Origin of the sequence: Sporosarcina newyorkensis (assembly GCF_900167515.1) — a bacterium.
GTDB lineage: Bacteria > Bacillota > Bacilli > Bacillales_A > Planococcaceae > Sporosarcina > Sporosarcina newyorkensis.
Genome location: NZ_FUYJ01000008.1, coordinates 57,672 through 173,014 on the forward strand (window position 1 = coordinate 57,672; position 115,343 = coordinate 173,014).

General features: G+C 41.8%; 106 protein-coding genes (2 of these 106 cut by a window edge). 33 read left to right on the top strand and 73 right to left on the bottom strand.

The window, feature by feature from the left end; translation table 11 throughout:
- The 4 genes in view from speE to nspC are tightly spaced (at most 16 nt apart) and all read left to right on the top strand, a layout consistent with a single transcriptional unit that may run on beyond the window.
- A protein-coding gene (gene speE / locus B5D59_RS14335) for a polyamine aminopropyltransferase (protein WP_078818409.1) crosses the window boundary here: on the top strand, positions 1–281 show its end. It extends 571 nt beyond the left edge of the window; only the last 281 of its 852 coding nucleotides appear in the window; the start codon falls outside the window, past its left edge; its stop codon occupies positions 279–281.
- Positions 271–1,131: an agmatinase gene (speB, locus tag B5D59_RS14340; protein WP_217698595.1), complete on the top strand. Its 861-nt coding sequence runs from the start codon at positions 271–273 to the stop codon at positions 1,129–1,131. Before speE ends, speB begins: the two co-directional genes overlap by 11 nt.
- Before the next feature lie 16 nt (positions 1,132–1,147).
- Positions 1,148–2,347 (top strand): saccharopine dehydrogenase family protein, encoded by a 1,200-nt coding sequence (locus B5D59_RS14345; RefSeq protein WP_078818410.1) that lies wholly within the window; start codon positions 1,148–1,150, stop codon positions 2,345–2,347.
- A 10-nt stretch (positions 2,348–2,357) separates the two neighbouring features.
- Positions 2,358–3,494, top strand: coding sequence for a carboxynorspermidine decarboxylase (nspC, locus tag B5D59_RS14350; protein WP_078818411.1), 1,137 nt, complete (start codon positions 2,358–2,360; stop codon positions 3,492–3,494).
- 52 nt (positions 3,495–3,546) lie between these two features.
- Here the strand turns inward: nspC and cax are convergent, their stop codons facing one another.
- The 7 genes from cax to B5D59_RS14385 all read right to left on the bottom strand — a co-directional run bounded on the left by cax (position 3,547) and on the right by B5D59_RS14385 (position 12,602).
- A complete protein-coding gene (cax, locus tag B5D59_RS14355; protein ID WP_078818485.1) occupies positions 3,547–4,593 on the bottom strand; it encodes a calcium/proton exchanger in 1,047 nt (348 codons plus the stop codon).
- Between the two features lie 215 nt (positions 4,594–4,808).
- Entirely contained in the window at positions 4,809–5,705 is an 897-nt protein-coding gene (nikC, locus tag B5D59_RS14360) for a nickel transporter permease (protein WP_078818412.1), read from the bottom strand.
- A 17-nt stretch (positions 5,706–5,722) separates the two neighbouring features.
- On the bottom strand, positions 5,723–6,727 hold the full coding sequence (locus B5D59_RS14365) for an ABC transporter permease (RefSeq protein ID WP_078818413.1): 1,005 nt from the start codon (positions 6,725–6,727) through the stop codon (positions 5,723–5,725).
- An 88-nt stretch (positions 6,728–6,815) separates the two neighbouring features.
- Positions 6,816–8,444: an ABC transporter substrate-binding protein gene (locus B5D59_RS14370; RefSeq protein WP_078818414.1), complete on the bottom strand. Its 1,629-nt coding sequence runs from the start codon at positions 8,442–8,444 to the stop codon at positions 6,816–6,818.
- Positions 8,441–9,460: an ABC transporter ATP-binding protein gene (locus B5D59_RS14375; protein ID WP_078818415.1), complete on the bottom strand. Its 1,020-nt coding sequence runs from the start codon at positions 9,458–9,460 to the stop codon at positions 8,441–8,443. The genes B5D59_RS14370 and B5D59_RS14375 overlap by 4 nt, the downstream gene beginning before the upstream one ends.
- Positions 9,435–10,460: an ABC transporter ATP-binding protein gene (locus B5D59_RS14380; RefSeq protein ID WP_078818416.1), complete on the bottom strand. Its 1,026-nt coding sequence runs from the start codon at positions 10,458–10,460 to the stop codon at positions 9,435–9,437. Before B5D59_RS14380 ends, B5D59_RS14375 begins: the two co-directional genes overlap by 26 nt.
- Before the next feature lie 204 nt (positions 10,461–10,664).
- On the bottom strand, positions 10,665–12,602 hold the full coding sequence (locus B5D59_RS14385) for an alkaline phosphatase family protein (protein WP_078818417.1): 1,938 nt from the start codon (positions 12,600–12,602) through the stop codon (positions 10,665–10,667).
- Between the two features lie 253 nt (positions 12,603–12,855).
- On the opposite strand from B5D59_RS14385, the gene B5D59_RS14390 reads away from it, so the two are divergent.
- Positions 12,856–13,482 (top strand): superoxide dismutase, encoded by a 627-nt coding sequence (locus B5D59_RS14390; protein ID WP_078818418.1) that lies wholly within the window; start codon positions 12,856–12,858, stop codon positions 13,480–13,482.
- A gap of 90 nt (positions 13,483–13,572) precedes the next feature.
- Here the strand turns inward: B5D59_RS14390 and B5D59_RS14395 are convergent, their stop codons facing one another.
- The 3 genes from B5D59_RS14395 to B5D59_RS14405 form a co-directional block, all read right to left on the bottom strand.
- On the bottom strand, positions 13,573–14,232 hold the full coding sequence (locus B5D59_RS14395; protein WP_245799535.1) for a 3D domain-containing protein: 660 nt from the start codon (positions 14,230–14,232) through the stop codon (positions 13,573–13,575).
- A gap of 174 nt (positions 14,233–14,406) precedes the next feature.
- Positions 14,407–15,765, bottom strand: a complete 1,359-nt coding sequence (locus tag B5D59_RS14400) for a sodium-dependent transporter (RefSeq protein ID WP_078818419.1) — start codon at positions 15,763–15,765, stop codon at positions 14,407–14,409.
- A gap of 253 nt (positions 15,766–16,018) precedes the next feature.
- Positions 16,019–17,299, bottom strand: coding sequence for a CDP-glycerol glycerophosphotransferase family protein (locus B5D59_RS14405; RefSeq protein ID WP_078818420.1), 1,281 nt, complete (start codon positions 17,297–17,299; stop codon positions 16,019–16,021).
- Between the two features lie 146 nt (positions 17,300–17,445).
- On the opposite strand from B5D59_RS14405, the gene B5D59_RS14410 reads away from it, so the two are divergent.
- Together B5D59_RS14410 and B5D59_RS14415 are read left to right on the top strand one after the other, a co-directional pair.
- Positions 17,446–18,663 carry a glycosyltransferase gene (locus B5D59_RS14410; RefSeq protein ID WP_078818421.1) on the top strand — a complete coding sequence of 406 codons (1,218 nt, stop codon included), beginning with the start codon at positions 17,446–17,448 and terminating at the stop codon, positions 18,661–18,663.
- A complete protein-coding gene (locus B5D59_RS14415) occupies positions 18,632–19,381 on the top strand; it encodes an HAD-IIB family hydrolase (protein WP_078818422.1) in 750 nt (249 codons plus the stop codon). The genes B5D59_RS14410 and B5D59_RS14415 overlap by 32 nt, the downstream gene beginning before the upstream one ends.
- 27 nt (positions 19,382–19,408) lie before the next feature.
- Here B5D59_RS14415 and B5D59_RS14420 read toward each other — a convergent pair whose 3' ends face one another.
- The 3 genes from B5D59_RS14420 to B5D59_RS14430 all read right to left on the bottom strand — a co-directional run bounded on the left by B5D59_RS14420 (position 19,409) and on the right by B5D59_RS14430 (position 21,551).
- Positions 19,409–19,969, bottom strand: a complete 561-nt coding sequence (locus B5D59_RS14420; RefSeq protein WP_078818423.1) for a hypothetical protein — start codon at positions 19,967–19,969, stop codon at positions 19,409–19,411.
- A gap of 239 nt (positions 19,970–20,208) precedes the next feature.
- On the bottom strand, positions 20,209–20,697 hold the full coding sequence (locus B5D59_RS14425) for a KGG domain-containing protein (protein WP_078818424.1): 489 nt from the start codon (positions 20,695–20,697) through the stop codon (positions 20,209–20,211).
- 158 nt (positions 20,698–20,855) lie between these two features.
- Entirely contained in the window at positions 20,856–21,551 is a 696-nt protein-coding gene (locus tag B5D59_RS14430; protein ID WP_078818425.1) for a DUF421 domain-containing protein, read from the bottom strand.
- A gap of 198 nt (positions 21,552–21,749) precedes the next feature.
- Here B5D59_RS14430 and B5D59_RS14435 point away from each other — a divergent pair, with 198 nt between their 5' ends.
- The gene (locus tag B5D59_RS14435) at positions 21,750–21,929 is read left to right on the top strand and encodes a hypothetical protein (protein WP_078818426.1); all 180 of its coding nucleotides are present in this window, start codon (positions 21,750–21,752) and stop codon (positions 21,927–21,929) included.
- Positions 21,930–22,168: 239 nt separating this feature from the next.
- Here the strand turns inward: B5D59_RS14435 and B5D59_RS14440 are convergent, their stop codons facing one another.
- Positions 22,169–22,909 (bottom strand): hypothetical protein, encoded by a 741-nt coding sequence (locus B5D59_RS14440; protein ID WP_078818427.1) that lies wholly within the window; start codon positions 22,907–22,909, stop codon positions 22,169–22,171.
- Positions 22,910–22,927: 18 nt separating this feature from the next.
- The gene (locus B5D59_RS14445; protein WP_078818428.1) at positions 22,928–26,764 is read right to left on the bottom strand and encodes a DEAD/DEAH box helicase; all 3,837 of its coding nucleotides are present in this window, start codon (positions 26,762–26,764) and stop codon (positions 22,928–22,930) included.
- A gap of 653 nt (positions 26,765–27,417) precedes the next feature.
- On the opposite strand from B5D59_RS14445, the gene B5D59_RS14455 reads away from it, so the two are divergent.
- Positions 27,418–27,609: a hypothetical protein gene (locus tag B5D59_RS14455; protein ID WP_078818430.1), complete on the top strand. Its 192-nt coding sequence runs from the start codon at positions 27,418–27,420 to the stop codon at positions 27,607–27,609.
- Between the two features lie 34 nt (positions 27,610–27,643).
- A complete protein-coding gene (locus tag B5D59_RS14460) occupies positions 27,644–27,880 on the top strand; it encodes a hypothetical protein (RefSeq protein ID WP_078818431.1) in 237 nt (78 codons plus the stop codon).
- 202 nt (positions 27,881–28,082) lie between these two features.
- On the opposite strand, the gene B5D59_RS14465 is transcribed toward B5D59_RS14460, so the two are convergent.
- Positions 28,083–28,778: a polysaccharide deacetylase family protein gene (locus B5D59_RS14465; protein ID WP_078818432.1), complete on the bottom strand. Its 696-nt coding sequence runs from the start codon at positions 28,776–28,778 to the stop codon at positions 28,083–28,085.
- Between the two features lie 279 nt (positions 28,779–29,057).
- Positions 29,058–29,360 (bottom strand): YunC family protein, encoded by a 303-nt coding sequence (locus B5D59_RS14470; protein ID WP_078818433.1) that lies wholly within the window; start codon positions 29,358–29,360, stop codon positions 29,058–29,060.
- Between the two features lie 150 nt (positions 29,361–29,510).
- On the opposite strand from B5D59_RS14470, the gene B5D59_RS14475 reads away from it, so the two are divergent.
- Together B5D59_RS14475 and B5D59_RS14480 are read left to right on the top strand one after the other, a co-directional pair.
- The gene (locus B5D59_RS14475) at positions 29,511–31,094 is read left to right on the top strand and encodes an amidohydrolase (protein WP_078818434.1); all 1,584 of its coding nucleotides are present in this window, start codon (positions 29,511–29,513) and stop codon (positions 31,092–31,094) included.
- Between the two features lie 51 nt (positions 31,095–31,145).
- Positions 31,146–31,643, top strand: a complete 498-nt coding sequence (locus B5D59_RS14480) for a TspO/MBR family protein (protein WP_078818435.1) — start codon at positions 31,146–31,148, stop codon at positions 31,641–31,643.
- Between the two features lie 193 nt (positions 31,644–31,836).
- On the opposite strand, the gene B5D59_RS14485 is transcribed toward B5D59_RS14480, so the two are convergent.
- Both B5D59_RS14485 and B5D59_RS14490 read right to left on the bottom strand, forming a co-directional pair.
- Complete coding sequence (locus B5D59_RS14485; RefSeq protein WP_009498541.1) at positions 31,837–32,061, bottom strand: hypothetical protein; 225 nt, start codon at positions 32,059–32,061, stop codon at positions 31,837–31,839.
- A gap of 86 nt (positions 32,062–32,147) precedes the next feature.
- On the bottom strand, positions 32,148–33,164 hold the full coding sequence (locus tag B5D59_RS14490; RefSeq protein ID WP_078818436.1) for a YsnF/AvaK domain-containing protein: 1,017 nt from the start codon (positions 33,162–33,164) through the stop codon (positions 32,148–32,150).
- A gap of 140 nt (positions 33,165–33,304) precedes the next feature.
- Between B5D59_RS14490 and B5D59_RS14495 the strand changes: the two genes are divergently transcribed.
- The gene (locus B5D59_RS14495; RefSeq protein WP_009498544.1) at positions 33,305–33,712 is read left to right on the top strand and encodes a YugN family protein; all 408 of its coding nucleotides are present in this window, start codon (positions 33,305–33,307) and stop codon (positions 33,710–33,712) included.
- 75 nt (positions 33,713–33,787) lie between these two features.
- On the opposite strand, the gene B5D59_RS14500 is transcribed toward B5D59_RS14495, so the two are convergent.
- Both B5D59_RS14500 and B5D59_RS14505 read right to left on the bottom strand, forming a co-directional pair.
- Positions 33,788–34,120, bottom strand: coding sequence for a hypothetical protein (locus B5D59_RS14500; protein ID WP_078818437.1), 333 nt, complete (start codon positions 34,118–34,120; stop codon positions 33,788–33,790).
- Between the two features lie 77 nt (positions 34,121–34,197).
- Positions 34,198–36,390, bottom strand: coding sequence for a YhgE/Pip domain-containing protein (locus tag B5D59_RS14505; RefSeq protein WP_078818438.1), 2,193 nt, complete (start codon positions 36,388–36,390; stop codon positions 34,198–34,200).
- Positions 36,391–36,516: 126 nt separating this feature from the next.
- Between B5D59_RS14505 and B5D59_RS14510 the strand changes: the two genes are divergently transcribed.
- The 3 genes from B5D59_RS14510 (at position 36,517) to B5D59_RS14520 (ending at position 39,231) form a co-directional block, all read left to right on the top strand.
- Positions 36,517–37,200: a hypothetical protein gene (locus B5D59_RS14510; protein WP_078818439.1), complete on the top strand. Its 684-nt coding sequence runs from the start codon at positions 36,517–36,519 to the stop codon at positions 37,198–37,200.
- Between the two features lie 117 nt (positions 37,201–37,317).
- The gene (locus tag B5D59_RS14515; protein ID WP_245799536.1) at positions 37,318–38,343 is read left to right on the top strand and encodes an NAD(P)H-dependent flavin oxidoreductase; all 1,026 of its coding nucleotides are present in this window, start codon (positions 37,318–37,320) and stop codon (positions 38,341–38,343) included.
- A 69-nt stretch (positions 38,344–38,412) separates the two neighbouring features.
- Positions 38,413–39,231 (top strand): STAS domain-containing protein, encoded by an 819-nt coding sequence (locus B5D59_RS14520; protein ID WP_078818440.1) that lies wholly within the window; start codon positions 38,413–38,415, stop codon positions 39,229–39,231.
- 34 nt (positions 39,232–39,265) lie between these two features.
- Here B5D59_RS14520 and B5D59_RS14525 read toward each other — a convergent pair whose 3' ends face one another.
- The 8 genes from B5D59_RS14525 to B5D59_RS14560 form a co-directional block, all read right to left on the bottom strand.
- Positions 39,266–39,997 (bottom strand): YqcI/YcgG family protein, encoded by a 732-nt coding sequence (locus tag B5D59_RS14525; RefSeq protein WP_078818441.1) that lies wholly within the window; start codon positions 39,995–39,997, stop codon positions 39,266–39,268.
- A gap of 138 nt (positions 39,998–40,135) precedes the next feature.
- Complete coding sequence (locus tag B5D59_RS14530) at positions 40,136–40,942, bottom strand: DUF2935 domain-containing protein (protein ID WP_078818442.1); 807 nt, start codon at positions 40,940–40,942, stop codon at positions 40,136–40,138.
- A 188-nt stretch (positions 40,943–41,130) separates the two neighbouring features.
- On the bottom strand, positions 41,131–42,159 hold the full coding sequence (locus tag B5D59_RS14535; RefSeq protein ID WP_078818443.1) for a TolB-like translocation protein: 1,029 nt from the start codon (positions 42,157–42,159) through the stop codon (positions 41,131–41,133).
- Positions 42,160–42,174: 15 nt separating this feature from the next.
- On the bottom strand, positions 42,175–43,041 hold the full coding sequence (locus B5D59_RS14540; protein ID WP_078818444.1) for a permease prefix domain 1-containing protein: 867 nt from the start codon (positions 43,039–43,041) through the stop codon (positions 42,175–42,177).
- Positions 43,038–43,361 (bottom strand): PadR family transcriptional regulator, encoded by a 324-nt coding sequence (locus tag B5D59_RS14545; RefSeq protein WP_078818445.1) that lies wholly within the window; start codon positions 43,359–43,361, stop codon positions 43,038–43,040. Before B5D59_RS14545 ends, B5D59_RS14540 begins: the two co-directional genes overlap by 4 nt.
- 138 nt (positions 43,362–43,499) lie before the next feature.
- Entirely contained in the window at positions 43,500–44,522 is a 1,023-nt protein-coding gene (gene namA / locus B5D59_RS14550; protein WP_078818446.1) for an NADPH dehydrogenase NamA, read from the bottom strand.
- A gap of 110 nt (positions 44,523–44,632) precedes the next feature.
- Entirely contained in the window at positions 44,633–46,945 is a 2,313-nt protein-coding gene (locus B5D59_RS14555; RefSeq protein ID WP_078818447.1) for a penicillin acylase family protein, read from the bottom strand.
- Positions 46,946–47,190: 245 nt separating this feature from the next.
- Positions 47,191–47,745, bottom strand: coding sequence for a DJ-1/PfpI family protein (locus tag B5D59_RS14560; RefSeq protein WP_078818448.1), 555 nt, complete (start codon positions 47,743–47,745; stop codon positions 47,191–47,193).
- Positions 47,746–47,896: 151 nt separating this feature from the next.
- On the opposite strand from B5D59_RS14560, the gene B5D59_RS18285 reads away from it, so the two are divergent.
- Together B5D59_RS18285 and B5D59_RS18290 are read left to right on the top strand one after the other, a co-directional pair.
- Positions 47,897–48,073 carry a hypothetical protein gene (locus B5D59_RS18285; protein ID WP_176132596.1) on the top strand — a complete coding sequence of 59 codons (177 nt, stop codon included), beginning with the start codon at positions 47,897–47,899 and terminating at the stop codon, positions 48,071–48,073.
- A 1-nt stretch (position 48,074) separates the two neighbouring features.
- A complete protein-coding gene (locus B5D59_RS18290; RefSeq protein ID WP_176132597.1) occupies positions 48,075–48,230 on the top strand; it encodes a hypothetical protein in 156 nt (51 codons plus the stop codon).
- 56 nt (positions 48,231–48,286) lie between these two features.
- On the opposite strand, the gene B5D59_RS14565 is transcribed toward B5D59_RS18290, so the two are convergent.
- From B5D59_RS14565 to B5D59_RS14585, 5 genes are all read right to left on the bottom strand, one after another.
- Positions 48,287–48,508, bottom strand: a complete 222-nt coding sequence (locus B5D59_RS14565) for a hypothetical protein (protein ID WP_078818449.1) — start codon at positions 48,506–48,508, stop codon at positions 48,287–48,289.
- An 11-nt stretch (positions 48,509–48,519) separates the two neighbouring features.
- Positions 48,520–49,815, bottom strand: coding sequence for a purine/pyrimidine permease (locus tag B5D59_RS14570; protein WP_078818450.1), 1,296 nt, complete (start codon positions 49,813–49,815; stop codon positions 48,520–48,522).
- Between the two features lie 137 nt (positions 49,816–49,952).
- Positions 49,953–52,310: a penicillin acylase family protein gene (locus tag B5D59_RS14575; RefSeq protein WP_078818451.1), complete on the bottom strand. Its 2,358-nt coding sequence runs from the start codon at positions 52,308–52,310 to the stop codon at positions 49,953–49,955.
- A gap of 135 nt (positions 52,311–52,445) precedes the next feature.
- Positions 52,446–53,240 (bottom strand): VLRF1 family aeRF1-type release factor, encoded by a 795-nt coding sequence (locus B5D59_RS14580; RefSeq protein ID WP_078818452.1) that lies wholly within the window; start codon positions 53,238–53,240, stop codon positions 52,446–52,448.
- A 101-nt stretch (positions 53,241–53,341) separates the two neighbouring features.
- On the bottom strand, positions 53,342–53,974 hold the full coding sequence (locus B5D59_RS14585; protein WP_078818453.1) for an alpha/beta hydrolase: 633 nt from the start codon (positions 53,972–53,974) through the stop codon (positions 53,342–53,344).
- A 116-nt stretch (positions 53,975–54,090) separates the two neighbouring features.
- Between B5D59_RS14585 and B5D59_RS14590 the strand changes: the two genes are divergently transcribed.
- Positions 54,091–54,303, top strand: coding sequence for a hypothetical protein (locus B5D59_RS14590; protein ID WP_009498570.1), 213 nt, complete (start codon positions 54,091–54,093; stop codon positions 54,301–54,303).
- Between the two features lie 40 nt (positions 54,304–54,343).
- Here the strand turns inward: B5D59_RS14590 and B5D59_RS14595 are convergent, their stop codons facing one another.
- From B5D59_RS14595 to B5D59_RS14630, 10 genes are all read right to left on the bottom strand, one after another.
- The gene (locus tag B5D59_RS14595) at positions 54,344–57,547 is read right to left on the bottom strand and encodes a hypothetical protein (RefSeq protein ID WP_078818454.1); all 3,204 of its coding nucleotides are present in this window, start codon (positions 57,545–57,547) and stop codon (positions 54,344–54,346) included.
- Positions 57,544–58,233 carry a hypothetical protein gene (locus B5D59_RS14600; protein WP_078818455.1) on the bottom strand — a complete coding sequence of 230 codons (690 nt, stop codon included), beginning with the start codon at positions 58,231–58,233 and terminating at the stop codon, positions 57,544–57,546. Before B5D59_RS14600 ends, B5D59_RS14595 begins: the two co-directional genes overlap by 4 nt.
- Positions 58,196–59,587, bottom strand: a complete 1,392-nt coding sequence (locus tag B5D59_RS14605; protein ID WP_078818456.1) for a hypothetical protein — start codon at positions 59,585–59,587, stop codon at positions 58,196–58,198. The genes B5D59_RS14600 and B5D59_RS14605 overlap by 38 nt, the downstream gene beginning before the upstream one ends.
- A complete protein-coding gene (locus tag B5D59_RS14610; RefSeq protein WP_078818457.1) occupies positions 59,563–60,774 on the bottom strand; it encodes a DUF2399 domain-containing protein in 1,212 nt (403 codons plus the stop codon). Before B5D59_RS14610 ends, B5D59_RS14605 begins: the two co-directional genes overlap by 25 nt.
- A gap of 176 nt (positions 60,775–60,950) precedes the next feature.
- On the bottom strand, positions 60,951–61,184 hold the full coding sequence (locus B5D59_RS14615; protein ID WP_040759827.1) for a hypothetical protein: 234 nt from the start codon (positions 61,182–61,184) through the stop codon (positions 60,951–60,953).
- Between the two features lie 81 nt (positions 61,185–61,265).
- Entirely contained in the window at positions 61,266–62,216 is a 951-nt protein-coding gene (locus tag B5D59_RS14620; RefSeq protein WP_078818458.1) for a bile acid:sodium symporter family protein, read from the bottom strand.
- Positions 62,217–62,411: 195 nt separating this feature from the next.
- Complete coding sequence (locus tag B5D59_RS14625) at positions 62,412–63,815, bottom strand: MATE family efflux transporter (RefSeq protein WP_078818459.1); 1,404 nt, start codon at positions 63,813–63,815, stop codon at positions 62,412–62,414.
- A gap of 186 nt (positions 63,816–64,001) precedes the next feature.
- Entirely contained in the window at positions 64,002–64,124 is a 123-nt protein-coding gene (locus B5D59_RS18610) for a hypothetical protein (protein WP_281250678.1), read from the bottom strand.
- Positions 64,125–64,467: 343 nt separating this feature from the next.
- Positions 64,468–64,590: a hypothetical protein gene (locus B5D59_RS18615; RefSeq protein WP_281250679.1), complete on the bottom strand. Its 123-nt coding sequence runs from the start codon at positions 64,588–64,590 to the stop codon at positions 64,468–64,470.
- A 269-nt stretch (positions 64,591–64,859) separates the two neighbouring features.
- Entirely contained in the window at positions 64,860–65,336 is a 477-nt protein-coding gene (locus B5D59_RS14630) for an S-ribosylhomocysteine lyase (protein WP_040759829.1), read from the bottom strand.
- 293 nt (positions 65,337–65,629) lie between these two features.
- Here B5D59_RS14630 and B5D59_RS14635 point away from each other — a divergent pair, with 293 nt between their 5' ends.
- Positions 65,630–66,922, top strand: a complete 1,293-nt coding sequence (locus B5D59_RS14635) for a Na+/H+ antiporter NhaC family protein (protein ID WP_078818488.1) — start codon at positions 65,630–65,632, stop codon at positions 66,920–66,922.
- 70 nt (positions 66,923–66,992) lie between these two features.
- Here the strand turns inward: B5D59_RS14635 and B5D59_RS14640 are convergent, their stop codons facing one another.
- Positions 66,993–68,342, bottom strand: coding sequence for an FAD-dependent oxidoreductase (locus B5D59_RS14640; RefSeq protein ID WP_078818460.1), 1,350 nt, complete (start codon positions 68,340–68,342; stop codon positions 66,993–66,995).
- 426 nt (positions 68,343–68,768) lie between these two features.
- On the opposite strand from B5D59_RS14640, the gene B5D59_RS14645 reads away from it, so the two are divergent.
- Positions 68,769–70,388: a thiamine pyrophosphate-binding protein gene (locus B5D59_RS14645; RefSeq protein WP_078818461.1), complete on the top strand. Its 1,620-nt coding sequence runs from the start codon at positions 68,769–68,771 to the stop codon at positions 70,386–70,388.
- 134 nt (positions 70,389–70,522) lie between these two features.
- On the opposite strand, the gene B5D59_RS14650 is transcribed toward B5D59_RS14645, so the two are convergent.
- Genes B5D59_RS14650 through B5D59_RS14660 form a run of 3 tightly spaced genes read right to left on the bottom strand, consistent with a single transcriptional unit; the run spans position 70,523 to position 73,483 of the window.
- Positions 70,523–70,873 carry a YxeA family protein gene (locus tag B5D59_RS14650; protein WP_009498591.1) on the bottom strand — a complete coding sequence of 117 codons (351 nt, stop codon included), beginning with the start codon at positions 70,871–70,873 and terminating at the stop codon, positions 70,523–70,525.
- 2 nt (positions 70,874–70,875) lie between these two features.
- Positions 70,876–72,729, bottom strand: a complete 1,854-nt coding sequence (locus B5D59_RS14655; protein ID WP_078818462.1) for an FtsX-like permease family protein — start codon at positions 72,727–72,729, stop codon at positions 70,876–70,878.
- Positions 72,716–73,483, bottom strand: coding sequence for an ABC transporter ATP-binding protein (locus B5D59_RS14660; RefSeq protein WP_009498594.1), 768 nt, complete (start codon positions 73,481–73,483; stop codon positions 72,716–72,718). The genes B5D59_RS14655 and B5D59_RS14660 overlap by 14 nt, the downstream gene beginning before the upstream one ends.
- 147 nt (positions 73,484–73,630) lie before the next feature.
- Between B5D59_RS14660 and B5D59_RS14665 the strand changes: the two genes are divergently transcribed.
- Positions 73,631–74,332, top strand: coding sequence for a response regulator transcription factor (locus B5D59_RS14665; RefSeq protein ID WP_040759830.1), 702 nt, complete (start codon positions 73,631–73,633; stop codon positions 74,330–74,332).
- Positions 74,333–74,340: 8 nt separating this feature from the next.
- On the top strand, positions 74,341–75,717 hold the full coding sequence (locus B5D59_RS14670; RefSeq protein ID WP_009498596.1) for a sensor histidine kinase: 1,377 nt from the start codon (positions 74,341–74,343) through the stop codon (positions 75,715–75,717).
- A gap of 278 nt (positions 75,718–75,995) precedes the next feature.
- On the opposite strand, the gene B5D59_RS14675 is transcribed toward B5D59_RS14670, so the two are convergent.
- The 3 genes from B5D59_RS14675 to B5D59_RS14685 form a co-directional block, all read right to left on the bottom strand.
- Complete coding sequence (locus B5D59_RS14675) at positions 75,996–76,580, bottom strand: SCO family protein (RefSeq protein ID WP_176132598.1); 585 nt, start codon at positions 76,578–76,580, stop codon at positions 75,996–75,998.
- 138 nt (positions 76,581–76,718) lie between these two features.
- Positions 76,719–78,461: a GMC family oxidoreductase gene (locus B5D59_RS14680; RefSeq protein ID WP_009498599.1), complete on the bottom strand. Its 1,743-nt coding sequence runs from the start codon at positions 78,459–78,461 to the stop codon at positions 76,719–76,721.
- A gap of 30 nt (positions 78,462–78,491) precedes the next feature.
- Positions 78,492–79,265, bottom strand: coding sequence for a gluconate 2-dehydrogenase subunit 3 family protein (locus tag B5D59_RS14685; RefSeq protein ID WP_078818464.1), 774 nt, complete (start codon positions 79,263–79,265; stop codon positions 78,492–78,494).
- A 180-nt stretch (positions 79,266–79,445) separates the two neighbouring features.
- On the opposite strand from B5D59_RS14685, the gene tatA reads away from it, so the two are divergent.
- The 9 genes from tatA (at position 79,446) to B5D59_RS14730 (ending at position 87,545) form a co-directional block, all read left to right on the top strand.
- Complete coding sequence (gene tatA, locus B5D59_RS14690) at positions 79,446–79,634, top strand: twin-arginine translocase TatA/TatE family subunit (RefSeq protein WP_009498601.1); 189 nt, start codon at positions 79,446–79,448, stop codon at positions 79,632–79,634.
- A gap of 18 nt (positions 79,635–79,652) precedes the next feature.
- The gene (gene tatC, locus B5D59_RS14695; protein WP_009498602.1) at positions 79,653–80,399 is read left to right on the top strand and encodes a twin-arginine translocase subunit TatC; all 747 of its coding nucleotides are present in this window, start codon (positions 79,653–79,655) and stop codon (positions 80,397–80,399) included.
- Positions 80,400–80,987: 588 nt separating this feature from the next.
- Entirely contained in the window at positions 80,988–81,356 is a 369-nt protein-coding gene (locus B5D59_RS14700) for a GntR family transcriptional regulator (RefSeq protein ID WP_078818465.1), read from the top strand.
- A 17-nt stretch (positions 81,357–81,373) separates the two neighbouring features.
- A complete protein-coding gene (locus B5D59_RS14705; protein ID WP_078818489.1) occupies positions 81,374–82,063 on the top strand; it encodes an ABC transporter ATP-binding protein in 690 nt (229 codons plus the stop codon).
- Positions 82,060–82,884 (top strand): hypothetical protein, encoded by an 825-nt coding sequence (locus B5D59_RS14710; protein WP_078818466.1) that lies wholly within the window; start codon positions 82,060–82,062, stop codon positions 82,882–82,884. The genes B5D59_RS14705 and B5D59_RS14710 overlap by 4 nt, the downstream gene beginning before the upstream one ends.
- 15 nt (positions 82,885–82,899) lie before the next feature.
- On the top strand, positions 82,900–84,108 hold the full coding sequence (locus B5D59_RS14715) for a hypothetical protein (RefSeq protein ID WP_078818467.1): 1,209 nt from the start codon (positions 82,900–82,902) through the stop codon (positions 84,106–84,108).
- A 619-nt stretch (positions 84,109–84,727) separates the two neighbouring features.
- Positions 84,728–85,099, top strand: coding sequence for a Na-translocating system protein MpsC family protein (locus B5D59_RS14720; RefSeq protein WP_245799537.1), 372 nt, complete (start codon positions 84,728–84,730; stop codon positions 85,097–85,099).
- A 213-nt stretch (positions 85,100–85,312) separates the two neighbouring features.
- Positions 85,313–86,203 carry an alpha/beta hydrolase gene (locus B5D59_RS14725; RefSeq protein WP_078818468.1) on the top strand — a complete coding sequence of 297 codons (891 nt, stop codon included), beginning with the start codon at positions 85,313–85,315 and terminating at the stop codon, positions 86,201–86,203.
- Position 86,204: 1 nt separating this feature from the next.
- A complete protein-coding gene (locus B5D59_RS14730) occupies positions 86,205–87,545 on the top strand; it encodes an MFS transporter (RefSeq protein WP_245799538.1) in 1,341 nt (446 codons plus the stop codon).
- Between the two features lie 250 nt (positions 87,546–87,795).
- Here the strand turns inward: B5D59_RS14730 and rlmD are convergent, their stop codons facing one another.
- The 4 genes from rlmD to B5D59_RS14745 form a co-directional block, all read right to left on the bottom strand.
- Complete coding sequence (gene rlmD / locus B5D59_RS14735) at positions 87,796–89,163, bottom strand: 23S rRNA (uracil(1939)-C(5))-methyltransferase RlmD (RefSeq protein ID WP_078818470.1); 1,368 nt, start codon at positions 89,161–89,163, stop codon at positions 87,796–87,798.
- Between the two features lie 67 nt (positions 89,164–89,230).
- A complete protein-coding gene (gene cydS / locus B5D59_RS18620; protein WP_009498611.1) occupies positions 89,231–89,365 on the bottom strand; it encodes a cytochrome bd oxidase small subunit CydS family protein in 135 nt (44 codons plus the stop codon).
- A 12-nt stretch (positions 89,366–89,377) separates the two neighbouring features.
- Complete coding sequence (locus tag B5D59_RS14740) at positions 89,378–90,403, bottom strand: cytochrome d ubiquinol oxidase subunit II (RefSeq protein WP_009498612.1); 1,026 nt, start codon at positions 90,401–90,403, stop codon at positions 89,378–89,380.
- Entirely contained in the window at positions 90,400–91,737 is a 1,338-nt protein-coding gene (locus tag B5D59_RS14745; RefSeq protein WP_246602924.1) for a cytochrome ubiquinol oxidase subunit I, read from the bottom strand. The genes B5D59_RS14740 and B5D59_RS14745 overlap by 4 nt, the downstream gene beginning before the upstream one ends.
- 307 nt (positions 91,738–92,044) lie before the next feature.
- Between B5D59_RS14745 and B5D59_RS14750 the strand changes: the two genes are divergently transcribed.
- Positions 92,045–92,476 (top strand): NUDIX hydrolase, encoded by a 432-nt coding sequence (locus B5D59_RS14750; RefSeq protein WP_009498614.1) that lies wholly within the window; start codon positions 92,045–92,047, stop codon positions 92,474–92,476.
- Positions 92,477–92,586: 110 nt separating this feature from the next.
- Here the strand turns inward: B5D59_RS14750 and B5D59_RS14755 are convergent, their stop codons facing one another.
- The 18 genes from B5D59_RS14755 to purL all read right to left on the bottom strand — a co-directional run.
- Entirely contained in the window at positions 92,587–93,510 is a 924-nt protein-coding gene (locus tag B5D59_RS14755) for a diacylglycerol kinase (RefSeq protein WP_040759834.1), read from the bottom strand.
- An 84-nt stretch (positions 93,511–93,594) separates the two neighbouring features.
- The gene (locus B5D59_RS14760; RefSeq protein WP_040759836.1) at positions 93,595–94,164 is read right to left on the bottom strand and encodes a thioredoxin family protein; all 570 of its coding nucleotides are present in this window, start codon (positions 94,162–94,164) and stop codon (positions 93,595–93,597) included.
- Positions 94,165–94,271: 107 nt separating this feature from the next.
- Positions 94,272–95,702 (bottom strand): Asp-tRNA(Asn)/Glu-tRNA(Gln) amidotransferase subunit GatB, encoded by a 1,431-nt coding sequence (gatB, locus tag B5D59_RS14765; RefSeq protein WP_009498617.1) that lies wholly within the window; start codon positions 95,700–95,702, stop codon positions 94,272–94,274.
- Positions 95,703–95,704: 2 nt separating this feature from the next.
- A complete protein-coding gene (gene gatA / locus B5D59_RS14770; protein ID WP_078818472.1) occupies positions 95,705–97,168 on the bottom strand; it encodes an Asp-tRNA(Asn)/Glu-tRNA(Gln) amidotransferase subunit GatA in 1,464 nt (487 codons plus the stop codon).
- 57 nt (positions 97,169–97,225) lie between these two features.
- On the bottom strand, positions 97,226–97,513 hold the full coding sequence (gatC, locus tag B5D59_RS14775) for an Asp-tRNA(Asn)/Glu-tRNA(Gln) amidotransferase subunit GatC (protein WP_078818473.1): 288 nt from the start codon (positions 97,511–97,513) through the stop codon (positions 97,226–97,228).
- An 89-nt stretch (positions 97,514–97,602) separates the two neighbouring features.
- Complete coding sequence (locus B5D59_RS14780; RefSeq protein WP_009498620.1) at positions 97,603–98,736, bottom strand: CamS family sex pheromone protein; 1,134 nt, start codon at positions 98,734–98,736, stop codon at positions 97,603–97,605.
- Positions 98,720–100,747 (bottom strand): NAD-dependent DNA ligase LigA, encoded by a 2,028-nt coding sequence (gene ligA, locus B5D59_RS14785; protein ID WP_078818474.1) that lies wholly within the window; start codon positions 100,745–100,747, stop codon positions 98,720–98,722. Before ligA ends, B5D59_RS14780 begins: the two co-directional genes overlap by 17 nt.
- A 28-nt stretch (positions 100,748–100,775) precedes the next feature.
- Complete coding sequence (pcrA, locus tag B5D59_RS14790; protein WP_009498622.1) at positions 100,776–103,013, bottom strand: DNA helicase PcrA; 2,238 nt, start codon at positions 103,011–103,013, stop codon at positions 100,776–100,778.
- 44 nt (positions 103,014–103,057) lie between these two features.
- Positions 103,058–103,756, bottom strand: coding sequence for a heptaprenylglyceryl phosphate synthase (gene pcrB, locus B5D59_RS14795; protein ID WP_078818475.1), 699 nt, complete (start codon positions 103,754–103,756; stop codon positions 103,058–103,060).
- Positions 103,757–103,862: 106 nt separating this feature from the next.
- Complete coding sequence (locus B5D59_RS14800) at positions 103,863–104,180, bottom strand: YerC/YecD family TrpR-related protein (RefSeq protein WP_009498624.1); 318 nt, start codon at positions 104,178–104,180, stop codon at positions 103,863–103,865.
- 24 nt (positions 104,181–104,204) lie between these two features.
- Positions 104,205–105,242 (bottom strand): DUF3048 domain-containing protein, encoded by a 1,038-nt coding sequence (locus tag B5D59_RS14805; protein WP_078818476.1) that lies wholly within the window; start codon positions 105,240–105,242, stop codon positions 104,205–104,207.
- A gap of 9 nt (positions 105,243–105,251) precedes the next feature.
- Positions 105,252–106,967 carry an adenine deaminase C-terminal domain-containing protein gene (locus B5D59_RS14810; protein WP_078818477.1) on the bottom strand — a complete coding sequence of 572 codons (1,716 nt, stop codon included), beginning with the start codon at positions 106,965–106,967 and terminating at the stop codon, positions 105,252–105,254.
- Between the two features lie 422 nt (positions 106,968–107,389).
- On the bottom strand, positions 107,390–108,649 hold the full coding sequence (gene purD, locus B5D59_RS14815; RefSeq protein ID WP_078818478.1) for a phosphoribosylamine--glycine ligase: 1,260 nt from the start codon (positions 108,647–108,649) through the stop codon (positions 107,390–107,392).
- Positions 108,650–108,670: 21 nt separating this feature from the next.
- Entirely contained in the window at positions 108,671–110,206 is a 1,536-nt protein-coding gene (purH, locus tag B5D59_RS14820; RefSeq protein ID WP_078818479.1) for a bifunctional phosphoribosylaminoimidazolecarboxamide formyltransferase/IMP cyclohydrolase, read from the bottom strand.
- 48 nt (positions 110,207–110,254) lie between these two features.
- Positions 110,255–110,827 carry a phosphoribosylglycinamide formyltransferase gene (purN, locus tag B5D59_RS14825; RefSeq protein ID WP_009498630.1) on the bottom strand — a complete coding sequence of 191 codons (573 nt, stop codon included), beginning with the start codon at positions 110,825–110,827 and terminating at the stop codon, positions 110,255–110,257.
- Positions 110,827–111,882: a phosphoribosylformylglycinamidine cyclo-ligase gene (gene purM / locus B5D59_RS14830; RefSeq protein ID WP_078818480.1), complete on the bottom strand. Its 1,056-nt coding sequence runs from the start codon at positions 111,880–111,882 to the stop codon at positions 110,827–110,829. The genes purN and purM overlap by 1 nt, the downstream gene beginning before the upstream one ends.
- An 11-nt stretch (positions 111,883–111,893) precedes the next feature.
- Complete coding sequence (gene purF, locus B5D59_RS14835; RefSeq protein ID WP_078818481.1) at positions 111,894–113,318, bottom strand: amidophosphoribosyltransferase; 1,425 nt, start codon at positions 113,316–113,318, stop codon at positions 111,894–111,896.
- A protein-coding gene (gene purL / locus B5D59_RS14840) for a phosphoribosylformylglycinamidine synthase subunit PurL (RefSeq protein WP_078818482.1) crosses the window boundary here: on the bottom strand, positions 113,294–115,343 show its 3' portion. 182 nt of this gene lie beyond the right edge of the window; only the last 2,050 of its 2,232 coding nucleotides appear in the window; the start codon falls outside the window, past its right edge; its stop codon occupies positions 113,294–113,296. The genes purF and purL overlap by 25 nt, the downstream gene beginning before the upstream one ends.

Genomic DNA, 115,343 nt, shown 5'->3' on the forward strand with positions numbered 1-115,343 from the left:
GTCCTTTCTACGCAGAAGATGCACGCGGGATGCAGCGTGCTCATAAAAGCATCATGGGCTTCTTTCCAATCTCTAAAGTGTATCAAGCCCATATACCGACTTATCCGTCAGGTCACTGGCTGTTTGGCTTTGCATCCAAAAAATATCATCCTATTGAAGACTTACAGGCGGATATCTGGAATGAGCTTGGATTGAAGACAAACTATTATAATACTAAATTGCATGCAGGCTCTTTTGCATTGCCTAATTATGTAAAGGAGCTGTTAATCCATGCTGAATAAAAATATTGAAACATTTCTTGGTTTCGATGCTGAGTACCAAGAGTCTTCTTTCGTCGTTTTTGGGGCTCCATTTGATTCCACGACGTCCTTTCGACCCGGCACACGTTTTGCCAGCAAAGTGATGCGCAGCGAATCATTCGGCCTTGAGACGTATAGTCCCTATCAAGACGCAGATTTGACGGACTATCGCCTCTTCGATGGCGGTGATTTAGAATTAAGTTTCGGCAATACGGAACGTGCATTGGAACAAATCGAGCAATTCACCGCGAAGATTTTGGATGATCAAAAAATCCCTTGCATGATTGGTGGTGAGCATCTTGTCACATTGGGTGCTGTTCGCGCGGCGGCAAAGAGCTACCCGGATCTGCATGTCATTCAATTCGATGCTCATACAGATTTACGCGAAGACTATTTAGACCAACGTCTATCGCATGCTACCGTCATTCGAAGAGTTTGGGATCTTCTTGGAGACAATCGGATTTATCAATACGGAATCCGCTCAGGAGATCGCCCTGAATTCGAGTGGGCTGCTAAACAGCATGTTTTTATGAATAAATTTAATTTTGATGGACTTGAAGATACAGTGCAAGAGTTACAAGGTAAACCCGTCTATTTGACGATAGACTTGGATGTGCTCGATCCTTCCGTCTTCCCTGGAACGGGGACGCCTGAGGCTGGAGGTGTCAGCTTTATGGACCTTCTGACAGCTATACTGACGGTCAGCAATTTAAATATCGTGGCATGTGACGTCAATGAACTATCCCCTGTTTACGACCAAAGCGGTGTATCGACGGCTGTCGCTTGTAAAGTTGTACGGGAATTAACAATTGCACTTAATAAAAAATTATAAATTGGTGGTGTTTTTAATGGGAAAAGCATTAATTATCGGAGCTGGCGGAGTAGCCAGTGTAGTGGTTCACAAATGTTGTCAAGTACCGGATGTTTTTGAGGAAATTTGTATCGCCAGTCGGACGAAAGCAAAATGTGATGCCTTGAAAGAAAAATTAGATGGCGGCCGTACAAACATACAAACTGCTCAAGTAGATGCCGACAATGTCGCGGAATTAGTCGAATTGATTAACGAATTCAAACCAGATATCGTGATCAATGTCGCGTTGCCTTATCAGGATTTGACGATTATGGATGCATGTCTAGAGACAAAAGTGGACTATTTGGACACAGCAAACTATGAGCCTCTCGACACAGCAAAATTTGAGTATAAATGGCAATGGGCATATAAAGAAAAGTTTGAAGAAGCGGGGATCACTGCATTGCTTGGCAGCGGCTTTGACCCTGGCGTAACCGGTGTTTTTTCTGCTTATGCCTTAAAACATTACTTTGACGAAATCCATACAATTGATATTGTAGATGCCAATGCAGGCGATCACGGCTACCCGTTCGCAACAAATTTCAATCCTGAAATCAATATTCGCGAAATTACTGCAAATGGCCGCTATTATGAAAAAGGCGAGTTTGTGGAGACAGCGCCACTCGAAGTGAAGCGTGTCTATGACCTACCCGAAATCGGTCCGAAAGATGTCTATTTGCTCTATCATGAAGAACTGGAGTCATTGGCAAAAAATATTACCGGTATAGAAAAGATCCGTTTCTGGATGACCTTCTCTGAAAAATATCTAACTCATTTACGCGTACTTGAAAATGTAGGCATGACATCTATTGAGCCCATCGTATTTGAAGGTCAACAAATTGTACCGCTACAATTTTTAAAAGCTGTTCTGCCAGACCCAGCTTCACTTGGACCGCGTACTAAAGGTAAAACGAATATCGGCTGTATTTACCAAGGTACGAAAGATGGAGAACCTAAAACCTATTACGTCTATAATGTTTGCGATCACCAAGAATGCTACCGAGAAGTCGGCTCACAGGCAATTTCCTATACTACAGGCGTGCCTGCGATGATCGGTGCCATGATGATGCTGACTGGCAAATGGAAAAAACCTGGCGTCTTCAATATTGAGGAATTCGACCCTGATCCGTTTATGGAAGCATTGAATGAATACGGTTTGCCTTGGCATGAAGATTTCAATCCGACATTGATCGACTGAGGAGAATGACATGAACTTCGATGTGAAAGCAGTCCCTTCACCTAGTTACGTGGTGGAGGAGCAGCTGCTCATAAACAACTTACAAAAAATGAAGACCATCATCGATCAAACCGGCTGTAAAATCTTGCTCGCCCAAAAAGGATTCTCCATGTTTGAAGTATATCCTTTAATTGGCGAATACTTAAACGGCGTAACGTCAAGCGGCTTGCTGGAAGCCCGGCTCGGTTATGAAGAAATGGGTAAGGAAGTCCACACCTATTCACCTGCTTTTCAGGAAGATGAATTTGATGAGATCCTCCGTTATTCCGATCATTTGGTCTTCAATTCATTCGCACAGTGGCGGAGATTCAAAGGGCGAATCCAGAAGAGCGAAAAACATGTTGAATGCGGCATCCGGATCAATCCCGAATACTCGGAGATTGAAGTCGATATGTATAATCCCTGTTTTTCGCATTCCAGGTTTGGCGTCACGTCAGCTGATTTCGCGCCTGATCTACTTGAAGGCATTAGCGGTCTACACTTCCATACGATGTGTGAACAAAACTCCGATACATTATGGCGTACCATTCAAGTGGTCGATGAAAAGTTCGGACCTTATCTGAAGCAAATGAAATGGATCAACTTTGGCGGTGGACACCACATTACACGTGCTGATTACGACAACGCAACATTAATTCATTCGATTAATTTCATGAAGGATAAATACGGATTGGACGTCTATTTGGAGCCGGGCGAAGCTGTTGCGCTCAATACCGGCTTCCTAGTTGCTACAGTGCTCGATACATTGCATAACGGCATGCCGATTGCGATTCTTGATACCTCGGCTTCGTGTCATATGCCTGATGTGTTGGAAATGCCGTACCGTCCTGAAATTATCGGAGCCAGCTTGCCGAACGAAAAACCTTATACGTATCGTTTGGGCGGTCCTACTTGCCTGGCAGGTGACGTCATTGGAGACTATTCTTTTGATGCTCCTTTACAGACCGGTGATCGTCTCGTTTTTTGCGATATGGCTCACTACTCGATGGTGAAAAACAATACGTTCAACGGTATGAATTTGCCGTCCATTGCGCTGCATACAGTTAAAGGCGAAACTAAAATTGTTAAACAGTTTGGCTATGAAGATTTCAAAGGACGGCTATCCTAATTAAACCCCGGTTCGCATAGCGAACCGGGGTTTTCACATGTGCTTCATTTTTTCACAATAAAAAGAACCCGATACCCATAATCACATACGCGGCGAATAACGTCAGCCCTTCAAACCAGTTGGACTCGCCATCATGACAAATATTCACAACTAGCAATGTGGCGGTGATCATGGCGATCAGTTCCGGCCAAGTGAATACGAGGGGCATGGCTTGTGGCATCATCAACGAGATCAGCACCAATACTGGTGCGACAAACATTGCCACTTGTAAAGTTGAGCCAATTGCAATTTCAACGGAAACATCCATTTTATTCTTCATGGCCATCGTGATTGCAGATGAGTGCTCTGCAGCGTTACCAACGATCGCAACGATAATAACCCCAATGAATAGTTCAGACCAGCCAAACTTCTCACCTAGGGTACCAAATGTATGCACTAGCTTCTCTGATACAAATGCCACTGCAACAGTTGAAAGTAATAAAACAAGGATAGACTTCTTTTTCGTCCATTCCGGTACTTCGTCTGTCTCATGCGTATCTGAACCAAATACTCCTCGGTGAGTAAATAATTTAAAGACCAATCCTGCTAGATAAAGTGCAATGAGAATTACCGAAATACCAATACTGAGATTCAGTGTTGTACTCTCATCCATCGTCATTGTGAAAACTTCCGGTATTACAAATGCAACAATTACCGCAAAGATTAGCAGAGCCGAGTTATAACGAGCATCATAAATGCTGAAATTTTGGCGCTTATGTTTCAAACCTCCGGCGAAAAAGGATAGTCCCAGAACTAGTAGCAAGTTCCCTAAAACAGAACCTGTCAAAGAGGCCAACACAATACCAATCAAGCCCGCTTTCAGTGTAAATATAGAAATTATTAATTCAACGGCATTACCAAATGTAGCATTCAGCAAACCACCAATCCGTGGACCGCTGACAATTGCCAAGCTTTCTGTCGCCCTGCCAATAAAAGCTGCCAATGCAATGATGCTTATACAGCAAAGCGCAAACATCCACAAATCCGACCAATGAAAATAAGAGCCGATTAAGACTAACGGTACACCCATGAAAGCTAAAGCAGTGAATACTTTATTCAGTTTCTCCACCTCATCTCTAATACAATTTCTATTATCTTTCCCCTATTTCTCTTTAGACAAACGGAGAGCAGCGAAATTTCATGTGTAAAAGTAGTGTATGGAACAAAAAAACTGCACCCATTATAGGTACAGTCCAGCTAATGAATCATCGGCCATTCAATTCTGAAACGCAAAAAATCTTTCCAAGTATACATACTTGAAAAGATTTTTTATCGTTAACTTTTCATTTTCGGATCCAATGCATCACGTAAACCATCGCCCATCAGATTAAATCCTAGAACAGTTAACATGATCGCCAGTCCTGGAAAAATCATCGTCCAAGGGGCATTTTGCAAATAGTCCTTAGAGTCCGCTAACATTTTTCCCCACTCGGGATACGGTGCTTCCGCGCCAAGACCAAGGAAACCTAATGCGGCCGCCTCTAAAATTGCCGTGGCAATTGCTAATGTGCCTTGTACGATAACCGGTGCCATCGAATTAGGCAAAATGTGCGAGAACAATATCCGTAAATCCTTCATTCCAATCGCCTTTGCCGCGGTAATATACTCGTCTTCCTTAATACTTAACACTTTGGAACGAATCAATCGTCCGAAGTTTGGAATATTGATAATCGCAATAGCTATGAGTGCATTACGCAAACTTGGACCTAATACAGAAACAATTGCAATAGCCAATAAAATCGAAGGAAAAGCGAGCATGATATCGAAGATCCGTGAAATGATCGTATCTATCCAGCGGCCGTAGTAACCTGCCACGATTCCTAAAATACTGCCCACAACAATCGACCCGACTACCGAGAAAAATCCAACAGATAATGAAATCCGAGCGCCATGGATAATACGCGAAAAAATATCCCGGCCGAAATCATCCGTTCCAAACCAATATTCTGAAGAAGGAGGCTGCAGCCGATCTGCCATTAGCTGTTCGTTGATTCCTTCTTTTGTCACTAATGGACCAAATAGAGCGAGGAGGATAAAGAAGAGCACTATGGCAGCTCCAACGACCGCCACCTTACTCTTACGAAAACCTATCCAAGCTTCCCGCCAAGGTCCTGTTGTCTTTTCTAATTGCACTTCAGCAACTCCATCTACCTTAGGCGTTAATTCTGACATGAACTGTTCCCCCTTCCTCAATCATACTTAATCCTCGGATCGATCAATCCATATAGCAAGTCGACGATTAGATTAATCATGACAAAGATAAATGCAACGATCAGGATACCAGACTGTATGACTGGATAATCTCTAAAATTGATCGCGTCATAAATATAACGTCCAATGCCCGGCCATGCGAAAATGGTTTCTGTTAAAATAGCACCGCCTAGAAGCAGGCCCATTTGCAGACCTATGACTGTCAAAACAGGGATAATCGCATTTTTCAAAGCATGCTTGTAAACAACCCAGAACATTTTTTGCCCTTTCGCTCGTGCAGTACGTATATAATCAGAACGCATGACTTCCAACATACTCGAACGGGTCATTCTCGCAATGATCGCCATCGGGATTGTCGCAAGCGCTAACCCAGGCAAGATCAAATGCCGCAGAACTTCCCATAGCTGATCGAACCTGCCTTGTATGAGCGTGTCAATTATGTATAAATGCGTTATGGCTGTAACCGGATCCCGGACGTTTTCACGGCCTGTAGTCGGTAACCATTGAAACTCGATAGCAAAAGCCCACTGTCCCATTAAGCCTAACCAGAAAATAGGCATGGAGACTCCTACTAAAGCTAATATCATCGCTGAGTAGTCAAACCAGGAATTCTGGAACCACGCAGAGATGATTCCCGCGTTGACACCTACAATGACGGCAATAATAATAGCGAATAGTGCCAATTCCAAAGTAGCCGCTAAATAGGGCCAGATTTCATCTGCAACCGGTAGACGCGTACGCATCGATTCTCCCAAGTCACCTTTTAATATACCGCCTAGATAACTAAAGTATTGAGTATACCAAGGCTGATCGAGTCCTAGTTTGACAGTCAATGCTTCTACAGCTTCTTTTGTCGCTTGCTGTCCCAAAATAACTTGTGCTGGATTACCAGGAATTGCACGAATCAACATAAAGACTATAAATGTCATACCAAGCAGGACAGGAATTAGCTGTAAAAGCCTTTTAATCGTGTAATTGAACAACTCTTTCACTCCTCCGGCTTATCATATCCATGAATCAAAGAAAGGGAGAATATGAGCTTCTCCCTCTTCTTTATTCATACTATCTTACTTATTTAAATTCCACGTTAGATAATAAATCAGAGCCAGTAGGATGCGGAACAAAACCAGTTAACTCTTGCACTCCGCCTAACAATGGAATGGAATGCGCAAGCGGTACCCAAGGAGCTTCTTCATGAAGAATTTCCTGTGCTTGCTTATAGAGTTCGTTCCGTTTGTCTTCATCTACTTCTGTTTGCGCTTCTAAGAATAGTTTGTGTGTTTCATCATTTTTGAAATACGTATAGTTGTTACTGCCGATATTATCCTCGTCTAAAAGAACATATAAGAAGTTGTCTGCGTCTCCATTATCTCCTGTCCAACCGAGCATGAAGGCATCTGCGTCCCCTTTTTCAGCCTTCTCCAGGTATGTTGCCCATTCATAGGAAACAATTTTCGCTTTGATACCAACATCAGCCAAGTTGCTCTGGATAACTTCTGCTACTTTCGTTCCATCTGGCATGTAAGGACGCGGAACTGGCATTGCCCATAGTTCCATTTCAAATCCATCTTCAAGACCTGCTTGTTTCAATAGTTCCTTTGCTTTTTCAGGGTCGTATGGATATGCTTTGATGTCTTCGTTATAACCTGAAATGGATGGCGGCATTGGGTTATTCGCAATTTCAGCACGCCCCTCGAAGAATGAATCGATAATCGTTTGTTTATCAATTGCATAGTTTAATGCCTGGCGTACTTCCTTCTTGTCAAACGGCTCACGAGTTACTGTTAATCCTAAGTATCCGACGTTCATGGAAGGACGCTCAAATAACTGCAGCTTGTCATTGTCTTCAATTTTCGCGCCATCTGCCGGGTTAATACCGTCTGCCAAGTCAATTTCACCAGATAATAATGAATTCAAACGAGCAGAGTTATCCGGAATGGATTTAAAAATTACTTTATCCAATTTTGGAAGTCCGTCTTGCCAATAGTCTTCATTCTTCTCAATTGTAATCGTTTCATTTGGTTTCCACTCTACAAATTTAAACGGACCTGTCCCAACAGGATTACGCTCGTACTCATCATCACCCTTTTCAAATGCAGTAGGGCTCGAGATCGCGAACATGCTCATTGCGATATTTTTTAAGAATGGTGCTTGTGGACGTTTCAATTTAATAACAACCGTATGATCTCCATCCGCTGTTACCGATTCGATTATATGATTTTCATCATCTTTGAATCCACCGAACATAGAGTTATAGTATGGGAATGTATCCGCATCACCGTTTGCCCAACGTTCGAAGTTTTTGACGACTGCCTCTGCATTTAAATCTGTTCCATCATGGAATTTAACCCCTTCTTCCAATTGAAACGTGTACGTCAGACCATCCTCGCTTGGTTCCCATTCTTTTGCAAGACCTGGTTGAACCGTTGTATCTTGTTCACCGAAATTCAATAATGTTTCAAATAGATTCACTGTAACTTTAAATGTTTCCCCTTCTGTTACACGTGACGGGTCTAGAGACGTTGAATCTCCACCACGTCCGAACACTAATGTCTTGTTTTCATTTCCACCTGTATCCGCAGCGTCTTTATCTTTATCGCTGCTGCCCTCTTTGTCATCTCCGCCTGAACAAGCTGCTAATGCAGTTGACAGAACGAGAAGCATGATCAAAGCGAACGACCACAGTTTCCCTTTCCTCATACAGATCCCTCCAGTTGTTTTTTTCTATCTATATCATCGTTGCCTTCCTGCGTATAAAGATGGCAGGCAACAGAATGACCGGTACTTTCCTCAGCTAAAACTGGTGTTATTTTCGTGCATACATCCATTTTGAACGGACAGCGCGTATGAAACGCACAGCCGCTTGGAGGATTCGCCGGGCTTGGCATATCCCCTTCTATAATGATCTGTTCTTTTTTATAATTTGGGTCCGGTACCGGTACAGCAGACAACAATGCCTGTGTATATGGATGAAGAGGATTTGCATACATCTCTTCGCTTTCCGTGATCTCCACAATTTTCCCTAAATACATTACTGCAACGCGATTGCTTATATGACGTACTACCCCCAGGTCATGCGCAATAAAAATATACGTCAAATTAAATTCCTTTTGCAGATCTTGCATTAAATTTAAGACTTGCGCCTGTATCGATACATCAAGTGCAGAAACAGGTTCGTCTGCGATAATTAATTTGGGATTGGTCATCAACGCTCTGGCAATCCCGATCCGCTGCCGTTGTCCACCACTGAACTGATGGGGATAACGCTTAGCATGATACTCGCTGAGCCCGACAATCTTCAAAAACTCAACTACTTTTTCACGTCGTTCTTTTGCATTGCTGACTCCATGAACAATGAGAGGTTCTTCTAAAATTTTTCCGATTGTATGGCGAGGATTCAAGGAAGCATAGGGATCTTGGAAAACCATTTGGATATCGCGCCGGACTTTCCTTACTTCATTCGCTGACATCGAGTTCAAGTCTCTTCCTTCAAACTCTACAACGCCTTCCGTAGGTTCCAATAAACGCATAATCGTTCGGCCTGTTGTCGACTTTCCACAACCGCTCTCTCCAACAATCCCGAGCGTTTCGCCTTCATTGACGTAAAATGAAATATCATCAATTGCTTTGACGTGACCGACCGTCTTGCCGATCAGGCCTTTACGTATGGGGAAGTACTTTTTCAACCCCTCAACTTTTAGCAGTGGCTTGCTCATCTCGATTAGTCACTCCTTCTTGTTCATCGTATAAAAAGCATCTAGTCTGGTGAACATCGGAGTTTCTATATAGTTCCGGTGTTTCTTCCCAACATCTTGAGAAAGCGCTTTCACATCTAGCTGCAAACCTGCAGCCTTTCTTGATGGAGCCCGGCTTCGGAACATTGCCAGGTATCGAATATAGACGTTCCTTTTTATCCCGCATATCCGGTACAGATTGTATTAAACCGCGCGTATATGGATGACAAGGATTTTCGAAAATCTCCTGTGTCGGAGCTTCCTCTATGACTTGTCCTGCATACATGACAACTACCCGTTCGCATGTTTCCGCCACTACTCCTAAATCATGCGTGATTAATAGGATAGCTGTATTCATTCGCTCATTCAGTTCACGCATCAATTTCAAAATCTGCGCCTGAATGGTTACGTCTAATGCAGTTGTCGGCTCATCCGCAATCAAAACTTTCGGATCGCATACGAGCGCCATCGCAATCATCACACGTTGCCGCATACCGCCCGATAACTGGTGTGGATACTCTTTCATTAATTCTTCCGCACGAGGTAATCCAACTAGCCGCAGCATCTCAATCGCTCGATCTTTAATTTGCTTTTTCGACCAGTTCTTTTTGTGCAGGGAAATAGCCTCAGCCATCTGATTACCAATCGTAAAGAGCGGATTCAAGGAAGTCATCGGTTCTTGGAAAATCATTGCGACATCATTTCCACGAATTTCTCTCATTTCTTTCTCCGTCTTTTTCAAAAGATCCTGATTTTCAAACAGTATTTCTCCCCCGGTAATCTTCCCCGGCGGATTCGGTACTAACTGCATGATTGATAGAGATGTTACACTCTTTCCACAACCAGACTCCCCGACGATTCCTAAGACTTCACCTTCTCTTACATAAAAGTCCACATGATCTACAGCTGGAATTTCCCCAGAATCTGTGAAAAAGGTCGTCTGCAAATCTTTTACTTCTAGTAGTTTCTGCCTTTCTCTCATTTGCTCACCTTTTTTCTTTTTTCTGAAATGATTCATTAATCACTATTATACTTTTTTTCTAATTAAACACAAGATGCTTTTTTGAAAAATATTATTTCTTAAAAAGTTATGTAAATATAGGAAACGCACAGGTAAACGTTCTACCTGTGCGTTTCATAAAAGTATTGATTTCTAATTCTTATATATATTCTATTAATTGAATAATTATTCTAAATTCCAAATTGGTTTACCTTCTACAAATTCAGGTGTTTGCAAACCTAATAATTCATATAGACTTGGTGCAATATCTGTCATGGAAATCCTTTCTGTCATTTCGCCAGATTCAATCATGGGACCAAATGCGTAAAGTATAGGACGTAAGCTTTTTCTTTCGGGATTTCCACCATGACTTCCCAATTCCTTTGTCGGTTCAATTGCAGTTTTTGCATCTTTCCCCATTAAAAATCCAGGGGCAGCAGATAGCAGGATATCTCCGCTATTTTCGTTGTTCACTTCATCATAGTCCGGCATCCCTTCTACCCACACTTTTTCATACGGATTCAAATTGGACGAGTCTTGCTTAGATAATATGGACGAAGTTGGATAAGTGTAGTTAAATGTAGTTCGACCAGTTAACCATTGGAAAACTGGTGCGCCTTCTGGTGAAGGTTTAGCGATGGAGGAAGAGAACATTTCCCTATTTTGAAATACTTTCATTGCCTCTCGCTTTACATTTTCAAATTCCTCAGGCTCCACGATTCCCTTTTTCTCTCGTCCTTTCAAATTCACATAGACATGGGCAATTGTACCGCTTGCTTCCGCATAGGCTTTTGTTTTGGAAGTAATGATTTTTCCATTCTTATCTGTTGCTAGCAACCCGGCTTTTTCAAGTTCTTTGTTTGGTGAAAGTCTAGTGTGAATCGGTTCCAAACCATGGTCGGAAACAAGCAATAAATGATCATTGTCATTGAGGTCATCCGTGATACGTCCAATAGTTAGATCTGTCTGTTGAAACGCCCAACTGACATATGCTTCTTTTTCCTGAACATTCTCTATTGTATAGCCCGGCTGCGCAGGGTCTCTCAGCAAAAAGTTATGCAATTCGTTATCTACATGAGGATAATAATAAAATAACAAGTCAGGTTCATATCGTTCTTTTATATACAAGCTGACATCTGTCACCCAGTCTATAAATCGTTCCCCCGCCTGTTCATATTCTTCCCTTGAAATATCTCCTCTTTCAAATGCGTCGATTTCATCCGCCGCTGGATAGAAACCGAATTCGGAAGCTAGTTCATTCCCAAATTGTTCTGGACCTCTATAAATACCTCCCATGACGGTTCCTTGGAAGAGTTGCAGTTCATCTATTTTTTGGGAATTCCCTTTAAATTTCACATAGAATCCGGCACTATCCACCGAAGGGAGATTCAATGGAACAGCTATCCAGTCCTTTAAAGAAACTTGTTTTCCTATCTTTTTTTGATCCGTCGATAAATATATCAATGGTTCTTTCCCTTTATTTTCAGACACCGCTAACACAAACAACTGCTGTGCCGGAAAATCCTTAATATCCAGTGAAATTACTGCTTCCTGAACGGCGGAATCGTCAGTAGGTAATTGATCTATCCGGCCATCATCAATCGGAGCAAATTCCAAATCATGCAATTTGGATTTCGCCAACGTACCATCCGAATAAACAGCATATGTGGCCGCTGAAGCGTTATCAGGATTTGAATCCGGAAAAGCTACCGTCGCTGTAACATCCCCTTGTTTTCTAGCTTCTTTCCAAACAGGTGTCACACCTAAAGTTTGGGAGAATCCACTCTGGTCATCTTTCACTTGTTCACCTGTAGAATGAAATTGATTACTAACTATACCTGTCTTTGACGGACTAGCTCCTGTAGCCAGAGTTGCATGAGAGGGAGCCGTTAACGAAGGCATAACTGTGACGAAATCTGTTGCAAAGGCTGCTTCCTGTTCGAACTTCTCAAGATTCGGCATAAATCCTTTCTCCTTATAACGCTGTGTATCCATATAACCCATTCCATCAAATGAGACCACACTTATTGTTCCACTCGTTTTATTTGCAGCAGCAGACTGGTTAGCAAGAGGGCTCAAACTAATTAATATTACAGTTAAATAGAAGATCATTCGTTTGTTCATTAAGATATCCCTCGCTTTATAAAACTATTCCCTGCGAGAAAAAAGGTAAACTTGCTAACAAGGATATTCAACTAATGTAACTGAATTCATCTAAATTCAGATTAAACAATTACCAGTTCTTTCGATTCATTTATGAGACAGCCTATGAAAAGTCTTGCTATCTTTTAGATTTTATATTAAAGTTGCCCTAAGGAAACTTTATTTCCTTAGGGCAACTTTTAACTTTCTAAATCGTTTCTTTGGAGGTGAAAATTTGAAGCCATTTATTCTTCCTGATTTGCCGTACGCAGTTGACGGTCTTGAACCCTACATCGATGCCCGCACATTGGAAATCCATCATGGCAAACACCACCAAACGTATGTCAACAACCTGAATGCTACATTGGAAAACCATACAGAGCTTCAGTCTAAATCTCTTGAATCCTTATTGACTGATCTTGATCAGGTTCCAGTTGACATTCGGACAGCTGTTCAAAATAACGGCGGCGGACATTATTGCCATAGCTTATTCTGGGAATCCATGACCCCGAAAAGTAAAGGTGAACCGACAGCGGACATTAAGCGAGAAATTGAAAAGTACTTTCAGACGTTCGATAACTTTCAAGACTTACTGTCCAAAGCGGCCATCCAGCGATTCGGCAGTGGATATGGATGGCTCGTATTGGATCAAGGCAAGTTATCCATTATGAGCACACCAAACCAAGATACGCCTTTGAAAGATGGAAAAACACCGCTACTCGTGATCGATGTATGGGAACATGCCTATTATCTTGCATATCAGAATCGTCGTCCCGAATTTATTCAAAATTGGTGGCACACGGTTGACTGGGACGTTGTAAATGAACGTTTCCTGCAAGCAAGCAAAACAGCGGCAAATTAAATTCCTTTTCTTTATTTCTAGTTTTACCCTACACTCCAGTTTAGGGCTGCTTGATCTGCAGAAATACAGATCGGGCAGCCCCTTTTTTCGTCAATCCAAAATCCGTATCTTAACTTGTTTCACGCCCCATTCCATTGCACGATCATAAGATGGAATGAATACGTCTATTTTATTGCCTTTAATTGCTCCTCCTATATCTCCCGCAATCGCTTCACCGTAATTCTCCACCCAAACTTTTGAACCGATAGGAACCACTTCTGGATCCACTGCGATCACTTTTTGGTCGGGATTGGTCCGCAAATTTTGCCCAGTATACGTCGTGCCCGAACAGCCTTCGCAATAAGCTGTATAAGCTGTAGCGGTCATCGTCAGTTCTTTAGGCGTCGCTTGTTCTGCTGCGACAGACTGTACAGGCTCAGTTTCCTTCTGTTTTACTTGATCTATCACTGAAAGTTTATTAGGATTCGAGACTACTATCAGTTCATCGCCCGGATGAATACTATCCGTTGTCATCCCATTCCATAACTTCAATGTTTCTACCGAAAGACCTTGATTAAAGGCGATCCGATATAAAGTGTCGCCACTCTTTACTGTATACCTTTCTGTCTTTTCAGGACTATTCTGTTTTTCCAAAAGACTTACTTTCAATAGCTCTCCATCCGGCGCAATCCCAAGCTCCACAGCCTGAACATTTACAGGGCTTAAAAATAAAATCATAACTGCCAATACACTTATAGTTAACCTCAACATGCTACTCCCTCTTTCGTTCTAAGATTTCCCCACAGTCTTACCAAACTATTTACTTCTCATACGAAAAGACGGAATATACTACACTTGTAAAGATTTTATTATTCTCGAATCAAAAAACAAGTGATGAAAACCAATTGGTTTTCATCACTTGTTTACATTTCAGAACTTATTCTTCTATCTCACTATTCCCAAGGTATTCAAGAATACAACGACAATCGTTAAAGGGACAATCCATTTCATCAGAAAATTCCATAAAGGATAATAGCCTTGAGATTTCTGGCTCATCAGCGTAAATTCCTCGCGCACTAACACTTGATCCATTCGGCGTATTATGAAGATCGCAATTAACAGACTGCCTGAAGGCAACAAAATATTACTGACCAAGAAATCCGTCGCATCGAATATACTTTTATCGAACAGAAGGACACCTGACAAAGTACTCGACGAAAGTGCAGATGGAATTGCAGCCACAAACACCACAATACCTATCAGCCATGTAACCATCTTTCGCGAACGTTTTCCGCTCGCTGTCATTGCTGCCACAATGATTTCATATAAACTAAACGATGAAGTCAATGTTGCAAATAAAAACAGAATCAAGAATAATGCCAAGAACACTTGCCCTAGCGGCAGTTGAGAAAAGACTGCCGGCAGTACTATGAATAATAATTCAGGACCAGCTGCAGGCTCTTGTCCAAATGCAAATACTGCCGGGAAAATAGCCAAACCAGCCAACAGAGAAACGAATATATTCATCCCTACAACAGAGGTTGCAGAAGACGTCAAACTGACATCTTTTTTCAAGTATGAACTATACGTGACCATACATGAAAAACCGACGGCTAGAGAGAAAAATGATTGTCCGAGAGCGTATAGCACCGACTCCCTAGTAATACTCGAAAAGTCAGGCTTCAGGAAAAATGAAACACCTTCCATTGCCCCGTTCAACGTCAGTGAACGCACAACTAGAATAATAAAGAAGATAAAAAGCAACGGCATCATATATTTATTCGCCTTTTCGATACCGTTCTGGATGCCAGAAGAAACCACCCATACATTGACAATCGTAAACAGCAACAGTCCGATTAATGTAGTGATTGGCGAACCGACAATTGAACCGAACTGCTCTGAGTAGGAGGCCCCTTCGCTGATGATCTTGCCTGTAACCGATAACCCGCTGTAGACGAATACCCATCCACCTACAACACTATAAAAAGATAGCAAGAGAAAACAACCTGCGACTCCCAACCGGCCAATCCATGGCCAAGCACTCGCAGGAGCCAGCTGTTTGTAGGCACTGATCGCTTCTTTCCCGGAACCTCGTCCAATAATGAATTCTGAAATCAGCATCGGCAATCCAATCAAGATAGTGAACACCACAAACAACAAGAAGAATGCTCCTCCGCCGCTCATCCCTGTTACATACGGGAACTTCCAAATAGCCCCCAGGCCAATCGCCGCACCGGCCGACGACATGATAAATCCAAGTTTTGATGACCATTGTTCTTTACGCTGATCCACTGCCTCACCCATTTCCCTTTATCTTTATTCAGCAGAAGACTCCCACCTTTAGAGGTGGTGTGTGATATCTTGTTCAGTGGGTATTCAAGCGCCTGCTGAACAAGAGAAGTACGCAGGCTAAGATCGCCACATCCTGTGACAACGCCTGCATGATCAACATCCTGTTGACCTAAGCCTCCGGTGGGTGTCACAGATTTTGTATGGAGTTAATTGTGCCAGCACAATTCAAAATCCGGACTCAATTACGCCGAGGCGTAATTGATTTCTACTTATTACAGTTATACTGTACTGCTTCATTGGAAACAAGGGGAAAATCGTCTGGTAAGGCATGTTTGTCTTTAAAACCCGTCCGTTTAGTTACATAGTGCTTGCTGAATAACTCAGTCGCCAAGCGTTCACAGTTTTGCTGATCGAAGAAATCAATATAGTTCGCAGCCTTGTCGAAATATGGATTATCATATTTTTTATCATTTAGAACATGTGATAAGTAAGATAAAACTTCATTCTGCGTGTTCGCCTTATAGCCATATAAATCCTTATCTAAATCCAAATACGAACCACGATTAGACAAAAATTCCTTTTGATCAAAGGTATAGAAAATAATCGGTTTATTCATATACAGGAAATCCCATGAAATGCTGGAATAGTCCGTTATAAGCATATCCGCTTCATTTAACTCTTCCATGACCAAAATTTCTCCGAAACTAAAAAAAGACATACGCTCATTCATATATCCATCCATCCGAAATTGGTCTTCATATTTTTTCATGAATGGATGCAGAATAACACGCAATTCCAATTGATGATCAGTAAGCAAGGACTGCAATTTTTCACTTTTCAGAAGTCCGACCGTAGCTTGAAAATACTCACTCTCTTGAAATTCTTTTTCCGATAAATCAAACAGCCATTCTCTCCAGGTGAGCATCAACATCAATCGTTTCATATGCACAGGAGGTTCATTCGGAGGCAAACGATCAAAACGAGCCATCCCTGTAATAATCAGCTTTTCCTCAGGCATCTTCCATTCATTCCGTTTAATTTCATACTCATAATTAGATGCACAGTTAAAATAATTGCATCTCTTCAGTAAAGGAACATCTTCTTTCTGGATTAAAATCTTTTTAAAACATTCAATTCCGTGGCTAATATGAAGCATCTCTGCCTTCTTGTTAAGGAAAATATAACGGTCCATAAATGGCGCGAGGTCATAAATAATTGAATGACCATGGACGGTATAGCTTGCTCTGAAAAACAATAAATAATTCCGAAAGCTGCCAAGCGGGACTGCGTGTAGAATCGCATGCTGATTTATGTAGTCGAATTTCGGATCATACATCCAGTATATTTTCATTTGTTCTGTATAATTATTCACTAAATATTGATGGAAGACAGCGGCGTTATCTTCATACTTTTCTCCTAAATTCCCTCCAACCAACACAATGGTTTCCCTGTCATTTCTATAAAATATTTTTACTAGTAAATAGGCGATCCATATCTTAATAGTACACCAACATGCAAGAATTATATTGTGGTCTTTCAGCCTCATTCTATCGCCTCCTTTATTCCTTCTTCTTTACCCTTTTTCGATAAATTTAAACAGTTCATGTTTCACTTACCATGTTCAGGGAATAACAAGATAGGCACAGCTACTTAAAAATTTAAAGAATACAAGATAAGAGAGGAGAAAAAGACTTGAAAAGAAAAATATTATTCATCTCAGATCACGGCGATCCCCTTGAGCCATTGGGTAGTGAACAAGCAGGCGGGCAAAATAATTACGTCAAACAGCTCGCACTTGCACTAGAAAAAGAAGGATACTCCGTTGATGTTGCTACACATTGGAATAGTCTTTCAACTCCCCAAATAGAACATTTCGGTGAAGCATGTCGTGTTATACGAATTGCAGCGGGAGAGCAGAAATATGTTCCAAAGAGCAAGCTATTTCAACTAATGCCTGATTTTTATAGGGAGCTCGCTGCTTCAGTTCCTTTATACTCCTACGATTTAATCCATACACATTATTGGCTTTCCGGTTTAGTCGGTTCCTTTATTAAAGAGGATTATCAACTACCCTGGGTTCATACGAATCATTCGCTCGGCATTGCAAAGAAGAAAGCTACGGGCAATTCGGAAGCACTTCGGTTACTAACAGAAAAAATGATACTTAGTACCGCTGACCATATAGTTGCCACATCGAAAACAGAGAAGGAATTGATTCAGCAATTTGTGGACAAGCCTGCAACTACACATGTGATTTCAATCGGAGTTGACAAAGCATTCAAGCCTTCCCAACGGATTCCGAAAGTCCAGCCATACTTTGCTTTTGCAGGCAGACTGCAAACAACGAAAGGTATCTATACATTACTAAACGCTTTTAAACTGCTAATTCGCAAAGAACGTTTGTCTTCACACCCTAATCTGCTTATCGCTGGAGGGAGTCAAGATAGCGTGGACCCTCTAAATCAACTGCCTCGAAGCGAGAAATTGCGGGCGGCCCTCAAAGGTATTGAACATCGAGTAAAATTTATCGGTCCTCAAAGTCAACAACAGTTGGCTAAATTATTCAACAATGCGGTTGCAACGATTGTTCCCTCTTATTACGAATCGTTTGGAATGGTAGCAGCCGAGGCTCAGGCATGCGGCAGTCCGGTAATTGCCTCAAAAGTGGGCGGATTACAAGATGTAGTGAAGCATGAGTTAACCGGCTTGCATGTCAAACATAAGAACCCCGCACAATTGGCAGAAGCAATGACTATTCTTCTGCACAACCCTTCATATGCCAAAGCTCTTGGACAACGTGCAGCCGTATATGCACAGCAAGAGTTTAACTGGTCAGTACTGGCTTATAAAATGGCCAATTTATACAAAGGAGCGTATTATGAAGAAAAAATCGTACTTGCTGGCGACTGATTTGGATAACACGTTGGCAGGTGATCCGGCAGCACTCACAGCTTTATTTGAATTTCATGAGGAGTCTAAGGTAGAACCAGCACTCATCTATGTAACAGGAAGACATTTGGATTCTGCTTTACAATTGATGGAGGAGGAACAGCTTCCTCTACCTGATTTGTGGATCACCGATGTAGGCACGTCCATCTATGAGGCAACTACTCTGGAAGAAGATTCGAAGTGGCATGACTGGGTAAATGAAAACTGGCAACCTTCAAGTATTCTTCGTGTAGCCAGCAGATTTCCTTTTCTGCATCGGCAAGACTTGCCCCAAACGAAACGAATTTCGTTTACAGTAGAGCCGGGACATGCCGAGTCTGTCCATCTCTTTGAAACGGGACTAAAGAGCGAAGGTATTCCACACCATTTCGTCTTCAGTTCCGACCGGGACGTGGATCTGTTACCTGAACGAAGCGGCAAAGGAGCTGCAGTGGATTATGCGCTGCGTCAATATGCGGCTCAAGATGTTAACGTCTTGTTAGCCGGAGACTCAGGAAACGATGCACAAATGCTTTCATTACCTTATCCAGCTGTAATTGTAGGAAATGCACAGCAGGAATTGGATGAACTCCCCACACACCCATTAATTTACCGGGCAACCACAAATTTTGCAGGTGGTATCCAAGAAGCTTGGGATTATTTTTATGATTTTTCAGGCATAAAAAAACCAATTGGTTAACTAAACTGACCAATTGGTTTTTTATATTTAACACGCCAGCTCGATGTTCGCCTGCCGTTTAAGTTCTTCATAATAATATAAGTCCTCTTCGTAAACCATTTCATACGTAGCGAGACTATTTTTACGTATTTGTTCAAAACATTCAGTTTCGATCAAGCCATACTGCTCATTCAAACGAGCTGCATTTTTCCAAGCCGTTTCTTCGAACACCTTATTCATTAGATCTTCTTCTATGAGCATTCCAAGGAGGTCAAGATCTTTAAATATTTGATTCATCGTAAAACTTTTCCTCATCGTAAAAAATTCTAATGTTTTTGTTAACGATGCCTCTAATGCCTCTTGATCCATCACATGACCAAGCTCATGCAAAGTGATTGTCTGCACATATGTTTCAATCGTGCAAAACGGTGCCATCTCCTGATGTGCTGTTGCCAATCGCTTCGTATCATACCCTATATATTTGCCAATAAAGTTATAACTCATATTTACACCATCATGAACTTCACGAATTGGAACATCCATTTGAACTTTCTTCATAACAGCAAAAACCAACTGATACAATTGATCAGACACTAGTTGATTGTTCATTCTCGTTCTTCCCTTTTTTATCTGTCTTTTTACTTTATCAATATAACAACAACGCTATAATACTAGTAGTATATACCCCCAAAAGATATTAATCAATATTTTTTTACTTATAGTAGTAAAATTGACACAAGTAGAAGTTGCTCTACATTATCCGACAACAAAAAAGGGTATTCTGGAATCGTTTCAATCGATTCTAGAATACCCTATTTGTTAGATTATTAGGTTGAGAAAAATTTAACTTATTTCTCGTCGCTGTTATTATTTTTACGCTGTCTGGCACGAGCTTCTCCGCCTTTACGGCCAGCTTCTTCACGGCTCATCTTGCCATTGATGTCATTATCGTTGTCATCGTTGTTGTTGTTACTTCGATTCTTTGAACGCGCTTCTCCGCCTTTGCGGCCAGCTTCTTCTTGGCTCATTTTGCCGTTGTTATTACTGTTGTTACTCTGTTCGGCACGTGCCTCTCCGCCTTTACGGCCGATCTCTTCATAGAATTCACGGTCGTGGTTTTCGGCTGTGGCTTCTCCACCTTTACGGCCAATTTCTTCATAAAATTCGCGGTCATGATTCTCGGCTGTTGCCTCTCCGCCTTTACGTCCGATTTCCTCGTAGAATTCGCGGTCATGATTTTTAGAGGTAGCTTCTCCACCTTTACGTCCCGCTTCTTCAAGAGTCATTTTGTTGTTGTTGTCTTTGTTGTTATTGTCGCGATTGTTTCGGTTAGCCATTAGTACTTCCTCCTAGCGATTTTTTAAAATTTTTAGCTCGTCGACAAGCTTAGTAGTTATATTCCCAGTTCGCCAGTTTCTAAACAAAAAAATACGTATTTACTTCGAATCGGTATAAAGAATTATCAAAGAAAATGTACCGTCTAACTATCTAACTACTATTTCTTATCGATTATCTCTTGGCGTGTCCTAATAAAAAAACCTTCTGTTTTCGACCATTCACAATACAGGATTTGTTTTAAATCAGGATACTTTTTTTCTTTTAGCTGTTCACGCAACCATTCTTCAGTCTTATCGATAAATTGCAGTGTTTCATGTTTCACTTTACCTTGATCAATTAACAATACGGATGGATCTTCTTCAGGGATATTCAATTTCATATCTCCTGCGGTAACCGGCTTATATTGTGCATATTGATTGATTGAAAATTCACCGCTCGGCTCCACGTATAAATCCTTCACTTCCCGCAGTGAAAAAATCCCTTGCCTTCTCAACATCTCACGGAGCTGTTCCATATCCAGCTGATTTTTACTGATCAAATGCATATTGAGCTTGCCATCCCCTATAATTTGATCAGGCGAACCTTTCAACAGCTTGCGAAATACATTGAATTTCATCGCCAACCTTTCTATTAAGTAGATCATGACTGCCCATACGCTAATAGAGAAGATAAAGTGAAGTAGAGTAATCTTTTTATCATATAAACTTTCTTCTAGAATCCCTCCGAATACAAGCAAATACACTACATCATATGGAGTGATTTGCGCTAATTCCTTCTTCCCCAGTAACCGAAGAATGAAAATGAGCATTAAAATACCAACAGCGAGCTTTGCTGCGTTTAATCCATATTCCATTTGAAGTCCTCCTCACTGTATTCGTAATGCAGCTAACATAGTAACCAGCTAGTAAGCTACTAAGCCTATTCCCCTTTTTCAGTTTGCTTAGTCTTTTGTGTTCCATTAATCTGCTTTCTACTTTTTAAAGCAACTCGTATAATTTTCTGAAGAACAGCCAACTTATATTGATTTCAACTTTAGAAAGGAGCGATCAACATGGGACGAGACGAACATACAAAGGGCAGTAATGCTTCAAGTTCTCTTCCGCAGACGCCGAAGAAACAAAAAATCAGGCCTGGCGATATGAAAGAAGAAATTGCAAAAGAATTAGCGGAACTTCGGAGAGATCCCAAATCTTCGGGAGCAACTCGAGGGAAATCTTCTCGTTGGCCCTGATCCATCTTGGTATTACACGTTTCTATTTTGGGATAAATGAAATTCATCTATTCAAAAAGGAACACCCGACTTTTCAGGGTGCTCCTTTTTGTGTTGAGAAAGCATTTTATCTTTTTCTTTGAATTGCTGGAAAAGGCTAAATGTGCGGTGTGGAGCCATGCAGTATTGGTGTGATTCTTGATTGATAACAGAAAAGAAGGCCGTCACTAAAGAGTTTTCTAACTTTCAGGACAGTCTTTTCAACTTTGTGATGTAAGAGGATCCATTTCTTCTATATACTTTTCAAGAACTTCATCCCATTGTTCCGTGAGCGTATTCCAAACTCTCGTAAAATAGACTTTTTCGACACGATTGTATACTAAAAACTCCATGCAAGGGATGAGTTTATCCGCTAGTTGAATAGGTGTTTCTATTTTATCCACTACCATTTGCAAGGAACCTTCCGACGTTTCCGTCTCAACAGAAAGCAGCGCTATGCGTAATAGTTCTCTATCGAGGTTTTCAACGTTGTGAACTTGTTTTTTTGCAAGACGAAATGGCGGGACTTTTGCAGTAAGAATATTTTCTTTTTCTTCACATACTATCTCCTTGTGAGACAAACTATAATAAAAGTTCTTTTCATTTTTTTCAGGGGGATGCTCATAGACCCCTGATTGTAGCTGTTCCACCCCAATCTTCGTCAGTTCAAAGATTCCCTTTCGCTGCTGTATCATTTTTGTCCGTTGCATCTTCTCGAATAAATCCTTTACAAACAACGGCTCCACCGCAAGAAAATCCGCAATGGTTTTTGGCTCCGTAACATCTAACTTTTGTATTGTCAGTAAAATCATTTTCATCAAGATATCCATCGTCGTACGTTTGATTGTCGAATATGGTACTTTTACAAGCTGTACAGGTAATCCCCAACTGGCAGACTGCTTTATTTGCAAGTCGGGTTGCTGCTGTAACTCTTTCTGTAATTTCTTCCGCAGCGAGTCCACGTGCTCACCTTTCTTTCTTTAGCCTTCCATTTTTACAAGACGACCATGTTGCTCAACAATTTCTTGTAGTTGGCTGTACATTTCGCGTGTAGACTTATTTTTCGTTTTGATTGTGAACATTTCAGAACTTCCTACTATAATTAGCAATTCTCTAGCTCTGGACAATGCCACATTCAACCGGCGATAGTCCTTAGCAAAACCGATCTCTCCACTTGGGTCTCCATGATTTCGGACGAAGCTCAAAATGACGACGTCCATTTCCATTCCTTGAAATTTATCAACAGAGCCTGTTCGGCAATGCAGCTGTTTCGGCCGCAGTTCCTGTTGGATCAATCGATCAATTTGCTTCACTTGTTCGCCGTAAAAGCTGATGACGCCTACACTCTTTCTGTCTTCTGTTTTTATCCGTCCTTCCAGCTTCGCCTGTTTTGTCGCTTGCTCCAGCTCAAGCATTGTATTTCGGATAATTTGGAGTTCCGATTCATTAAACCGACTTGTTCCGCCTTTTACTTTGTCTTCGTAAAATGAAGGTTTATTCGGTGTGTCCAACCATAGTAAATGATCGTCTCGTGTGAACATGGAGCTCTCCAGTAGATGGTCGCGCATTTGATCTGAATCGGGCAATCCGCATTGCAATTGGTAATTCCCTTCCTTATAAAAAGGTGCTATCGTCTCCATGATTCGTTCATGCATACGATATTGGATGCTGAGCATCGTTTTATTCTGCTTAGGCAGCGTTCTGAATAACCTTTCGAATAAAGATTCATTCAATAGTTTTTTCATCTCACGCTGGACTTCCGCGTCTTTTTGCTGATCCACCAGCTCATCCATTGTCTCTTGTCCGACTAACGGCGGCAATTGATGGTGGTCGCCAACGAGAATGACTTTTTTCCCTTTCAGCATAGGCAGCAACAATTCAGGCGGTGTCGCTTTCGAAACTTCATCAATAATGACCACATCGAACATTGGATATTCTTCCATGAATTTTTTCGAGGCGGAAGCGACACACGTAGTGCCAATCACATTCGCGTGTTCGACATAGAGCTTGCGTATTTCATCAAGGTCATAGTCATTGGCGTCTTTCAAAAGGAGTTCCCACTGTGCTTGTAATTCCTGCAGGACCGGCAATTGTTGGCGCTCTTTGCTTAATTCCTGAAGTTGGTGTTCCGTCTCACGGAGATCATTCACAGTTCGCGATAATTGGTGTTCGACATCTGAATTCATTTGTTCAGCCAGCGCGGCAATACGTTCTTGCAACTTCTCGCTTTCTTGCTGCTGTTGTTGCTCAGTGGCCTCTAGCATCTCAAGTTGGTGTTGGTGTTCTTCTAACTGTTTTTCAGTTTCCAGTTGCTGTTGTTGCATAATTTGCAGAGATGCAGTCGATTGGTTAATTTCTTGTAATTGTTGCTGACAACCGAAAACCTCTTTCTCATTTACACTGATTTCGTAAGACAGCTGCTGCTCTTCCCACTGGACTTCAGGCGGGTCATTCTCGTTCAGCCAATCCTCCAGCTGTTGTTGAATGTCTTCCTGTTGCTTCAGCAATTCAGCTTCTTGTTGTTGCAAGTGCAGCTGTTTTTGGGCGATGTCACGCTGTTGTGTTTTTAGAAATTGTAGTACTTCATTTTTCACTTCACTAAACAGCTGTTTTACCGTTCGTATTTGTTGTTGCTGGATTTCGGCTCCCTTAGTCCGTACGATTTCTTCTTTTCCATAAAACAATGACATTCCTTGCGCTATCTTTTTTAAAATCTCTGTTTTTGCTGAAGATGCGCCTGGCGTTTGCAATATTCTTTTTGTAGTCGGGTCAACTAAGAATCTGCCAAGTCGATCGATCATCTCGTGCATTTCCGGAAGTGTAGTGAAGTGATCTGTAGAGCGCTTTTCAAGCGTGGCAATTGGATAACGATGTGTCAGCAAAAGCTGTTCTGTTTTTTCGATTGCCGTCTGAAATCGTTCGTAGAGCTCTTTCCACTCTTGAAATTCGTATGAAAACCCGCCTGATGAAATTGTTTTAATTAGGCGTTGCAATTCATTAATCTGTAAGACGATGTGGATGGGTAGTTCTATCTGCTGTGCGGAAAGTGTTTTTTGCAGGATGTCCATTTTAGTGATAGGAATAACTTGTTCGTGCGCTGCTTTCAATGAACTTTCCTTAGCCGGTAATTCTTTTAGTTGCACTCTTAATTGCCGATATAAATCTGTTGCATTTTGCAACTTACCTCGCAACTCAACATAAAGTAGAGCTTGCCTTAATCTCCTCAGCCCATTTTGTAAAACCGCCAGCCGCTCCATTACTTTGGCGGTATCAGATAATCTGTTCAGCTTGGATTGCAACTCAACAATTTCGCTCGTCTTCTGTGACTGCTGTTGTTCTGTTTGTTGAACTTTTTTTCGGCGTTCCAAAAGTTGCTGAGACAGCTGTTCAAAAGAATGTTGCTGAGCTGTGCGCTTGCTCCTTAGTTCACTTACTTGTTCTCGAAGAAGCTTTTGCCGGACAAGCTCTTCCTTTAAATCTTTTTCTGCTTCCGATTGCTGTTTAATTATCCGTTCCAGCTGATCGGATTGGTGCTGCATTTCAAGATCCTTCGTTTTATAAATGGCCCGAGTCACTTGCACAGCTTCTATTGTTTCATTTCGCCAATTCAACGCCACGTTCTCTTCTATGAATCGCTTGCCTTCTTCTTCAATGCTTTCCGAGCGCCCGTATCGCAATATACGAGTCGCGGGATCCGTCAACAAACGGCCAAGTGCGTTGTCTACAGCTAGATTGGATTGGGAAGCGACGAGTGTACGTAACCCTGCTTTAACGTTCTGATAGCAGATTTCGGAAATCACTGTCGTTTTACCTGTGCCAGGTGGTCCTTGTATAACGAAGAGATCATGCGCCTTCATGGCACCTGTTACGGCTTCCCTCTGAAATTCATTCAAATTATTATGGAACTCGAGGTCAGGATTTTTATTATTGATCTTTACTACAGGTCGTTCTTCAAATAAAACTTTCTCTAAATTGGCATTCGCCGCCAGACCGTCTTGTAAATCTTTAAATCCTTTTCGCAGCCTTCTGATTTGACTCAGTTCAGCAAAGTTTGTCAGCACTAATTTTTTATTGTTTTTCGGAAGCCATTGCTCTTGCCGTGATCTTTTTTGAAATCGCTGATTCAGTTCAACTACAATGATTTTTTGGGATTTTTGGACATCGACGATTTGGCCGATTTCAGTCGATAGCTCCAGTAATTTCACACTGAAGCCTCTGAGCTGCTTCCAATTTTTCGTTTGTAAGTCTTTGCAATGAAGACGTAACTTCGTGAAATCACTAGTAAGACTAGCTTGCGTGAATGTGCAGGAAATATCTTCTACATCCGCGTTTTTCTCGGCAATCTGCAGATAACCTTCCCAACTTTCAATTCGCTTCTTCACGTATTCTGAACGCTCTTCCGCTATTGGCAATTCACGCATTTTTGTGTAGAACTGAATCGGCAAAGCCACACCCGCTCGATTCAAGCGGAATTTGACCACAGTATGCAGCCGCCGGTTCGTCTGGACAGGTTCCTTCGCTCCCCTGACATGAAAGCCAGTGGCGACAAAGCCATCAGGCTTCAGTACACATTCCATCACCGCCACACGTTTCTGGACTTCTTTTGCAAATTTTTTATTCGTATGCGGATCAAAAAACAGGGAATAGGATTGATTCCCTTGTCGATTGGCTGGTTTTTTTTCAATATGTATATCGAAAGCAGACTCAGATGAGACCAATGCCTGCTCATTCAAAAACCACTGTTCTATACCTTGACGAGCATTTTTTGTAATTTCAAGACTGCAAGAAATAGTTTCCGTCGTATTTATAGAATTCATCGAATGAAATTCTTTCTATTATAGGGCTCTTGTACAGCAAGATGGATGTTCATGCTTTTCCCTGTTAATTCCTTGTTCAAAGCTCTCACCTCAGTCCTATATTATAGATCAAAACCCAAGTTACCGCGAGCAAGAAAGAACTTTAAAAAGAATTCCAAAAAAATTTAAAAAGATGTTTACCTTTATTTTTTCCGGGTATACAAATATCAACAAGGCAAACTGACAGAAGAAAAGGTGTGAAGTAGTAAGTAGATCCTTTGACTCTGGAAGAGCTGCACAGCCTTGGCGGAAAATTTTCTTTACTGGCAAAAGGTACTCTCGTTTGGGAATCTGTTTTTGAAGGTTCCGTAGAAAGACAGGTTTACCAAGTAGTGCGAAAAGAAGTTTTTTGTGTAAGTGCAAGTAAAAGACCTGCTCTTAGTTTGTTTGAGCAGCGTAAGACGCATACGGCGAGTGTACACAATTTCGTCAGTATAGATAGTCGCAACAATCAAATTTTCCGCATAAAGCTTGAATGGAAGAGGACAGTCGGAAGTCGGTAAGCTCGACAGACGATTGCCCTCTTTCTTTTGTTTGTCATCAAACTGTATTGTTTATTCCGATTGAATTCGGGAAAACAGAGAATAAGCAACTACTATGAGGAGGAATTTACTATGAAAAAAAGAATGGCTATAACAGCGCTCGGTTTGGGTGCAGCTTACTTGATGCGAAACAAAGATTCACGTGATAAACTCTCACGTCAGTTTAATGAGTTCAATGACACACCGTTGCGTGGTGATCGCTCACATACAAACAGCCAACCGCACGAACGAAAAAAAGGTCTACTCGGCAATTTGCTTAGCTGATGATCGAAGAAGACTATAAAGGAGTTGATGGCTAATGAATGAAAAGAAAAAAGTGTTTACGGAAAAAGATCGCCCCGATGCGAAAGGGCCTTATATGGACAACCCTGAAAATCTGAAGACTGACAAAGAAAGTATTTACGATATGCATGAGGATATGCAAACCGTGGATTCCATTCCATTAGAAGATGTGCGAATGGAAGCAGAAGAAGAGCGTCATCAACGAAGAACAAAAGACCGCTCTTCCAGCGAAGAAAAATATGAAAAAGAATGAACACGAGATGATCTCCTAACAGTTTTGTTGGGGTAAAAAATGCTGAAATAGTGTAAATAACAACCTACGCTAGGAAGTATTTCAAGAGTGAATTAGCAAAATAAACAGTAAGTAAAAACGCTCAGATCTTTTTCTGAGCGTTTTTTTATACTATTTTACCAACCTAATTGAATTTAGTCTCTACGTTAGTTAACTATATATATTATTCATCTTTTAATTTTTGAAGATCATTCACCGTAACAAACTCATAATCTTCATCTAACAATAACTTAATTATATCTTCGATTAATTTGAGCTGTTCCCCAGACTCATCGTACATAGGATGCAGTAGAATAATCGAACCATTCTTTATATTTCGCTTCACGTAATCCATTTTATCAACAGCACTATCTGGTTCAATATTCCAAGTTATAGTGTCTCTCTTTTGCTTATTTAAATAATAAGGTAAGAATAATAATTTCTTGCCATTTGGAGGCCGGAAGTCTATCTCATCTTCATAACCGATCCTTCTAATCAAAATATCAGTTTCTTCAATTTCTTCTTTGATAAAGGAAGGAGATTTGAAAATCATCCGTCGGTGAGAATAGGTATGATTTCCAACCTGATGTCCTGCTTTTACAATTTTTTCAGCTTCTGTTAGGTTCATTTCAATTTCATTCCCAATAAGAAAAAATGTTGCTTTAATATTGTACTGATTTAACACTGCTAGAATACTATCAACATTTTTAGTTGGGCCATCATCAAAAGTTAAAGCAACTACCTTCTGATTTGTTTCTACATTACTTGTTAATCCGCCAAATAATTGAAATGTTCTAGAATTCATCAATTTATATGTACAATATAGTAAAAGAAAAACTAATAAAATGGCTATGCTAATGAATAGTATTTTCTTTTTCATAACTTTATTATACTCCCCTTTAAACTTTACGTAATCTTGTTCTTCTTTTATAGTAATTTATCCAATCCATTTTGAATACATTTTTTGTTAAACATATCTGTACCGTTCTTGGTACAATCATTTGTATGCCCCCCTCTATACGCACGGATTTTAACAACATCGCATAAATTTACGCGGTGTTATTAAAACTTATGAGAATTCGTGAATTGCATTCATTAAAACGTTAATTATATAAAAAAAGGGCACACCAATTCATGATGGAATTAGTGTGCCCTTTCATTATGTCATTTTTAAAAGAGCTTCCGTCCCCTTCATTCCTGCTTTAATGCCTAATGTTTCAGCTTCCAATGTCACGGATTCCAGTGGTGCCGCCAACAGCTGTTCAATCGTTTTCACCCCGACCGCACGTCCTGCAATAATCTTTCGGTCGGCAAGTACACTGTTCAGCAATCCGACGTCTAACGCACCGCACATAATATATCCTCTGTCATTCGAAACTGTCAGCAACGTCGTCTTCGGCAGTCTGACCGTCACGGCTTGAAATGACTTTCCATCGATCAGGATCGATTTAGTGTCTATCAACTTATCCACCCCTTTCCACTTCAATATATGAAAGACATGCAGAAAAGTTGCTTACACAATAAGTTAGTTAATCCACCTCAAGCTCTTGAACAGTTCTATTGTTCATTCGCGGCCAACGGTTTACTATAGAGGCTACGAGGAGGGAACGGAATGAAGACGATTTGGCATAACGCGCTTTTTTATACAATGCAAACTGAAGGACAAACAATAGAGGCTTTACTAACGGAAAACGGAAAAATTACAGCGATCGGCTATTACGATGAGTTAGAGGATCAAGCGGAGAAATCCGTTGATTTACAAGGTGCGGTCGTGTATCCAGGCTTTATTGATAATCATATGCACATAATCGGTCAGGGAGAAAAATTGCTTAGATTGGACCTTTCCCGTGCCGATTCATCGGATGAAATGATGGACATGCTGCTGCGTGCATACCCTGATCTTCCTGAAGATGAGTGGTTCATAGGAGAAGGATGGGATGAAAATAATTTCACCGACAAAAAGATCTTTACACGCCACGAACTAGATCGCGTGACGAGTTCACCTATGCTCTTAAAAAGGACATGCTGGCATGCTGCGGTCGTCAACACGAAAGCCTTGGAACTTGCAGGCATCACAAAAGACACACCTGACCCGGTAGACGGCGTCATCGTGCGTGATGATAACGGGGAGCCTACTGGACTATTGAAAGAGGGCGCCATGCAATATGTTTTACAACTACTGCCTGAACCTTCTGAAACCTATGTAACAAAAGCTTTGCAAACATCTGTAGACCATCTGTTTTCTGTTGGATTAACAGGTGTTGTGACAGATGACTTAGGATACTACGGCGATTATAAAACTCCGTTGAACGCATTCAAAAATGTCTTAGGTGAGGAACGGAAATTTCGAACATATTTGCTACGTCATTTCAGTGTGTTTCCACAAATGATGGACAATCAAGCTACATACAAAGAACCATGGGTCGAACCAGGTGAGATGAAATTTTTTATTGATGGCGCCTTTGGAGGCAGTACCGCTTTACTTAGCACCCCTTATACAGATGAACCGGATAACGTCGGAACTGCCGTCTTGACAGATGAGGAATTAGAAGAATGTGTTAAACTCGCACGCAAGTATGATGAAGCTGTTGCAATCCATATGATCGGTGATCTAGCAGTTGAAAAAGCATTGGATGTCATCGAAAAATATCCTGCACCGATAGGGAAACGAGATCGCTTTATACACGTCTTAATGCTGCGTGAGAACTTAGTGGAACGCATGGCTAAACTACCAATCGTTTTGGATATCCAGCCTGCATTTGTTCCCTCTGACTTCCCTTGGGTACAGAATCGTCTCGGTACTGATCGATTGGAATGGTCCTATGCTTGGAAACGTCTTCTTGACAAAGGTTTCATTTGTGGTGGGGGGTCTGATGCTCCGATCGAAGACCCCAATCCATTGCTCAGTATTCACGCGGCAATTGCTCGGCGCAAGCCTTTCGAGCAACATGAAGGCTATCTGCCAAATCAAAAAATCAGCCGTTATGAAGCCATTCAGCTCTTCACTTCAGGAGCCGCCGCTACGATTGGAAAAGCGAATTCACGCGGCCTGTTAGCGGTAGGTTTCGATGCAGATTTCACAATTTTGGAGGAGGATATATTTTCAGTTGAAACAGATCACATACCTGAAATTTCTGTCCGTATGACGGTCGTGGCAGGTGAAGTGATGTACAAAAACAAGAAAAGTAAGCCGTGACAGTTTATTCCGGGACGGAAAGGGAAAACTTTTATAAAAGGAGGTTTTACCTTGGAACTGCTTAGTGTCAATGGAAAGTCGAATTGGAAGAGGTTGACCAAGAATATCCTTATTCCTGTCGTTGGTGGGTCGGTCATCGGCTGGCTGGCCAATCGAAACACACAAGAACAATATGCTCAATTGGATAAACCATCTTTTTCTCCACCGGGTCCTGTATTTCCAATCGCATGGACCGCGCTTTATACAGTGATGGGAGTGGCTAATTACCGGGTAGAGCAGAAACAAGAAATGCTGCAGAAGAAAGACTCTGCCACCCCGCTCTATGATGTACAACTAGGACTCAATTTCCTTTGGTCGTTTCTTTATTTCAAATGGAATTTGCGTGGTACTGCGTTAGTTGAAATGACTATTTTATTAGGAGCAATTGCTATGACAGCCTATGAATTCAATAAAACCGATCGAACGGCTGGTGCGCTGATGATTCCTTATATCGGGTGGGTGATGTTCGCTTTAACTTTAAATTATTCTACTTGGAAATTGAATAAATGAGAGTCGTAATTAGAGCTGTTTGAAAGGTCGTTTTTCACGTGACTTTTCAAGCGGCTTTTGTTTATGCAGGAAGGATGGCGGTTTTAGTGCGGTGATGGAGAATTTCGTGCACCTCTTTGCTTCGCTTGGCTAAACACCTAAAAAAAGGCTATCACTGAAAGATATTTCACTTTCAGGAAAGCCTTTTTTAAATTCAGTATGACCTGTTCATGCGCTCTGCGGTCTTATAAGCATCATACATGCCCCATATCCACACAATTGGATACGTGATAAATCCAATGAGCACAAACATTAGCAATGCATTTATACTTTGCAAGATAATGAGCAATATACCTTTTATTATCTGCCCATTATAAATCTGACCGACGCCAGTCCAGAAGAAACTTAGCACAGCGGCAATACCTGGATGCTTCAGCATACACTCTCTCCTTCTCGGCTATTTATCTTTATTTTACCCTACTCGGAGAGAGAATAACAAGATGTTTGCAATATCGCACGAGCTAATTAGAAACGATCTTTATCCAGAGGGTCTCCTTGGACTTCTACATCGCCTTCTTTATCAAGGCGCACTTCTTCGCGTTTCACAGATTCATGGATGGTTTCAGGTTCCTCAACCTGATGTTTCTTCAAGATGATTTCCTCCGTGACAACTGGTTTCTTGGTAACTTCCACGTGTTCTTCTGTGACTGGAATCCGAATTGTCTCTTCATCTTCTTTAAATAAAGTTCCGTCTTCGCTGAATCGACTGTCTGCGTTCAATTCAGTATCTACTACCGGTCTTCGCTCAATCGTAATTTCATCATGAGCCACATTTACATCTACAGATCTTTGTTCTTCCACTACTTCCTTCTCGAGGTGAACTTCTCCGCGCTTCGCCCGATGCTTGTCCACCTGCAAACGTTCTTCATGCAGACGCATCCGTTCTTCTGTAGCGTTATCCGATAATGTGTTTATTCCTTTTGTGTAGGCAGTTTGATCGGTAGGTCTGTCCAAGACTGCTTCCGCGCCAACGCGTCCCAGTTCATCGTCGTGATTCAGGTTTTGATCCGGCAAGGTTTTATTCAGACGATAAGCTGGATCTCCACCGTTCAATTCTTGATCTGTTACGCTCAGTCCATTTGCACCTAAGTTAATATCAGTACTCTTTCGATTTAGTCCATAGATGTGCGTGTTATCCAAGTATTGACGGTTTGCTTCTCCTTTGTCGACATAGAGCAACATGCCGCCTTGGTCAATTTCTTGATAATAGCGTTCCGTTTCTCCTGGGCCGAAGTCCAAATTATCGACCATTCGGTGTACATGGTCTTCTCCAGAAATGAAGCCCATAAAACGGTCCCACCAAGAGCCATCCGCCGACTTGACTTCTGCGTCTGTACGACTTCTCAACATAGTCAGCTGATCATCATTTTTCACTACGACATAAATATTCTCCTCAGGCCATCCTTCATTTTTCAGTTCCTGAACACGATTCATCAATTCTGTTTCGTTAAAATACATTCCTATATATCGTTTGTTATTCATGTAAATCTCCTCCTAAGTTTTAATAACCTGTCGTAATCTTGTTTTACCCCCTTGACAAATTAAGAAACATTTGAATGCATATTTTTCAAAATGTATAAAAACCACGGTACATAGGAATTCTAATAAAAAGGAGTGATTAAATGCTGGAATTGGAAACAATGATTGAAGGTAAACTCGCCAATTTCGGAGTCCTTCGCGATCAAGTGTGCAAGCACGGCTATCATTTCGGCGGTGGTTGGGATTATCATAAAGGATGTTTTGATTCAATCCTTCATAAAGAGGGCGGGGAGACCATTTACTTGCGCGTTCCATTCGAGGTGGATGAAGGCGAATTGGATGATTATCACACATCAATCAAATTCAAAAAACCGTATGTCATCAAGCATGTCGTCAATACTGGGCTTGATCGAGACAGCAGTTCATTAGTGAGCGGTTCATTCAATCAGTTCCAAGAGCCACTTGACCGCGATGCACAAATTCGCGATAAAAGTCGATGGGAAACTGCAGGTGAACTGGCAATCGAAGAAATACTTCAGTATTTGGAATAAAAACAAGAAAGAGGAAGCCCCTTCACTGACCATTCAGTGGCGGGGCTTCCTCATGCTGTTTTATTAGCCTGCTTCCTACTCGTTCAATGCCTGCACTTTTTCATTCATCCTTTTAGCATCAAGGACTTCCTTCGAAAACTGTTCAAAAACAGGTTGTAATTCACTTGTCAATTCCTCTAGTTCGGCAGCGGAATAAAAAAGAGATTCAAAATATATTGGTTGTTCCCCTGCTTCCAATAAAACACGCAACCGTTGCAAAGGCTCTCTTCCAGCTACATCCTCATCCGACATGATCGGTTCTTCTGCCGCATAATTCGCCTGCTGCACCCATACATTACCAGTCTCCCCTTGTTGTTCAGCAGCGTTTGCAAATGTCAAGAATTCATCTAAACTTTCGGTTCGCTTCATACTGATCCCTCACTTTACTCTTTTACTTATCTTTCCCTGTTGATTTCCATTGAAACTCCTTCAGTTACATCTGAAATTCAATGAAATAGATCGGTTTCCCGCGATTTCGCCAGCAGCCGATTCGTCGCTTTATTTACTTTTTTCTTGAATAAAACACCGAACGTAATCATGAAAATTCCTATACTCACTAAAATGATAAGATCTTTCGTCGCACGAGCCCAGACAATTCCTCCTACTGCCTCCCTCATCAAATCGATCGCATGAGTAAACGGCAAGATTGGATTGATCCACTGGAAGAATTCCGGTAAAAGCATGACAGGATACGTACCGCCTGATCCTGCAATTTGCAATACTAACATTACGATAGCGAGCGCTTTCCCTACATCGCCAAACACCGACACCAGCGTATAGACAATAGACATGAACACCATGCTAATCAACATGCCGAATAAGATGAACAGTAACGGTTCTTTAACCGTCACTCCGAGCAGAAGAATATCGCCAATGGTTACGATCAGCGTCTGCAATAGTCCGATGAGCCCGAATGTAAACAAACGCCCTACATAAATTTGTCTCGATGTAAATTGTCCTTCCCGGTGAATATCCGTAGATAGTAATGAAATAAGTAAAAGACAACCTACCCATATTGAAAGCACCGTATAAAATGGAGTCATTCCTGTCCCATAGTTTTTAATGGGGAATAACTTATTTTCATTCAGTATTATCGGCTCTTCAAAAAAACTTCTCTCTGCCTGCGGATCATTTTGCAGCAACTCAATGATTTCATTAATATCCGTTTCCGCCTGTATGCTTTCAATACGATTAGCCAATTGGTTCACTTTGTCGTAGACATATGGATATTCATTCAACGCTTTTTGTACTTGCTGTTTTCCTTCATTCAAATCCCCGTCTGTACTAACTAATATCCTTTCAACTTCTGGTATCGTTTTTTGCACTTCTAGAAGCTGGCCCTTCGCATTCCTTAATGTTTTCAATGCTTGGGTAATTTCCTCACGTACAAACGGCTCAATCGTATTTACATATTCCTCCAGGAAGGAATCTGCTTGGATCGATGTATTTTCGGCAATTTGCTGTAAGTCATTTATGCTGTTTTTCATTCGCTCTTCCTCGCCTTGTACTAACACATCAATCGTGCGGGCGTTATTTTGAAGTTCTTGAATTTGATCTTTTAGATTGCCTGCCTTCTCAAGCGCGGCGTCAATCGGTTGAGATGAAGATGAGGATTCCAGCTCTCCGCTGTCTGCTTGGTTTAACTGTTCAACCAATTCTTTCACATTTGTGAGATCCTGCTCTAGTCCTTCCAGCTTCCCTATACTGCCTGTAACACGTTCATCCAGTTCCTTCTTCACTCGGTTCCACTCCGTAAAGTCAAGCTCGGTCTGCTGGACCTTCTTCAGAAACGCATTTGTCTCTTTTGTTATGGTAGATACTTTTTCAAGATCGGCTTTGATACGAGGCGAAGCCGACTCCAAACGTTTTTGGGCTACCGTCAGCTGACTGATCGTGTCATTGATAGTCTGCAAGCCTTCAGAAGTTGTTTGCTGTACTTCAGGCATCATCTTTTGTGCTTTTTTAATAATCTTTTGTGCTGAATTTGCGTCCCCAACAATTCCTTCCAATGTTTGATGAATACTCGGTAATTGCTTTTGGATATCGAAAACATAGGCTTCGAATTTCTTAATATCCGGTAAATCTTTTTCGATTTCGATACCGAGATCATTGAACATCTCAAGCACAACGCCGTTTACAGTGGAGATAAACCGACTGCTCACCTTTTCAACAATGACGGAAGCACCTTTTTCCGTAATCTTCGGTGCAATAGAATTCAATTTTTCATTAACATAATATTCGATTTCTGCTTTTTGTGGCTTTCCGGAAATGACTGTTCCCAGTTTGCTTGAAAAATCTTCCGGAATAAAAATAGCGGCAAAATAGTCACCATATTCTACTCCGTCCATCGCTTCCTTTTTAGTCGCAAATGTCCAATCCATGTCTTTGTTGTCTTGCAAGGTCTTGATCAATTCATCCCCAACATCAATTTGCTCATCACGCACTAAAGCGCCTTTGTCTTCATTTACAACTGCAACCGGCAATTGATCGGTGCGCGCATATGGATCCCATGCCGCGTAGATATTCAACCAGGCATATAATGACGGCAGAAATACCAAGCCGCCGATTAGAATAGCTGCTACCCAGTTTTTACTTATATTTTTCAGATCCATTTTAAAAATATTCCAGCTTACTTTCATGAAGGATCTCCTCTTTTCTGCTGCATACTGTTATTAGCTACTATACCCATAACTCGGTAATTCAATGGAAAATCTGTGTAACTTCATATAAAATTCTCCGTCTACGTTTCAAAGGAGTGTTGCGAAATGAAGAAAGGGTTATTCCTTATAGGAGTTTTATTACTAGCGAGCTGTTCTGGCAAGCCTGCTCAAATGTTGCCTTCATCTCAATCATCTGTCATTGACTGGGTAGATTTTGTGAATTGGAACGACACGACTTATACCGCGAATTATGAAACGAACGAGATGGATAAGGTATGGAAAACGGAAAGAGTACTAGGAGAAGTCACATATACGTTGGATGGTCATGCGGGCGCGAACCATACGTCAAAAAATGGAGATGCTGCATACTTACCGAAAGGAACCAAACTGTATGAAATAAAAGGCTATGATCCCGCTTTTCGTATTCTGGCGAACGATAAAATATATGAAGTTTCAGAAGCTGGAAAAGCTGAAAAAGTTGAAGATTTCTTAGATATAGAAGGAAAAGTAAATCGAGTAATTTTGCAAAGTGAAGAAGATTTATCATTCATTGGAGAGTTTTCAGAGGTGCATACGAAGGAATTCATTGATGAATTGCTGTTACTTCCATACGAGGAAGCTGGTCGAACAACCGAAGGGAAACGCGTTTTCTTCGGCATTGAATTGACAGATGGTTCTATGACCCGCTCCCTCTATTGGCCAGAAACCGGGTATATCAATTATGGGACAACAGCATCGGAGCGCTTGAAGGAAATTTTCGAAGCTGAAATGAAAGCATCAAATTACTAACTAGAGATTTCTTTAATATATCAACAAATTCACATTTCCCAATTGTCTTCTTCCCTTCATATTTGGTAAACTTATTAGTAGCATGAAGATTACGAATATTTCAGGAGGAGATATCCTTTGCAACATCTATTCACACGTTTTATGGAGCATCCCATCATTCAAGCACCCATGGCAGGAGTAACGACGCCAGAATTTGTCGCTGCTTGTTCAGAGGCGGGGGCATTAGGATCAATCGGGGCGGGATATCTTACTGCGGAGGACACACGCCAGTTTATTCGAGAAGTGAAGCAACTAACAGATCGGCCCTTTCAAGTGAATTTATTTGTGCCCGAAATGAACATCGTGAATGAGGAACAAATCGAAAAAGCTTACCACTCGTTAAAACCTATCAGACAACAACTCGGCCTTTCAGAATGGCAGCCGTCATTTTCATCCAGTGAGTTTGATGGGCAAATTCAAGTGCTTGTAGACGAAAAAGTTCCTGTTTGCTCCTTTACATTCGGTCTGCCTGAAAAAAACATCGTTACAAAACTGAAAGAGCATGACATATTTTTAATTGGCACAGCGACAACTGTGCAAGAAGCTCGACTGGCTGAGCATGCGGGAATGGACGCTGTAGTGCTTCAAGGTAGTGAAGCAGGTGGCCACCGGGGAGCATTTAACGGTGAAGGAGACATGCTGCCATTAGCTAAACTTCTCACAGATACTGTGAGTACTGTTCAAATTCCACTAATCGCGGCAGGTGGTATTTCTATGCAAGCTCACATCCACCATTTACTTTCGAATGGAGCAGAAGCTGTGCAAGTTGGCACTGCTCTACTTGCGACGGAAGAAAGCGGTGCGAATACTCATTATAAGAAAGCGGTTCTTAACACCACTGAGAATTGTACCGTTTTCACCAAAGCCTTCTCCGGAAAGACGGCTCGCGGAATTCGCAATACATTTATTGAACAGATGGAAGGAAAACCGATCGCCCCCTATCCATATCAAAATGATTTAACAAAACCTATTAGAAGTGCTGCATTAAAAGAAAAGAAGCCAGAATACATGTCGCTTTGGGCTGGGATAAATGTTCATCGTTGCAGTGCCGGGAGTGTTAAAGAAGTAATCCAAGCATTGACTCTTTCTACTTCTCTTCTTTAACTCTCTAAAAAACAGGTTTTAACAGGATAACGCATTCACGTACCTAAAGTTTCTTTTGAGGTGAACTTAATGACCAATAGTCCATTTGACAAAAAATTAGCAGAACTATTTTTAGATGAACATAAAGAAGAGTTTCAACAGGAATTATTGAAACAGGCTGTCAATGTGAAGGATCGAGTAAAAGAGATCTTGCAAATCGGCAATATTGACCTAATTAATAATGCATTTAAACTTGTACATTTTGTGATTTGGCAAGAAGAAGAGAAATTAAGCTTATTCGCAAAAAAAGAAGGGATTGCATGGGCTACCCACTCATTGACTGTTGACCTAAAACTGGAATGGGTTCAGGCAATTCGCCGAACATTGTGGATCAACATTCAGAGAATGATTGAACAATATAATATTACGAACTACGATCTATTCGAATTGGAGAAAAATGTAAATAATCAAGTCGATCGATTTCTCAATGAATTTTTCATTAATTACTCAACTTACAAAGACATGCTTTTGCGTGAGCAGCGTAAGCTCGTAGAAAATTTATCCGTACCCATTATTCCAATCAACTCAACTGTCAGTATTTTACCGCTAATCGGTACTATTGATTATTTTCGTGCGAAAGTGATGGAAGAACAAGTATTGACGAAGATATCGAAGCAACATATCCATACCTTAATCATTGATCTGTCAGGGATTGGAGACATGAAAACAGAAGTGGTGGATCAATTCTTGAAAATGATTGAAGGGGCTAAAATGATGGGATGCAATGTCGTCATTACTGGTCTCAAGCCTGACGTAGTCCGTAACATTGTAGCGTTAGGAGTTGTTTTCGATTCGCAAACCAAGACATGGGGTACCTTACAACAAGCATTAGATATGTATTTCCAATGATTTTAAGCGATACCTTTTGAGGTATCGCTTTTTCTTACATTTCTTTATGGCTAAAAGGACATTTCCCTCTTATCGGTTCGCAGTCATCCCCGATGAAGAATTGTTTCCATTCATTATGTGTCGGATCACCGAAATGGCTGATATCTGGATGTTTCGGCAACTTGTCCCATAGTTCTACACGCTCTCTTACTTTTTCGCGTGAGTTGATGCCGCCTTTTTCAGTTCCTTCAAGCCCCTTAAAAATCTTTCGTGGTTGAAAGCCGATTACCATAGAATTGCCTAAGTCTCGCGTTTTTCTTTGCTTATAGGCAGGTGCATTGCCGAAGGCAAAAATCGGCTCGCCATGAAAATGAAAATCCCATAAATGATGATCTGGATCACGTGGTGCATCTTGCGGCCATTCTTTTTCATCGGCTGTATGTAAATATTGCAGAATATCCCAAAATTGCTGACGGTATTCTTCTAGCGTACCTTCATTCGGAAATGGCTCCACGAAAACAAAGAGTCCATGACGCTTATGCTTCGGATTCTCGAATAACTCCAAAAATAATTCCATAGTTTTCGGCAAGTTCGACCAGTCATCTTGTGTAATATAACCGTATCGCAATTCGCCCTTCTTCTCACCATTCATTCCAAAATAACAAGGAAACGTCCGATCCGTAACCGTTTGGTGAAATGTCTGATACTCTCTCAGCAACCAATCCGGCAAATCACTCCGTTCCGTAAAGTCCTCTTTTGTCAATAAAGCATCTGATGTCTGGATCAATGGTTTAACCTCCTTCAAGCAAACTATACTGTTAACTTCTTTACCCTTACTCTCGAAAATCAAAACCAAGCTCTTGGTCGTCAAAAAATAGACAACATAGGATCTCTCCCATGCTGTCTATTTTGTTTGAAGAATAGTTTAGTTGGTTCTTGGCTTACTCGGATCACATGAAGGTTTCGCAATATCCGTGGTTTCAGAGAGTTTTATCAAGTAATAACACTCTTCTCTTGCCATATGATCCGCCATCAGAGCCGTAAACGATCCAAGGATTTCCTTGTTCATTTCCCATTCTTCCAGCTCACGTAAAAATGACTTAAAAATCGTCATCTCTAAATTGATATCCTGATGAAATTTGGCCAATGCAGGAAATTGAGTGACATTTGTTCTCAGAAAGCCAGCCATCTCCACTGCCTTTAAATAGAAAGCTTCCCATTCCTGCGTGAATTTCTGTCCTTTCTCTTTCAACGACTTCTCGACTCGATCCAAATTTGCATCAATAGCTCCTGCATGACCAGCGGCATCCAGCAGCCACAATAAGTCATGGTGAAGCGGATGAACAGGCGGCGGTAACTCCCCTTGAGCCAAGTATTCAAAGAGACGGATGGCTTCCTCTACTTCATTGACCATATGATTGATGAATGAAGGAGTTAAGGTGATTTTGATTTCACCCACTAATTGCGCTGCCACAAGCTGCAATTTGAAAAGGCGTATTTGTTCGCTGGCGGTTTTTGAAGTTTGCAGTAATGATTGCAGAGCCGGATTGTCCATTGGCCGTTTCGATTCGGTAAGCAATTGGTCAAATAACTGGATGAATGTATTCGCTTGTTGAATACGTTCAGCTTCGCCTGGTGCGAGAGAGTCATGAATGAACCGTGCATGGTCCCCTAGTATTTGCAACCAAAAATGCAATTCAAACAATGCTTCTTCTTGGTAATCCTTCGACAACAAAACACCCCCATCAATTACGCCTCGGCGTGATTGGGTCTAGATTTTGAATTGTTTTGGCACAATTGACTCCTTTCAAAATCTGTGACATCCGCCGGAGGCTTTATTTTTATTCATCAGGAGTCTTTTGCTGAATAAAAATAAATAGTCTTTACAGTTTATGAAAGGACAGAGGGTGTTTATGAAAATCATTTACCAACAGATTCTAATGGTACTTTTTCTACGTTCCTGCCATCCATATTCATCCTATATAGATGATAATCTGGTGACCGTCCAGCAAAATTTCGGTCTACCATAAAATAGATTTTTGCATCGGGACCCAGTACCGGCTTTGAAGCATGTTCTTTCAACGCAGTCAGCTGCTCTGTTTGATATGTTTTCCAATTGAAAACAAATAATTCATATTCAAAAATGCCGTTCTTTCCAGTCCCTGCCACTGCCTGATAAATAATTTCTTGACGTTCGGGCAGTAAGGTGAAATCATAAATATCTTCCTCTTGGATCGGACTGCTGATTATCGACTTTCCATCCGGATCGTCTAGTGGAATCTCGTAGATACGCTGGCTGGATGAAAAAACGTCATCTGCTGACTCAATATTTTCATCATCGTCCATTTGTACAAATACCGATTCATTCTCAGAAGAAACTTGCAAGGATGCCATATTATATTTTTTCATATCGGTATATTGTGTATGTGTTTGCTCTTTCAAATGATAACTATGCACGTCAAAGTCATGCGGATGCTTCGAAGCGACCGGTGAATAGTTCGTAAATGTTGCAGCTTGCAAATAAAACAACAACTCTGGATTTTTCGGATCAAACGCTACTTCTGTAATAAGTGAATCTACAGAGAGTATCTGCTCATCTTCCAATGACTCCAACTGAACGACATGAATATCTGTCTCGGCATCTTGTTCCCGATCTTTATTAGTAATCGCAAAAGCCAGCCGCTTCCCATCCTCAGAAAACGTTAAATCTATAATCTCTTTTTCAACTGGTAACTGTATAAGTGGTTGTTCCTGAAGTGTTATATATAAATTCGCTTGCCCTTTTTCATAGACGACATACGCGATTTCACCATCTGATGACACACCGTAAACTTCTGTCAGACCATTTTGTTTTTGATTCTCATCCTTGTCGAATACAAATCCGAGCACAATGAATAGAGCTGTCAGGAACGCAATGGAACCTAGTAAGAAAACTAGTGACTTTTTCATCTTGTATCCCTCCTTCTATATTCCATACACCCAGATTACTAGAGTAACGCCAATCAATAAAAGCTGCGTGATTGCAATAGTGTAGGCTATTTTTTTACGTTGAGCAGCCAGTAAGCGCATTTGAACCGCATACAATAGCATCCACAGACCGATCGGCAGCAAGAGCAATAATAATGAAGCTTGCAACCCCTCTGAAAACAACAAAAATGCCCACAGCAAAAATAACGTGATAAAAATCAGTACAATGCCCATCGTAATATTAATAAAATGGATCCATTTCGCATCTTTCTGCAATAGCTGTTTAGAAGATGGAAAGTCATAGATCGTCGTGCGATACACTAGTATAATCGCCAGCAATACAAGGGCATAGGAAAAGAAACCTGAAATTGTGGAATAAGGGCGATCCAAGTAAGCTGACATTAAGCTGCCATAAGAGAAAATAAAGATATGACTAATCAGCAGACCGTTCATCCACAAACGGCGGTTTAACGATTGGACAGGGTGCAATATGACCGTTAAAATCGATGTAGCAACAAGCACTGCCAGCACGAGCCAGATCAAATGGGCATCACCGTTCATGAACAAATCCAGCAAGTAAACGCTATAGGCAAAAATTAATGAAGCACTTGCAAGAATCAGCATCATCCCCCTGCGATACGGATACATCGCTTGCTGAAGCTGTTTTCCGACCTCTTTTTCATCGCCGAAATTCATCATTGCCATCTTCATCGCCTCCTCTTTGGAATAACCTTCATTGAGTAAGTCTTCGTAGGAACAGTGCAGATGACTAAGCAATTCTTCGTTTAAATCCATACTTTCTTCGTGATTGCTATCAGTCTGTCTCACAATACCTTTTACAAATCGTTCGAATACTTCCGTCATGTCAAACCTTCTGAACTTTTGCGGACAAGAGCGTTCATCCACTCCCAATTTTCTTGCTTATTTCCTAACGCAACTCCGCCTTCATCCGTCAGTCGATAATATTTCCTTCTGCTTCCTTCTGTTCCTTGCCAATAAGACTCCACCCAACCCTTTTTCTCCAAACGCTTTAAAGCAGCATATAAAGTTCCTTCACTCATTTCGTACGTATCATTACTTAATTCTTTTAAAACCTTGACGATTTCATAGCCGTATAAATCCCGCTGTGCAATCAACGACAGCAAAATTAAATCGATACTGCCTTTCATCATTTCCTGATCCATAATGCTTCACCTCTTTCGCATCATAACACGATGTACATCGCATTACAATGTAGATGACAAAAAAACACCTTACCGATATCTTATTCATTTCGGTAAGGCAGCGAATGTGTTATTGAATAAAATTTGAGTCTCCTATATTCAAGAAAATGTCCAACCGCGTTCATAAGGCGCAGGAGGTTCAATTTTGACGCCCAGTTCACTTGCAGCACTGTACGGCCAATAAGGATTTCGCAGTAATTCACGGGCGAGCAGGACTAGATCAGCTCGTCCATTTTGTAAAATTTCTTCTGCTTGAATAGCGGAAGTAATCAAACCGACTGCCCCTGTTGGAATATCTGCTTCTTTTCGAATTTGATCTGCGTACGGCACTTGATAGCCTGGGAAGGCATTGATGGCTGCAGGCACTACACCACCCGAGCTGACGTCTATTAAATCGACGCCTTGAGTTTTCATCCAACGTACCATCTCTATATATTGTGTGGTATCCATGCCGTTTTCCGCATATTCTTCAGCAGAAATTCTGACGAATAAAGGTCCCTCCCACACAGATCGAACTGCGTCAATAATTTGTCTCAAGAGTCGGTATCGATTTTCAGACGAACCTCCATACTCATTTGCACGGGTATTACATAATGGCGATAGAAATTCATTGATCAAATAACCATGGGCACCATGTATTTCTATGACGTCGAATCCTGCTTGCTTGGCACGGATGGCTGCTGCTTTAAAGGACTCAATCGTTTCTTTAATATCCTCTCTAGTCATTTCAACCGGGGTTTTGTACTGCTCACTGAATCGAATGGGGCTTGGCGCATAGATCTCCCCTTCTACTGTCGATTTTCTACCGGCATAAGCTAATTGAATACCTGTACGGGCATCATACCCTTTTATTAATCGAACCAGTTCGGATAATCCCTCGATATGATCATCTGACCAAATCCCTAGATCCTCATTGGAAATTCTGCCTTCCGGTTGAACAGCGGTAGCTTCTACTATGATTAGACCAGCTTGTCCCGCTGCACGGGTTGGATAGTGAACCTTATGCCAATCCCCTACTTTTCCGTCTTGATTGTGAGAAGAGTACATACACATCGGTGACATGACGATACGATTCTTGAACTCCACGCCACGAATTGTATAAGGTGTAAATAAAGTTGCCATGAAATGATCCTCCTTATTTAGCTAATATACAAAGTATATCAAAGTTCCATTAACTTTATATGATGGGAGAACTCTATCCTTCTGGATAGAATGTCTCCCTTACTGACCATTTATCCCTTTGGTACTAAACGTAAATAATAAGTGGACTCCGCCATCTTCAATTCAGTTATATGATAATTTCCATACATCCAATCAGACAGCTGGTTTGCATACCATTGACTTTTCACATGCCCCGATTGCCCAGGCCCCACAATGTGATGGGCGTTAAACCGGTTAGACCAATCCTTTACGAACCGCCAGCAAGGGCCATGATGAACAGTCCCTGCTTCATCGAACCCAGCCGATTGGACTGTCACTTGGCTTCCTCCAACAGGCAAAGGCTTCGTTCGATTAAAAAGCTCCTTAGCAAAAGTACTCGTTTTACTGAAGGGATGTTCAAAATACAACCGGTGATAATCGCCCCATTTCCATTCCTTCATGTTTTTCCCGTACTGAACTTCCGCACGCTTTAAGCATTTGTTGAGTGCCTGATAGAGCACCTCAGAAATTCCGCCTGCTTGTGTAACCCACACTGATTCAGACTTTTTCTGCAGTGCTTGAAACAGCATACATTCTACTATTTGTTCCTTGCCGTCAAATAAGCGCAGTGCTTCTTCAGGAATCTCCTTCTCCAATAAAAGCTTATGGATTTCACTCATCCACAAATGAAACAAAAGAGGAGCCGCCTCATTGACGCGGTCTTCAAATTTCCACTTCTCCAATATTCCCAATGCCCGCCGAATTGGCATCGTCTTTTTCATCGGCCGCAAGCAGTCAAGAAAAAGAGGGATGAACCCAGCCGCGTACAAATTCATTTTATCCATTTGCAGACGTTTCATGTCTTGCACTGTAAAGTGGCTTCCAGCTTGCAATACTTCTTGAATGCGCAGCTGTCGATAAGGTCGCGATAATGCATGACTTATGTGATAGGGGCAGTCTTCTTCTACTTTTAATTCCGCTGTAGAAATGAAGTCTTCTACAGGATTCACCGCACGCGGAAGTTTGTCGTACGGTATAAAACCATCCCACTCAAATTCATCGTTCCAACCTGGCACCGGGAGTAAGCCATTGCCTTTCTTCCGGACTGGTATACGCCCATTCGTCTTGTAAGCAATCGTCCCATCAATTGAAGCATAGACAAAGTTCTGGGCAGGTGAATGATAGTCTTCAAGCCCTTTTTCGAATTCTTCCCAATTCGTCGCTGAGTTTATTGCGATTATCGCTTCGATTTCTTTTGTTGGTTCCATTGCAGTGCACCGCAATGACAAAGCTGTATGGGACAGGTCCTGCAGAAACTCAAAGAACACGGGTCCGTGTCTCGTCTCTTGAATTTGAAATAGTACAGGAGGACTTCCTTTTATCTGAATGACTTCGCTGATTAAGTGCGCTTCATACCATTCTTCATTATATAAATAGGTATACGGTTTTTCAGGATGTCTTTTTTCAATATAGAGATCTTGAACGTCGGATCTTGTATTCACAGCTCCCCATGCAATATGCTCGTTATGCCCCAACAGAATACCTGGCATTCCCGGATAAATTACCCCACATACATTCACTTCACACGACTTTAAATGCATTTGATACAAAACAGCAGGCGTTCCAAGTGAAAAATTCGGATCAGCGGCCAACATAGGCTTGCCATTCTTACTTTTCTTTCCGCTCAGCACCCAACTGTTACCTCCATTTATGTCAGTTACGATTGATGCATGTTTAAAGATAGCCGCCACATTTAAAGGGTGACCCATACAATACGCAGCCGCTTCTTCATAATCACCTGCTGTCTCGGGAAGTAAGTCTTTCCATTTTTCTTCAGACAAATTATGCAATGCCCAGTATTTGAACGCTTGCCCTTGCCAGTTCCCTCCTGAATTAAATGCCATCAGTTTTCCTATTGCAATACAATCAGTCGGTGTCCATTCTTCTGGCTGATAGGAACGCAAAATAAACTCAATAGGCAATTTGCGTCTGCAAATCGCATCTTTTATATATGCATTCACCCCTTGTGTAAAAGAGTGCAAGATTTTTTTAGTCTGGACAGAATAGTGCGGAAGTGACTTTTCTGCAGCACGGTATAATCCAATTGTTCGAAAGAATTGATCCCTATGAAGAGTTGATTTTCCAAATATCTCACTTAATCTGCCTGAACACTTTCTTTTTAATAAGTCCATTTGAAATAACCGATCTTGCGCTTGCACATACCCTTGTGCAAAATATAAATCATGTTCATTTCTAGCTTCAATATGAGGGACTCCCTGCTCATCCCGTACTACCAGCACCGAATTCACTAAGCCATGAATTTTTATGGTGCCTTTAGTCGTAGGAAGAGCCCGCAACATAGAATAAGCTGTCTGCCATTCACGAAACTTCTTCCATCTATACATTTTACGCCCTCCTTCAGTAAGAACCGATCGCCCGAAAGAACGTTAGCAGTATCCTTATTTACCTTATGCAAGTTTTGGCGTTCGGGAACGGCTAAAATTAGAAATTTATTAAAAATCGGCCAGTTGAAGTTAGCGAGACGTACAAGAAGCATAGAAGACGTGGAAGTTTTTCAGTTTAACTAGTTATCCTTAGAATCATTTAAAAGACGTAAAACCCAGTAGAAAGGGTTTTACGTCTTTTAGACTTACTTATTTACCATTTTCATAAACTCTCTCATTAAACCTGGCAAGTCCGGCCAAGCATGCCCAGAAACCAAGTTCCCTTCTGTATGAAGATCTTTCTCAATGTAAGTAGCTCCTGTGGCAGTCACGTCTGGTTTGCAAGCGATATAAGCCGTATACTCTCTGCCCTGCATAAGATCTGGGATCACAGATAATACTTGTGCAGCATGACAGACAGCCGCAACCGGTTTATTTTCTTCAAAGAAATGTCGCACAATACTTGGCAGTGATTCATCCAGCCGGATATACTCTGGTGCCCGTCCGCCAGGTATGATTAATGCATCATAATCAGCTGGGTTGACATCCGCAAACGCTATGTTTGAATCTAAACCGTACGCAGGCTTTTCCACATACGTCTCCATTCCATCAATGAAATCATGAGTAACTGTGTATAATTTTTTTACAGATGGGGAAGCAATCGTAGTCTCAAATCCTTCTTCTAAGCAACGATAATACGGATAGAAAATCTCCAATGCTTCAACCGCATCTCCGCCTAGAATCAATACTTTTTTGCTCATCTACAATCCCTCTCTCTCTCAATTCTGAATTATGTTCCTATTTCATTTGATTCGACATTTCAACAATGAATCCTCTTTCTTTTGACGAAAATCCTATAGTCATACATTTTTTCTAACGGAAATAGCCATATTAGAAAAAGGAGGGATCAATATGGATAAAAATATACGCCATCTTTTTCGTAAAGAAACGATTAATACAGAAATCGGATTGGATTTCGAAGCAAGTGAAGCAGAGGCCGCGCGGGTGCGTGAAAATGCGACAGGAAAAGAGTACCGGGAAGCGTTGAAAGAAACATATCGTAAAACTGAAAATAAAAGGAGTCGGTGAAATGGAAAAGAAAAAGTATACAGTGGCGGGTACAGACATCGAGGAAGTAAAGAGGCTAAATGCAGAGTCTGGTCCAAGCTACAATGAAATCAATGAGATGCTTACACAACGTATAGAAGAAAGAAAAAAGCAGAGCAGTTCCAATCAAACGAAGTAATTCGGATCTAAGAAAGCTTATCACCCGAATGTATGGTGTGACAAGCTTTTGATTTTTTATTCTTCTTGATTCAGTGTCAATCGGATATGCTTTTCACCGAGCAGAATAACATTACAGTTCCAACGCGGGTGAAAAACTAAACGATCTTGCTCATCCAACTCCATCGTCATATGAATTTCATCATCTTCTTTCGTTAAAATCGCAACCCGGCGATTCTCCATATCCATATAAGGTTTCATCTTTGGATTCATTTCGATCTCCCACTCAAAAAACTTCACGGCATTCCCTCCTAATGGTTCGCTTTTTTCTTACTACGACCTATCATAAACTGCTCAATTAAAATAGCTAAGATCGTACCTGTAATCAACCCGTTAGAAAGAGTAGAGGCGATTATGGCCGGAAGTTCTGATAAGCTTTCAGCCGGCACGAACATGGTCCCAACACCGACCATCAGACCGAACGCCACGGCCTGCCGTGCACGCTCTTTTTCTGGATCTGCATCCAGTTCATTGAATGCCATCGAGACCATTTTGGTAAAGATTGCAAACGTCACGGCATAGGCAACAGGAGCAGGCAAAGCGGCGAAAAAGGCCATGACACTAGGAAATAACGTCATGAGGACAAGAAGCCCGCTCCCAATAATGAACGGCTTGATTGAATGCATACGTGTCGTACCTACAAACCCTGCTGATCCAGATATCGGCACGGAACCAATAGCGGAAAACAAACCAGCGATCAGATGGATGAACCCCGAAGCGAAAGCTCCTTGGCGCAGCCGATCAGGCGGTGTGATATTGAACGAATGCGTCAATAAATGCTCCATAACGCGGATCGACGCCAGCATATTTGCAACTAGCAGGAATGTGATAAAAATGGCTGTAACGAGTACACCGCCATCCCATACAGGCTTCCCATAAACAAATAGTTGCGGTAATTGAATAAATTGATCCGAAACTTTCGCAACAGTAGGTGTCTTCCCAAGCAACAGAAAAAGTCCCCACCCGAATAGAATGGAAATCAACACTGCATACTTCGAAACAGTTGGTCGTTTATTGGCCATCGCAATGAACGTAATCAATAAAACGACGAAACTTCCGCCTAAAATTATGGGATCTAAATGATCTCCCGCTTCCTCCACGCCCATCATGCCTTTAATAAATGTTCCACTTAACTGTAAAATCAGCAATAATAAATAAGTAAATGTAATCGCAGGAGTAAAGAGTGCCTTCATTTTCGTGATGACTCCGGTAGCTGCCAAAATTATAAATAGAACACCACTATAGAGCATGCCGCTTTGCAATGCTTGCAGTGCATCTGTTGAAGTGGAATAAAAGATGCCAACCATACCGGCATACACTACATAAATTCCCCACCATAATCCGGCAGGCCCTTCGTTAATTGGCATACGGTGACCCAAAAATGCCTGAATGAGACAGGCGATGCCGAGTACGAAAATGGTTCGCTGCATGAATAGTGAGGTTGCTACCGCATCCATGCCGAATACGTGTGCAATTGCTATAGGCGCTGCAATAGAGGATGCGATAAGAAAGACTGTCCATTGGATGCCGCCTGCTAGATGTTTCATTTGATAATTCCCCCGATGTAACCGTGCAAATTTTGATGTATTTCAGTATACCACGCAAGCAGCCATTATGTTTTAGTTTTACAACAGTCAGACACAGACGGACAGCCATTTTCGGCTGTCCGTCTGTGTCTGCTGTTTTATTCAGCCTTCAATGTCAACACGCTTCCATTTGACACTTCTCCTGTCAAAATCGTCTCATGGAAATCACCTAACGCCCAATCCTCTGCCTGATCATGAAACCACTTGGACTTCATGTGCCCGCTTTGTCCCGGTCCGACAATATGATACGTCTTCGACAGATCATTCAAGTCCGCTACAAATCGCCAAGACGCCCCATGGTTCACTGATCCATCATCTTTAAAAGCAGCCGCCTGCACCGTTATATTCGATCCGCCAATCGGTTGCTTTTTGGGATTTAACAGCTTCTCGAATATCGGCGATGCACTAGCCAACGAATGAGGAAAAGTTAATTGATGAAAATCACCCCACTGCCATTTTTCCGGCTTATTACCGAAATCTGCTTCAATTTCTTTGATCGCATTCATGAAGGAGGAATACACCCATTGATCAACGCCTTTTTGCTCATTCAGCCAGACGCTTGCTTCGCCATTGTAACCCTTGCGTAAAAGTTCATCTGTAATCTGCCCTTTACCTGGCATCAATGCGAAGACATCTTCCGGCATGTCATCCTGGAACATCTCAAACTGCAACTGTCTCATCCATTTATGGAAAATAAGAGGTGCACTGCTTTCTTTCGAATCGACTTGATCCCAATCTTTCAGTAATTTTATACTCTCTTGATAGTTTCCGTCTTGGTCTTTCTTTTCAACTGATCCAATCATCGAGTCCAAAAACTCTGCTGCGTAAAGATTCTTTTGGTCCATCTGCAGCTTCATCATATCTTCTGCCGTGAATTCATCACCTTCTCTCAGCACTTCTGCAATCCGTTCATATCTGTAAGGCTGCGCCCAAAATTTCGTTATATGATAAGGATACGAATCATCAACTACTTCATTATTTGCCGTTGCGATGAATCCCTCATCTGGATTCACTACGCGCGGAAGTTCGTCATATGGAATATACCCTTCCCAACCATATTCGGAAGAAGCGCCAGGCACAGCTAATTGCGCATCACCTTGTTTACGTATAGGGATTCGACCGTTCGCTTTGTATGCAATTGTTCCATCTTTTGCGGCGAAAACAAAGTTCTGTGCAGGTGCATGAAAGTTCTCTAAGGCTTTCTCAAAGCTCTCCCAATCGGCCGCTTTATTCATCTTCATAATGGCTTCCAATTCCGTTGTCGGCTCAAGTGCCGTCCATTGCATCGAAAACAAAGCTTCCGGATCTTCCTCTTTGTAAATTACATCTGAAATGATCGGACCATGTCTGGTCACCACGACTTCAAATGGAATGTCATTGCCGTCTTTGACCCGAATTGTTTCGTCACGGACTTCAGCTTGCTCCCATTTGTCGTCGTAGCGAAACTTTCCTTTTTCACTTGGATGCGGGATCTCAATATAAAGATCTTGTACATCAGGACCGACATTTGTGACGCCCCATGCAATCTCTTCATTGTGGCCTAGTATAATTCCCGGTATTCCCGCAAAAATTACACCGCCTACATTTTGATCGGGTGATTGCAAATGCATCTGATACCAGATGGAAGGCGTACTCAACCCGAGATGCGGGTCATCCGCCAGGAGTGGCATGCCAGAAGCAGTCTTTTCTCCTGAGACAACCCAGTTATTGCTGCCATTGAATTCAGGAGGTGATAATTCCGGGAGAAATCTTCCCGCTACTTCCACTTGGTTCTCTTTATTTGCTGTCATGATTGACTCTGCGTTTTCAGGATACGTAATGAATAACTCTTTTGCTTTCTCCTCAGAAAAGGCATTCAGAGCCCAATGTCGAAATGCTTGCGGCTGCCATTTACCGCCCAAGTCATAGGCCATATATTTGCCAATCGTTAATGAATCTTCCGGAGTCCAGGTTTCTGGTTCGTACCCAAGAAGTTTAAATTCATAGGATAGCTTGTGCGTGTCTTTCGCTTCGTTAATAAATGCATTGACACCTTCTGCATACCAGTTCAACACCGCTTTTGCTTGATCACTATAGCCATCATATGAAGCTTCTGCGGCTGCCCGCAAACTAAACGTGCGGAAGAGCTTATCATTAGCAACAGCTGCCTCCCCTATCACTTCTGCTAATCGGCCACTCGCTTGTCGACGGGCTAAATCCATTTGAAATAAGCGGTCTTGCGCTTGCACGTATCCTTGAGCACGGTAAAGATCCTCATCAGACTGTGCTTTAATATGTGGTACACCATCCTTATCTCGTGTGATCACTACATCTTGATCCACAAATGTCACCTGATGCTCACCGGCGATTAAAGGTTTCGACTTCGATATGTAAGCGTTTTCAAATATAGCAAAAATAACAGCTATTAACGCCAACAAACTGATACTCCATAATGCGATCTTTCTTCCGCGCCCCATTTTCCATCCCCCTTTTAACTATCATACTATGATAGTATTCTAGAATTATTTGTATATTCCTTTAATAATGGGAACAGCGCTAAAATAAAAAAGACATACTGCTTATGTCATGAATAAGCAGTATGTCGTAAATAATTAGCGGGATTCAAAGATTTTTTGGATGATTTGATCGTTTTTCGTTCTGCCGAAGTTCTTGTGTATACAACTTTCTGGTTTCTCTCGCAAGGTGGAAGCAAAACTTTTGGCGAGTTCTGCCTCACCTGCAACATGAACTTCCTTCCAGCCCCTTTTGGATTTCATTTTCCCGACGATTGATCCCATCTCTTTATAGAAACGTCCAAGGTTCGCTCTTAGACGCTGGTCAAATTCGTCTGTATGTCCTCCTACGCCACGCTGGATTGAAGACTTAACCCCTTTCTGCTCTTTCCAGACGTCAAGACCGGAGTCAAATTCATAAACCGTCTCATCTCGGATCCTTCCCATCGCAGTGTCCAAAATTCGGACCTCTCCGTAACTTGGGAGTACAATTCCTGACTCAGGGTATGCTTTTAACATATACTCCAGTTCGTCCGTCATCGCATGATTTTCCCAATGAAAACTTGTTTTGACTGCTACTTGGACAAAATGAACAGACCAAATCTCCGGCTCGGCCGCCGCAAAAATTACGGCTCCTTTCGCCAATTCTCCCTGGTTATGCTCAATTTCTTTCATGACTTTGTCTTTCACCAAGCGAAAAGCAGTCAACTCTTTTTCATCACCAGAAGCGACAAGATATTCATCCAGCCGCTTCAATCCAGACTTCAGATGAATTCTCCAAGCAGCTTGTTGCTGGTCAGGATCTGCAGGATTCGTATTCAAGTACACCGATAGTACACACCGATCATCACAGCGAAACGCCTTCAGCTTTTTTAATTCTTCGCTTACATTCATCCGATCATCCTCCTCATCATTCCCTCAGTTATAGCATGCCCACTGAGCGTGGAATTACAAGAGTACTTTTTTTCAAACTCTATATGTGCACATTTGAAAGGTCAGAATTGTCCCAGCTTTAAAAAGCGCACAGTCAGATCTGCAACTTCCCTTTGGTGGTGGATTTCTTTATGTCCATAAGGCACTGAAATAAAATCCGTTAATCCAGGATACTGAACGGAAGCTAATTCGATGCGTCCGTCATTATCACCTTCAAGTAATTTTCCGAGCCATAAATGATTTCGTGTCCCGGCAATTGCTCCAATAGGACAAGGAGGATCATTTGATAAATTCAATTGTTCTATATAGGTGGTATGCAGGGAGCGCAACGTTCTGAAATATTGTGTGTAACCGACTATTTTGCTTGCAACATACGCAAGTTGGCTGCCATGGTTCGGTGTAGCAATTTGGACACATCGACCGATCGCTGCCAGGTTATCAGTTTCTTTTAGAACTTTTCGTATTAACAACCCGCCTGTACTATGCCCAACCAAGTGAATTCTTGCATCCTTATGCAACGCCATTTCACTCAACACTTGTTCCACTAAAAGGACAGACTTATCAAATTCAAGACGTGTTAACGGAAGATTGAGGGAGCGGCAATGATAGCTTTGTTCTTCTAAATAAGTAGAAAGTGTCTTCATATCACGAGAATTTTTATTGAAACCATGAAGCAAAAGAACTTGATCATTCACGCGATCACCTCTTTAATATTTATCCACTATAATTTTTCCGAATACCTATGGAAGCGACATCCTCTAGAATAAAACGCCTGATTCTGTCCATAGTACTCTTTAGGAGGTGTGCCGTCATGGGGAATAAAAACAACAAGAAAACAATGAATGAACGAACTCACAATCCATTAGATACGTATCAAAACAAAAGTAAAGACGCCAGCAATAGTAACAACAATAATCCGAACGACAATTTAAATGAAGAATTATCCGCCGAATTCGATGCAAAGGCCAAAAACAAAAATAACAAAACAAATCATGATAAGAATCAATCTTCCAACAAAAGATGATCGGCAACTTGCCGCTCTACTGATTTTCAGTTAGCGGCAGTTATTTTTTACGGATTTGAACTCCCCTGACCTTACTTTTCATTTCCTTTGGGTCATGAGAAATAATAAACGCTTTAGAGAATTGATTATAGTAGTCATTATCATGTGCTTTTGGAGAAAGGATAATCAGTTTTCTTTGCAATTTATTGGCGTACATTTTAAAAACCGTAGCTTTTCGTGTTTCATCCAAGGCACTGTCAAATTCATCCAGAACTATAAAACCTGCCTGGTTCTCTAAATTTTGGAGAAGTGAGAGCGCAAATAATAAAGAACTTAATGATTCTTCTCCCCCTGAAACGCCTTTACCCACTCGCCCGCCTCTGGCTTTTAAGCTCACATCCTCAAACTTTCCCAGATGCCCTTCTTTACGGACATAAATAAATAATTTGAAGACCGGCCTGTCTTTTTTATCCGTAAATTTCTCAAATTTTATTTGACTTTCGAATTGAAATTCTCCCATATATTGCTGGAAGAGTAAGTTGATCTTCGTTACTTGCATCTCAATCGCTGTTTCCAATCGATGTTCATTTTGAATAGCACGTTCTTCGTTTTCTTCCAGAAGATTTTTCGCTGAATGCAACTCCTCTTCCTTGCGTAGCACCTCTTGTTCCAACGTCAGAAAATTTTCTATCGCGTTCTGATCGATTCCCTGTTCATTACGTGCATTTTCAAAACCAACCATCGCCTGGTTTTGTTTGACTGTGAGAGTATATTTGGATTCTTGCAGCTGTTCTTCCATTAAAGCTTGATCCACTAATTCCGGCACGAGTAATCTGAGATCATTCAATTGTTCTTTTTGCTTCGTCTCGTCTTTGGACAATGCGATTCGTTCATCTTCTTTTTCAGACAGTTGATTGGCAATCTGCTTTTTTGTTCGTTGATTTGCTTCTGCTTGATCTTTCAAGTCGATAATCTCTCTTTGCAGTTGTCTTAAACTATCTTGAAGACGATCCAATTCATCTTCATATGCTTCAACTTTATTTCGTAATACAATTAGCTCTTGTTTTAAATGCTTTAACAACTGTTGTTGTTTCTGTAAACGTTCAATTTTTTCAGAGTGCTGGCCGAATTGTTCATAGACTGCCAAGTATTCTAGCAATACACTGACCACGCCCTCTTGTTTAATCTTCTCCTTCCAAATCTCTTTCGTTTCTGTTTCATATTCTTTTTTCTGTACAACTAAATGAATTTGCTCTGTTTTCAACTGCACAAGCTGTTCGATACGGTATTGCTGGTCTGCCTTTAACGAAAGAAAGGCTTCTGCTTCCCTTACTTTTTGAACATCCGCATTCCATACACGAAAAGTTTCATTGTCTTCATTTGACTGCAGAGAGAGTGTATCAATTTCCTTTTGCATTTCTTCAATTTTCCGTATAAGAAACTTTTTTCTTTCTTCCAAAGCTCGTTTACTTAAGATATACGTATTCCGTTCTTGCGGACCCCTTGTTCCACGCGTATCGACCAACCAATTTTTTTGAATCGTTGGCTGTTCCGAAGTAAAAAACTGTTCAATCCACCAAAGAACACGTGTTGCATGATTTTGTTCTTTTTGAGAAAGCCCTTCTTGCATTTGCAAACCAAGATTAGGTAAATCTATAATAACCCGATTCGGAATGAGTTTTTTCAATGAGACATGATAAAGATCATTGATCGGCTGACAGCTTGCCGCATCGTAAAAAATGGTGTATTTAATTGTATCGAAAAGACGCTCATTTTCAATTGGTGTTCGGTCCATCAACTTAATGAAATGACGTAAAGTGAACGCTTTGATATTTTGTTCTTTCATATGGCGAATGGCTTCTTGCTGCCGCTCAGATTCAATTTGATTCTTTTCCAACATTGCCAATTCGTCTTTGAATATGCGATGTTCAGCCTGTTTCTGTTCTAGCAGCTGTTTTCTTTCTTGTAAGGAATGGTTTAAGTCAGCAAGATCTTTTTCTAATTGATAGCTCGACAAATAGCGATTCATTATTTCTGTGTGAATCTGACTATTTTCTTCCCACTGTTCAATAGTTGCTTGTAATTTTGATTCTCTTTGTCGGTACTCTTCTATTGAATGCCCTGCTTTGTCAGTCAGCGTCTTGAGCTGTTCCTCTTTTCTCGTTAACGTCTCAACTTGGTCGTTCGCCGCAGCGAGTCGATTCCTTGTTTCTACTTCTGGATAAGGTAATTTCGAATACGCTTCTTGCAGAGTACTTAATTCACTTTGTAAGGTGTCGACTTCCTCCCTCACTTCTTCTATTTTTTCTTCTTGCTCATTGGCTTGTACTTTGGATTCTTCCAGCAGCTCCCCCACTTCTTGTTGTTTCTCCTGTAACTGTTGAGTATTTGAATTCTTTTCTTCTAGTTTTCCAACGAATTCCTGTGCCTGATCATCTACTTCCTCTAACTCCAGTTTGCGCTCTTCGATATATTTTTCGACCTCTTTGCGTTCATTCTCAGCACCTAATTGAAGTGCATAAGTGGTGGATGCAAACAGCACCCCATTCTCAACAATTCGTTTTTGATTGTTCTTGAAGCGATCTTTATTGTTTCTGGCGACTGATAAAGTAAACTCATGTTGCTTTTGTTGATTCGTTGCGATGACATAAGCTTCCCGTGCCTCTTTTACAATTTCCAGACTCGTCTCCCAATCTTTTTGAATCCGATCAATACCGTGCATTTCACTAAAGATACGGAACCGCTCTTCAGGAGCCATGACCGAAAATTGGTTAACTTCTTGCTGGTACCAAATTAAGTAGTACAGATCGGGATGAATTTTATATTTGAATTGCAGCTCTCTTTTATATGCACTGAGATTATTTTTATTGGCGTCACCTGAGCGATAGGTTTGCCGCAATTCCAGCTGTTCCATTTCATCGCCGTCATGAACTTCGTAACGCAGTTTGATTGGCTGCTTCGGCGGTTGCTCGCATATTAGACGGAATTCAATGAAAAGAGGGCCATCAATACGAGATAACCCTTCGTTCTTGAATAAAAAATGGATCGCCGCTCTCCATGTCTCGTCTTCCGAAATATTTTGCGACTTCAAACCTTCAATTTCGACCTTACTGGAACGCAGAACCGCACCCATGCAAAATGAGATGGTCGACTTTCCCGCACCATTGGGTCCTGTGATGAGAATATGTTCGTCCGCATTTTCTAAAATCATCTCTTCCGCATCGTAATCTCGAATACCTGAATACCGTAATCGCCAAGGGATCACAGGAACCCCTCCCTCTCGTACAAATTATAACGATTAAAGAATTTCATGACGTCTTCTTTTGACAATTGATTGGAATGACTGAATTCTACCATCCTATGCAGAAATGAATCCGAAAACATATGAACTCCAATCGCCGTTAAACAATACGCATCCTCTTTCCCCGATTCTGTCTGGATTTCGAGTGCGCCTATTTTTCGTAATGTATCGATTGCTAACTGAATGCGGCGGCTTCCTTTCTTTATCTCATGGCCGAACGCTTCCAGTAACTGGGTTAATAATGTAAACTCATGCTTCAATACTTCCTGTTGATAAAACATGAACAACAGTACTGCGAGTGCTTCCTCGGACAATGTATGACGGGCAGAACGGGCAGGAACCCGCAACATAGCGACTACCTGATCCCGTTCTTCATCATAAATCAAACGATAATATCGACCAACGGCTTGGTTTACACGTGATAAAAAAGAATGAAAATAAGCGTCTTCTTTGGAAACGCCCAATAACTTTTCCACTTCTTTTCGGGATAGACCAAAATTATTCGCCCGGATGGTCGCACTCGAAGAAAAGAGAATGGACAAAAACGTTTGTTCTTCTCGAGTAGTTAAAATACTGCGCAATAACTGTAAACTGTTTAATGAGTAGTCCTCGCTATTCTCTTTTTCGAATGTTGAATTTTCGGTCGTCATCTCGAATCCACTCCCATTCTTTATCTAATTCTTTTACGTGTTGCTGCAATTTGATCTGCACCTTTTTATTCGCTTCCATAGCAGCAATTCCAAGAAGTTGGCGAATGGCATCTCCCCATTCCGCTGAACTCGTCTCAATCATTGTTTCTTCTATTCCTGCCTCTTTTTTCTCGGCAAGATATTGTTCAATCTTATCTGTGTCGATACTCGCTTTCGTTAACAACCAGCTCGCCTCGTCCACTAAATCGTCTATCGATTGTACTTCCAATGTTTCTCGCCTGAACTCTATGTCGTGTTCCTCTTCAATATCCGCTACGACAGGCTCATAGTTTTCCAGAAAGTCTATTCCGCTTTCAATATCCATAGGTGACAAGGGACTAGCATATTTTACGGGAATCCAGATGCCATCTAACTCCTCCCCCTCGTACTGTCCCTGTTCCATAAAGCTAAAGAGCTGGTGTGCATTCGGAATTTCCGATTCCACAGGCGGATGAAACATTTTCGTAACGAACGTCCGAACTTTTTCAGGAGAAATGGCAGTTTTGAGCGGCGTTTGCTGTACATTCATAAACTGAAGATACTTATTGACCATTCCAAGTGACAAGCTTGTACCTTCAGCAAGTACTCCAGCTCCATTTTGCATTAAATGGCTTAATACAAGACTGTCTTCAATTGTTTCGAACTGATTAAAGCGTTCATGCAGCTTACGTTCCAAATCTTCCATCAGCGTATGAATTACTTGTAATTGCGGCAAGGCGTTGCGATCCGCAAGCAGTTCCAATTCCCGCTCTTTCAACGTTTCATTGGCCTCTCTGACATTGCGGATCATACTGGCGATGACATTGCCGCCTGAAATTCCTTTATCGTCATATGCTTCACTGATTTCCGCGTCTCTCCTCGCCTGAAACAGTGAACGACCAATGTCATCCTCTAAATAATACGCAAGGGAATCATTTGCAAGCCGAGTCAAAGAGTGCATCATCCGTTTCCCAACGCTCATCATTTTAATTTGCTGGGTTTGTTTACTGATCCAATTATTGCTTGCAAGTATCGTAACAATTTGATCAACCCGCGATTTAGACGGCGGCTCTTCATCACGAAAACGGGACTGATATCGGTAGTACAGCGTCTCGGCACTATCAATCGGTTCAGTAAGACCGTATGCCTCTTCGTGTATCAGTTCAATAATCCGTAAAAAGCGAAGCATCTCCAATGGTGAATGGAAGACAGCTTCAGAAGACAGATCTTTCATCACACCGGCTAATGAAATAATATCTCGCATAGCTCGTGCCATTTCAGGCTGCTGTTCATCCGTATTAAAGATAGATATTATCTGCTTATCCACTTCCTCCATTCGGCTGGCCCCCTTAACGTCATTTCTTGTTCTGCTTCGCTAATCGTTTCTGACCATTCAACATATTCTCTAAAGGATGTGAAGACATTTCCTTCATTGCCTATAAAACGTACAGATCGTCCTTCTGTAAAATTCGCAATATCTTTAGCAATAATCCTCCCCGCGGTATCATAATCTACCCATATTACAATCTGCTGAATAGAAGAATTCCGACAGAGCTGCTGAATTAATTTTCGATGCGCGCCCCGTATTTGTCCATCTACTCCGATGATCAGCGAAGAGGTATCCTTTAGAAAATCAACTTCTTTTGCCATTCTAGTCAGTACCGCACGGTTTTCTACCAACCATAAAACTGTTGCAGTCGTTACATAACTTTCATCTGTCACGGCTATTTCCGTTGTGGCATGAACAGTACCGATTGAATATTGCGAGAATTCACCCGTTAGATTTCCTGCAAAAAAGATTGGAACAATAGAACCTGTACTGACAATGCCGATTTCACTTATCGGCGCATCGATCCATTTTTCAATCCGACCTATAAAGGGCTCACGATAGGCATCAAACACTTTTGAACCGCCAATTCTTTTGTAATAGACGGCACCGATTTCTTTGAACTCCATATGAGATTGCTGTCTTTTTAACTGCAGATAAGCAATAAGGAACTCCGTAAACTTCCGCACTCTTTCTTTACCCCAAGATTCCTCGTCTTTTGGTTCTACAATGAATTTTTGCGCTTGGTGAATGAAGCTATCCTGAAGTACCGATTTAGAGATTTCGAGCTCCCCAAGTAATGTTTGACGTAATAATTCATCGGCTTCCATCACTCCTTGCCTTTTTAGCCGTTCGTATTCCGCTAACCCAGGCCCCATACGGTAGCTTGAACTTAAAGGAGTTCTGCCATCTGATTTAAACCGTATTTCCTGAACTAACCACCCTTTAAGAAGGGCTTCTTGTTTCAACTCAGCTGAAAGAGGTAACGAGTCTCTGCGGGAATTTGGCTTCAGATTCATTTTCACAATGTCTTCCGGTGGATGAATATCATATTCATCAGACGCCAATACGTTGCCCAATGTTTTGTATGTACGAGCAGTCCATTTTTGAATTTCCCATTCATTCTCGCCAACCTGTTGAATCGACTCTCCTGCTTTGCAAATATGGGTTTCCAAAAACACTCTCACCGTTTGCATGACGTCATGTCCTCTCGCTTTTTTCTAACTATTATGAAGATGTAAATAAAGGATATCACATTTTAACGGTTGCTGGAATTTGAGAGAGAAGAAAAACCGCCGCAAACTCTCTATAAATGAGAGTGCGACGGTTTCCTGCCGTTAAAATATTTAGTAACTATATTTTCTTTGCCAAGTTACCTTGTGAACTTGCCGCCAAATTCTTTCATGATCTGTTCTACTTCAACGACATGCTCAGGTTTCAAACAAGCTTTCATTCGTGGCATAAACTCGAGCAGGTACGCTTGATCAAAGCTTTTATCAACTTGTTTTTGAAAACTCTCTTTTAACAATTCTTGAACTTCATCCATTTTGTCTTCCTGTACACGTTCTAGTATAAATTGATGAAATTTCTGTTGTGCAGGGTTCAATATAATTCCTCCTTGTACTATAGCTATATAAAGCAGCATGCTGTCTACATACCCCATTCAATTTCTTGCTTTTTACTTCGTTTACACTGTCGGTGCATAACGATTTCTATATAATTCAACTACCTTACTATACAGTGAGGCGAGCACTTGTTGAAATAACATACCGAATACAACCGGCATGGCTACTTTCGCCGGGAAATAAGTCGTGGCGATTACAACACCAATTGCAATGTTGCGCATGCCGCCGACATACATGAACGTAGTGGCAGTAACCGGATCTCTCCAAAGTAAATGACCCATCGCAAGAGCAGCTGCATAACCGGATGCCGCGATAAACAACACAAGTAAAATTGTGCCGACCAGTTCCCACGAAATCACTTTAACATATGGAGCAACCGTGCTTCCATTAATTGCGACAATCGCGAACAGGCTCAGTTTAGAAAAAGGTGCTAATGTTGGACTCAAAGTGGTCTGGATCTTCCCTTTGGTCCATTCATTCAGTAAAATTCCAAGAAGCGTCGGCATCACAATCATCCACAATAAATTCAAGATGAGTGAGGTAGTTTCCACAGCTATCCTTTCTCCAGCCACTACATGAAGAACTACCGGCATCACTAGAGGGGCCGATAACGTATCAATCAGAATAATTGACAGGCACAGTGGCAGATTTCCTTTCGAAATCGTTACCCAGATAACACTTGTTACGCCAGTCGGAACCGCCACAGCCAATACGAAGCCAACCGTCAGCAAATGATCATCAAAAAACAAAATGGACAGTAAATACGCCCATGCAGGCATCAAGATATGCAAAAAGGCAATGCTCACCAACACAACACTTGGATGCTTCACGACCATGCGAACTTCTTTTACATTCATACCTAAGCTTCCTACAAACGTCATAAACGCAAATAGCCAAGATACAAGAAATAACAGGTGTTCTCCAACTTGATGAAACAGCACGCCAATAAGTAAGCTGAGTGGTGTTAGAATAGCGATCCATCTTTGCAGCCAAGTATTTAAATTCACTAACATGGAATACTCCTTCTTTATCGCAATAGATAACTCAAAATTCCAACAATATATAGTGTTAGTTTAGCACAAAGATCATCTGTACAGTCATGTTCTGTTTTCTAACAGCCCGCTTAAAGGTGAAGGACTTTCTCCTGATTTTTCTCAATAAATGAGAAAACCCATAGCTTAAATCACTATGGGATGAATTCTGTTCATTTATACTACATCCGGCTCGACCGGTGTGTCAATTAGCGTTTTCTGTGAAGAAGTATCGACCAATGCATATCGTTCCCACACCCGGCTCTTCCAACGCAACGCCATGCTGATTGCCCGTATCCATTCGTCCGTTGCAATAGCGAGCCATATGCCAACAAGCCCTAAATCAAGCACAAAGACAAAGAAGTAACCGAGTGGCAAGCTGATGAGCACCATAGATATCGCTCCCATCAGTACCGGAAACTTTGCATCGCCTGACGCGCGCAGTGAATTAATGATCACCATATTCACTGTACGGCCTGTTTCAAGCAGACAAGACAGCAACAACACGGAGGCTCCAAGCTGAATGATGGCTTCATTATCCGTAAACAACCGCATGAGCGGATAACGAAGCGCCATTACAATTACTACCATGAAAGCAGTAAATGCAAGCGCACGCTGGAGCGAACTCCATACTTGGCTGTACACTTCATTCTTCTCTCCACTACCGACCAATCTGCCTGTAATGATGGAGGTACCGAGTCCGATCGCCAAAGCAAACAAATAACTGAACATCGACACATTTGTTGCATACTGCCGAGCAGCAAGGGCTTCGGTTCCAAGATAGGTCACATAGTAAAGGAATACAATTTGGCACGCCTGATAAAGAACTTGCTCAAATGCAGAAGGTAAGCCAATTTGGAGAATTTGAGTAATATATCGCTTTGACCATTTGAAATAAAATTGGAAGTCAATGCGATAATCCAAAACTTTGTACAATAACCATAAAAAGAACAACACGGCTACAAGACGGCTTCCAACAGATGAAATCGCCGCACCTTTTACACCAAGTGCAGGCATTCCGAACTTCCCAAAAATCAATGCATAGTTCCCGATCACATGGATAATGTTCATTCCGAGTGAAACAAACATTGTCTGCTTCGTAAATCCATGTACTCGAATAATTGCTGCAAGCGAGTTAATGATCGCCTGCAAGAAAATCCCGCCACCGACAATAACTAAATAAGTCTCCGCATGAGCGAGGATATCACCCTGCAAATTCATAGCACGCATCATCTGACTCGTGAACAGCAAGAAAACTCCACTAATCAAAAGTCCAGCCAACAAGTTGAGGGAAATAGCCATTGCAGAGATCTTCGCCGCCTCCATATAACGGCGTGAACCAAGATACTGGGCTACCACGATCGCAGCTCCATTTCCGACTACTTCTAGTACCAGAATTGCGATTTGGACATACTGATTCGCCGTCCCCACTCCAGAGACTGCGTCATCCGACAATGCACTCAACATAAACGTATCCGCTAATCCCATCAGCATAAACAAAAATAACTCAAGAAAAATCGGCCACGTCAGATGAAATAAATTCATTTTCATCCCCGGGCCGTTAGCTGCTGTTGCCGCCATCTATCTATCTCCTTCTTTACTTTCAAAATCGAAAAACAGGAATAGCTTACCATAAATTCCTCTGAGAAGATAATGATATTTCTTGGATATTTTGTGAAGTTTTTATGTATCACGGATGCTTGACGATTGAAGGTAGAAATCAAAAAACTCACAGCTTTTATAGCTGCGAGTTAGGGGGCATTTCATTTATTTTGTATAAGACAAAAGCGCATATTTACTGAAGTTTTTCAGCGCATCTGTTGCTTCTGCTTTATCTGCATATTCAAAAATCCGTACGTTTTTTTGTTCGAACAATGTGATGACCCACATGTTGTTCAGTCTCCTTTTTGGTTTGTATTTTGATTTTCTTATTGGAAACCTAGACTAATTTCTTTAACTACTCTTATCATACACTGTATTGCACGGATTGGAACCGTCTTGTGAAGGTTTTCACAATTCATTCAAACTCGAAACGCTTACATTTGAAGGCTTTGTGAATATGATGTTAATATACTTTTTTAGGAAAGAAAAAGCAGCCTCACTCAGAGTTGCTGTCCTGTGTCCACAACCTCAATGAATACAAAATTACCACTAGATTTCACAGGAGGAAGTTATACTTTACTGGGCAAAAAAACCCGCAGCACTCATAGCCACGGGTGGGGTGTCGATCCATTTATTTTGTATAAGACAAAAGCGCGTATTTGCTGAAGTTTTTCAGTGCATTCGTTGCTTCTGCTTTCTCTGCATATTCAAAAATCCGTACGTTTTCTTGTTCGAACAATGTGATAACCCACATGTTGTTCATTCTCCTTTTTGGTTTGTATTTTGATTCCCGTATTGGAAACCTGGACCAATTCTTTAACTACTCTTATCATACACTGTTTTTTACGGATTGAAACAGCCTTGTGAAGGTTTTCACAATTCATTCAAACTCGAAACGCTTACATTTGTCAGATTTGTTACAAAGGTTTTTTTGATGTTTAAGTGGTGTCCAATCTCCGAATGCATCAATAAAAGGTACCAGGACCCCGAACAATTATAAATTGTATCAGGGCCTGGTACCTTTTAAATTTTTTCCGCAAGTTCAGTTCGTACAAACGGATCGTCACTCAGCCCCGCTTCGAGAACAATTTTAGCGTATTCCTTAGCAGCAAATAAAGAATGATCCCGGTAATTTCCACATTCTTCTGCAGAAACAGCTGGTATATGTTCAGTAATGATCACTTTCTCTAAGACTTTTGTTAACGCAGCAGCCACTTCTTTCGGTTCGTGTTCATCCCAAATTATCAAATAAAAACCGGTCCGGCAACCCATTGGTGAAATGTCTATAATTCCTTCCAGTTCATCACGTAAATACGTAGCCAGCAAATGTTCAAGTGTATGAACAGCTGCTGTTGGCATAGCATCCTCATTTGGCTGGAGAAACCGTAAATCGTATTTTTGGAGAGCGCTCCCCTTTGCGTGCTGTTCTGTCCCCGCCATTCGGACATATGGAGCTTTTACTTTTGTATGATCGAGCAGAAAACTTTCAACTTGAGCCATTACCATCATCCTTTCGATATTACACTTAACCTATCACAATACTATACTATATGTAAAGTAATTAAATAAATTATTCTAAAGGTTTCCGCTACTGTATTGACAACTATTTTTTAATGAGGTAGAATTCTCTTAATTTATAATACTGATAGAATTACTTGGTTTTACTATCAAAGCAATGATTCCTGGGTTTTCACAGAAGAACTATCGACAGAAAAATTGGAGGGATTTTATTGACAGAATTAAAAAGAGATAAAGGGAGTGCGTGGGCACTGTTCCCTCTACTCGTGTTTGTCATGTTATTTATCGGAACTGGTATCCTGACGAGGGATTTTTCAAGTATGCCTTTAAATGTGGCAGTTATCATCGCCTCATTTATTGCGTTGGCTATGAATCCAAAGGAAAAGTTTCTGAAGAAGGTGGAGATTTTCACGAAAGGTGCAGGCCATCCGAATATTATGCTGATGGCTGTTATCTTCATTCTGGCCGGTGCTTTTTCAACAGTCGCAAAAGGAATGGGGGCTGTTGAGTCTACCGTCAATTTAGGCTTGTCATTCTTGCCGGCAAACTTGCTGATGGTCGGTCTATTTGTAATCGGCTGCTTCATCTCTATATCGATGGGGACTTCCATGGGAACCGTAGTCGCACTGGCGCCGATCGGCATCGGAATTGCATCCCAAACGGATATTTCGTTAGCACTCGCGATGGCAACCGTTATTGGCGGAGCAATGTTTGGTGATAACTTATCCATGATTTCAGATACAACTATTGCGGCGGCTAGGACACAGCAAACACAGATGAATGCGAAATTTAAAATAAACTTCTTAATCGTTCTGCCTGGAGCAATTATAACGGCAATTCTTCTAAGTATTTTGACGAGAGGGAATGTCGCGACAGTTGCCGGAGATTTTCATTACGATTTCATCAAGGTGTTACCATATCTAGCCGTTCTTGGAGCCGCACTTTTTGGGGTTCATGTACTCATCGTACTGCTCGGCGGTACAGTCTTTGCGGGTATTATTGGGATGATTGACGGTTCTTATAGTTTTGTATCGTTCCTGCAAACAGTTGCAGAAGGTATAATCAGTATGGAGGATTTAGCAATCATTGCAATTTTGATTGGAGGGATGGTCGGAATTATCCAATACAACGGGGGTATCGACTTCCTAATGAACTTCATTTCAAAACGAATCAAATCCAAAAAAGGTGCTGAGTTCGGTATCGCAGGACTTGTGAGTGCAGCAGATATCGCAACAGCCAATAATACAATCTCTATCCTGATGACCGGTCCTTTGGCAAAGCAGATTGCGGATGAGTATGATGTCGATCGAAGAAAATCTGCAAGCCTGCTCGACCTGTTTGCCAGCTGCTGGCAGGGTATCGTCCCATATGGTGGTCAAATGCTTGCAGCTGCCGGACTCGCGGCGATTTCTCCCCTAAGCATCCTGCCTTACTCTTTCTATCCGATACTCATGGGAGTTTGTGGCATAGTTGCAATCCTGATTGGTTATCCGAAAACGAAAAAGTCGGATAAAATAGCTCCTCAGCCTGCTGCATTGCCCACAGCAGAAGATCAGTTAACAGATTAGAACTTTCCGAAGAATCTCCTTCCGCATGCCATCTGTATTGCGGACAGGAGACTTCAAATTCCCCCTCTACCTACTTATCTTCCAGCTTGGCGACCGCTTTTCTCGCCGCACTCTGAATCGGATCCCATGTACTGTTGAAGGGCGGCGCATAGCTTAAATCCAAATCTTCCAATTCCTCAACTGTCATCTCATTGAATAATGCAGTGGAAAGCACATCTATCCGCTTATCCACCCCCGCTTTACCAATCACCTGCCCGCCAAGCAGCAAACCATCTTCACGCCTGAATGTTAATTTAACCGTCAGCGACCTTGCATTCGGATAATACGATGCATGCGTTTTCGACCGCACAATCATCGACAAATACGCAATACCTGCTGCAAACGCCTCCCGATCAGACAACCCGGTCTTCCCTAAAGCTAAATCCATGAATTTCAAAATGGATGTGCCCGTAATTCCTTTAAATGCACGGTGCTTTCCCGCCATATTCAACCCCGCAACCCGGCCCTGTTTATTCGCATGCGTCCCGAGCGGCGTATACTCATCCACCTGTGTAATACGGTTATACTGCATCGCACAGTCACCTGCTGCATAGACGTCCACCACATTTGTTTCCATCCATTCATTTACATAAATCGCTCCGTTTTTAGCCAAATGAATTCCCGTTTCCTTAAGAAACTCTGTGTTCGGACGCAAACCCGCCGCAACCAGGACAACATCCGTCTCGTATGTACGTTTGTTTGTGCGGACAGACGTGACGAAATGTTCCCCAATAATCTCTTCTAATACCTCTTCGTATAAAATCTCGATGCCATGACGTTCAGCTTCTTCTTCAATTAATTTTGCCATTTCTTCATCGAATGTCTTTGCCACTTGCCGACTGCGGATCAATATCCTAACACGCTTTCCAAGCAACCTAAAGCTTTCCGCCATTTCCAACCCGACATACCCGCCTCCTACAATTGTGACATCCTCAATACCATTTTCAACTTTCTTCATGATTGCTTCAACATCCGCTAGTGTCTTTACCGAATAAACGCCCTGCAAATCAACTCCTTTCCAATTCGGGATAAATGAACTTCCCCCGCTTGCTGTAAGTAGTTTATCGTATCGTATACAAAATGATTCGCCGGTTTTTACGTTTCTTCCCGAGACCAACTTTTCCTCCGTATCGACTTTCTTCACTTGATGGTGCACACGCGCATCCATCCCAAATTTATTCCGATACGTCTCCACACTGCGTACAACGAGATCATTCACCGACTTAACAACCCCGTTAATCACATACGGCATTCCGCACTGCGCGTAGGAATACACCGCTCCCTGCTCCAAAATTGTAATCTCCGCACTTAGATCATGTTTCAATAATTGCATGGCAGCACTCATTCCTGCTGCGTCACCGCCAATAATCACATATTTCATATGAACATTCCTTTCTAAAATGGCGTAACGTTCTGTCTGGCCCTGACTGAAGCTGTCCTGTAAAAAAGAATTCCCGCCTTCACCCTATTACTTTCATTAGTACCCTGTTTACTAATGGTTCAACGTTTATACTTCATAATTATTCTCTGACTAGCGCCATTATTTCCGGTTTAAGGTTTACTCTTTGTGCAGTAGCCGGATACTATTATTGGAAATGGATGAAGCTTATTTCCTAATCGCTAAATACCAATCGTCTTTACATTTATATATAAGAAGATTCACCACAGCAATCATTTTAAAGGCAATATTTATAAAAGCAGAATAATGTTTAACCGATGCTTTTAAGTGAAAGAACAATAAGAATGAAGATTAAAACATTTTATATCCTTCAAGTCGAAAATAATAAATACAGGAGGTTCGCATGTTATGAAAAAAACAGACCAGACGGTTGCTGAATTAATGCTTGATCAATTGTCTTTGTTCGGTGTAAAACGTATTTATGGAGTTGTAGGCGATACCATTATCGGACTTATCGATGCATTGGCCAAACAGAATAAAATTCAATTCATTGCGGTTAAACACGAGTCAACAGCTGCTTTTATGGCATCTGCGGAGGCGAAACTAACAGGCAAGCTCGGTGTCTGTACAGCGACAATGGGTCCTGGGGCGGCCAATCTACTGAACGGGCTTGGAGATGCCTATGCTGACAAAGCTCCTGTACTGGCAATTACGGGGCAAGCACCGAGTGATAAAATCGGTACTGAATTCCCGCAATATGTAGACCAGCAGGAGCTAATGAAGCCGTTCGCCTCTTATTCCGCTAATTTAGCAAGTCCCGATGCAACGGTCGAACTTCTTCAAAAAGCGGCACAAACATCACTCGGGCAACGGGCTGTCACCCATCTGTCTATTCCAAAAGATTTATTTACAATGTCTGCTTCAAGTAAACCTCGTCCATTGCCCAATATTATAGAGGGCACGTCCATTTTTACGGAAAATAGTCTGGAAAAGGCAACAGCAATAATGAAAACAGCCAAGCGTCCAATGATTCTCGCAGGCGCCGGGGCTACTTTCGCTATAAAAGAAGTGGAGAAACTTGCTGAATTATGGGGAGCTGGCATTCTGACAAGCTTAGGTGGAAAAGGCTTATTTAATGAGCCTTCCCCGAATGTTTTGCAAGGAATCGGCGAAGGAGGCAATCCGTATGCTGCTGAATTATTTAAAGAAGCAGATGTTGTGCTTTTGGCAGGAACAACCTGGTGGCCGGAAGGATATGTGCCGAACGACGCGAGGATAATTCAGATTGATCGCCACTTTGGTAAATTTGAAAAAGGTATTCCCGTCGAACTCGGTATCGCCGGTAAAAGTGAAGAAGTTCTTCCTCTCTTATTAGAGAGCCTTCAAGGATTTTCCAAAAAAGAAGACTGGGTGCTCCGCTGCCAAGAAATAAAAGAGAAATGGGCTCAACAAAACAATCAAGAAGGCAGCACTGCGGGTTATCCCGTCCACCCTTCGCGAATTATCCGTGCCCTTGACCAAATAGTAGCTGCAGACGCTGTTTTGGCACTTGATACAGGAGATGTTACGGTGTGGACAAACCGTAACTTCCAGCAGAAAGATCAAACCGTTTTATTTTCAGGTTATTGGCGGACGATGGGCTTTGGCCTTCCTGCTGCGATGGCCGCGAAGCTCGTAAACCCTGAAAAACAAGTAGTAGCGGTAGTCGGGGATGGTGGACTTCAAATGACGCTTGCAGATCTATTGACTGCCACCCGTTATGAACTCAATATTACCGTCGTTGTGTTAAATAATGGAGCTCTGCAAATGGAGAGAGACAAAATTAACGTCATGGGGAAGAAAGAAGTAGGTGTGGATTTAACAAACCCTGGTTTCGTGAAGGTAGCGGAAGCTTGCGGGTGGAAAGGATTTCGGGCAGAGCCAGAGACCCAGCTAGAATATTTGCTGAAAGAAGCATTCCAGACGAACGGTCCTTCACTGGTAGACATCTCTACAGCCCAGGCATTCTTTCCTGAAACGGAAGGGTAAAACATTTCATTCTAACCATGCATTAAATCTACACGTTTATTGACACTTTTACGCCAATTCAAATTATCATAAATGTTTCTCTTATAAAGTAAAAAAACCCGTCCGATAGTGTTTGGACGGGTTTAACTTAGAATTTAAAACTTCACCTTATCGGGAATATCTGACAATTCCACTTCATCATAAGAAGTGACGTCATCTCCTTTAGTCAGATATAACTTCAAATATGCGCCTTCTCGCAGCTCTTTTGCTGCTGTGAATTCTACTTCGATTTCTTTACCATTTTCTTTATAAGCAGGACCAGTATACAAGTATCTTTTCATGATTTCACCTGAGTCCAGTTTTGTCTCTTCAACCGAATGCGCTGGTGAGATATGATAGTAGGCATTGCCTTTCCCCATTCTGTTAAAGTCCACCTTTGCTAACGCAAAGACAGCCCCAGCTAATAACACGGCGATGACACCTGCCAAAATTAATCCTTTTCTCATAATTACCCCTCCAAATATCCTCTTCTAATTGTTTTAATGAAGCTGCGTACCGTAGCAAAATAGTACATCGCGTAAATCATTGTGTAAGCCAACATCCAAATGACGACTGGCACAAGGAAATCCATCATGAACATATTGGACACTGCGACCAATGCAACGCCTCCGTGAATAAGTCCAAGAACAAGCGGAACTGTAAAGATGACGCCGACCTGCCCACGAATCGTCCTGTTCATATCCTTTTTTGAGACGCCAATTTTATGAAGAATTGCATATTTCGCTTTATCCTCTTCCGCTTCAGTCATCATTTTGAAGAAGATGATGCTGCCTGTTGCGACGAGGAAGACAAGCCCTAAAAAGCTTCCCACGAAAAGCAATGCACCCAACGATTCGATTGTATTTTTATAATCCGCTGTCGCACTTGAGAAGTTCTCGGTCGAAGCAGCTAACCGGTCCGATACAGCAGACTGGTTTTTATAGTTGGTTACTTTGACAGCTTGTATCAGTGTCTCATCGGATTTGATTTCGTCATACAGTTGTTCCGGTACGACAATTGCATTTCCACCTAACGTCTCGACATTGAACAGCACTTTATCATAGAATTTGGCGACTGGAAACTCTACCTTGTTTATCGTTACAGAATCCAATTTTTCAGACCAGCGTTCATCAAAAAATGCATCGATTGCAAAGACCTCATTCTGTCGTAACTTTTGAATATCTGACCAACCTAAATCCTTTGCCAACTTGCCGAAGGTCGCTTCATCAATTACAACATATTCCATTTCATACTTATCGAGTGCAACTCGGATCATCTTGCTATAGAACGTGATTTCCGATTCGATTATCGACGTGTCGATAGCCTGCTTCTCTCCTTCCCACATGAATGTGTAAGGAGTATACTCCCTCACATTTTTTTCGGCATTGTAATAAACACCGAAAACTGCGCCTCCTGATGTAATGGTCGTCGCACTCAATATCGTAATTAGCGTTAGCGTTTTCGCGTTTCCTCTTATCCTGTAAAGCAGCTGTGACGCCGTCATCATATGAAGACCTTTCCAAGCCCAGCGTGCATTTCCTTTCAAAGCTGACAGCACATACACTAATACGCTATGGAACAGCAAATACGAGCCGAGTACTGTAAAGGCGATGATGACAATCGGGGTTGCTAGTCCAAGCACACGCCATACCTGTGATTCCGTTAAGTCCTGCAAGGCAAGATAGTACGCGATTGCCAACGACGCCACACCTAGTACGGCTGTGATGACCCTTGCTTTCGGCACATTCTCTCCCTTTTTTTCCGCATGGAACAAATCAATCAACTTGAAACGGTAAATGATACGATGTCCCATCAACGAAGTGAATAAGAAAATAATGAAAAATACTATACATGTATTAATTAGCGCGTTCATTGAAAAAGCGAATCCAGCAACGATGTCGAGACCCATCAGCTTCAAGAGAATGGTGAGCAACATTCTGGACAACAAAAAGCCTAAAACAACACCAATACCGAGCGATACCAACCCAATCACCATGTTCTCAAAGAACAAAAGGAATCCAATCGACTTTTTGCGTACGCCTAATAAAGAATAGAGCGCAACTTCCTTCTTCCGCTTTTTCATGAAGAATGAATTGGAATACAATATGAAGATCGCTACGAAAATCATGAGCACAAATGCAGATGCCCCCATGATTCCTTTAATCTGCTTTGACGTTTCAGCCATTCCACTAATATCCTCACTATATTTTAACGTAGCAAATGTGAAATATATCAAGATGGAAAAGACGGTGGAGCCTATATAAAGCGAATAGCTTTTCATATTGCGGCGGATATTTTTCAACGCCAATTCAAATAACGTCATTCACATCACCGCCCATTTGCGCCAATTCATCCAAAATCATTTGGAAAAACTCTTTCCGCGTCTTACTTCCACGAAAAATCTCTTTCGATAGCCGTCCGTCTTTAATAAATAAAATTCTGCGGCAAAAACTTGCTGCATAAGCATCATGTGTCACCATCATAATCGTCGTTTCATGCTTTTCATTTAACGAACTCATACTTTCAAGCAAATCTGTGGCCGACTTTGAATCGAGCGCGCCTGTCGGTTCATCCGCAAAAATTATTTTCGGATTGGAAATTAATGCGCGACTTGCTGCTGTACGCTGTTTCTGTCCACCTGAAATTTGATACGGGTATTTATTAAGCAAGTCTGATATGCCGAATGTACCCGCGATTTCATCCACCCGCTTAGCAATTTCCTCGGGTTTAATTTTTGCAATCGCTAATGGCAATAAGATATTTTCGCGGACAGTCAACGAATCCAATAGATTATAATCTTGAAAGATAAATCCTAAATGGTCTCGCCGAAAATCCGCAAGTTTTTCTTCTTTCATCTTTGCAATGTTATCCTTCCCGATATAAATATCTCCAGTTGTAGGTGTATCGATCGTTGCTAGGACATTCAGCAACGTGGACTTCCCTGCTCCCGAAGGACCCATAATTCCAACAAACTCACCATGATCGATTTCAAACGAAATATGTTCAAGCGCTTTGAATGTATTCGCATCTTTTCCGTATTTTTTTTCAACGTCTTTCACAAGTAATAATGACTCCATTTAGTTGCACCTCTTTCGTATATCTTTACTATACTTGGCGAACCTTAAGCTAATTTTACGCCGACCTTACATTATCCTTAAATACGGGCGGGTTTTAGAGAATTGCTTTATACTTGGGTCAACGTTGCTTGAAAGGAAGTGTATCATTTGGAAAAACCACGCATCTTAATCGTAGATGATGAAAGCGATCTGCGTCATTTAATGGAAACTGCACTTATGAAGGAAGGCTTTTCGGAGATCAAAACGGCTGGATCCGTAAGGGAAGGTTGGGAGCAGTTTGAAGCATCCTCGCCGGATATAGCAATTTTAGACATCATGCTTCCAGATGGGGAAGGTTATGATTTATGCAAAAAGATTCGAGAAGTTTCCCATATCCCCATTTTATTTCTATCAGCAAAATCCGACGAAACAGATAAAATTTTAGGGCTCGCTCTTGGGGGCGATGACTATATTACAAAACCATTCAGCCCAAAGGAAGTCGCCTTCAGGGTGAAAGCCCAATTAAGACGTGCTGGCTATCATGAAATAGAGGCAACTTCCCAACCTAAAGAGATTGCCATTGGACCGTTTTCTATGAACGAGGCGCAAACCGAAGTACTGAAGAACGGCGTAGCTTTGGAACTGACAGCTAAAGAAATGGGATTGATGGCTTCTTTCATGCAGAATCCAAATCAAATTTTGAGCAAAGAGACACTTTTTGAACGTGTTTGGGGGGAAGACTTTTTCGGTGCGGATAATACGTTAATGGTTCATATCCGCCGCCTCCGCGAAAAAATTGAGGATCATCCATCAAAGCCTGCATATCTCACAACCGTAAAAGGATTGGGCTATAAATTCATTGTGAAATAGGTGATTCGATGAAATGGAAGTTGACTGTCCAATACTTATTTTCAGTCTTGAGCATTGTCTTTATTGTCATTTTCGTTAATTTAATTATATTAATCGGTGTACTTTACTTCCAACAGACAAACGGCAATGACAGCTTATCTACTGATACCGGCGAATCTTTCACCCGCCAATTTTCTCGTTATCTGTCGACGGAAAATGAGCAGCCCCTCATTACAGACGAAGGGATTCAGGCACTTCGGGAATTTGGCGGTTGGCTCCAAGTACTAGATTCAAACGGGCATGTCGTTACTGCTGCCCTTGCACCCAAAGATGCACCTACACACTACAGTCCGGTTGAGCTCGTCCATATTTATAAGTATATGGACGATCAATTAACAACGTATTATGTCGGTCAATTTGAAGAATACAGCTATTTATTGGGCGTTCAAAATTCCACTGAACAGCGTGTTGTCTTCATGTTCAATGCCCAGTCATTCCTGTCCTATGTATCAAAAGCATTCGTCGGCATTACAATTGCCGATCTGCTTATCGCAATGCTCGTCGGATTGCTTTTTAGCATGATCATAACAAAGCCGGTTTCGTACATAATCGACCGGATTTCACAGCTGAAAGAGCGAAATTTCTCCATCCAAAAAATGAAGCGTCAAGGTGTCTTCAAACCAGTCTTTTCAAATTTGAATTCAGTTTCTGAAACATTGCAGGCCCATGAAGAGGAGCGCATGAAGCTTGAAAAGATGCGCGAAGAATGGATTAGCAATGTTTCGCATGACTTAAAAACGCCTCTCGCATCCATTCGAGGCTTTGCAGAATTGCTACGTGGACAAGACGTGATGGAATCGGAACGTGCAGAGTATGCGGAAATCATCGAACGAAAATCCATTTATATGAAGGATCTATTGGATGATTTTAATTTAACGATGCGCTTACGTAATCAGGAAATGCCATTACATCGTGAAGATACACGTCCCGCAAGCTTCGTCCGCGAAATAGTTATAGATGTATTGAACGACCCGAGATACAGCGATCACGCAATTTCATTTGAAGGCAACGCACACAATGCAATATGGAGTATCGACCGGCATTTAATGAAACGAGCCATTTTGAATTTCATTCACAACGCGATTATTCATAATGATCGTGACATAGCGATCACTATTAGTGTTTCGGATACAGGGCTCACAATCGAAGACGATGGGAAAGGCATTGCAAAGCAAGACATTGAACAAATATTCAACCGTTATTACAGAGGATCCAATACGGACAACATTCACGGCACTGGACTTGGGCTTGCCATTTCGAAAGACATTATCGAGGCACATGGAGGACATATTACATTGACGAGTGACATTGGAAAAGGAACGAAAGTAGAGATTTTCTTAAATTAAAAAGGTGCCTACTTTACAGGCACCTTCCATTACTTGCTTTCCACTACCATCGCCCCTTTGAATTAAGCCAATATCTTTCGCGTAGTATCCAAAATACGTTTGTTTGTTCCATGGTGTATACGTTCCGACAGCCAGCACATCGCGGTATTTCGTATCGCGTACAGTCCGTACTAAGTCCGTGCCAATAATCCAAGCATTTTCGTATGATACCGGCCCTATGTCGTTCTCATAAGGAAGGCAAATGAAAACCTATTGTTGGAATCATGAAGTTTTTGTTTTCACATTACTTTTTTCGCATCTGCAATGAGGTTTTCATAATCTAGTTTCGATAGGCCGTCATACCGTTTGATGACTTCGCCTTTCGGATTGATAAGGAAAAAAGATGTGCTATGTGCATATACATGGTCTTCTGGTCCTCCCCCGTCTAATACGGTTTTAAAGGATTTGTTGGATAGTTCTTTTATTTTGTCAAAGTCATATCCGGTCAAAAAGGTCATGTTTTCGAAGTTTGCATCATATATTGCTGCAAAATCTTGAAGTACTGCTGGTGTATCGAAATCAGGGTCTACACTAAAGCCAATGATTGGTGGTGTCATACCAGCGTCCCTTAGTGTCGCTAGAACGTTTACGATATTGGCTGTTGTTTGTGGGCAGACCATTTTACAGTTCGTATAGAAAAAATAAGCAATCCACCAGTCGCCTTTTAATTGTTCTGATGAAAATGTTTCATTATGTTGGTCTGTAAATTCGAAGTCTGCAACTGTCGCGGATATGTTTGATTCAATTTTTCCGTTACTACAAGCGACAAGTGTAAGTGTAAGTGTAAAGATGAGTAGGATGATGTTGAACGATGTATTTTTCAAAATAGTAACACCCTTTCTACTACAATATCAATGGATTATTATTTATTAAAAATAAGGACGTGAGGTTCATACTACGTCAAATATATATACGTAGTATGATCTTACGTCCCATTGCATGTATTCAAATTAACTGGCTGTTTATGCTTTTATTGCATTTGATTTCTTTTCAACTAGTAACCCGCTACCATCTGATAAGTACTTGTCAATTCCTTCAGCAGCACGGTATGCTAATGCACCGAGTGTACCTGTTTGTTGAGGAATTTTATGTGGTAATGCAGATGCTCCGATTACGAATAAATTATCCATATCCCAGACTTGAGAGTAGTTGTTTACTGCTGAAGTCTTTGGGTCATCTCCCATAATTACCCCGCCACTTGTTTCACCATATCCTTGTGTATGCCTCCATTCTTGAGGTGGATTACCCTTCTCAATAATGTCTGCTCCCATTTCCTTCATGATTTCTTCTGCACGTGCACTAAAGTACTCTGAGAATTTTTTATCTTGTTCAGTAACCGAGTGTGTAATTCTTAATAATGGGTCATTAAACATGTCCGTATAGTTTGGGTCTAAGTCCATATAGTTAAATTTCCAACCGAATGATGGTGACATGAATCCAACACTTAACATACGATTTGCGTAGTGAAGTGATTTTTCTTTAAATTCTTTCCCCCATCGTGGTGTGCCTTGTGGTACTGGGTTGGAACCAATCGGCCCTGAGCCACGTTGACGAATTTCACAAATCCCTCCACCGATAAAGCCTAAGTCAGAATTATCGATGTTGTCACTATCCAGATCACTAAATGTACCGCCTAAGGAACCTGAACCCATAAATAAGTTGAATTTTTTATCTTCAAAGAAACCAGTCGCACTTCCACCTGGAGATGCTAATCCGGCAGAGTTTTTACCAATAACTCCTTCGCCTGTTTTTGGATCATATGGTTTCCCAATTTCCGAAAGTAACATTAAATGTGTGTTAGAGATAGTGTAACCTGCTAAAACAACTACGTCGGCAGGTTGCTCATATTCCATTCCCGTCCGCATGTCTACATACAAAACACCGGAAGCTTTTCCGTCTTTATGTATCACACGGCGTGCGTAAGATTCTGTACGTATTTCATAATTACCTGTTTTCTTAGCTGTACGAATAACTGTTGCTACCGGGTCTGATTTCGCGCCGAAATCACAACCATACATCATACAGAATGAACAATATTGACAAGCGTTAATTGTTTCTCCATCCGGATTTTCATATTGCTCAGAAAGGTTGGCAGACGGTATCATAATTGGATGGTATCCCAATTTGGATGCTGCTTCTTTAAATAATTTTACTGGGTATGAAGGACGCATTGGTCCTGTAGGATAACTATCACTACGTGGTGGTCCCATTGGGTCATCTTCACCAGATGTACCAGCTGTTTTTTCGAATTGGTCAAAATAAGGTTCTAATTCTTCATATGTTATCCCCATATCTTGTAAATTCATATCTGCCGGAATTTTATCTTCTCCATATTTGTCAATCGTAATAGAACGTGCTTGGAGATCAAATTTACGTCCACGTTGTGTAACGCCTGACCAGTGTACACTACTACCTCCAACGTTGTTACCTTCAAAATTTTCACTTTGCGTTCGAAGTGGGAATGCTTCTTCATCTAAAGTACCGCGCGCTGTGACAGTTGAAATAGAGTTATCTGTCATAATTTCATAGCGAGATGCATAACGCAGCTCGTCTTTAGAGCCAACAAAATCACTATGGTCGTGATCCCTTCCTCGTTCTAGAGCTACTACCTTATATCCCTTCTTTGCTAGTTCTGCTGATGGGATTCCACCAGCCCAACCAGTACCCACTACGACAACATCTACTTTGTCTAATTTTATAGCCATGACAATCCCCCTGAAATATTACTTTATTTTTTAGCCCTGATAATCTTTTAAACTCATTCGTTCAATGATTTGGAATTTCTCTTCTTCGATTAAATCACTATAACCTGGACGAATTCCTGGATGTTCTTTCATTTTCCATCCCATCATATTCTTGTTTCCACCGTAAAGCGGGTCAGCATACGCTCCTTCAATCGTCATTTGACGTAATAAGTTAAAAAATGTAGGACCTTTAACACCACGCAATCCGATTTCTCCAGCTTCCATTGCTTTTAGTATCTCATCTTGTTGTTCGCCTTCTAAATCATAGAACTTTGCATCCTGGCTTCTTAGACTTTCAGCATTCAACTTTCGAATACCTTCAATAAACACTTCACCACGTGACATTAACGTCTGATAAGATGAGGCAACTTTTACTTCTTGAACAGGACCTTTCATATAGTCGAATTTATTCGAACCATACGGGCCTGCTAATTGTTTATCTATAAAATATGGAACACCTAAACCAATTGCACCTGGTCCATTACCATCTTCAGGGTAAATTCTTTCTACTGCTGCTTCTAATACATAAAAGTCTTCAAATCGAGTGAAAAACATTCTTGTTTCTGTAAATTCCTTTTTAGGTCTTTCATCTTTATTGGATGTTGTGATGTCTTTTGTAAATGGATTGCCGATAAATGAACCTAATAAACCACCACCAACAATACCACCAGCAACTAATCCCGAGTTTTTCAAGAAACGACGTCTCGATTCTTGTTCGGGCTGATTGTCCTCATTTTTCTTCTCTTGCTTTTTCTGATCCGACATATGCACCCCTCCTAGTAACATACTATGGTGTGACTAGCTTGAATTATGACGCACTGAAAACAGTTACATTGAGAATGACTTATCTAGCTAAACATCTCTGTAGTGTGAATATTATGTATAATACATTTCATAAGATGATAAAAAGGTTGTAGAATCGATAATATAATAGGAGTGGTGTATATGAACCTAGCGGCTATTGGTGTACCAGGATTAATTATTATTTTAGTAATTATTTTAATTATGTTCGGACCAAGAAAGTTACCTGAAATTGGTGGGGCAGTCGGCAAAACATTGGCGGAATTTAAGAAATCAACAAAGGAGATCATGGATTTTGACAATGAAGAATCGGAAGAAAAGAAAAAAATGTGAATAAAAGTAGGTGTTACGATGCCTGAAGAATCAAAAAGAATGAATGATCCAGCAGTATTCGGTCATTTAGACGAATTAAGAAGACAGTTAATCAAGTCGGCAGTAGTATTTACAATCGTTTTTATTTTCGCGTTAAGTACGATTCACTTTTGGTTTCCTTATATAATAAAAGACTATAAACTACTGATTCTTAGTCCATTTGATGTGTTGTCATTTTATATGACGATATCACTAGCCCTTTCGATTGGTTTGTCAATACCTTTTATATGTCACTTTATTTATCAATTTGTTAAGCCAGGTTTGACAAAACGTGAAAGTAAATTTTTTAGTTTATATACACCAGTTATTTTTCTATTGTTTTTATTTGGTTTAACGTTTGGATATCTAGTGATTAATCCGATTAGTTATAGTTTTCTAACAGGTTTAGGTGCAATTCATTTTGATGTGATGATATCCGCTAGTGAATATGCTCGATTTTTATTATATACAACCGTACCAATTGCTTTAATGTTTGAATTACCAATCGTTGCTTTATTTTTAGCAACGATTGAAGTATTGACGGTAGCAACAATGAAAAAAACAAGAAAATGGTCCTATGTTATTTTAGCGCTATTATCTGCAGTGATTACACCGCCGGACTTTATTAGTCAATTACTCGTTTTAATACCAATGATTTTATTATATGAAATTAGTATTCGTGTTGTAGCAAGAGTTGAGAAAAGGCGTCTTTTGAAACAAGAAGAGGAAGAGATGCTAGTAACCTAGCTTTACCATATGAATATATTATTTTGAAAGAGTTTGAAATTGGAGGAACAAGCATGGTGATACAAGGAAACGGTATTCCATCCTGTTGACGCATGTAACGCCCTAATATTTCGAACTCTTTTTTGTGTGTTGTTTAAAATTAATCGCTCCTTTTCAACATAAAAACTACTTCATTACCACACTTTTTTGATAAAAGGTACATGTACGACAAATTATCCGTTAATTTGTACAATCATGAATGTTTTCCACGTAGGTACTTATATTTTGGTCTGCTCGTAAATAATCTTGAACTATGACTGTTGATGTTGACAATAAAAGTGTATTACGCATATAATACATATTGCAGAGTGTATTAACCCATTAATACGTTTAAATTCTTTTATACCTTATATATGCACGAGGTGTAACTGCGCTTGAATGCAGTGGAAGACTTTTTTAAAGTTACTGTATGAATGACTTAATACGCACTTTTATCACGGCTGTATGACGGGTTTTACTACAATGCTTGAAAACAGATGCTATTTTTTTGCAATCACTGTATTACCCACTTAATACGCTAAACACATTACGTTTTTAGGAGTTGGATCTATGAAAGTCAAGTTTAATAATCGTGATCCTGTTTATGTACAAGTGATCCGGCATTTTAAAGAACAAATTGCCTCAGGTTACTTTGAACCCGGTCAGGAGATTCCATCGAGAAGAGAACTGGCGAATCAGCTTAAAATTAATCCAAATACGGCGCAACGGGCGTATAAAGAAATGGAGGAACAAGGTTTGATACTTACGGAGGGGAATTTACCCAGTCGCATTTCAAAGGATGAGCAAATACTAGAAATGGTTAGAGAGGAATTGATTTTAGAGGCCGTTGATGCATTCGTTCATTCGATTCGTTCAATCAATATTCCTATTCATGAGGCCCTGCATTTAGCGAAGGATAAGTATGAAGAAGGAAACTAATGGAATGGGGGATTCTTATGATTGAGATAAAAGATGTTACAAAAAAGTTTGGTAAGAAGAAAGTATTAAATGGTGTTTCTTTTACAGCTGAAAAAGGAAAGATTACTTGTTTAATTGGTATTAACGGTGTTGGGAAAACAACAATTATGAAAGCGATTATGGCATTAACCCCCATTGCGAGCGGTGAAATTCTGATCGACGGAAAAAAAATCCATAAAGAAAGCTATGAAAAAATAACTTTTATACCAGATACGATCACGATGTTGCCGCAAATGCAAATACGGGATGCATTCGTCTTCATGGCTGATTTTTACGACAGCTGGAATCAGGCACGAGCCAGTGAACTTCTTCGGTTTTTTAAGCTGCAGGAGACAGATCGAATTTCTGATCTATCTAAAGGAAATACCGCAAAAGTAAACCTGATACTCGGTTTAGCGATGGATGTCGATTATGTCTTAATGGACGAGCCGTTTTCCGGAATTGATATATTCAGCCGTGAACAAATAGCCGATGTATTTACGAGTCATTTAATTGAAGACCGGGGCGTCATTATAACGACCCATGAAATTAATGATATTGAGCATTTAATTGATAAAGTCGTTTTACTGGATAACGGCGTCGTTTTAAAAGAATTTGATACGGAAGAAATACGAGAAAAAGAAGGTAAATCGGTAGTTGATATAATGAGAGAGGTGTATGAAGCATGAAACAATATCTGAAGTTGGTCAATTTCGAGTTCAATCGATTTTTTAAACTGTATCTCGTTTTAATTGGAATTACGATCCTCACTCAGATCATTGGCGTTATTACAACAGCACGAATGCATGTAAATCGGGCAAATGAATGGATTAACGAGGAGCATATGACGAAGGGCGATATTCAACTCGCGCCGATCTCTTTTTATGATTTTTCCCAATCAGCTTGGTTTATGGGACCCATTGCACTTGGTGCTGCTACCCTGCTGATTTATGTTTTCTTTATTTGGTATCGGGACTGGCTCGGAAAAAATACATTTAGTTACCGCTTGTTCATGTTACCAATTGCGCGCATTCAAGTCTATTTGGCCAAGGCTGCAACGATTTTACTGTACGTTCTGGGCCTCATTGCACTGCAACTGCTTTTAATGCCAGTGGAGAACAAAATTTTAAAGTGGATAGTTCCAAGTGAGTTTCGTACCGATCTCTCTATTAATGAAATTACACGCATTCCAAATGTGGCTCTGTTAATACCAAACACTCTTGGTGAGTTTGTTCTTTACTATGCTGCTGGAGTAGGGGTTGTATCGATTGTCTTCACGGCTATTTTGTTTGAACGTTCTTACCGAGTAAAAGGAATTATGTATGGCATTCTTTTTTGTGCTGCTTCCCAACTCGTCCTTTTTGCACCGTTACTAGTGAATACATTTGTTTTGAAGAATTACTTTTATCCGACAGAACTATTTTTCATGGAATTAGCAACAGGTCTTGTTGTGGCAGCTTGCTCCATTTGGACTGCTAATTTCCTAATAAAAAATAAAGTAAGAGTTTGATGGGAGGTCACATACATGAAACGCTATTGGAAAATCTTTTCAATTTGTTTGGTTATCGTACTTAGTATTGGAACATTTTATATACAGTCGAGTTTCGCTACAAACAATCATGTGGAAATTGAATTTAAAAAAATAAGTGGCAATGAAAATGAAGTAAAGAACTTAATTTTAACCGGGGATTATCAGGCAGGCGATAGATCTCAATCCTTACAAATCACAAGTGAAGAAACAAATGATCCAAATCATTTACCTTTTCTCAAAAAAATAGAGAGGATGAGTGTTCCGCCGACTCTTGAAGGATTGGTAAAAGAGCGGAGGAGCTTTATGCGCAGCAAGGATTTAACAGCTAATCATTTCTTTGAAGATAAAAATACAGTAGCATATGCCCGAATTCAAGCGGAGAATTTTTATGAACAACCGTTGAAAGAATTAACCTTTGAAATTGAAGTACTCAATAAAAAATCAGAAAAAATTACGTCCTTAGAATTAGACGTACCAGAAAGAGAAAAGTACAGTTGGATGAGTGTTGAGAAGGTCCAAGTAATAGAGGGCGAATTAAAGATAATTACCCATAACCTTCTTATGGATGGCAGAGGTGAATTCCATGCATATACGGTTAATTTGAAAGGGCAAAAGATGGTACACAATGACACAATCGCTTCTACACCGACGGTAGAATATGGCTGGACTGATATACGAGTAATCAATGATGGAGATTACAATGAGAAAAGTAAATATCTATTGATTCACATTGAGGCTTCCGAAGAAAAAAGCATGCAAGATGATGGTCAACCAAACATAATCGCTAATGGATACGTGGTTTACGATATAGAAAATAACCAGACTAAAAAATTAGCTGTTCCTGATGAAATACTTGATTCTATAGGCGGAGCATCTGCTGTCTTTCACTCTACAATTTTTATTCCGTTACAAACAGCGAATGGTATAGAGGTCAACCAGTATGACATAGAAAACGAAAAATGGGATGAAAAACTGATATTTGATATAGCAGATACAACGGATGATGAAAATCCTTATTTGAAAGTGATGAATGGAAGGTTATATGCCGTTTCCGCAACAAATAAAGAGCATATCTTCTTTATAGGAGATTTGGAAACGGGAGAATCATTATATGAAGGGAAATTGGAAGTAAAAAGTCAAAGAAATAAACAGGAGGATTATCATCTATATATTTATGAGATTTTGGAAGGTGCAGATTTCTGAATTAGTTCAGAATGAGAATCTAGCACCTCTCACGATCTAAAAAATCATGCATACTCCTTGTATAGGTATTTATTTTCAACCTTTTTATTTTAGGATATCTGTACACCAAACTCTCACGTTATTTGTACATTCATGTTAATTCAAACAACTATGAATTTTTCACACGTGCTATTTTCCACCTACAAAGTTCATAAATGGATTAACTCGGTTGAAATAATGATAGATAATGCATAAAAAAGATTCAATCCAGTTGTCAGAAGTAAAAATTTCAAACTAATACGCCTTCTTAAATCAAACATATGTAACGAATACTCACTTGCATTTGGTTCTTATTTCGTTTCTTTTTTAGAATGTTTTTTATACTGCGAAACTTTCATATAGTAAAATTTCCGTATTGAGAAAATTCTTGTTTTAGTTTATGGTGAATGAATAGAAAGTAAAAGTTCTGATGAGTTAAGGATGATGGAAGGAGATTCTTTGCGCAATTATAAACGGCAGAACTTTCCACGTATGGCGGGTCATACTAAATACTTCGACTGACGTAAAGCGTTTTGAATTATAACAAGGCAGAATTGGTATAGCAGTTTTAAAAACTTCTAACACTGTGAGGGATTGAAACTTGACCGAAAAAACAATGGACATTGAGCAATTCGAATTAGAACTTTTAAATTTGATTAATAGTTTCTTGAAAAGCGTTGGCGGAAAAGGTCCGAAGCAAACCGAAGTCCGGTTGATGGGAGATACGATCGTCTATATTCTTAGAGGTATTTTAACAAAGCGTGAAAAAACATTAATGGTTAATACTGAGGGACGAAAAATGGTTTTGGATGCTAGAAGATCATTTATGGAATTAGTAAAAGAGCGTCGTAATACGGAATTCGAACAATTTCTTGGCTGCAAAATTGTTGAAAGCTATGAGTCTTGGAGTTTGGATGATGATTCTGCAGTTGCAGTCTTATTATTAGATAGGGCTATTTTCAAAAAAATATAAAATTCATTTGCAATGTACAGAAAATTATATATAATTAAAATTGATAGTATAATAGCGCACAGTTCCCCTGTGTGTCCCATATCATTCATAGCAATGGGTGGTCTTAAAAAAAGGCAAACCATAGCTGTTATCGACGGCTCCTCGTGAGCGGTCTATACGGCTATGGTTTTTTGTTTTCAATTTAATAAATGGTTATGGAGAGGATGATACGACTTGTTTACTGTCGAAAAAAATGTAGTCTATGGTGAAACTGAAGAAGAATATTTAACAGCAGATTTATACATGCCTTTGAAGTTCAATGAGCCTTTGCCAATTTTAGTACTTATTCATGGAGGGGCATTCCAGGCAGGTTCAAAAGAAATGTATAAAGAGTGGGGGGAAAAGTTTGCGCAAGAGGGCTATTTTGTAATGGCCATCAACTATCGACTAGCCACGCCCAACTACGCGTCTTTTCCAGCAGTAATTGAAGATCTGAAGCAAGCGATGAATTGGCTTGTTTTAAACGCCAATAAAAAAGAATTGGATATTAATAAAATTGGGTTGATCGGTGATTCAGCCGGTGCCTATTTATCGTCGTTATTTGCCTTAAGCAATCACTCGTTTAGTTATCGAGTTTGTTCTGTAATCGGGGTCTACGGACTTTATGATTTAGCTTATGAATGTAAAAATCCAATTATTGTTCGGGATGTGAATATGAACGAACGTCTATTAGGACTACCTTTCGATGGTAATGAAAGCGCTTTTTATGCCGCATCTCCAATTGCTCATATTCAAGATGCAATGGCAGTGCCAACTTTTGATACAAGCTTTTACTTAATTTGGGGTGAAAAAGATACAATTGTAAATCCAACCCAATCCTTATTATTTTATGAAGCTTTGAAAGAAGTGAACATTGAAGTTGAAATAACTAAAGTGGAAGACAAAGGACATTTTTGGTTCAATCAGTTACCAGGAATTGCAGGGGGAAAGGTAAATGATTACCCGAACAATGCCCTAATGCCTAATATATTGGACTTTCTGCATAGAACTGTAAAGCAAGCTTTAAATGGACATTATTCAAAAAGACAAATTCAAATATTAAGTAAAATTGGGGGAGATGTATAGAATGAAGGCACATGTAGAGGAGAATTTCGAAATTCTTGAAAAGGAAAAATCACAGGCAAATAAGGGCGGGATTAAATCGATTAGTAAAGTAACGATTTTAGTAACAATAATTTGCTGGTTTACAATTTTTGTCGAAGGTTACGATTTAGTTGTATACGGCGTTGTATTACCAGTTTTGATGGACCCAAGTGGGTGGGGACTAACGGCAACACAAGCGGGCGCAATGGGAAGCTATGCATTGCTTGGCATGTTTTTAGGTTCTTCGATCGGGGGCATCCTTTGTGATAAAATAGGAAGAAAAACTATCATCATCGCTTCTATCGCGCTCATGTCCATCATGATGGTACTGACCGCTTTAGCTCCCACACCCGAATTATTCGCAATATATCGTTTCTTGGCGGGATTAGGCATTGGCGGAATTGTCCCATCCGCCTCTGCGTTAACGACAGAATACTCTCCGGCAAAGTACCGCTCATTCTTCTTTGTTATTATGTATTCTGGTTTTGCTGTCGGTGGAGTAGCCGCTGCACTTTCTGGTGTGTTTTTCATTGAAAATTTTGGTTGGAGATCACTCTTTTGGTTAGGTGCAACACCAATTTTATTCATCCCATTCTTTATAAAATATTTACCGGAATCTATTAAATTTTTGCAGGCAAACAATCAGCAAGTGAAAGCAAAACGCCTTATTGAAAAATACCGGTTACCTGATGAGTTCGTGAAAGAAGAACAATCCGAAGGAACTGCCAACGAGTCAGCGTCTATTTTTTCCAAAAGGTACTTAGTTTCCACGATTTTGTTTAGCATCGTCTATATTGGTGCATTTTTGCTTATTTACGGTATGAATACATGGCTGCCACAAATTATGAAAGAAGCTGGCTATCCCATGAATTCTAGCTTACTATTTTTACTGGTTTTCAACTTATCTGCAGTCGTGGGTGGAATTATTGCCGGAAGAGTCGCTGATCGACTACAACCGAAAAAAGTCATTAGCTTTATTTATTTTTTGGCCGCAATAAGCATTCTTCTACTTAGTATTAAATTCAATACAGTGGTGCTGTATATACTTATCGCCATAGCAGGTTTCGGAACTACTGGAACGACATTCGTACTCGCAAGTTATGTGATGAGGCAATATAATGATCAAAATAGAGCTAGTGCCTTAGGCATTGCCTCGGCAATTGGCCGATTCGGCGCGATTGCTGGTCCATTATTGGTCGGGATTCTTATGGGCATGAATGCAGGATATGAAATTAATTTTTATTTGTTTGGGGTTGTAGCAATTCTCGCATCGCTAGTTATCTTGTTCATGCCGTCATTTAAATCAGTGAATGCTTCTAAATAATTCAAGAAATTTATTTTTCTATGAAATTCCCTAAAGGGTTTACAGCATTCAAAATCTTGCTGGAACCTTTAATAAATTTCAAGATACTTGTGCATAGAACTATCCAGTCTGGTTGTATATTTGCGTTAATTCAAACAGCTAGGAATGTTCCCCCACATAGTACTTACTTTAACCATTTCATAGAAAAAACCTAAGTAAAAGCAGACGGAAATCCGAGAATCCATTACAGATTCTCGGACACCGCTGCTTTTTATTTACTTAAGTCTAGTAAAGCCACACACTCCACATGACTACTATGCGGAAACATATCCACCGGTTGCACTTCCTTCGTCCGATACCCGCCATCTTCCAAAATCCGTAAATCCCGAGCGAGCGTCCCTGGATTACAAGACACATACACAACTTTCCCCGGCTTGTACTTCAAAATCGTTTCCAACAGTTTCTCATCGCAGCCTTTACGCGGCGGATCAACGACCAGAACGTCAAAAAGTTTGCCTTCCGCATACCATTTCGGAATCACGTCTTCCGCCGCGCCTGCCTCAAAATGCGTATTCGTGATGCCATTCAATTCCGCGTTACGCTTCGCATCTTGAATCGCTTGTGGAACAATTTCGACGCCATATACTTCTTTCGCTTGTTTAGCCAAAAACAATGAAATCGTGCCGATTCCGCAATACGCATCGATCACTGTTTCATCTCCAGTAAGGCCTGCATAGTCCAGTGCTTGCTGATACAGCACTTCTGTCTGGACAGGGTTCACTTGGTAAAATGAACGCGCTGAAATCTCGAACTCGATATCTCCAATCCGATCGATAATGACGTCGGCACCATATAGGTTGATCGTTTCATTGCCCATAATGACATTCGTATTTGCTGTGTTGATATTTTGCATGACCGATGTGACATTCGGGATTTCTTGCTGGATCAATTCAACAACTTCTTGCTTCTGCGGGAACTTTTTATGACGTGTCACGAGAACGACCATCACTTGATCTGTTTGCCGTGCCTTCCGGACAATCAAATGCCGCAACATGCCTTTATGTGTTCGTTCGTCATACGTCTCGATTCCAAGCTGCTGAATCTTACGCTTTAGCATCGCCATCAATTCATCCGCTTCTGTCGTTTGAATTATACAGACATCGGTATCAACGATTTGATGTGTGCGTGTTTTATAGAAACCTGCAATGACACGTCCATCTTCCGTGTCAAATGGAATCTGCGATTTATTGCGGTAACGCCATGGATCCTCCATGCCTTTGACTGCATGCACAGGAACATCCGGAAGTTTCGCGATACGATCCATGACATCACGGACAGACTTTCTTTTTTGGGTAAGCTGCGCTTCATAAGAGAGATGCTGCAACTGACACCCCCCACATGTCGGGAATACGTGGCACGGCGCTACAATCCGCTCCGAAGATGGTTCAATGACATCCAGCATTTTAGCAAATCCATACTTCTTTAATGTCTTCAGCACATGGACTTTGACCGTCTCACCTGGTAAAGCACCTGGAATAAACAGTGGATAGCCATCTACTTTCGCTACCCCTGCTCCGTCATGTGTTAAATCCTCTATTTTCACTTGTAATTGATCGTTTTTATTGACTGCAAAGCTCATGTTTTTTCCTCCATCTTTCAGATACTCCTAGTGTACCATGCGGGGCAAATGAAAAAACAGACGAAAATCACACGTCTGTTTTTTCACTTTCTTTATATTCACTTCTCGTTACAGCATCATCTTTCAAGACGACAAAGAACGAGAGTACAATGCCTGCTATGACGACTAGAAATGGAGCGTAGAATATCAAAAACTCATTCATTCGAATGCCTCCTTACGCATGATGATCTTCCTTGCCTTTAACATAATCTTTATTGAATAAGAACATCCGCAACAGCAAGTAGAGTGATGGGATGAGCAGCAACAGGCCAAATACGAAAGCAATGATTAATGCAATCGCCATTGCATGATTCGTAAAACTATCGTAAATGGTCAAATAGGGGTAAAGCAAATATGGATAATGGGACGCCCCGTATCCGAAGAAGGCGAAGACGAACTGACCTGCAAGCATTCCGAATGCCGCTCCATATTGACGACGTTTCCAAATAAGGAATACTGTACCGAGAAACAGCAAGAACGACAGCAGGAACATCGGCCAGAAGCGCTGGATATTTTCGTAATGAAGCGGATTGTGTTTCCGCAGTTCGAAAATGATGCCTCCTGCCGTGATGATCGTCGGCAACGCCCAAATGAGCGCATACTTCCTTAATAAATCCGTTGCCTCCCGGTCACCTGCTTTATTGGCATACCACGTCAAGAATGCCGCCGAAATATATAGGGTAGCTGCAATACTCAAGACGACGATCGACCAAGTAAGCGGACTGGTGAACAACTTCCAGTAATCAAGCACCGGCTGTCCGTCTACTAATTCAACAAATCCACCCTCGGAAATGGTCAGTACGATGGATAACGATGCAGGCAACAATAGACCCGCTGCACCGTAGGCAAAGGAGTATCCCTTATGACCACGGGCACCGTAAGTTTCAAAAGCATAATATGAACCCCGTATAGCCAGCAGGATAATCCCGAAACTCACCGGAACGAGCAAGGTCGTTCCATAATAGAATGCAGTTTTCGGGAAGAAGCCGATGATTCCAACGAAGAAGAACACGAGAAATACATTGGTGACTTCCCATACAGGTGACAGATAGCGCTGGATGACATTCGTCAAAATCCGTTGCTTACCGGTTAATACACTATAGGCATTGAAAAATCCTGCTCCAAAGTCGATCGCGCCGATCATAATATAACCGAATAAGAACACCCACAATACTGTGATTCCAAGAATCTCGATATTCATTGAATATCACCGCCCTTCACTTGCTGCCGGTCAGCGATTTCCTGCTCTACAGGGTTCCGGATGAACATACGGCGGAGCACGACAACGCTGCCGATGCCGAGTACTAAGTAAAGAAGTGCGAAGAGTACTAACATCGTAGGTACTTGCCCACTGCTTGTGGCACCTTCAGATGTGCGCATGATATTGCGCAAAATCCATGGCTGGCGTCCGACTTCAGCTAACCACCATCCTGCTTCGAGTGAAATGAAAACCAGTGGACCACTTATGACAATAAGCCATCGGAATAACCGCGACTCAACGAATGACCATTTTCTCCACATACCGATCCAGAAAATAGCGGATAATGCGAGCAGTGTCATGCCAATCGTCACCATAATATCGAATAGATAATGGATGTAAAGCGGCGGTGTGTCTTCTTCAGGGAATTGATCCAACCCAATGACTTCAGCTGTCGGAGAGCCGTGTGCCAAGATTGACAAGGCGTATGGGATTTTAATGGCATATTTGACTTCACCATCGTCCAGCACACCATACAGCATCAATGGCGCATTTTCTTCTGTTTCAAAATGCCATTCTGCAGCCGCCAACTTTTCCGGCTGATATTCTGCTAAATACTTTCCTGACAAGTCGCCGACAAGTGCTGCACTTACACTGAATATGAAACCAACTTTCAACGTCAGATACAATGCTTTCTTGTGATAAATATGGTTCGACCCACGTAACAGACGAAATGCAGCGATCGCAGCCAATAAAAAAGCAGAAGTCATATAAGCCGTTCCAACTACGTGTGCCACTTTCGTCGGCATCGCCGGGTTAAACATTGCTACAAGTGGATTCACATTAATGAGCTCATTATTTACCAAGTTAAAACCTTGCGGCGCATTCATGAACGCATTCACTATTGTAATGAATACAGCCGAGAATGATGCCCCAAGTGCAACTGGAATGAGCAACAGGAAATGCTTCTTCTGATTTTCGAATCGATCCCATGTGTATAAATAAATACCGAGAAAAATTGCTTCAAAAAAGAAAGCGAATGTCTCCATGAATAATGGCAATGCAATAACATTCCCTGCAAGCTCCATAAAATTCGGCCATAGAAGCGACAGCTGTAAACCGATTGCCGTCCCCGTTACGACACCAACAGCTACAGTAATGACAAAGCCGCGAGCCCAACGTCTTGCAAGTAAAATATAATGTTCATCGTTTTTCTTAATACCAACCCATTGAGCCAACATGATCATGAGCGGCACCCCAACGCCAATCGTTGCATAGATAATATGGAATGAAAGCGTTAGTTCCGTTAACACCCTTGAATAAAAAACCGAATCCAAAAAACTCACCTCCAGAATTTACGAAAATAACCTTCCAATAATTGATATCAGCATAATACCGGCTACGCCAAATGCTAACCACATTAGCCGTCTTTCCTGTTTTTTATACATGAATTATCACTTCCTCGCACAGTCCTTCTATAGTCTTTCCCGCAAAGCCACTCTTCTTAACCTATTTGTTGAAATTTAGACGAAATTTTTCTCCTACAGTTCACGAAGTTGTTGTATACTGATTGATTAATACATTTTACTTGTCAATAGTTAAAATTTACAGTATAATGGATTAACTATAGAGAGGTGAAATATATTGAAAAAAGTCAAGAGAAAAGTATTAGCTTATATTACAAAAGGGGAAGGAAGACACCGGAAACTGCTAGTATATGAGCAGAAGGATCAGCCGGAGGCAGGTCTGCAAGTTCCAGGTGGCACGATTGAACGGAACGAACTTTTATTGGATGCATTATATCGAGAAATTGAAGAAGAATCCGGTATCCTTCGAGATGAACTTGTATTGGAAGGGAAAGTGAAAGCTTCGAAATTTTTCCCCGAAGACAAAAACGTCATTTATCAACGTACTATTTTCCATTTTTCTTATTTAGGAGAAGACAAAAACGAATGGGAATATCGTGTTGAAGGTGAAGGTAAAGACGCAGGTCTATTATTCAGCTATCGTTGGTTGCCATTGAATGCGGTTCCAAAACTAGCTGCTAAACAAGGAGAAGCAATTGAATACATCTGATATTGACCTGATACTTTGCTTAGTGCATAGTTCACGACAACTTAATCTTATGCAATAAAAGACTATTCCATCCGAACTTACGTCGATAATTGGAATAGTCTTTTGCTTTTTTATTCGATTTCTTGTACTTTATCTTGTGGACGCAATCTCTGCAGCGGTACAAACATCTCGATGTGACGGTATAAGTTCTCAAAGGTAGCCGGTAACACTCCACCATACTCTCCATCCAAATTCAAAAGCACTTCATTTTTCGAAGTAACGACAACTTTCTTTGCTTTCGCTTGGATCACGAGTGGGTCATCCAAATGTTCTCCTCTCGAAGCAAGCGTCACCACTCGAATAAATTCCGCTATGTTACATTTTTTCAAAATGAGCAATGTAAAATATCCATCATTTATGCTAGAATCAGGAGCCAACTTTTCAAATCCGCCAACAGAATTTGTTAACCCGATCAAAAACATCATAGCTTCATCATCAAATACTTGCCCATCATACTCTATCCGCAAATGACTCGAGTGAATGGACGGCAACATTTCGATTCCTTTTAAATAATAGGCGAGTTGCCCTAGCACTGTCTTCAGTCGACTCGGCACTTCATAGGTCAGTTCCGTCATACGACCCCCGCCGGCAATATTAATAAAATAACGGTCATTCATAAGTCCAACATCCACTGGAGTCGTATCCCCATCACAGATAATATCGACAGCTTGATCAATATCTCTCGGAATACGTAAAGCCCTAGCAAAGTCATTGGTCGTTCCCATTGGGATCAATCCAATTTTCGGACGTTTTTCAAAATGTCCTACTCCCTCTACCACTTCGTTGAGCGTGCCATCACCACCTGCCGCAATCACGATATCAAAGCCTCTACGGACTGCTTCTTTCGCCGCTTCCGTCGCATCGCCTTCACAAGTCGTTGCATGGGCGGAAGTTTCATAACCGGCTTTCTCCAGTTTTTCGAGGACTTCTGCCAAATGCTTACGGAAGGCTTCTCTTCCTGCAGTCGGATTATAAATGATACGTGCACGTTTCATACACTTTCCCCTCGATCCTTTCATGTCTGAAAATACAGATAAAATTCAGACCTTTACCATCATCGTATGAATTGATATTTCTACTTAATTCGTTTGTTGTAAAACAGGCAACCATGTAGAGCGGATATCATCATAGACCGCTAGCCAGTTTGTCGGCTTCGCTGTATATTCTGACATCAACTGCGAATAAAACGCCTTTTGCTTCTCTTCAAAGTCAGCTGCATCTTTGTTCGGCAATTGAGCACGGCCCTTCATCACATACTCTTGAAGTATCGGTGCTCGCGGCCCCCACTTGGACAATACTTCACCGTCTGAATCCAATAATAAATACACTGGGATTGAACGTCCACCATTCGTCAAATAACGGTCAATCAAATCTAAATTTTCATCCCGCAGTACAGCACGGACATCGAGCATAGCAGCTTCTGCAACCCTTCGTAAAATTGGATTATTCAGCATGGCGTCGCCGCACCAATCTTCAGTGATGACTAAAATATGGGGTTGTTTTTCTTTCAGTATTTCAATAAATTCATCATCCTGTGGCACTTCAAACTCATTATAGATCAAAAAACTATTGTCTTTATGTGTTTCCATTTGCTCCATATACTCTTGAAGTGATACGGCTTCCTCAAAATATTGCTGTTCTGTTTTCATGACAATCCCCTCCTGTTTGATGCATATCATTAAGTCAAAAAACGCCCAGGTCGGACTCTCTTTGTCTCTCCTGGAACGTTTTCGATTCACTTGATCAGCTTACTGTATTATCGTTTTTTTATTTCTTCCATCAATAGCTTATTAACAAGCGGTGGGTTCGCTTGTCCTTTTGTCGCTTTCATCACTTGACCGACTAAGAAACCAACTGCGCGATCTTTACCGTTTTTGAAGTCTTCGATGGATTGCTCATTCGCATCTAGGATTTCCGTGATGATCGTACGCAATGTACCTTCATCGGAAATTTGAACAAGACCTTTTTCCTTCACGATATCTGCAGGGTTTCCGCCTTTTTTCGCAAGATCAGTAAATACTTTCTTAGCGATCTTAGATGAAATCGTTCCGTCCGTAATCAACTTCACAAGTTGCGCTAAATTTTCAGGCGTCAATGGCGTGTCATGCAATTCTTTTGATTCTGCATTCAAATAAGCAGAAACATCGCCCATCAACCAGTTGGATGCTAATTTCGGATCAGCTCCAGCTTTCACAGTTGCATCAAAGAAATCGGACATTTCCTTCGTCAATGTCAAAACATGTGCGTCGTATTCTGGAAGATCCAATTCTGAAACATAGCGTGCTTTACGGGCATCCGGCAATTCAGGGATTTCCGCACGTACACGATCCATCCATTCTTGTTCGATATGCACTTCAGGCAAGTCCGGATCATTGATGAAACGATAATCGTTGGCACTGCCTTTAATCCGCATAAGAACAGTTTCGCCTGTCGCTTCATCGTAGCGGCGTGTTTCTTGCTGAATCGTACCGCCAGATAGCAATACTTTTTCTTGACGCGCAACTTCATTTGCAATACCGCGACGGATAAAGTTGAAGGAATTCAAGTTCTTCAATTCCGTTTTCGTGCCGAATTCTTCTTGGCCGAATGGACGCAATGAAATATTCGCATCACAACGAAGCGAGCCTTCCTCCATACGTACGTCAGATACTCCCGTATATTGGATGATGGCTTTTAGTTTCTCTAAGAATGCATAAGCTTCTTCTGGAGAACGAACATCCGCCTCTGTTACGATTTCAATTAATGGTGTGCCTTGACGGTTTAAATCGACCAATGAATAGCCGTTTTCCGTGTGAGTCAATTTCCCCGCATCTTCCTCTAAATGCACACGTTCAATACGGATTTTCTTCTTCTTGCCTTCTACTTCGATCTCAATCCAGCCGTTTGACCCTACAGGACGCTTGTCCTGAGAAATTTGATAGGCTTTTGGATTATCCGGATAGAAGTAATGCTTGCGGTCAAAGTTCATAATCGGCGCGATGTCACAGTTCAGTGCCATAGACGCTTTCATACCGAATTCAACTGCTTTTTTATTCAATGTAGGCAGGACACCAGGATACGCGATGTCTGTCACATGGATATTTTTATTCGGCTCCGCTCCAAAATGAGCAGGTGCAGGAGACATAATTTTCGTATCTGTTTTTAATTCTACGTGAATCTCAAGTCCGACAATTGTTTCGAAGTTCATGATTAGTTCCCCTCCCGAATCGCTGGAGTGCGCTTGTGGAAATCTGTTGCTTGCTCATAAGCATGTCCTACATTATAAAGAGTTTCCTCATCAAAGTGCTTGCCCATGATCTGCAATCCGACCGGCAGTTCATTTACGAAACCACATGGTACGGAAAGTGCTGGACGTCCTGTCAAGTTGGCAGGAACCGCTAATACATCATTTGCATAATGTACCAGCTGATCGCCTCCTGTTTCGCCAAGTTTGAAGGCAGTCGTTGCAGCAGTTGGCCCGATGACTACATCGTAGTTTTCAAATACCTTATCGAAATCCTGTGCGATCAATGTGCGGATTCTTTGTGCGCGTACATATAAATCTTCATGGTGGTCAGCACTCATCGCGTATGTACCAAACAATATACGCTTTTTCACTTCATCACCAAAACCTTCTTGGCGCGTGCGGAAGTACGCTTGCTCCAAGTTTTCTGCGTTCTCAGTGTGATAGCCATAACGCAAACCGTCAAAGCGGGAGAGGTTGGATTGTGCCTCAGATGAAGAAATCACATAATACGTAGTTGGTGCGTACTGGACATGCGGTAATTCCACTTCTTCGCAAACCGCCCCTAATGATTCCAATACTTTTAACGCTTCTTTGACAGTAGCTGCGACTTCAGCATCCACACCTTCACCTAAATAAGCAGATGGAACCGCCACTTTCAGTCCTTTTATATCTCCTGTCAAAGCGGCTTTATAATCAGGTACTTGCTTTGCAGAAGAAGAACTGTCATTGTCATCTTCTCCAGCGATTACGCCCAGCAACAACGCATTGTCTTCAACCGTACGTGAGAACGTACCGACTGAATCAAGTGAAGAACCGAAAGCTGTCAAACCAAAACGGGAAATTCGACCGTATGTCGGCTTCATTCCAACTACTCCACAAAAAGCGGCCGGCTGGCGCACTGAACCGCCTGTATCCGAACCTAGTGAAAGTGGTACTTCTCCTGCCGCAACTGCCGCTGCTGAACCGCCTGAAGAGCCGCCTGGTACATAGTCCGTATTCCAAGGGTTCAAGGTGTTACCAAAGAAAGAAGTTTCTGTTGTAGAGCCCATTGCAAACTCGTCCATGTTCAACTTCCCTACATTGATAGCTCCAGCAGCTTCTAATTTATCCATTACTGTTGCATTATACACCGGCACAAAATCTTCCAGCATTTTACTTGCGCACGTTGTCGTCATATCTTTTGTAACAATATTATCTTTAATACCGACCGGAACACCAAAAAGCGGGCCGCGTGCATCAGCAGGCGCCTGATCAAGTTGTTCCGCACGTGCTGTTGCTTCTTCTTTCGCTACATGAATGAATGCGTGGATCTGCTCTTCTGTCTTTTCGATCGTTTTTAATGTTTCATTCGTTAGTTCTGTAACCGTGACTTCACCTTTTTGTAAAAGCGCTTGAAGTTCTGCGGCTGTTTTACTTGTTAACGTCATCACTTTTCCTCCTACTATCATTGTGCCATGAATGTTCTTGTATACAGCAAATCCGTTTTATAGGATATCTGGTACTTTAATCAGACCATCTTCCTGGTCTTCTGCACTTGCAAGCATCTTTTCACGGTCCAAGATATCTTTTGGCTGATCTTCACGCAATATGTTGATCATAGGAACTGGGTGCGTCATTGGCTCGACACCTGTCACATCTACTTCTTTTAAGTTGCTGACACTCTCAATCAAATCTGCAATTTGCGCAGAGAAATTCTCTTTGTCTTCTTCGGATAGACCAATACGGACAAAATCCGCAAAATATTTGACGTCATCTTTCGAAAATGTTGTCATACATCGTTCCTCCTCATTCTGCAATCGTACAATTTATCATACCATCTAATTAGATAGTTGAAAAGTTCGTGATGCCAAGAACTGTCATGTTAATAACCGTAGACGTGCACCAATGGTTCGTTGTTATTCCCTTCTGTGACAATCAATACTTCCGGTCCGTTGACAGAGGTGACACTCACTTCGAGCGGGACATCTTTAAAATGCGTTTTCACTAGGGACGTTAGGTACTGAGAAAAGCCAATCAGCTCACTCTTGCCAAAAAACTGAATGGGAATTTCTATATGCAGCGATTTCAGCTTCTGATCTTTGTAAAACGCTGTACCGACGACATTTACAAAACTTTCAAAGTAATCATCGATATCCTGCTTGAAATTCTTGAACGTTGTATTCAAATCTCGATAGTTTCCTGTTGACGATGAAGCCGGGAGCAAGACATACGTTTCATCGACTTCTTTCCAACCAGTGAATTCACTTTTCCCCTTTGGAGCGAATGCAGTAGCAAAGTAGGTGCCCGGTACAATATCATTTCGACTCTTCTGTTTAAAGAGACCGACCGCAATCGGAATATCTGCTAGTTCCGGTTTATCACGTAGCCTCTTCAAAATAATATCGGCCATCTGCTTTCCTTTTTCCTCTATCGTCTTGTCATCAATTGAACGTTCATTTCCTTCTCTTGGATAATAAAGCGAATTCATCGCAAGACCGATCGACACGCCTGCCAGTTTCACTTTTTTATCATCCGTCATTTCCAAATAGTTTTGCTCTACTATATGTGCCAAGTAGATCGGTGCTTTTTCCGCTATCTGTTCTGGCGTCATATCATCTTTGATTGCAGGATTAAGTCCTGCTTCATAATTTGATTTTCGTGATAGCCACTCTTTTGCGGTATCCCGGTCAATATATTGGCCTTCTTGGAAGTAATAATTTTTCGGATCAAAATACTGCGTTGAAAGACGCAGCAGACCTTCTTCTGTTTCCTGCATATCGTATTTGGTGTTCAAGTTACTGACAACCAATCCTCTGCTCGCACTCTTCTTGAATGGCACAGGTGTCCGATAATATTCGTCTTTAATTTGCTCGTCGGGGATGAGGACCATTTCCTGATCGCTTTCCTCCGTCTCCTGAACTGCTTTTTCCTGGTCGCCACCAGGAGTCGGCAAGCATCCTGTCAGTAACAAGGCTGACAATACACTGGGAGCGAGCCATTTAGTCGTTCTTTTCATTCTTATCCACTCCAAGGGCGTCAAGCATAGCTTGCTCGTCCCAAATTTCGATCTCTAGTTCCTCTGCTTTGGTTAATTTGGAGCCGGCATCTTCACCTGCGATGACCAGATCCGTTTTTTTGCTGACACTCCCGCTAACAGTTCCGCCGAGCGCTTCAATCTGCTCTTTCGCTTCACCGCGTGTTAATCCTGTCAATTTCCCGGTCAGTACAACTGTTTTCCCTGCAAATGGTCCAGTTGTCGGTAATTCTTCACGTGTGACACCTTTGTACACGGTATTGACTCCGTATGCCCGCAGTTTGTTCATCACTTCTTGTACTTCATCCGTACTAAAATAAGTGACCACGGCATCCGCTACAATATCACCGATCTCAAAGATGTTCGTCAATTGTTCTGCCGTCGCCTTTTCAAGAGCATCAAGTGTGCGGTATTCTTCCGCCAGGATTCTTGCAACTTTTTCACCGACATGACGAATTCCAAGACCAAACAAAAGTTTTTCCAATGAATTTGCCTTAGATTGTTCGATTGCGTTTGAGATATTTGTTGCAGACTTATCACCAATTCGTTCAAGAGTACATAGTGATTCCTTCGTTAACGTATAAAGATCTGAGACATCTTGTACCAGGTTGGCCGCATATAATTGCTCAACAAGCTTTTCACCGACTCCTTCGATATTCATCGCTTTTCTTGAAACGAAATGAATGAGAGCTTCTTTCATTTGAGCAGGACATTTCGGATTCATGCAACGCAGTGCTACTTCGCCTTCGATCCGCACCAATTCTGAACTGCAGATCGGGCAATTGGATGGCATATGAAAAGGCTCTTCTTCACCTGTCCGCTGGTCTTTGATTGCCAAGACGATTTCAGGGATGATATCGCCTGCTTTACGCAGAACGACCTGATCACCAATTCGAATATCTTTTTCGCGAATCAAATCTTCATTATGCAAGGAAGCACGTCCGACAGTCGTTCCTGCTACACGTACTGGTTCTAAAATTGCGGTCGGGGTAACAACCCCTGTACGGCCGACGCTAAGTTCGATATCAATCAGTTTCGTCCGCACTTCTTCTGCCGGAAATTTATAGGCAATCGCCCAGCGCGGGCTTTTCGCCGTATAGCCAAGCTGTTCTTGCGCTTCAAAGTTATCCACTTTTATGACAATCCCGTCAATTTCATAATCGAGCGCTTGACGATGCTCTGTCCAGTATGCCACGTAATCCAAGACTTCGTCGATTGTCGCACAGCGTTTACGTTCTTCATTCGTCGTCAAGCCGAGCTGATCCAACTTATCAAGCGCGTCTGAGTGGCTGTCCAAATTATATGCTTCAGCATCTCCACCTACTGCATAAATGAATGTGGCCAAATTTCGACTGGCTGCTATTTTGGGATCCAGTTGACGCAATGAGCCCGCTGCCGCATTTCGCGGATTGGCGAATGGCACTTCCCCCGCTTCGTCACGATCTTCATTAAGCTTGGCAAAAGAGCGTTTGGGCATATAGGCTTCACCGCGCACTTCAATCGTCAGCGGTTGCTGCAATCGAAGAGGTACGGAGCGAATCGTTCTTAAATTTGCTGTGATGTCCTCACCTACTGCCCCATCTCCTCGAGTGGAGCCTTGCACAAGTTGGCCGTTTTCATATTGCAACGAAACTGCAAGACCATCGATTTTCAATTCACAAACATACACTACACTGCCAGCAGCTTCCTGCACACGTCTGTCAAAATCCCGCAAGTCTGCCTCATTAAATGCATTCGCTAAACTGAGCATCGGATACCGATGAACGACTTTGCTAAATACTTCGAGCGGTGTTCCGCCCACTCGTTGTGTAGGAGAGTCCGGATAAATTAAATCCGGATGCTCTTCTTCTATAGCGAGCAATTCCTGCATTTTTGCATCGTATTCTGAATCAGGAACGATTGGTGCATCCAAATCGTAATAAGCATGCCCATATTCATGCAAGATCTTATTCAGTTCCGCCACTCGTCTTTCTAGTTCTAACACATCATCCATCGGTTCTCTACACTCCTCATGGAACGGTTTATTCTTTTTCAATTGGTGCAAATTTCGCTAGCAGGCGCTTAATACCGACGGGATTCGGAAAGGCAATGTCGAGTTCCAGGTCATCTGCCGCTCCTTTGACACTGACGACTGTGCCGGTTCCCCATTTTTTATGTGTTGCTTTATCGCCGGGCTTCCACTGCAGCTTTTCCCCGCCGCTTTCATTATAAACAGGACGTTTCACTGCTGGTTTCGTTACTCTCGGTTTAGCAGGTGCCCTATCAAACGGTACACTCATGCCGTTGCCGTCCGCCAACATTTCTGTCAGTTCTTCTGAAATCTCATTCAGGAAACGTGAAGGTGAGTTGAAGTTAGAACGACCAAACAACATACGATAACCTGCACAAGTGAGGTAAAGCCGCTGTTCTGCACGGGTAATTGCCACATATGCCAGTCTGCGTTCTTCTTCCATTTCTTCAGAATCCGCAAGTGCACGAATATGAGGAAAGATGTTCTCTTCCATACCGATGACGAATACGACTGGAAATTCCAGACCTTTTGCTGCATGCATCGTCATTAGGACGATTTTTTCGGTGGAAGAGTTCTCTTCTTTATCTAACGTGTCAATATCTGCTACCAATGCGAGATCGGTAAGGAATGCAATCAGTGAACGTTCGCTTTCCTCTTCCTCTGCGCGCTTTTCAAATGCCTCCGTAACAGATAAAAATTCTTCAATATTTTCTAGACGGCTTTCCGCTTCAATGGACTTTTCCTTTTCCAACATGCTGCGGTAACCAGACTTTTCAATAACTTCCTTCACTAGTTCCGTAACGGATAGGTATTCTTGCATTTGACTGAAACCATCGATCAACTCGCGAAACTTAACGGCTTCATTTGCTGCTCTTGCAGGCAAGCCCATAAAATCGACTTCCTGCAACGAGTCGAAAATCGATCGATCATTTTCCATAGCAAATACAGCCATCCGCTCGAATGAAGTAGCACCAATGCTTCGTTTCGGTTCATTAATAACTCGCGCAAATGCGAGATCGTCGTCATTGTTTGCGATGAGACGAAGGTATGCAAGCAGGTCCTTAATCTCTTTTCGATCATAGAACTTTGTGCCGCCGACAATCGTATAATCGAGATTGGACTTCAATAAATATTCCTCAATTAGACGGGACTGTGCATTCGTACGGTATAAAATCGCAAACTGATCCAATGTTAATCCTTTTTGTTCTTTCAGCTCTATAATTTGCTGGACAACAAACTGTGATTCGTCTTTTTCATCCCGCGCTTTGTAGATGGAAATTAATTCACCCTCAGGATTGTCCGTTCTCAGTTTTTTATCATAGCGGCTTTTATTATTGTTAATCACTTCATTCGCGGCTTGTAAAATCCGCTTCGTGGAACGATAATTTTGTTCCAATAAAATTACTTTTGCTTCTTTATAATCTTTCTCAAATGATAGGATATTGCCAATATCGGCACCCCTCCATCTGTAGATCGATTGGTCAGAGTCGCCCACTACACACACATTACGGAATTTCGACGCCAGCATCTGGACTAAACGGTATTGTGAAAAGTTGGTGTCTTGATATTCGTCCACGTGAATATACTGGAACTTATTTTGATAATACTCCAATACATCCGGCACACGTTCAAACAACACAATCGTCATCATAATCAAGTCGTCAAAATCCATTGATTGGTTTTGACGCAGTTTTTTCGTATATCGTTCATAAATATCCGCGACAGTTCGCTCATATGGATTTTGCGGATTACAGTTCTTGCGAAATTCATCTGAATTGATGCATTCATTTTTTGCATTACTGATTGTTCCGAGCATCGCACGGGGATCATATTGCTTCGGATCAAGATTTAATTCTTTCAATACTCTCTTAATCGCTGACAATTGATCAGCGCTATCTAAAATCGTAAAATTCTTGGATAGTCCAATGCGATCTACATTTCTGCGAAGTATTCGAACGCACATGGAGTGAAATGTAGAAACCCACATTCGCTCGCCAGATCCTGCGCCGAGCAATCCGTCAATCCTTTCACGCATCTCGCGTGCCGCTTTATTCGTGAATGTAATAGCTAAAATATTGGAAGGGTACACTTGCTTTTCCACAACCAAGTATGCAATTCGATGAGTCAGCACACGTGTCTTTCCGGAACCTGCGCCTGCCATGATTAACAACGGACCTTCTGTTGTTTTCACTGCACGCGCTTGCTCTGGATTCATGCCTTTTAGTAAGCTTTCTGATAGTTCTTTCATGTAAGTACCGCCTTCTTGGAACATTTGTTCTTATTATACTTTAATTAAACCGATAAAGGAACAGATTTCACAGCATTTACAGTAGCAAGTGCACTTTTCAAATCATCATATAAGACATTTCCTACAACTACTGTATCTGCAATTGCTGCCATTTCTTTCGCCTGCTCTTTCGTCCGGATTCCACCGCCGTAAAATAAACGTGTGTTTTCCAACAACTCTTTGGCTGCTCTCACAATTTTCGGATCGCCGTACTGTCCACTGTATTCCAAATAAAATATCGGTAAAGAAAATAAATGCTCTGCCATGCGTGCATAGGCTTGTACATCATCTTCATCCGGCACTTCCTTCACACCTGTCAGTTGAGCTGCTTTACAATCGGGGTTTAGGATACAGTAGCCTTCTGTAATAATTTCATCAAAATTCATCATATGGCCGTACTCGCGAAGCGCTTCATGATGAAGACCGTTCAGCCATTTTGCGTCAGATGTATTTAAAACGGTCGGAATAAAATAGTAATCAAATCCTGGTGTTACGGATTCTACTGTGGAGACTTCCAATGCGAGGGGGACTGAGAAACGACGGAAACGCGCAAGTAAATCGAGAACATTTTCTAATGTGACTCCGTCAGAACCTCCGATTATAACCCCATCTGTTCCGGATTCAGCAATTGCTTCAAGCTGTTCATCCGTTAATTCTTTAGCTGGGTCCACTTTAAAGGCATGCCGCCATGTATTGTAGTCCATGTTTTTGTCCACCTTCTTTTTCGTAATTTTCATGTGTACTGAAAGCAGTTTACTTTATAAGCATTTTAAAAAACCGGTGGGAGGTTCCCCCGGCCGGTTGGGTTATTTATTTTTTCGGTTGGTTGTTTTTGAGTTCGGGATAGAGGCGGTCTAGCATGAGGTTATAGCCTCCGGATCCGTAGTCTACGCATCGGCGTATACGGGAAATGGTAGCTGTGCTGGCCCCGGTTTCTTGCTGAATACTATCGTACGTTTTTTTCAGCCTAAGCTTATGAGCGACGTCAAAACGCTGTGCTAAAGATTGGACTTCGCTCATCGTGCATAAATCATCAAAAAATTGATAGCACTCCTCTAAGTCATCCAACTCTAAGACCGCTTTAAATAATCGGTCTAGTTGTTCACCGCGTATTTTATCAATTTGCATGTCCTCACCCTCTCTTTGTCGATCTTATGGAGTATAAGTTACGGAAGTAGAAGGGCCTGAAATAGAGGGTACGACATGGATCCAAGATTTACCCGCCGTTAATTTAACAGGTAACCCTTGTTCTAACGGCGTTAAGAATCCATCGATGTTTTCCCACTCGATCGTTTTGGCAATCCCTTCATGGAATAGCACAGCCTTACCGCCTGAATGAAGATCAATTGCTTGTCTACCCTCTTGATCTACTGTTTGGTGATCCATTTCCATTACGATCACGTTCGCTAATTCAACTCGCCGTTCATTCAATTTGTCGACCGTATCAATGCCATTGACAGAACGATAATAACGATTGGTCTCTTCATCAAAATGATACGTACTGCTAAAATTCGGATTCTTGCCATACGATACAATAACTGATGAAGCCATATCTCCTATTTTATCACTATCTTCAGGATTTAGGAAAGAAAAGACCGGCATCTTGGAGATCTTTTCGGACGCGCCCGTCGTTTCAAATGCCTGTGTTATATGTTCTTTGGAAATATATGAATTATGCGGTGCTTTTCGATCGGGAGACCGTTCAAATAAAGTGCCGTCATACTGCATACCGTTCACATGATCAACCGTTCCACTGTCCAGTAACTTTTTCGCTTCTGGACTGTAGCCATGTGCAATATAAAATGCATCCATTCCTTCGGCAAGGCGAACAAAATAATCACGCGCACTGCGGATCGGACCGATTTGGTCGGGTATCTCACTATGAAATAAGGCTAAGTATCGTGTTACTTCGCCTTCCGCCATAAATTCATAGATCAGATCTGCATCCGCGATCCCGGACTGTGGGCGGGCTAAAGGATGATTATTGATTGTCGCTACTATTGGACGATTCTCCCGCTTTTCCGTCAATTGTTCTCCGGTGAAGGGGGCCGGGTAGGACGTCGCAATTTCTTTTGGCTGTTCTTGTGACGATTCTTGCTGTTCTGTCGTGCTATTTTTCGAAGAACAGCCGCCTATATATAGAAGGCCTATCAGTGCTGCAAAAAGCAGCTTTCGTCCTGTCCATCTCAATCCAGTTTCCTACCTTTCTGTATTAGAAATTAAACACTCGTTTTTCAAGACTTGAATTAGGCCCATGGGAGTAATTCGAACATGAGGTAAATGGACAGATTGCATGAATAATAGCGTAAATACTACATCTCCATGGTGGTAGCCACGGTCTTTCAACGCTCGCTTCATAGTCAGCTCTTGTTCCATAATAACTTCCATTGGTTCATCGGATAACCCGCCAGATATCCGAAGCGGCAAAGTTTCAACGATCTGTCCATCTTCCGCTACCGCCATGCCGCCACCATTCTTCTTAATTTCATTAAATGCTCGTTTCATCTCTTCCCAATTCTGACCAATTAATAATACATCACCTGTATTCGAATAGGAAGATGCAAAACCTTGCAGAGAATCAGCGAAACCTTTTAACACTGTATTTACCCGCCATTTCCCCTGCTTATCAAGCAACAGTAAGAAACACTCATTTCCTGAAGAAATAATAGGTTTCGTCAGATCTAGTTCTGTTTCGTACACTTTTGTAATGACATCATTCACCATTTGGATTCCAGTAGAAGAAGAGAATGAGAAATCGGCGTCATTCAACTCAAATGGCAAATCAAAAAAAGGAATCTTTGACCAATCCACTGCTTGGAACGTCTCCGTCGCTTCACCATCACGCACTAACCATTGACCTTTCGATAATACATCTGTCGGTACTGGATTCCATTCGTCTTCCAAAAAGTTCAGCGTTGCATAGCGGCCCGTCCCAATTACACTATGCAAGTCGGTCATGTCATAGTACCTCGCGACATTATAGGATGCCATCTGATAGGCGTCAATCGGCGATACGCCAGCGTCCAACGCAATTTGAATACATTGATCCATCACACCATTCTTATAGAAAGATGGTGTGGAACCGTCTGTCGTCATCATCAAATGATCAAATACATCCCAGCCTCGTTCAAGAATTCCCGCCAATAAATCAGGCAAATCGGGACGGATCGATGAGTAGCGCAATGTAACCGCATACCCTTGTTGCAGACGTCTCTCGACTTCATCCACCGTCATTGCTTCATGATCACCGTCAGTGCCTAGCAACTTCATCCGGGCAAGTGTTCTTTCAGATGCGCCGGGAAAATGGCCTTCTATTTTCTTGCCTTCGCGTTTTGCTTCACCTAACGAACGCAACATATTTTGATCGCCTTGAAGCAACCGAGGCCAACTGGTCAGTTCACCTGCCATTAGAACATCGGGACGCTTCAGCCACTTTTCAATATCTGCCGGATTGAATAACTGTTGTTCGTTTTGCAAGACAGTCTGTGAATCGACGCGAGCCCACCAGTAAAAAGAGAATGGGAGTTCATTCAATTGTTCAATGAACGAAAAAGCCTTTTCTTGATCGAGCATGGTAAATAGCAAAAGATTGTCCGCTAATATGGTAGTTGTGCCTCGCCGAGAAGCGAAATCGGCAAATGTCTCAGGATTATAAAGCTGGAATGGATGCACATGCGGCTCAATATAACCCGGCACGATTTTCTTTCCAGAAGCGTCCACTCTTTCGGTTCCTTCCAGCTGGGCAGGCAGTTTCTGCCCCACATATACAATTCGATCTCCTGCAATCCATATATTTCCCTGCATCCATTTTTTAAATATTGAATGTAAATACGTTGCATTTTCTATCAATAAATCAGGTGCTTTCTGTCCGTTAATAATTGCGAGCTGTTCCTGAATTTCTTGTGCACTCCACATTTCGACACCATCCCTTTGTAATAGTAAGTTAGCTGTTTATTTATTTCATTGTTCTATCAATTCACGCTTTATATTAACATAGCAATCCGCCAGAGAATAGGCAAGCTACATTTTAGTTATCCACAACATCAAAGTGTAAATCCACATAATGTCAACAAGTTACCAACATTACTAACAGTTTATTCACAATTTACCCACTAGTAGTTCACAGTTTGGAAGAATCTTTGTGAGTATATGTCCTATAGCTGCGTTTTCCTAGGTTCTTTGTTTACTTGTTCAGATATAATAACTACTTTGAAATTCATCTCAAGACAAACAAATCCCTCTGCAATAAAACTGCAGAGGGATTTATTTATAAACACTGCAAGCACCAGCCTCTCGGAACGTTTCAGGCTAGACGGTGCTTTTCGCTTTTGGGTACGTCATTCAAATGTTCTCCACCCAATGTCGTGACGGTGGAAGAAACCGTTCCATTCTTGTGTCGCTAGTTCTTTGTAGACTTTTTCTTGGGCTTCTTTAAGATTTTCAGCTTTGGCAGCAGCAAGGAGTACTCGGCCGCCGTTTCCGATGAAGTGGCCATCCTCCAGTTTTGTGCCTGCGTGGAATACCTCCAGGCCATTTGCTGTCAGCGGATCTAAGTTCGGAAGCTTGTTGCCTTTTACGACATCGCCTGGATAACCATCTGCTGCGATGACAACGCCTAGCATCGCTTCTTCATGCCACTCCAAGTCGAAAGGTTCACCAGCCATCAAGGCTTTCATGAACTCACCGAAATCGGATGCCATACGCGGCAGGACGACTTGTGTTTCAGGATCGCCAAAACGTGCGTTGAATTCGATTACTTTCGGACCTTGCTCAGTCAGGATCAGACCAGCGTAAAGAATACCTGTGAACGGAATACCTTCTTCTGCCATCGCGTTGACAGTCGGAACTACCACGCGGTCATAAGCTTCCTGAACAATACCCTCTGAAATTTGAGGAACTGGTGAATACGCACCCATACCGCCAGTGTTCGGTCCGCGGTCCCCATCGTAAGCCCGTTTATGATCTTGTGCGATGACCATTGGATAGATCTGTCCGTCATGGACAAACGACATATAGGAAAATTCCTCACCATCCAAGAACTCTTCCACTACGACGCGAGAGGATGATTCACCAAACTTTTGATTGCCGATCATATCGTCAACCGCGTTCAATGCCTCCTGCAGATCCATTGCTACGATGACACCTTTTCCGGCAGCTAATCCGTCTGCCTTCACTACAATTGGTGCACCCTGCTCACGGATGAAATTCTTCGCTTCCTCCGCATCCGTGAATGTTCCGTACGTTGCGGTCGGGATATCGTATTTGTCCATAATTTCTTTAGCAAATGATTTACTGCCTTCGATACGCGCCGCTGCTTTAGTCGGCCCGAAAACAGTCAATCCTTTATCCAAAAAGAAATCCGCAATTCCTTCTGCTAAAGGCTGTTCAGGACCAACGAATGTCAGCGTGATTTGATTGTCGATAGCGAATTCTGCCAACGCTTCAAAATCTGTTGCATCAATCGGCACGCATTGTGCATCTTGCTTCATGCCATCGTTTCCTGGCGCTACAAATACTTCGGATACAGAAGGCGCTTGGTTAAATTGCTTAGCGATCGCATGTTCACGACCGCCACTTCCAATTACGAGTACTTTCATGACCATCTTCCTCCTGCCTTCTTAATGTTTAAAATGGCGCACGCCCGTAAACACCATCGTGATGCCATAGTCATTTGCTTTTTTGATGGAATCTGCATCCTTAACAGAACCACCCGGTTGGATGATTGCCGTGATGCCTGCTTTTGCAGCTGCTTCTACAGTATCATCCATAGGGAAAAATGCATCGGATGCCAGAGCGGCTCCTTTTGCACGTTCTCCTGCTTGCGTCAATGCGATATTCGCAGCTCCGACACGATTCATCTGCCCTGCACCGACTCCAATTGTCATATGTTCATCGGTTACGACAATCGCATTGGATTTCACATGCTTAACGACAGCCCATCCCAACTTCATCGCATTCCATTCTGCTTCCGTCGGCTCACGATCTGTTGCTACTTTAATATCAGCTTCTTCAAAACCGTAGGAATCTGGCTGTTGTATAAGCAACCCGCCTTCAACAGAAACCGTATTCCATTGATCATTTTTCTGCTGTTCAAATGAAATTGTCAATAAACGAATGTTTTTCTTCTTTGTCAATGTTTCAATTGCTTCCTCTGTGAATGAAGGAGCAATCACGATTTCAAGGAAGATGTCCGCAAGTTGAGCTGCCGTTTCCCGATCTACTTCCTTATTCAACGCAATGATCCCGCCGAAGATGGACACCGGATCCGCTTCATATGCTTTGCTGAAAGCTTCAGCAATTGTCTTGCCTGTCCCAACACCGCATGGATTCATATGTTTGACTGCTACTGCTGCTGGTTCTGCAAACTCTTTGACTATTTGAATCGCCGCATTGGCATCTTGGATATTGTTATAAGATAGTTCTTTACCATGAAGCTGCTCCGCATATGCGATCGAGAAGTCGGATCCTAGCGGACGGCTGTAGAATGCCGCTTGCTGATGTGGATTTTCACCGTAACGCAGCGGCTGTTTCAGTTCGTATGTATAGGTAACTTGTTCAGGGAATTGCTCACCCGCAAGTTCGGTCAGATAGCCGGAGATCAAGGCATCATAAGCTGCTGTATGACGGAAGACTTTTGCTGCTAGACGGCGGCGTGTCGGGAGCGTCGTGCTGCCTTCAGCCTTAAGTTCCTTTAATACATCTTCATAATCCGTTGAATCTACAATCACTGTAACATATGCATGATTCTTTGCAGAAGCGCGCAGCATTGCCGGACCGCCAATATCGATATTTTCAATCGCATCATCTTCCGTTACGTCTGGCTTTGAAATGGTTTCTTTAAATGGATAGAGGTTCACACACACGACATCGATTGGTTGGATTCCGTGCTCTTCCATCTGAGCTTGGTGTCCTGGATCGTCTTGTTTCGCGAGCAACCCACCGTGGATCATCGGATTCAATGTTTTGACGCGACCTTCCATGATTTCCGGGAAGCCTGTAATTTCATCGACTGCCGTCACACTTACTCCATTGTCTTTCAAATGCTTCATTGTGCCGCCCGTAGATAATAGTTCATAGCCGAGTTGCTCGAGTTCTTGCGCAAACTCCAAAATTCCGCTTTTATCCGATACGCTCAGTAATGCGCGCTTTTTCAAAAGAATCCCTCCATTTTATAAAAAAAGCCTGTCTTCACAACAGGCTGATCAGTTGTTAAATAAATCCTTTAACGTTTCCGCATATAATTCATGCTCCGTTGCATGAATCGCATAGGCGGTTTTTTGAGCATCATTGTCTACCACATCCACAGCTCGTTGTGCCAGAATCGGACCCGTATCCATTCCTTCATCGACTAAATGCACGGTGACACCTGTCACTTTAACTCCAGCAGCAACAGCTTGCCCAATGGCGTCCTTGCCAGGAAATGACGGCAATAGCGACGGATGAATATTAACGATGCGTTCAGGATATGCATTCAGTAAAACCGAGCCGATCAAGCGCATATAACCTGCAAGTATCAGCCACTCTGCCTGAGCTTCCTCTAGAGCATCTAGTATTGCTTGCTCATATGCTTGCTTCGTTGCAAAATCACGAGGACGTAAAGCAACCACTGAAATATTCGCCTGTTTTGCCCGTTCGACTACGAAAGCATCTGGTTTATCTGTGACGACCAGTACGATATCGGCAGGTATATCGCCAACAGAACAAGCTTTGTTCAAAGCGGCAAAATTACTGCCACTGCCTGACGCGAAAACCGCAATACGAACATTTTCCGCCATTACGCCAAGCTCCCGTCATGATCGCCAACGAACTTGACGCCTTCCTGACCATTTACATGTCCAATTACATAAGCTTGTTCGTCATGTGCTTTTGCGATTTCTACCGCTTTTTCAGCATCTGCTTCGGGCAGTGCGATGACAAAACCAATCCCCATATTGAAGACACTGTACAAGTCACGATCTGTCAGCTCGCCTTTTTCCTTCAACATCTGGAATACCGGAAGTACAGGCCATGCGCCCAACTCTACTTCCACGCCAAAACCTTCAGAGAACATACGCGGTAGATTTTCAAAGAATCCGCCACCCGTAATATGGCCCATCGCATGAACATCTAACTGCTCGTGCATTTCTAGAATAGGCTTCGCATAAATTTTAGTCGGTGTCAGCAAAGCATCCGCTACCGTTCCTAGTCCTTCAAAGCCTTCAATCGTACTATTGATATCCAGACCTAATTGTTCAAACACGATATGACGAACGAGAGAATATCCATTGGAATGGATTCCACTAGAAGCAATTCCTACGAGTACATCACCTTCCTGTACACGCTCTCCTGTCACTAGCTTGCTCTTTTCACAAGCCCCGACTGCAAAACCAGCTAAATCATACTCATCTTCTTCATACAAACCAGGCATTTCTGCTGTCTCGCCGCCAATCAATGCTGCTCCGGATTGCACACAGCCATCCGCTACCCCTTTGACGATCGCTTCGACTTTCTCAGGCACTGCTTTTCCAAGAGCAACATAATCTAAGAAGTACAATGGCTCTGCGCCTTGCGCCACGATATCGTTGACACACATTGCGACACAGTCGATACCGATCGTGTCATGACGATCTGCCATGAAAGCCAATTTCAACTTCGTACCGACTCCATCTGTACCTGAAATCAGCACAGGTTCTTTATATTCGAGCGCAGATAGGTCAAACATTCCGCCGAATCCACCAAATGCACCTGCAACTCCTTTACGAGTCGTTCGTGCTACGTGGGACTTCATCCGTTCCACTGACTCATAGCCAGCTTCAATATTGACTCCCGCTTTTTCATACGCCTTCGACATGGAAAGGCCTCCTATCGTACGATTTCTTTTTCGTGCGGCATTGCCGTATCCGAATAAATTTCAGTTGGATACTCTCCTGTAAAACAAGCTAAGCATTGACCGCAATTTTTCATTTCAGGCGATCGGCCATTCGCTTCCAGCATTCCATCAATGGAAAGGAAATGCAGCGAATCCGCGCCGATCTCGTCCCGCATTTGTTCCAAGCTTCGTCCTGTTGCAATCAATTCGGAATCGGAACTGATGTCGACTCCGTAATAGCAAGGTGCGATGAGAGGAGGGGATGCAATGACCACATGGATTTCTTTTGCACCAGCTTCTCTCAGCATTGCCACAATACGTTTCGACGTCGTACCGCGAACGATGGAATCATCGACCATCACTACGCGTTTTCCGTGTACGACTTGATGAACAGGCGACAACTTCATCTTCACGCCTTTTTCTCTTAATGCTTGAGAAGGCTGAATGAATGTCCTGCCGACATAGCGATTCTTAATTAGACCTAGTTCATACGGGATGCCACTTTGCTCGGAGAAACCAATCGCAGCAGAAATACTGGAGTCCGGAACTCCCGTCACAACATCCGCGCTAATTTGAACTTCACGAGCAAGCTGCTTGCCACAACGTTTGCGCGCAGCGTGAATGTTGATCCCATCGATATCCGAATCAGGACGAGAGAAGTAGACATACTCCATCGAGCACATCGCACGCTCTGCTGGTGCTGCAAACCGTTCAGACGTCAAACCTTTGTCGTTAATGATCAATAGCTCTCCCGGCTCTACTGATCGAACGTGCTCGGCACCGATAATATCGAATGCACATGTTTCAGATGCCACGACCCATGCATCCCCAATTTTGCCGATAGACAACGGACGCAAGCCATTCGGATCCTGCGCTACCATCAAGCCTTCATCTGTCATTAAGACAAATGCGAAGGCACCTTTTAAGATGCTAAGTGCTTTTTTCACTTTATCCCGCTGATTCAATGAGCCGCTACTGCGTTTGATCAAATGTGCCAGTACTTCTGTATCGGAAGTAGTCTGGAAGATACTTCCCTGACGCTCCAAATGTTCTTTAAGATCTCTTGCGTTGATCAAGTTCCCATTATGTGCAATAGCAAGACTTCCTGTTGTCGAACGAAACACAAGCGGTTGGACGTTTTCAATGCCGCGTCCCTGCTCTGTTGTGTAACGGACTTGCCCAATCGCCCCGTGACCTTTAAGTGTATTTAAGTTGTCACCTGAGAAAACTTCATTGACCAGGCCTTCTCCTTTAACTGCATGAAGACCATCATCGCCTTTTACAACGATTCCAGCCCCCTCTTGCCCCCGGTGCTGAAGTGCATGCAACGCGTAATAGCTAATTTGCGCTGCGTCTTCATGCCCCCAAATACCAAATACGCCGCACTCTTCGTTTAATCCTCTGAGTTCAGCAAGCATGGAATTGCCCCTTTCCAAGCAGCGTGGAATTGTTCTACCGTCCCTTCTACTAGGACAGATCCTTCTGCATCTTTGATGACAAGTTGTCTGCCATCTGTCACTGTTCCGATTTTCACAGCGTCTTCGACTTTCTCTTCAAACTCTGCCACCTGATCCGCCTTCACAGTTACCAAGAAACGCGATTGCGTCTCGCTGAATAAAGCCGTGACCGCAGAACCTTCAACCGTCACTTCAGCACCCAGTCCATCGGTTGCAAATGCCTTTTCACAAAGAGCTACGGCAAAACCGCCTTCGGATAAATCTGCTGCTGATTGGAGTAAGCCTTGCTGAATAGCTGCAAGCAATTGCTTCTGACGCTTAACCTCTACGTCCAAATCGATTGCAGGCGCTTTACCGAAGATTTTTCCTTCGATCATTTGCTGCAGTTCACTACCCCCAAATTCTGTCTCTGTTTGACCGATAATGTAGATCGCATCTCCAGCTTGTTTAAAGCCTGGCGTCGTCACTTCTTTTAAATCATGGACGATTCCGACAAGACCAATTGTCGGTGTCGGGTAGATCGGCACTCCATTGACTTCATTCGAAAGCGAAACGTTGCCACCAATGACCGGCGCGTTAAGTTTACGGCAAGCTTCCGATATGCCGTCCGCAGATTTTTCAAGCTGCCAGAACACTTCTGGTTTATCCGGGCTCCCGAAGTTCAAGCAGTCCGTCAATGCAATCGGCTCAGCTCCTGAACAAACGAGGTTACGAGCAGCTTCTGCGACTGCGATCTTACCACCTGTTTCCGGATCCAAATAGATGAAGCGTGAATTACAATCTGCTGTCATCGCAATTCCTTTATTCGTTCCTCTGACACGGATAATCCCGGCAGACGCTCCTGGAGCTAATACGGTATTTGTGCGAGCACCCGTATCGAATTGGTTATATACCCACTCTTTTGATGCAATTGTTGGACGTTGCAATAAATCGAGTAAAGTTTCCTTTAAGTTTTCTACTTGAGGTTCTTTATTTTCAATCGCTTGATTCGCCGCAAAGGAAGCAGGTTCTTTGGATTCCTTCTGGTAGCTCGGCGCATCTTCAGCAAGCAAATCTGCAGAGACTTCCGCCACCACTTCTCCTTTATGGAGCAAGCGCAACATCTTATCATCTGTTACTTGACCAATTGCCGCTGCATTAATTCCATATTTCGTAAACAATGCAATAACTTCTTCTTCACGGCCTTTTTTCACGACGATCAGCATCCGTTCCTGTGACTCGGACAGCATCATTTCGTATGCCGTCATATTGTCTTCTCGCTGAGGTACCAGATCCAAGTTCATCTCCACGCCATAGCCTGCTTTCGATGCCATTTCTGCTGCAGATGAAGTTAGGCCTGCTGCACCCATATCCTGGATACCAATCAAAGCATCGGATTTCACAAGTTCCAAGCAAGCTTCCATCAACAGTTTCTCAATGAATGGATCTCCTGCTTGCATGACCGGCAATTCTTTCTCTTCTTCGATAGATACTTCAGAAGAAGACATCGTTGCGCCGTGAATTCCATCACGTCCCGTTGTTGCGCCCGCATACAGAACTGTATTGCCGACACCTGCTGCCAATCCTTTTTGGATATCTTCGTGATTAAGCAATCCAACCGCCATCGCATTGACTAGTGGACGCTTGGAATAGCATTGATCAAATTGGACTTCCCCAGCCACTGTCGGGATGCCCATCGTATTACCATAGCTCGCAATCCCTGCAACTGCTTCTTCAAACAAAAACTTATCGCGCGACTCTGTCAAATCACCGAAACGGAGCGAGTTAACCAATGCAACCGGACGTGCGCCCATGGAAAATACATCGCGGATAATCCCACCTGCACCTGTTGCAGCTCCAATGAAAGGTTCAATAGCTGACGGAGAGTTATGAGACTCCATTTTGAACACAGCAGCTTGATTGTCACCGATATCTACAATCCCTGCACCTTCACCTGGTCCCTGAAGTACGCGTTCACCTTCAGTCGGGAATTTACGCAATACAGAT

What these genes read in the sequence shown, in the direction of transcription:
- speB (WP_217698595.1), top strand. Translation starts at nt 271, where the DNA reads ATGCTGAATAAAAATATTGAAACATTTCTTGGTTTCGATGCTGAGTAC.
- B5D59_RS14345 (WP_078818410.1), top strand. Translation starts at nt 1,148, where the DNA reads ATGGGAAAAGCATTAATTATCGGAGCTGGCGGAGTAGCCAGTGTAGTG.
- nspC (WP_078818411.1), top strand. Translation starts at nt 2,358, where the DNA reads ATGAACTTCGATGTGAAAGCAGTCCCTTCACCTAGTTACGTGGTGGAG.
- nikC (WP_078818412.1), bottom strand. Translation starts at nt 5,705, where the DNA reads ATGTCAGAATTAACGCCTAAGGTAGATGGAGTTGCTGAAGTGCAATTA.
- B5D59_RS14370 (WP_078818414.1), bottom strand. Translation starts at nt 8,444, where the DNA reads ATGAGGAAAGGGAAACTGTGGTCGTTCGCTTTGATCATGCTTCTCGTT.
- B5D59_RS14375 (WP_078818415.1), bottom strand. Translation starts at nt 9,460, where the DNA reads ATGAGCAAGCCACTGCTAAAAGTTGAGGGGTTGAAAAAGTACTTCCCC.
- B5D59_RS14380 (WP_078818416.1), bottom strand. Translation starts at nt 10,460, where the DNA reads ATGAGAGAAAGGCAGAAACTACTAGAAGTAAAAGATTTGCAGACGACC.
- B5D59_RS14385 (WP_078818417.1), bottom strand. Translation starts at nt 12,602, where the DNA reads ATGAACAAACGAATGATCTTCTATTTAACTGTAATATTAATTAGTTTG.
- B5D59_RS14395 (WP_245799535.1), bottom strand. Translation starts at nt 14,232, where the DNA reads ATGTTGAGGTTAACTATAAGTGTATTGGCAGTTATGATTTTATTTTTA.
- B5D59_RS14400 (WP_078818419.1), bottom strand. Translation starts at nt 15,765, where the DNA reads ATGGGTGAGGCAGTGGATCAGCGTAAAGAACAATGGTCATCAAAACTT.
- B5D59_RS14405 (WP_078818420.1), bottom strand. Translation starts at nt 17,299, where the DNA reads ATGAGGCTGAAAGACCACAATATAATTCTTGCATGTTGGTGTACTATT.
- B5D59_RS14415 (WP_078818422.1), top strand. Translation starts at nt 18,632, where the DNA reads ATGAAGAAAAAATCGTACTTGCTGGCGACTGATTTGGATAACACGTTG.
- B5D59_RS14420 (WP_078818423.1), bottom strand. Translation starts at nt 19,969, where the DNA reads ATGAACAATCAACTAGTGTCTGATCAATTGTATCAGTTGGTTTTTGCT.
- B5D59_RS14425 (WP_078818424.1), bottom strand. Translation starts at nt 20,697, where the DNA reads ATGGCTAACCGAAACAATCGCGACAATAACAACAAAGACAACAACAAC.
- B5D59_RS14430 (WP_078818425.1), bottom strand. Translation starts at nt 21,551, where the DNA reads ATGGAATATGGATTAAACGCAGCAAAGCTCGCTGTTGGTATTTTAATG.
- B5D59_RS14435 (WP_078818426.1), top strand. Translation starts at nt 21,750, where the DNA reads ATGGGACGAGACGAACATACAAAGGGCAGTAATGCTTCAAGTTCTCTT.
- B5D59_RS14445 (WP_078818428.1), bottom strand. Translation starts at nt 26,764, where the DNA reads ATGAATTCTATAAATACGACGGAAACTATTTCTTGCAGTCTTGAAATT.
- B5D59_RS14455 (WP_078818430.1), top strand. Translation starts at nt 27,418, where the DNA reads ATGAAAAAAAGAATGGCTATAACAGCGCTCGGTTTGGGTGCAGCTTAC.
- B5D59_RS14460 (WP_078818431.1), top strand. Translation starts at nt 27,644, where the DNA reads ATGAATGAAAAGAAAAAAGTGTTTACGGAAAAAGATCGCCCCGATGCG.
- B5D59_RS14465 (WP_078818432.1), bottom strand. Translation starts at nt 28,778, where the DNA reads ATGAAAAAGAAAATACTATTCATTAGCATAGCCATTTTATTAGTTTTT.
- B5D59_RS14475 (WP_078818434.1), top strand. Translation starts at nt 29,511, where the DNA reads ATGAAGACGATTTGGCATAACGCGCTTTTTTATACAATGCAAACTGAA.
- B5D59_RS14485 (WP_009498541.1), bottom strand. Translation starts at nt 32,061, where the DNA reads ATGCTGAAGCATCCAGGTATTGCCGCTGTGCTAAGTTTCTTCTGGACT.
- B5D59_RS14490 (WP_078818436.1), bottom strand. Translation starts at nt 33,164, where the DNA reads ATGAATAACAAACGATATATAGGAATGTATTTTAACGAAACAGAATTG.
- B5D59_RS14495 (WP_009498544.1), top strand. Translation starts at nt 33,305, where the DNA reads ATGCTGGAATTGGAAACAATGATTGAAGGTAAACTCGCCAATTTCGGA.
- B5D59_RS14500 (WP_078818437.1), bottom strand. Translation starts at nt 34,120, where the DNA reads ATGAAGCGAACCGAAAGTTTAGATGAATTCTTGACATTTGCAAACGCT.
- B5D59_RS14505 (WP_078818438.1), bottom strand. Translation starts at nt 36,390, where the DNA reads ATGAAAGTAAGCTGGAATATTTTTAAAATGGATCTGAAAAATATAAGT.
- B5D59_RS14510 (WP_078818439.1), top strand. Translation starts at nt 36,517, where the DNA reads ATGAAGAAAGGGTTATTCCTTATAGGAGTTTTATTACTAGCGAGCTGT.
- B5D59_RS14520 (WP_078818440.1), top strand. Translation starts at nt 38,413, where the DNA reads ATGACCAATAGTCCATTTGACAAAAAATTAGCAGAACTATTTTTAGAT.
- B5D59_RS14535 (WP_078818443.1), bottom strand. Translation starts at nt 42,159, where the DNA reads ATGAAAAAGTCACTAGTTTTCTTACTAGGTTCCATTGCGTTCCTGACA.
- B5D59_RS14540 (WP_078818444.1), bottom strand. Translation starts at nt 43,041, where the DNA reads ATGACGGAAGTATTCGAACGATTTGTAAAAGGTATTGTGAGACAGACT.
- B5D59_RS14545 (WP_078818445.1), bottom strand. Translation starts at nt 43,361, where the DNA reads ATGGATCAGGAAATGATGAAAGGCAGTATCGATTTAATTTTGCTGTCG.
- namA (WP_078818446.1), bottom strand. Translation starts at nt 44,522, where the DNA reads ATGGCAACTTTATTTACACCTTATACAATTCGTGGCGTGGAGTTCAAG.
- B5D59_RS14555 (WP_078818447.1), bottom strand. Translation starts at nt 46,945, where the DNA reads ATGTATAGATGGAAGAAGTTTCGTGAATGGCAGACAGCTTATTCTATG.
- B5D59_RS14560 (WP_078818448.1), bottom strand. Translation starts at nt 47,745, where the DNA reads ATGAGCAAAAAAGTATTGATTCTAGGCGGAGATGCGGTTGAAGCATTG.
- B5D59_RS18285 (WP_176132596.1), top strand. Translation starts at nt 47,897, where the DNA reads ATGGATAAAAATATACGCCATCTTTTTCGTAAAGAAACGATTAATACA.
- B5D59_RS18290 (WP_176132597.1), top strand. Translation starts at nt 48,075, where the DNA reads ATGGAAAAGAAAAAGTATACAGTGGCGGGTACAGACATCGAGGAAGTA.
- B5D59_RS14570 (WP_078818450.1), bottom strand. Translation starts at nt 49,815, where the DNA reads ATGAAACATCTAGCAGGCGGCATCCAATGGACAGTCTTTCTTATCGCA.
- B5D59_RS14575 (WP_078818451.1), bottom strand. Translation starts at nt 52,310, where the DNA reads ATGGGGCGCGGAAGAAAGATCGCATTATGGAGTATCAGTTTGTTGGCG.
- B5D59_RS14580 (WP_078818452.1), bottom strand. Translation starts at nt 53,240, where the DNA reads ATGAATGTAAGCGAAGAATTAAAAAAGCTGAAGGCGTTTCGCTGTGAT.
- B5D59_RS14590 (WP_009498570.1), top strand. Translation starts at nt 54,091, where the DNA reads ATGGGGAATAAAAACAACAAGAAAACAATGAATGAACGAACTCACAAT.
- B5D59_RS14600 (WP_078818455.1), bottom strand. Translation starts at nt 58,233, where the DNA reads ATGACGACCGAAAATTCAACATTCGAAAAAGAGAATAGCGAGGACTAC.
- B5D59_RS14605 (WP_078818456.1), bottom strand. Translation starts at nt 59,587, where the DNA reads ATGGAGGAAGTGGATAAGCAGATAATATCTATCTTTAATACGGATGAA.
- B5D59_RS14610 (WP_078818457.1), bottom strand. Translation starts at nt 60,774, where the DNA reads ATGCAAACGGTGAGAGTGTTTTTGGAAACCCATATTTGCAAAGCAGGA.
- B5D59_RS14620 (WP_078818458.1), bottom strand. Translation starts at nt 62,216, where the DNA reads ATGTTAGTGAATTTAAATACTTGGCTGCAAAGATGGATCGCTATTCTA.
- B5D59_RS14625 (WP_078818459.1), bottom strand. Translation starts at nt 63,815, where the DNA reads ATGGCGGCAACAGCAGCTAACGGCCCGGGGATGAAAATGAATTTATTT.
- B5D59_RS18610 (WP_281250678.1), bottom strand. Translation starts at nt 64,124, where the DNA reads ATGTGGGTCATCACATTGTTCGAACAAAAAAACGTACGGATTTTTGAA.
- B5D59_RS18615 (WP_281250679.1), bottom strand. Translation starts at nt 64,590, where the DNA reads ATGTGGGTTATCACATTGTTCGAACAAGAAAACGTACGGATTTTTGAA.
- B5D59_RS14630 (WP_040759829.1), bottom strand. Translation starts at nt 65,336, where the DNA reads ATGGCTCAAGTTGAAAGTTTTCTGCTCGATCATACAAAAGTAAAAGCT.
- B5D59_RS14635 (WP_078818488.1), top strand. Translation starts at nt 65,630, where the DNA reads ATGTTATTTATCGGAACTGGTATCCTGACGAGGGATTTTTCAAGTATG.
- B5D59_RS14640 (WP_078818460.1), bottom strand. Translation starts at nt 68,342, where the DNA reads ATGAAATATGTGATTATTGGCGGTGACGCAGCAGGAATGAGTGCTGCC.
- B5D59_RS14645 (WP_078818461.1), top strand. Translation starts at nt 68,769, where the DNA reads ATGAAAAAAACAGACCAGACGGTTGCTGAATTAATGCTTGATCAATTG.
- B5D59_RS14650 (WP_009498591.1), bottom strand. Translation starts at nt 70,873, where the DNA reads ATGAGAAAAGGATTAATTTTGGCAGGTGTCATCGCCGTGTTATTAGCT.
- B5D59_RS14655 (WP_078818462.1), bottom strand. Translation starts at nt 72,729, where the DNA reads ATGACGTTATTTGAATTGGCGTTGAAAAATATCCGCCGCAATATGAAA.
- B5D59_RS14660 (WP_009498594.1), bottom strand. Translation starts at nt 73,483, where the DNA reads ATGGAGTCATTATTACTTGTGAAAGACGTTGAAAAAAAATACGGAAAA.
- B5D59_RS14670 (WP_009498596.1), top strand. Translation starts at nt 74,341, where the DNA reads ATGAAATGGAAGTTGACTGTCCAATACTTATTTTCAGTCTTGAGCATT.
- B5D59_RS14680 (WP_009498599.1), bottom strand. Translation starts at nt 78,461, where the DNA reads ATGGCTATAAAATTAGACAAAGTAGATGTTGTCGTAGTGGGTACTGGT.
- B5D59_RS14685 (WP_078818464.1), bottom strand. Translation starts at nt 79,265, where the DNA reads ATGTCGGATCAGAAAAAGCAAGAGAAGAAAAATGAGGACAATCAGCCC.
- tatA (WP_009498601.1), top strand. Translation starts at nt 79,446, where the DNA reads ATGAACCTAGCGGCTATTGGTGTACCAGGATTAATTATTATTTTAGTA.
- tatC (WP_009498602.1), top strand. Translation starts at nt 79,653, where the DNA reads ATGCCTGAAGAATCAAAAAGAATGAATGATCCAGCAGTATTCGGTCAT.
- B5D59_RS14700 (WP_078818465.1), top strand. Translation starts at nt 80,988, where the DNA reads ATGAAAGTCAAGTTTAATAATCGTGATCCTGTTTATGTACAAGTGATC.
- B5D59_RS14705 (WP_078818489.1), top strand. Translation starts at nt 81,374, where the DNA reads ATGATTGAGATAAAAGATGTTACAAAAAAGTTTGGTAAGAAGAAAGTA.
- B5D59_RS14710 (WP_078818466.1), top strand. Translation starts at nt 82,060, where the DNA reads ATGAAACAATATCTGAAGTTGGTCAATTTCGAGTTCAATCGATTTTTT.
- B5D59_RS14715 (WP_078818467.1), top strand. Translation starts at nt 82,900, where the DNA reads ATGAAACGCTATTGGAAAATCTTTTCAATTTGTTTGGTTATCGTACTT.
- B5D59_RS14730 (WP_245799538.1), top strand. Translation starts at nt 86,205, where the DNA reads ATGAAGGCACATGTAGAGGAGAATTTCGAAATTCTTGAAAAGGAAAAA.
- rlmD (WP_078818470.1), bottom strand. Translation starts at nt 89,163, where the DNA reads ATGAGCTTTGCAGTCAATAAAAACGATCAATTACAAGTGAAAATAGAG.
- cydS (WP_009498611.1), bottom strand. Translation starts at nt 89,365, where the DNA reads ATGAATGAGTTTTTGATATTCTACGCTCCATTTCTAGTCGTCATAGCA.
- B5D59_RS14740 (WP_009498612.1), bottom strand. Translation starts at nt 90,403, where the DNA reads ATGAATATCGAGATTCTTGGAATCACAGTATTGTGGGTGTTCTTATTC.
- B5D59_RS14755 (WP_040759834.1), bottom strand. Translation starts at nt 93,510, where the DNA reads ATGAAACGTGCACGTATCATTTATAATCCGACTGCAGGAAGAGAAGCC.
- B5D59_RS14760 (WP_040759836.1), bottom strand. Translation starts at nt 94,164, where the DNA reads ATGAAAACAGAACAGCAATATTTTGAGGAAGCCGTATCACTTCAAGAG.
- gatB (WP_009498617.1), bottom strand. Translation starts at nt 95,702, where the DNA reads ATGAACTTCGAAACAATTGTCGGACTTGAGATTCACGTAGAATTAAAA.
- gatA (WP_078818472.1), bottom strand. Translation starts at nt 97,168, where the DNA reads ATGACGTTAACAAGTAAAACAGCCGCAGAACTTCAAGCGCTTTTACAA.
- gatC (WP_078818473.1), bottom strand. Translation starts at nt 97,513, where the DNA reads ATGACAACATTTTCGAAAGATGACGTCAAATATTTTGCGGATTTTGTC.
- B5D59_RS14780 (WP_009498620.1), bottom strand. Translation starts at nt 98,736, where the DNA reads ATGAAAAGAACGACTAAATGGCTCGCTCCCAGTGTATTGTCAGCCTTG.
- ligA (WP_078818474.1), bottom strand. Translation starts at nt 100,747, where the DNA reads ATGGATGATGTGTTAGAACTAGAAAGACGAGTGGCGGAACTGAATAAG.
- pcrA (WP_009498622.1), bottom strand. Translation starts at nt 103,013, where the DNA reads ATGAAAGAACTATCAGAAAGCTTACTAAAAGGCATGAATCCAGAGCAA.
- pcrB (WP_078818475.1), bottom strand. Translation starts at nt 103,756, where the DNA reads ATGGACTACAATACATGGCGGCATGCCTTTAAAGTGGACCCAGCTAAA.
- B5D59_RS14800 (WP_009498624.1), bottom strand. Translation starts at nt 104,180, where the DNA reads ATGCAAATTGATAAAATACGCGGTGAACAACTAGACCGATTATTTAAA.
- B5D59_RS14810 (WP_078818477.1), bottom strand. Translation starts at nt 106,967, where the DNA reads ATGTGGAGTGCACAAGAAATTCAGGAACAGCTCGCAATTATTAACGGA.
- purD (WP_078818478.1), bottom strand. Translation starts at nt 108,649, where the DNA reads ATGAAAGTACTCGTAATTGGAAGTGGCGGTCGTGAACATGCGATCGCT.
- purN (WP_009498630.1), bottom strand. Translation starts at nt 110,827, where the DNA reads ATGGCGGAAAATGTTCGTATTGCGGTTTTCGCGTCAGGCAGTGGCAGT.
- purM (WP_078818480.1), bottom strand. Translation starts at nt 111,882, where the DNA reads ATGTCGAAGGCGTATGAAAAAGCGGGAGTCAATATTGAAGCTGGCTAT.
- purF (WP_078818481.1), bottom strand. Translation starts at nt 113,318, where the DNA reads ATGCTTGCTGAACTCAGAGGATTAAACGAAGAGTGCGGCGTATTTGGT.